Below are 115,343 nucleotides of genomic sequence, written 5' to 3'. Positions count from 1 at the left end.
TCATAAATATGGAGTTTCAACACCTACGTCTCAAAAGTCAGTTGTAAAAAGAGCAATGCTAAATGCATCTGATTACAAAGTTTTGGTATCTGATAGTTCTAAATACATGAAAAAAGGATTCGTCAAAATATGTGATATAGAAGAGTTTGATATGGTAATCGTTGATTCTTACTTAGATTCTCAAGTAGAACAAGATTTAATAAACAAAGACATAAACATAAAAATAGTGTAAATGGAGTGATAGCATATGAAATTATTCGTTGTAGCTGATGATTTAACTGGATCTAATGCCACGAGTGTTCTTCTTTCAAAAGATGGTTTTAAATGTGCAACATTTATGTATCCAGAGCTAATAACGGAAAAAGAAATGACTTCTTACGATGTAGTTTCTATAAGCACTGACAGTAGAGGGATAAAAAAAGAAGATGCTTATAATTCTGTTTATAAAGAAGTTAAAGAAATGAAACATAAAACTAAATTATTTACAAAGAGGATAGATAGTACTTTGAGAGGAAATGTAGGTGCTGAAATAGATGGTATAATTGATGCGCTTAATGGTGAAAGGGTTGCTGTTGTAGTTGCATCTTATCCAGATTCTGAAAGAATATCTGTCGGAGGATTTTTATTGGTAAATTCAATACCACTAGAAAAGACTCCAGTATCTAAAGACCCAAAAACTCCAGTAACTATGTCAAGAGTAAAAGACATTATAAAACAACAAAGTAAATACGAAGTTGGAGAATTGTTTTTATCTGATGTAATGAATGGGGAAAAATATCTAAAAGAAAAGATGGAAGAACTAAAGAACAATGGTAATAAAATAATAGTTGTAGATGCTACAACAGATGATGAAATAATAACTATCGCCAAAGCTTCTAAAAATTGTAGTTTTGACGTTATATGTGTAGATCCAGGACCTTTTACAAGATATATGATGAGTGAAGCTTATGGACCATCACCAGTAGAGCTTGGTAAAAAGGTATTCTTTGCAATAGGAAGTGTTTCAGAAATAACAAGAAAACAAATAGAAACTTTACTATCTCAAAAATCACCTAAAATAGTTCATTTAAACTCTGAAAATCTAATTTATAGTGATAAAAGAGAAATGGAGATAGAAAATGCTATTTCTAAAATAAAAGAATACTTAAAAGACGATAGATGTGAAGCTCTTGGAGTTATAACAACTTTAGAAGAAGATCAAGTATTAGATTTAGGGAAGATTGCAAAAGAACTAAATACAAATGAAGAAGAAATTTCTCAAAGAATAAACAAAGGTATAGCAGAAATTACGGAAATAGCCCTTGAAATATCAGCTTCATCTATAGGTGGTTTATACACTAGCGGTGGAGATGTAACAGTTGAGGTTATGAATAAGCTAGAAGTAAATGGAATAGAACTCAAAGATGAAGTAATACCATTAGCTGTTTATGGAAAATTCATAGGTGGAAAATATCCTAACATGCCTGTAGTTACAAAGGGAGGACTTATAGGTGACTCAAATACATTAGTAAAATGTATAGATTATCTATCGACTAAGGTTTCTACTTTGTATTATGCAAAATAAATTTAATTTTTAAGAGGAGATGATTTATATGAATAAACCCTATATAGGAGTACCTATGGGAGATCCAGCCGGAGTAGGCCCTGAAATAGTGGTTAAATCAATAGTTAAATCAGAGGTAAATGATTGTTCAAAACCTGTTGTAATAGGAGCCAAAAAAGTACTTCAAAAGGCAATAGAAATATGCAATGTAGATTTAAATATAAAGGTAATAACTAATGTAAAAGATGGAGAATACAATACTAAAACTTTAAACTTAATAGACTTAGATAATATAGACATGGATAAGTTAGAATACGGAAAAGTTTCAGGAATGTGCGGGAAAGCTGCTTTTGAATATATTAAAAAATCAATAGACATGGCAATGGCAAATGAGGTTGAGGCCATTGCTACAACTCCAATAAATAAGGAATCATTTAAAGCAGGGGAAGTTCCATATATAGGTCATACAGAAGTCTTAGAAGACCTTACTAATACAAGTAATCCACTTACAATGTTTCAAGTTCATGGACTTAGAGTATTTTTCCTAACTAGACACGTATCCTTGAGACAAGCTTGCGACTTAGTAACTAAAGATAGAATGTATGAATTTATAGTAAGATCTAAGGAAGCTTTAGAGGTATTAGGTATAGAAAACCCAAAAATAGCAGTAGCAGGGCTTAACCCACATTCGGGAGAACATGGATTGTTTGGAGATGAAGAAGGTAGAGAAATAGAACCTGCAATAGAAAAAGCGAAAAATGAAGGAATAAATGTAGTTGGCCCTATAGGAGCTGATTCTGTATTCTACTTTGGTTTAAAGGGAAGTTTTGATGCAGTTTTATCCCTATATCACGACCAAGGACATATAGCAACAAAGATGGTTGATTTTGAAAGAACTATATCTTTAACTAACAATATGCCGTTCTTAAGAACATCAGTAGACCACGGAACAGCATTTGATATAGCAGGTAAAAATATAGCAAGTGAAGTAAGCATGGTTGAAGCTATAATACTTGCAGCTCAGTATGCACCTAATTTTAACAGCAAAAGAAAATAATAATAGAAGGGGGAAAATATAATGAACGAAGTTACTGTTTCAGGTTCTCAAATACTTTTAGGACTTGGTATAGGAATAACATTAATGATATTTCTAATGATTAAGACTAAAATACATGCATTTTTAGCTCTTATAATAGCAGCGGCTACAACAGGAATTATAGGTGGAATGGCACCAGATAAGGTTTTAGCAAGTATATCAAGTGGATTTGGTGGAACTTTAGGTAGTATAGGTATAATAATAGGTTTTGGTGTAATGATGGGAGAAATATTTGAAGTATCTGGTGCGGCTAAGAGAATGGCACAGGTATTTATTAAACTATTAGGAAAGAAAAGAGAAGAATGGGCTCTTGCAATAACAGGGTTTATGGTATCTATACCAATATTCTGTGATTCAGGCTTCGTTATACTTTCTCCAATTGCAAAGTCAATATCAAGAGCTACTAAAAAGTCAGTTATATCCTTAGGGGTATCACTTGCAATAGGTCTTGTTATAACTCACTCACTAGTGCCCCCAACTCCAGGGCCTGTAGGGGTTGCTGGAATATTCCAAGTAAGTGTAGGTAGTATATTATTATTTGGTATAATAGTGGCTATACCTATGACAATAGCAGGAGTTATGTATGCTCAATATATAGGTAATAAAATATATAGAATACCATCTGAAGATGGTGAAACTAATGAAGTATATGACGACAAAGAAAAACCTGAATTAACTTATTCAGATACAAGTTTTGATGAAGAAGGATTGCCATCAACATTTATGTCTTTTGCTCCAATAATAGTTCCTATAATATTAATACTTGGAAATACTGTTTCTGCACAAATGGACGTTGCAGGACCTGTAGTTGATGCAATAAAGTTTTTAGGTTCTCCAGTAATAGCTGTTGCTATAGGTTTAGTAATTGCAATATATGGACTAGCTGGTAAGCAACCTAGAAAAGACGTAATAAATGTTATGGAAAATGGTATAAAATCAGCAGGTGTTATAATGTTAGTTACTGGTGGTGGTGGAGCACTTGGTATGATAATAAGAGATAGTGGTGCTGGACAATATTTAGCTGAACTTATAGCTCAAACTCCAATGCCAGCAGTATTATTACCATTTATAGTTGCATCACTTGTTAGATTAATACAAGGTAGTGGTACAGTTGCTATGACTACTGCTGCATCTGTTACAGCTCCGATGATGTTAACTCTTGGAGTAAACCCAATATTAGGTGCACTAGCTTGTTGTATAGGTTCATTGTTATTTTCTCACTTTAATGACTCTTACTTCTGGGTTGTAAATAGAACACTAGGTGTTACAGAAGCTAAAGAACAAATAAGAGTATATTCAATAGCAAGTACAATAGTATGGGCTGTAGGTCTTGTAGAATTATTAATACTTAGCATGTTTATGTAATATATCAAAAGCTTTGAGGATTATACCTCAAAGCTTTTTTAATTTCCAACTGATAAATTTAAGCAACGGACCTGCTTCTCAAGGCCGTTGGCGACATGAGCGAAGCAATTTTTTATTTGTATATTTTGATATCATATTACACAAAAGGTGTTATTTATATGTAATTATACATTTAAATAATGTATAATTACATTAGTTAGGAAATGAATGTTATAGATAGATGTTTTTAGAAAGGGGATATAAATGAAGGATATTTTTTGGGGGATTAATATCTTAAATACATTAATTTTAATTATAGTAGTTTTATATTTTATAGTTAAATACAAAAGATTAAACAGTCGATTTAAAGCTCTACTTGAAAGTGATAAGAAGCATGAGGTATTTGAAATTGACTTAGTTAAAAAGAAATTTTATTCAAGTTCTAGCTTTTATTTATTTTTTAATAAATTATTAGATGTAAAATATATGAGTGTCTATAAGTTATATTCAAAGTTAGGACTTAATTTTAGAACACATTATAAAATGATACTTGAATCAGTAGATAAAAATACTAATTCTTATGAAATAGACTATAGTTTTTATATAGATGGAGAAATAAAATGGGTTAGAGAATATGGTAAATTATTAGATAATGCAAAAATATCAGGAGTTATACTAGACATAACAGACAAAATGTTAGAAAGAGAAAAGTTACAGTATGAGGTACAAAGAGATAAGCTAACCGGTTTGTATAATAGATATAGATACAGAGAAAAAATACAAGAACTTGTAGAAGTAAATAAAGATAAATTGGGAGCATTTATATTTATAGATTTAGATAAATTTAAGGAAGTAAATGATACCTATGGACATGCAGTAGGAGATATTTTACTTAGAAAGTTTAGTGAGTTATTAACAAAGCTAGACGATGATAATACTGTGATTTTTAGAATTGCAGGAGATGAATTCGGATTATTTAAAACAGGCTTCAGCGACGAAGAAGATATATATGAATATATAGATGAGTTTACAGAAAACTTCGATAAATTTATTAAAATAGGAAATATAGATTTAGAATTAAAGTATAGTTGCGGGTTATCTATATATAATATTCACTCTAGGGAAATTGAAAAGTTAATAGAGTATGCCGATTTTGCAATGTATCAATCTAAAGAAAATTCTAGTAAAACAGTAAGTATATTTGACAAAAAGGAATATGAAAGTTGTAAAAATATGAGATATAAAATAGGGCAAGTACCTATTGTTATTAAAGAAAATCAATTATATCCAGTGTATCAGCCTATATTTAATATACAAGACAATACTGTATATGGATATGAGGGATTAAGTAGGGTAACAAATACTGCGTTTAACAATATATTGGAACTTATACAAATTGCTAAAGAACATAGCAAAAACTCAGAGCTAAATCAAATTATGATAGATAATATTTTAAAAGAATTCAGATATGATAATAAAAAATTATTTATTAATTTAGAAATGAGTAATCCAGAAATTGTACACAAAAATTTCGAAGAATATTTAATGTACATAAAAAATATGGGAATAAAATTAGAAGATTTAGTTGTGGAAATACCCGAAAGAACGGACACTAAAAATAATTTAGTTTTAGAAATAATTGATATATTAAGAAAACATAATATACCAGTTGCTTTAGATGATTATGGAGCTGGATATTCAAACGAATATATCTTAGTAAAAGTGCATCCAGAAATAATAAAGTTAGATAAAAGTGTAATTTCTGGTATAGACATTGATGAATACAAACAAAAATTTGTTAGACAATTTGTTGCATTTGCAAAACAAACAAATACTAAGATAGTAGCTGAGGGGATAGAGACTAAGGAAGAGTTAGATAAACTTATAGAATTAGGTATAGATTATGGACAAGGATACTACTTAGGAAAACCTTTTAAGGTATGCATATAAAAGACCACACCAAAATCGTGTGGTCTTAAATTATTATTGTATAATAACAGTTGTATGTTGAGGAATATTATCGTATATCCATTTTGCTTTATCAGTATCAAGTCTTATACAGCCATGACTATAAGCTCCACCTAATCTACCATCTTTAACACGAGTTCCAGCTTTGTTGTATAATATAGAGTGATATAAATAATTTCCGGATATTTGAGTGTAGTATTTGGCTTGAAATCCTTTCTCTTGACCAAATGATAACCCTCTAATACCTACTCTAAATTCACCTGTTATCGTAGGAGTAGAACTAGCCCCAACAGTACATATGAAACTATCTAAAAGATCATATTTACCATTATTTTTCTTAAATATATAAGTCATCCTATTTTGACGGGATGTAACTAAAAGATAATCAGTATAGCTAACTATATTATTTTCATTTACAAATCTAGTTATATCAGAATGAATATAAGCAAAGTCTATAGGTGTTTTAGGTGTATACATAGTTTCTTTTGTAGGGGATTTTTTTAATTCATCTATAGTTTTTTTATTAGCTTCGCCATTAAGTTTTAGGTTTGTTTTATATTGAAAATTAAGTATAGCTTCATATGTTGCATAGCCAAATGCTCCATCAACTTCAATATTATATCCATATTTAGCTAGCCTATCTTGAACGTACTCAACATCTTTTCCTTTGTCCATCAATTTAGTTTCTTGTACTATTATTTCTTTTGGTTTTTGTGTATCTTCAGTAGCCTGTTCAATTTGCTTGTTTTCATTTGCATTAATATATAAATTATGTTTAAATCGGTTACCCCAGCTTATCCCAATAATCATAATTAAAGATATAACAATAAAACTTTCTAGTATTTCTTTTTTGATCTTCAAAAAAATCAATCCCCCTTGGATTAAAGATATTAAAATGTTCAGATATAATAAATTTATTATTTTAAAGATCATAGTATACGGATTTTTAATTAAAAATTATTATTACTGATTTATGATGGAAATAAAGGGTAAATATTAATTACCAAATTATAGATCTAATAATATAATAATTAATATGAATTTCATTAAGTATATAGGGGGAAATATAATGGATAATTTAATGTTCGCATTTGGATTGACTTTATTTGCTGGATTATCTACTGGAATTGGAAGTGCAATAGCATTTTTTGCCAAAAAGACTAATACAAAATTTTTATCAGTTAGTCTGGGATTCTCAGCAGGGGTTATGATTTATGTATCGATGATAGAGATTTTTGCAAAGGCAAAAGATTCTTTAGTATCAGAGCTAGGACTTAAGGGAGGTTCGTGGCTTACTGTAGCATCTTTCTTTGCAGGTATGGGTATTATTGCTATAATCGATAAACTTATACCAAGTCATGAAAATCCACATGAGGCATACAAAATAGAAGAAATGGGAAAAAAGGAAAAAGACAATAGCAAATTACTTAGAATGGGACTATTTACAGCAATTGCTATTGGAATTCACAATTTTCCAGAAGGAATTGCAACATTTATATCGGCGCTTGAGAGTCCAAATATTGCCATTCCAATTGCAGTTGCAATAGCTCTACACAATATACCAGAAGGTATTGCTGTATCAGTACCAGTTTATTATGCAACTGGAGATAAGAAAAAAGCATTTTTATATTCTTTACTTTCTGGAATTTCAGAGCCAATAGGTGCTGTCATAGGATATCTTGTTTTATATCCTTTTCTAAACGATCTTATGTTTGGAGTTATATTTGCAGCAGTAGCAGGGATAATGGTATTTATTTCTTTAGATGAACTACTTCCTTCGGCTCGTGAATATGGAGAGGCTCATTTATCAATATATGGACTTGTGGCAGGGATGATGATGATGGCAGTTAGCTTATTATTATTTATATAGTAAATTTCAAAAAATAGTGTCAATATTCAAAAAATTGCATATTTATAATGTGTTGATTGTATATTATAAAATAGATACTATTAGGGGGGATACTATGATAAGAACAGTAAATGATAATGAATTTAGAAATAAAATTAAAAATAGTAAGGGATTATTAGTAGTTGATTTTTTTGCAACTTGGTGTGGACCTTGCAAAATACTTTCACCTGTACTTGAGGATTTAAATAGTGAGATGAGAAACGTGGAGTTTATAAAAGTAGATGTAGATGAAGCTACAGACTTAGCAGATCAATATAGAGTAAAAACTGTACCTACAATGATGATATTTAAAAAAGGTAAGCTAGTAGATACTATAACTGGATTTAAGCCTAAAGATAATATAAAAGAAATGCTTCAAAAGCACTTATAAAGTTAGTAAGAACAATTTGTTATAAAATATAGGATGTATAGATATCTATACATCCTATATTTTTGTGCAAAATTTTAATTACAAAGTAAATTTTTTTATATAATTCTGTTTAGGGTAGTATAGTCGAGGGTAATATTTATAATGTCATTGATAGTTATATAATTAACTCTATGATAAATAGTGAAATAAATTACATTTAAGGGGGAATTTAAAATGAAAGTAGTAGTAGTAGGTTGTACACATGCTGGAACAGCAGCAATACTTAACATAAAAAGATTACATCCAGAAGCAGAGATAGTTGTTTATGAAAGAAATGATAATATATCATTCTTATCCTGTGGAATTGCTCTTTATGTTGGAGGCGTAGTAAAAGATCCAACTGGACTTTTCTATTGTTCACCTGAAAAATTAGCTGAGTTGGGTGTTAAAACTAAAATGAGACATGATGTTATAAATATAGATGTTGATGAAAAGAAAATTAAGGCTAAAAACATGGATACAAATGAAGAATTTGAAGATAATTTTGATAAGCTTGTAGTTACAACAGGTTCATGGCCAATAGTTCCTAATATTGAAGGTATAAATCTTGATAATATAGTTTTATCTAAGAATTTCTATCATTCAAATACAATAATTGAAAAAGCAAAAGATGCTAAAAATATAGTTGTTGTAGGTGGTGGATATATAGGAGTTGAACTTGTTGAAGCATTTGAAATGAATGGAAAAAATGTAACATTAATAGATGGTATGGATAGAATTATGAGTAAATACCTTGATCCAGAATTTACTGATATAGCAGAAAATGAATTTAAAGATCACGGAGTAAAACTCGCTCTTGGTCAAACCGTGCAGAGGTTTGAAGGGCAAAATGGAAAAGTCTCAAAAGTAGTTACAGATAAGGGAGCGTATGATACAGATCTTGTAATACTTTGTATAGGATTTAGACCAAATACTGAAGTACTAAAAGGCCAGGTTGATATGCTTCCAAATGGAGCTATTATAGTAGATGAATATATGAGAACAAGTAAAGAAGATGTATTTGCAGCAGGAGATAGTTGTTCAGTAGTGTACAACCCTACTAAAGAGGTACAATATATACCGCTTGCTACAAATGCAGTTCGTATGGGAACTTTAGTTGCAAGAAACCTTGTTAAGCCAACTACAAAACATCTTGGAACACAAGGTACATCAGGAATAAAAATATACGAATACAATATAGCATCAACAGGTCTTACAGAAGAATCTGCTAAGGCAAAAGGAATAGATGTAAAAACAGTAAATGTAAAAGATAACTATAGACCTGAATTCATGCCAACTTACGATGAAGTTTTATTTAAAGTTATCTATGAAAAACAAAGTAGAAGAATAGTTGGAGCTGAAATTGTTTCTAAAACTGATTTGACTCAAATGATAAACACAATGTCTGTAGTTATACAAAATAGTATGACTATAGATGAACTTGGCTTTGTTGATTTCTTCTTCCAACCACATTTCAATAAGCCATGGAGTATACTTAATATGGCGGGCCTTGAAGCAAAATAAAATATAATTATAAATAGACCACGGTAATTGCCGTGGTCTATTTATAGTTTATAACAAATTACATTACTTATACATACAATAAGGTAGAACTTATTATAAAATTTTTTTTAGGAGATGATGTAACCTGGAATCAAATATAATATTACTGGTAATATTAGCTGCTGCAGTTTTAGGAAAAGCAAATTCAGTAGCAGTGGCAACTTGTATACTTCTAATTGTTAAGCTTTTAAATCTTGATGAATTGATTTTTCCGACTATAGAAAAAAACGGGGTATTTTGGGGATTGGTATTACTTATTGCAGCAATTTTAATCCCAATTGCAAATGGAAATGTGGTATTTACTAATATAAAAAGTATTTTTACATCTTGGATTGGAATAATAGCTCTATTTCTTTCACTTTTTACAACTTATTTAAGTGGACTTGGTTTAAACTATTTAACAACTCAAGGTCACGGTGATGTTATGCCTGCTTTGATTTTGGGGGCAGTTATTGCAGCAGCTTTTTTAGGCGGAGTTCCAGTTGGCCCACTTATTACATCTGGAATGTTAGCTCTTGGTATTAAATTATTTGGAAAATAACATATGTAAAAAAAATAAACATGTTTATAAAATGAACATATAATAAAATTTATATTAAATGCAGTAAATACAATATAAACATATGATTTATGTAATAAAAATGAACAGTTTAATTTTTATAAAAGATAAATATATAATAATTAATGATTTAAATTTGAAAAGATAAAGTAGTTATATGTTGAAATATAGCTGTTTTATCTTTATTTATTTTTGTTTTTAAGTTTTGGCACGATATATGCTTAGTTATAAAGTGAGCCATTTAAGAGGGGGAGTTGAGAAATGGATTTTAAAAATATATTAGCAGATAAAGAAGAAGATATTTACATAATAAAAATAAATAAACCTAAATCATTAAATGCTTTAAATGAAGACATATTAGAGGAACTAAATGTGGCTATAGATCATGCACAAAATGATGAGGAAACAAAAGTAATAATTATAACTGGGGAAGGTAAGGCCTTTGTTGCAGGGGCAGATATATCTAGTATGAAGGATATGACACCTATTGAAGCTAGAGAATTCTCAAGAAAAGGGTCTAGATTATTTAGAAAAATAGAAACTTTAGATAAAATAGTAATTTGCGCTGTAAATGGATTTGCCTTAGGTGGTGGATGTGAACTTGCAATGTGTTGTGATATAAGAATAGGAAGTAATAAGGCGAAGTTAGGACTTCCGGAAGTAGGCCTTGGTATTATACCAGGATTTTCTGGAACACAAAGGTTAAGTAGACTAGTTGGAAGTGCAAAAGCTAAGGAATTAATTTGTACAGGTGATATTATAGATTCTACTGAAGCATATAGACTAAATTTACTAAATAAAGTTGTTGAAGAAGATAGTTTAATGAATGAAACAATATCAATGGCTAAGAAAATAGCTTCAAAATCTAAATGTGCAATATCATATGCTAAAAATGCAGTAAATGTAGGATTACAAACAGATATTGAAAGTGGAATAGCATACGAAATGGAGTTATTTGCCCTTTGTTTTGCAAATGAAGATCAAAGAGAAGGAATGAGTGCTTTTATAGAAAAGAGAAAACCAAACTTTAAATAATTTACTAAAGGGGGTAGTTTTGTGAACATATTTGTTCTTGGAAGCGGAACAATGGGTTGTGGAATAACTCAGGTTTTAGCTCAAAATGGATATAAGGTAATGATGAGAGATATAAATGAAGATGCGTTAAAAAGAGGAATTTCTAGTATAGATAAAAATCTAAATAGAAGCGTTGAAAAAGGAAAGTTAGCTGGTGAAGAAAAAGAAAAAATAATGAAAAATATTCAAACAACTACAGATATAAATGATGCTAAAGATGCAGATTTAGTTATAGAAGCAGCAGTTGAAAATATGGAAATAAAGAAAAAGATATTTAAGGAATTAGATAGCTTATGTAAGGAAGAAGCTATACTTGCTACTAATACATCATCACTTTCTATAACAGATATTGCAAGTTCAACTAATAGACCTGACAAAGTTATAGGGATGCATTTTTTCAACCCGGTACCAGTTATGGGACTTATAGAAATAATAGATGGAATAAACACATCAAATGAAACTCACGATAAAGTAGTTGAGTTATCAAAATTAATGGGTAAAAATCCAGTTTCAGTAAATGAAGCGCCAGGATTTGTAGTAAATAGAATACTGATTCCTATGATAAATGAAGGTATAGGAATATTAGCTGAAGGGGTAGCATCTGCAGAAGACATAGATAATGCTATGAAGCTAGGAGCAAATCATCCAATAGGACCTTTAGCATTAGCAGATCTTATTGGAAATGATGTTTGCCTTGCTGTAATGGAAGTTTTATACAATGAATTTGGAGATTCAAAATATAGACCCCACCCACTATTAAGAAAAATGGTAAGAGGTGGATTATTAGGAAGAAAAAGTGGCAGGGGTTTTTACAACTATAAATAGGAGGGATATAAATGAAGGAAGTAGTTATAGTAGGTGCAGTTAGAACTCCAGTAGGAAGTTTTGGAGGAGTTTTATCAAATTTTAGTGCAGTAGATTTAGGAGTAGTTGCTGCAAAAGAAGCTATAAATAGAGCAGGTATTAGTGCTGATATTATAGATGAAGTTTTAGTAGGAAATATATTATCTACAGGTTTAAAGCAAAATGTTGCAAGACAAGTATCAATAAATGCAGGAATACCAAAAGAAGCTACAGCTACAACTATAAATCAACTTTGTGGATCTGGACTTAGAGCTGTTTGTATGGGTGCACAAAGTATAATGCTAGGTGATGCTGAAGTTGTTTTAGCAGGTGGAACAGAAAGTATGAGTAATGCACCATACTTTATAGAAAAAGCACGTTTCGGCCACAAAATGGGGCATGGAAGTTTAATAGATAGTATGATAAACGATGCATTAACTGATGCGTTTAATGGATATCATATGGGAATTACTGCTGAAAATATAGCACAACAATGGAATATAACTAAAGAAGAACAAGATAAATTTGCAGCACATAGCCAACTTAAGGCTGAAGTTGCTCAAAAGGAAGGTAAGTTTAAGGAAGAAATAGTTCCAATGACAATACCACAAAGAAAAGGTGAACCTATTGTAGTTGATATGGATGAATATCCTAAACACGGTACTACTTATGAAAAGTTAGCAAGTCTTAGACCTGCATTTAAATCAGATGGAACTGTAACAGCAGGAAACTCATCTGGCATTAATGATGGAGCATCTATGGTAGTTCTTATGAGCAAAGAAAAATGTGAAGGTTTAGGATTAAAACCACTGGCTACAATAGTATCTTATGCATCAGCAGGGGTAGATCCTTCAATAATGGGATATGGTCCTGTTCCAGCAACTAAAAAAGCGCTTCAAAAAGGTAATTTAACTATAGATGATATAGATTTAGTTGAAGCAAATGAAGCATTTGCAGCTCAATCAATATCAGTAGTAAGAGATTTAGGATTAAATCCAGAAAAAGTAAATGTAAATGGTGGTGCAATAGCACTAGGACATCCAGTTGGAGCATCTGGAGCTAGAATACTTGTAACCTTATTACATGAAATGTTAAGAAGAGAAGATGTAAATACAGGCCTTGCAACTTTATGTATAGGTGGAGGTCAAGGAACAAGTTTAATAGTTAAAAAGTAGTCAAAGGGGGATAAATATGAAGGGTAAAACAATGGCTGAGCTTAAAATAGGTGATAAGGCAAGCTTTCAAAAGACAATAACAGAAACAGATGTATATTTATATGCAGGTATAACAGGAGATTTAAATCCCGCACATATAAATGAAGAAGAAAGTAAGAACACAGCTTTTAATAAAAGAATAGCTCATGGAATGCTTACAGCAGGATTAGTTTCTGCAGTGTTAGGTATGCAGCTTCCTGGACCTGGAACTATTTACTTAGGTCAAGAATTAAAGTTTACATCTCCTGTTTACTTTGGAGATACAATAACTGCTGAAGTTGAAGTAGTTGAATTTATAAAAGAAAAATTTGCAAAGTTGAAAACTACATGTACTAACCAAGAAGGAAAAACTGTACTTGAAGGTGTTGCAACAGTAATGCCTTCAAGATAGATATAAATACTAGGTTCAATATTGAACCTAGTAAAAAATGAAAATAAAAGATAGTTAATTAACAAACTAGTTTGAGGAGGAGTTAAGTATGGAATTAAGTATGAAGTTTAGTTTCACTAAGCAACATGAAATGTTAAAGCAAATGTATAGAGAATTTGCTGAAAATGAAGTAAAGCCACTGGCTACAGAGGTAGATGAAGAAGAAAGATTCCCGTATGAAACAGTTGAAAAAATGGCTGCTACTGGATTTTTAGGAATTCCTTTCTCTAAGGAATATGGTGGAGAAGGTGGAGATTACCTAGGTTATACATTAGCTGTTGAAGAATTATCTAGAGTATGTGCAACTACAGGAGTTATATTATCTGCTCATACATCTTTAGCAGCTGCTCCTATAAATGAATTTGGAACAAAGGAACAAAAGGAAAAGTATTTAGTTCCACTAGCTAAAGGAGAAAAGTTAGGGGCATTTGGTTTAACAGAACCTAATGCAGGAACTGATGCTTCTGCTCAACAAACTACTGCAGTATTAGATGGAGACCACTATATATTAAATGGTTCTAAAATATTTATAACTAATGCAGGACCAGCAGAAATTTATGTAGTTATGGCTATGACTGACAAATCTAAAGGAACTAAAGGCATATCCGCATTTATAGTTGAAAAAGATACACCTGGATTTACAATAGGTAAAAAAGAAAAGAAACTAGGTATAAGAGGTTCTGCTACGTGTGAATTAATATTTGAAAACTGCAAAATATCAAAGGAAAACTTACTTGGAAAAGAAGGTAAGGGATTTGGTGTAGCTATGAAGACATTAGACGGTGGCCGTATAGGAATAGCTGCTCAAGCTTTAGGTATTGCACAAGGTGCACTTGATGAAACTGTAAACTACGTTAAAGAAAGAAAACAATTTGGAAGAAGTATATCACAATTCCAAAACACTCAATTTGAGTTAGCTAATATGGCAACAAAAATTGAAGCTGCAAGACTATTAACATATAAAGCAGCACATAACAAAGACAATGGACTTTCATATTCGTTAGAGGCTGCTATGGCTAAGTTATATGCAGCAGAAGTAGCTATGGAAGTTACTACTAAAGCAGTACAATTACACGGTGGATACGGATATACAAGAGAATATCCTGTAGAGAGAATGATGAGAGATGCTAAGATAACCGAAATATACGAAGGAACTTCAGAAGTTCAAAGAATGGTTATATCAGCTAATTTATTAAAATAACAGGAGGTTTATCATATGAATATAGTTGTTTGTGTAAAACAAGTTCCAGATACTACAGAAGTAAAATTAGATCCTAAAACAGGTACATTAATAAGAGATGGAGTACCTAGTATAATAAATCCAGACGATAAAGCAGGTCTTGAAGAAGCTTTAAAACTAAAAGAAGAATTAGATGCAACTGTAACAGTAATAACAATGGGTCCACCTCAAGCTGATACAGCTTTAAGAGAAGCTATAGCTATGGGTGCTGATAGAGCAATATTATTAACAGATAGAGCATTTGCAGGGGCAGACACTTGGGCAACATCATCTACTTTAGCAGGAGCACTTAAAAAACTTGACTATGATTTAGTTATAGCAGGAAGACAAGCAATAGATGGAGATACTGCACAAGTTGGACCTCAAATAGCAGAACATCTTAGCATACCATCTATAACTTATGTTGAAGATTTAAAATTTGATAATAATAGTATAGTAGTTAAACGTGCATTTGAAGATGGATATCAATTTATAAAAGCTAAAATGCCTTGCTTAATAACAACGCTTAAAGAAATGAATAGTCCAAGATATATGAGAGTATCTGGAATATACAATGCATTTGATGAAGATAAAGTTGAAAAGTGGACTTTAAATGATATAGAAGTTGATATTGAAAATATAGGTCTTAAAGGTTCTCCAACTAAGGTTAAAAAATCCTTTACAAAGGGAGCTAAAACTGCAGGCAAGGTATACAATGTAGATCCAAAAGAAGGAGCTAAATTAATAATAGAAAAGCTTCAAGAAAAATTCGTTATATAAGTGGAGGTTATAGTATGCATAAGGGCGTAATGGTATATATTGAACAAAGAAACAGAACTATACAAAATGTTTCTCTAGAACTTTTAGGAAAAGGTAGAGAACTTGCTAATAAATTAGAAGAAAAATTAATAGCTGTTGTATTAGGATATAATACAAAAGAGTTAGCTAACGAATTAATACATTATGGTGCTGATGAAGTTATAACTGTTGATGATAAGATGCTAGATATATTTGTAACAGAACCATACACAAAGGCATTAGTTGAAGTTATTAACCACAAAAAGCCAGAAATAGTTTTAGTAGGGGCAACTACAATAGGTAGAGACTTAGCTCCAAGGGTATCTGCTAGAATACATACAGGACTTACAGCAGACTGTACATCACTTGATATAGATGATGAAACTAGAAATTTACTTATGACTAGACCTGCATTTGGTGGAAATATAATGGCTACAATAGTATGTCCAGAACATAAGCCTCAAATGTCTACAGTAAGACCTGGAGTTATGAAAAAGTTAGAAAAAAATACATTCTTAACTGGAGATATAGAAGAATTTAAAGTAAGTTTTGAAGAAAAAGATATGAACGTAGAAGTTTTAGAATATGTTAAGGAAACTTCTAAGAAGATAAATATAGAAGATGCAAATATACTTATATCTGCAGGGCGTGGAGTAGGTGGAGCTGAAAATATGGATCCATTATATGAATTAGCAGAAGTATTAGATGGAGAAGTATCAGGTTCTCGTGCTGTAATAGATGCAGGATGGCTAAAGAAAGAAAGACAAGTAGGTCAAACAGGAAAAACAGTAAGACCTGATTTATACTTTGCATGTGGAATATCTGGAGCAATACAACACGTTGCAGGAATGGAAGAATCAGAATTAATAATTGCTATAAATAAAAATCATCAAGCTCCTATATTTGAAGTAGCAGACATAGGAATAGTTGGAGATGTTAACAAAGTTATACCAGCTTTAGTAGAAGAGTTAAAAAATATAGTACAAACAAATGAATAGCACCTTTTAATTTAGCCCTATATGAATTTGGATATTTCCAAATTTATATAGGGCTTTACATTGTTGTAGTATGATATAATTATAATTATCGAAATATAGGAAATTTTGACAATATAAGGAGGATTGACAGTGAAACTTAATATGTTAGATATAAATATAAAAAAACATTGTATAGATAAAGATAGTTCCGTTAAAGATGCTTGTTTATATATCATAGAAAATGGTTTAGACATATGCCCTGTAGTGGATAATGAACAAATCGCAGGTATTATTACAAAAGAAAAACTAATTAAATTAATGTTAGTAGAAGAAAATGACATATTGATAGGTAATAGTATAGATAAAGAATATATAAAGATAAATCATGACGATGAAGTATCGCAGATATTAAAACATATAGGTAAACCCCTGTTAATATATAAAAACAATCAATATATAGGAATATTAAATCAGAATGATATCACAAATATAGCAAAATTAGAATTAGATGTTTTAAATCAAATATTAGATGCGGGATATGAATGGTACGTAACTGTAAATAAAGATGGAATTATAACTAAGATGAGTGATAATTACAAAAAATATTGGGGAGATAATGACGCAGAGGGAAAGCATGTTACAGAGGTAATTAAAAATACTAGAATGCATGAAGTTGTAAAAAGCGGTAAGGCTGAAGTTAGTCAAGTACAAGAAATAATAGGACAACACATGATGGCTATGAGATTTCCAATAAAGAAAGATAATGAGGTAGTAGGGGCTGTTGGAAAAGCATTTGTTAAGGATGTGAAGGAATTAATTACATTGAGCAAAAAACTCAAGTCCATGGAAGAAGAAATAGAGTATTATAAAGAGCAGTTAAAAAGAGAAAGAGGAGCAAAGTATAGTTTAGAAAATATCATAGGTTTTAGTGAAAAGCTAGATAGTATAAAAAAATTAGCAAAAAAAGCATCAAAAACAGAGTCAAATGTTCTTATAACTGGAGAAAGTGGAACTGGTAAAGAGTTAATAGCCCATGCAATTCATAATGAAAGTAAGAGAAGTGCAAATCCTTTTATAAAGATAAATTGTGCAGCTATACCGTCTGACTTACTAGAATCTGAGCTATTTGGATATGACTCAGGGGCTTTTACTGGAGCAAAAAAAGAAGGGAAAAAAGGAAAATTTGAAATGGCTGATGGTGGTACTATTTTCTTAGATGAAGTAGGTGATATGCCAATAGACATGCAAGTTAAATTACTAAGAGTTATACAAGAAAGAGAAGTAGATAGATTAGGCTCAACTAAAACTAAAAAGGTAGATGTAAGAATAATATGCGCTACAAACAAAGATTTAAATGAAGAAGTAAAAAAAGGCGCATTTAGACAAGACCTTTATTATAGATTAAATGTAATGAATATACATATGTATCCATTAAGGGAAAGAAAAGAAGATATAACTCCTCTTATTAAATTCTTTATAGAAAAATTATCTAACAAAATGGGGATATATATAAATGGAATAAGTGACGATACAATAAAATGTTTGCAAGGCTATGACTGGCCTGGAAACATTAGGGAACTGGAGAATGTAGTAGAGAGAGCAATTAATTTAGTAGATACTGATTTAATTATTAAAAAGACCCATTTACCTAATATTATAGTAAAAAATACATATAAACAAAACTATAAATTAGAACAAGGACTTAAAGAAATTTTAGAATCAATAGAAAAAGAGATAATTTTAAACACATTAAAAGAAAACAATGGAAACAAACAAAAAACTTCTAGAATACTTAATATGAGTAGAACAAAATTATATCAAAAATTAACTGAATACGGATATACATGTGTATAAAAAATATACACTGTAAGAAAAATGAACACAATTAAACATATGATAATATGGGAGATTTTGAAAATGTGTAAATAAAGTAAACATAATTATTTTTATTGTGTTTACTTTATAAATTTTTTTGCCTGAAATCATTGGAAATACAGCCTTGTAAATAAATTGATATTATTTTAACTTGGCACAAATATTGCTATTTAATATTATTGAGAATACAAAATTACAATAATATTAAGGGGTGAACTTTGTTGAGGGTAAATGTAATTAAATCGTCAGATGTTCCAAAATTAATAAATAGTGGTGATGTAGTAGCAACAGGAGGATTTTTAGGAAGTGCAGTTCCAGAAGAAATAGAAATTGAAATAGAAAAGTATTTCTTAGAAAACAATAAGCCTAAAGATTTAACCTTGATGTATGCTGCAGGACAAGGCGATGGAAAAACTAAAGGATTAAACCATCTTGGTCATGAAGGGCTTTTAAAGAGAGTTATAGGAGGACACTGGGGGTTAGTTCCTAAGCTACAGCAACTAGCTTTAGAAAATAAAATAGAAGCATATAACCTACCTCAAGGAGTTATAGCTCATATGTTTAGAGATATAGCTGCAGGCAAACCAGGAACTATAACTCACGTTGGCCTGAAAACGTTTGTCGACCCTAGATTAGAGGGTGGAAAAATAAACGATGTAACAAAAGAAGATATAGTAGAACTTATAACAATAGGGGAAGATGAGTACTTATTTTATAAAGCTCAAAAAATTGATGTAGCATTACTTAGAGGTACATATGCAGATGAATTTGGAAATATTTCAATGGAAGAAGAAGCAGTAACATTAGAATCTACTTCAATTGCATGTGCTTGTAAAAACAGTGGAGGAAAAGTAATTGTTCAAGTAAAGGAAATTGTAAAAGGCGGAACATTAGATCCAAAGCTTATAAAAATACCAGGAATATATGTCGATTCAGTTGTAGTTGTAGAAGATAAAGAAAATCATAAACAAACATTTGAAGTAGATTTTAATCCTTCATTTTCAGGTCAAATAAGAATACCTGTAGATTCGGTAAAACCTTTAAAATTAGACGAAAGAAAAATAATAGCAAGAAGAGCTGCTATGGAGCTTAGACCTAATACACTAGTTAATCTAGGTATAGGTGTTCCTGAAGGAGTTGCTATGGTAGCCAATGAAGAAGGAATTGGAGATAGTATGGTTTTAACTGTTGAAGCAGGACCAATAGGAGGAATACCTGCAGGAGGTCAAAATTTCGGAACTTGTTATAATCCAGAGGTTATATTAGATCAGCCTTACCAGTTTGACTTTTACGATGGTGGAGGATTAGATATAGCATATTTAGGTCTTGCACAATGTGATGAAAAAGGAAATATAAATGTTTCCAAGTTTGGACCTAAGATTGCAGGTGCGGGAGGATTTATAAATATAACACAAAATTCTAAAAAGGTTATATATTGTGGAACATTCACTGCAGGGGGATTAAAAATAGAAGTCAAAGATAATGAATTAGTAATAAATAACGAAGGGAAAGTTAAAAAATTCACAAAACAAGTAGAGCAAATAACTTTTAGTGGTGAATATGCATCTAAAAATAAAAAAGAAGTATTATACATAACTGAAAGAGCAGTATTTGAATTAAGAGAGCAAGGTTTAGTTTTAACGGAAATGGCCCCAGGTATTAATTTACAAGAGGATATACTTGCGCATATGGAATTTGAACCTATAATATCAGATGATTTAAAACTAATGGATGAAAGAATATTTTCTCCAGAAATTATGGGAATAAAAGAAAACACTATTTTAAATGAAGCAACAATATAAAAATATTAAATTAGGAGGAGTCATATGTTAGGAGTTATAGGTATTTTAATTTCGTTAGGATTATTGATGTATCTTGCATATAGAGGTATGTCAGTAATAGTACTTGCTCCAATATTAGCTATATTTGCAGCGTTACTTAATGGAGGAACACCAGCACTTGCTACTTATACTGAAGTGTTTATGGTTAACTTTGCAAACTATGCAAAGGCATATTTCCCAATATTCTTACTTGGAGCTATATTTGGAAAAGTAATGGATAAGTCAGGAGCTGCAAAATCTATAGCAAACTATATAGCTCATAAATTAGGAAAAGACAAGGCAATACTAGCAGTTGTTTTATCTTGTGCAGTTTTAACTTACGGTGGAGTATCTTTATTCGTTGTTGCATTTGCAGTGTATCCTATTGCTGCATCTTTATTCAAAGAATCAGGAATACCGAAGAGATTTATACCAGGTTCAATAGCACTTGGGTCATTTACATTTACTATGACAGCGCTACCTGGAACTCCTCAAATTCAAAATGCAATACCAATGCCATTTTTTAACACTACTGCTTATGCAGCTCCAATACTTGGTATAGCAGGATCTTGCGTAATGTTATTTGGTGGTTTAGCTTGGTTAACTTATAGATCTAAAAAAGCTATGAAAGCTGGGGAAGGATACGGAAATCACAAAGAAGAGTTTAAAGTTATTGATATATCAAAATTACCAAGTTTTTATACATCAATAGCTCCAATAATATTGGTTTTAGTAGTTAACTTTATTTTATCTAAGTACTACTTCCCAAAAGTAGATGCAGCTTATTTAGCTAATTATAATACAGAAATATCAAAAGTAGCTGGGATATGGAGTTTAATAATATCTCTTGTTGTATCTATATTAGCAGCAATTATATTAAACTTAAAATCATTTAAATCAGATGATGAAATTGAAGAACAAGAATCTTTAGGTGTATCAGGTGCTATGGATTCAACTGCTCAGTTAGTAAGTAAGCCTAAAGTATCATTAGCAACTAGTATTAAAAATGTAAAAGATGCTGTAAACGAAGGTGCTATGGGCTCACTACTTGCAATAGTTAATACAGCATCTGAGGTAGGATATGGAAATGTTATATCTTCACTAGCTGCATTTGCTATAGTAAAGGGATTCCTTATGGGAATATCAAGTAATCCACTAATATCGGAAGCTATATCTGTAAGTGCATTAGCAGGAATAACAGGTTCAGCTTCTGGAGGACTTAGTATAGCCCTTGGAGCATTAGGAGATACTTATCTACAAACAGCAACAGCTATGGGAATAAGTCCAGAAGCTCTTCATAGAATAGCTGCAATTGCATGTGGAGGGTTAGACTCCCTACCACACAATGGTGCTGTTATAACACTTTTAGCAGTTACAGGTTTAACTCATAAAGAGTCTTATGCTGATATAGGTATGTGTACAGTAGTATTACCAAGTGTTGCAGTTGCAGTATGTATAGTATTAGCTTCTTTTGGAATTGTTTAAAATTGAAGAACTTGTTGAAATAAATTCAATACTCTAGTACAATTAATATGGAAATTATTACAAAAAAAGGAGTATTGGAATATGCAAATTAATAGATTTGAAGGAACCGGAAGAATGAGTCGTGCAGTAGTGCACAATGGAACAGTTTATTTATGCGGTCAAACTTGTGGGGAAGCTGACAAGGATATTAAAGAACAAACAAAGGTTGTTCTTGAAAAAATAGAGGATTTATTGAATAAATATGATTCTGATAAAAATCATATACTTTCTACAACAATTTATCTAAAAGACATGGCTTTATTCCAAGAAATGAATGAAGTTTGGGATGCTTGGGTAGAAAATGGATTTGAACCTGCAAGAGCTTGTGTTGAAGCAAAAATGGCAAGAGAAGAAATATTAGTTGAAATGACTGTTACAGCAGCAGTAAAATAATAAAGATCCCCTTTAGTATTTTAAAACATACTAAAGGGGATTTTTTAATTATAACATCCAACTGATAAACTTGACCAACAGACCATCTTTTCAAGGTCGTTGGTGATAAGAGCAAAGCAAATTTTTTATGTTACTTATTTAGTGTATATGGGCATAAATATATTATAGTATATAAAAATAATTACATGTCATAGTAATTTGGCAGGAGGAATTAATATGAGAATAATAATAATAGGTGGAGTTGCAGCTGGTATGAGTGCAGCCGCAAAAGTAAAGAGAATATCAAAAGATTATGATGTAATAGTTTATGAAAAAACAGATGTTGTTTCTTGGGGAGCATGTGGCCTACCTTATTATATAGGTGATTTTTTTCATGATCCTAAAAATATGATAGCGAGAACTGCAGATAAATTTAGAGCAAGTGGAATAGAAGTAAATATAAATCACGAAGTATTAAGTGTAGATACGAATAATAAAATTTTAAAAATAAAAGACTTAAGTACTAATAAAGAACTTGAAGACAGTTATGATAAACTTATGATAGCAACAGGGGCAAGTGCTATTATACCACCTATAGAAAATATAGACCTACAAAATATATTTACATTAAAAGATTTAAATGATGGGATAAAATTAAAAGAAGTAGTAAAAAAAGAAGATGTTAAAGATATTGTAATTATAGGTGCTGGATTTATAGGAATAGAAGTAGTGGAAGCTATGAAAAACATTGGAAAAAATGTAAGGATTATTCAACGTGGAGATAGGATTCTTGCGGCTTCATTCGATAAAGAAATTACTGATATAATGGAAAATGAACTTATAAGTCACGGAGTGAATCTTCATTTAAATGAAAGTATTAAGAAATTTGAAGGAAAAATTAAGATAGAAAAGGTAGTTACTGATAAAGGAGTTTATAAAGCTGATTTAGTTATAATTAGTACTGGAATAAGACCAAATACATCATTTTTAAAAGAAACAGGAATAAATATGCTTGAAAATGGCGCAATTGTAATTGATGAATATGGTAGGTCTAGTATAGATAATATTTATGCTGGTGGTGATTGCGCAAGTGTATATAATATCGTAAGAAATGAGAATGTATATATTCCTCTTGCAACAACAGCTAATAAAATTGGAAGAATAGTTGGAGAAAACCTTGCTGGCCAAAATAATAAATTTGAAGGAACACTAGGTTCTGCAGCTGTAAAGGTTATGAATTTAGAAGCTGGTAGAACAGGCATTTCAGAAAATGAAGCAATTAAAATGGGACTAAACTACAAAACTGTATTTATAAAGGATAAAAATCAAACTAATTATTATCCAGGACAATCTGATATTCATGTAAAGTTAATATATGATGGTGACACAAAGGTAATATTAGGAGGCCAGATTATTGGAAAAAAGGGTGCCGTATTAAGAGTTGATGTATTAGCAGCAGCAATATTTAGCAAAATGACTACTGATCAGTTAGGATTCTTAGACTTATGTTATGCACCACCTTTTGCAAGAACATGGGATGTACTTAATGTAGCTGGAAATGTAGCTGAGTAAATGAAAAAACCTTGAGTAAACTTACTCAAGGTTTTTTTGAGGTGTTTTTGTTTTTAAAAATCTAAAATAAATAATATTACATATAGGAATAAGGTATAAGTAAAAAGCATAAGGTATATATCCTATATTACTTACATTCATCGTTGTAGTGGGAACAAATGCTGCTATATTCCAGGGGATAAGGGCAGACAATACAACTGCTGTATTTTCTAAATCTATAGCTAATTTATGGTTATCAATATTTTTTTCATTATATGGTTTTTTCATAAGACTACTGGTCAAAACAATAGCAATAGATTGATTACATCCAAAAGCTCCAGTAGCTATACTAGTTATAGTTGTATATAAAAAGAGTTCAAAGCGATTTTTTGATTTTAATAATATATCTTCTATATTTTTTAGCATATTTGTTCCATCAAATATCCCCGCTAATGAACAAGATATAAAGACTACTAAAGATGGCTTTAACATAGAAATAATGCCACCACCTTTTATAATATTTTGAAGTGGAGTAGTTGAATCCAATTTAAAACCTAACAATATAAATTTAAGAATTTCTGTTAATTTATATTGTTGAATTAATATACTTATAATAGAAGCTAGCAAAATACTTAAAAGCATTGATATTTTAACATCTATTTTAAATAGAGATAAAATTATTATTATAATAGCAGGTAATAAAACAATCCAATTTATATTAAATGAATTCATTATCTCGTTATTTATACTAATTGATCCTAGTGTAAATGGTTGCTGTAGTGAAAATGCAGTATATAAAATTATAGATAAAACAAAAGGAATTGCCGATGTCTTAAACATATTTCTTATGTTTGTATGAAAGTTTGTTTCTGTTAAGTGCGCAACTAGATTTGCACTAGAAGACATTGGAGAACATCTATCTCCAAAATATGCACCTGCAATAATAGCTCCGGCCACAATGTTTAAATTTACATTTCCACCTTTTGCCATTACGATTAACGCTATACCTACAGTACTTACAGTTCCAAATGATGTACCTAGTAAAAAAGATACCAAACAACTAATTAAAAATGTATATAAAATAAAAAAGTTTGGATTCATAAATTTTATTCCATAATAAACTATCCCAGGAACAGTTCCTGATGACATCCAAATTGCAGTAATACTTCCTATTAAAATAAATATCTTAAGAACAATAAATGCCTTTTTCCCACCATCATAGGACATTTTCAAAATAGCTTTTAAGGAAAATCCTCTTTTAAAACAAATAAAAGAAAATATAAAAAAACACAATATTAAGGGATACCCTATAAATATTCCTTTATAAATAGAAAAAATCAACATACAAAATACTAGTAACATACTAAAAATAACATCCATAAAAACTCCTTCTTTCATCAAAACTGTATATTTTTATCTTATCATAAAATTATATTATTAGTAAAATCTATGTATTTGAAATGAAGTTAAATACAATACTAATCTTGTAGTATAAATAAAAAAACTTAAACAGTTTTTATTAAGGAGGTATTAATTATGAAAAATAAAAAAATTGGTTCACAACAAGAAATAGGAAAAGATTTAACTGAAATGAATTTAGAGATAGCTGATGAGATAATGGACAGTGTTACATTGCAAAAAGGAAATAAAGGTGATTTTGGAAACTATAAAGTTAGAGATTTAATAGCAATAGGGGAAAGACTGCAAAACAGTAAAAATTCAGAGCAATAGATAAATAAAAAAGATCTCTTAAGAGTACTTAATTATAATCTTAAGAGATCTTTTTATGATTTTAAATATTAATTGGTAATTTAATTTTAATAGTTGTTCCTACCTTTAAAGTACTACTAACGTCAATTGTCCCATTATGACTGTCTATTATCCACTTTGCAATGGATAAGCCAAGTCCAGTTCCACCATCTTTTTTTGTCCTTGCTTTATCCACTCTATAAAACCTATTGAATATATATTTAATATCATCTTTAGAAATTCCAATACCTGTATCTTCTATAATAATAATTGCTTTATTGTTATTTTTATAAGAATTTAATTTTATATTCCCACCATTAGGAGTATACTTAATACTATTGTCTACAAAAATTCTAACAGCTTCTTTTATAAGGTTTTTATCACCGTTGATAATAAACTCTTCATTTTTTTCGTTTAGTATATTATGATTTGAATCGATTAATTTCGTTTCTTTTAAAACCTCACTTATTATTTCATTAATTGAAAAGTTTTCTTTGTAAGTTTTTTGGTTGTTTTTATCTCCACGAGCAAGAAATAAAAGATTTTCAATAAGAATTTTCATATTTTCAGATTCACTTTTAATTGCAATAATTGATTCTTCTAGTACCTGTCTATCGTCTTTTCCCCAACGATCTAATAGGTTAGCATACCCTTGTATTACTGAAATAGGAGTTCTTAGTTCATGAGAGGCATCTGATACAAATTGATTTTGAAGCTCAACAGAGATTTGAATTCTATCTAACATGTCATTAAATGTTTTTGCCAAATCTTTTAATTCATCCTTTGAACCACTTATGTCAAGTCTTTTATGAAGATCATTAATTGATATTTCCTTTACCGTCTTTGTCATATAGTATATTGGAGATAAAAGCTTTTTACTAGTTCTTGAGCTTATTAAAATTATAGAAATTATACCAAGAATATTAAAAACTCCCAAAATTGTACCAAGAATGTATATATAATCTCGAGGGGAATTATTTTGGATATAATACTCAAAACTAAATATAATACCTAAACTTATTAATGAAAATATTAATATAAATATAGATACATAAGTGGCAGTAATTTTAAATCTAATAGAAAATCTCAATCTTTTAGTTATTTCTTTAATTGATTTATCAAATAAATATAATAGGAATTTTACAATATACACAATAACTGATAATAAAACTTTAAATATTTGGGAGATAGCTTTAAATAATGATTTTATTTTATTCATGTTTTAGTTGATACCCCACTCCTCTAATTGTATGAATAAACTTTTTATTGAATTTATCATCAATTTTACTTCTTAAATATCTTATATAAACATCGACTATATTAGTGTCGCCTACAAAATCATATCCCCAGACAATCCCTAATATAGAATCTCTTGTTAATACTATGTCTTTATTTATCATAAGATATTTCAATAAATCAAATTCTTTTTTAGTTAATTCTATAAGTTCATTTTCATAAGTAACAGTATATTTATCTATATCAATTTTAAGCTTATTTACTTGAATTATATTTGATTTTAATGAATTAGATCTTTTATGTTTAAAAGATACACGAATACGAGCTAGAAGTTCTTCTATTGCAAAGGGTTTTGTAATATAGTCATCAGCCCCAATATCTAACCCCATGACTTTATCCATAACATCGTCCTTAGCTGTAAGCATAATAACAATTACTTGAGAAGATTGTCTTAGTCTTCTTAGCACCTCCATGCCATTAAGTGATGGAAGCATAACGTCCAGTATTATAAGGTCATAATTATGACTTAAAGCTTTTTCAAGACCTAATCTGCCATCTTGAACAATATCTACACTATAGCCTTCATGTTCTAATTCAAGTTGAATAAATCTAGCTATTTTAGTTTCATCTTCTATAATAAGTATTTTTTCATTCATTTATTATCCTCCATATCAAAAGATAAATCATATAAAAATAGTATACTCTTTTCAAAGAAATTTGAAAACAATAGTAAAATAAACCCTGCCATTTTATAATATTGGCAGGGTTAGTATTATGAATTTTTTATTTCATCTGATATTTTATTTGTAAATTTATTTACACAATTAGAAACCTTATCTATTTTATTGTTAATATCGTATCCTTCGCCGTTATCTTTTTCAAACTTTATCTTACATCCAGTAACTAAAGCAAGGATTATAGCTGGTAGAACAAAGTGTACACCTATTATTGTTACAATTATTGCAATAGATATAGGTACATTAATCAATGTTTTGTTATTCTTTGATATAATGAATCTTATTTTATTTGATTTTTTTATAATACTCTTAATTTTCCTGAAAAAAGATGAACTTGTAACGCTTATATCAGGCTTTATTTTATTTTGTTCTTCAAAGTATGCCAATGCTTCAACTATATCACCATTAAACATTTCAAGCGCCTCTTTTGCTTCTTTATAGCTTACATTCGCTCTTTTTTTCAATAAATCAACTAGCTCAATTTTAATTTCCATTGTGTACCCTCCAAATTTGTAATATATTTTATATTTATATAATAGGGTAATATAATTAAAGAAGTATTAGCTAAAGATTAGAATTAGATTAGAAAATGAAATTTAATACTATTTTATTTAATACTATTGTAATTATAATTTTTATAGTAAAATTAATAAAAGCTTTTAATAATTATAATGGAGGAAAATATGATTCAAAAAATAGATATAGCTATACTTGAATTTATTAATAATAACTTACAAAATCCTATTTTAGATAAACTTATGCCTATAATAACATCACTAGGGGATAGTGGTATGATTTGGATCATAATATCTTTTATATTAATGATTAGTAACAAATATAGAAAAGTAGGTATTTTATGTATAATAGCACTAGTACTTAGCACTATTATAGGAGAAGGAGTATTAAAAAAAATAATACAAAGACCAAGACCATTTTATGAATTTACAAATATTCAATTATTAATAGAAAAACCACTATCTTATTCTTTTCCTTCAGGACATACAGGGTCATCATTTGCAGTTGCAGGTGTAATAGGAATCTTAATAAAAAAATACAGAATACCTATAATTATTTTAGCAGGACTTATGGCTTTTTCTAGACTATATTTATTTGTTCATTATCCTACAGATATATTAGGGGGGATAATATTAGGGCTAAGTTGTTCATATATAGTCACATATAAAGTTAAAAAGAATAACAAAAATTCTAAATCTGAAACCTCTATTTTATAATGGGGGTTTTATTTTATTTAAATATTGTCAATACTAAAACAGGATTTGGAAACAACATGAAAAAACATAGGAGTTGAAATTAATGATTGCAAGTCAAAAGTATACTATTGGTATTCCAAGGGCATTGCTTTACTACAAACACAGTGTTCTTTGGAATAATTTTTTTGAAGAACTTGGTTGTGAAATTGTATTAAGCCCCAAAACTACAAAGAAGTTATTAGACGATGGTATTTCTCATTCAATAGATGAAAGTTGCTTATCAGCGAAAATTTTTATGGGTCATGTTAATTATCTAAGAGGAAAAGCTGATTATATATTTATTCCGCGTATTGCTAATTATGGAAATAATGAATCTACTTGCACAAAATTCCATGCGCTTTATGATATAGTAAAAAACACATTTGATGATATAAATATATTAGATTATAACCTAGATATTGAAAATGGAAGTAGGGAATTTTCAGGTTTTTATAAAATAGGTTTAAATTTTACCAAAAATCCTATAAAAATTTATAACGCATATAAAAAAGCAAAAAATTCTCAGATGATTGAAAATAAGAAAATAGAAGTTTATCAAGATAAGTTATTAGAACAAAATGATAAATTAAAAATACTAGTTGTTTCCCATCCATATAATATTTACGACGAATTTATAGGACAACCAATTGTTAAATATCTAAAGCAACTTGATACTACTCCTATATATGCAGACGTTTTAGATGAAGACACAGCTAAACAAAAATCGAAGCAGATATCTTCAGGATTATATTGGAGTTATAACAAAGAGCTAGTAGGGGCCATTGAACACTATAAAGATAAAATTGATGGCATTATATTTTTAGTAACTTTCCCATGTGGGCCTGATTCTTTAGTTACTGAATTATGTCAAAGAAAAATTAAAGATATACCCCTTATTACTATTGTATTAGATGAGTTACAAGGAGAGGCAGGACTGCATACTAGATTGGAAAGCTTTATTGATATAATTAATATGAAGAAACAGGATAATGAAGGACTTTTAAGTCAGGAGAGATGTAAATATGGGCAATAACAGAGAAATGATTATGAGCTTTCCTCATATGGGTAACTATCATATTCCAATTACAAAGCTAATTGAAAATACTTTAGAAGGAAAAGTTGTTTTAGCACCACCAATAACTAGAAAAACAATAGAGTTAGGTGCTAAAAATAGCCCTGATTTTGTTTGTGTTCCTTTTAAATATAATCTAGGTAACTATATTGAAGCTTTAGATAATGGGGCAAATTTTTTAGTTCAAGCAGGTGGCGGTTGTCGCTTTGGATATTACGGAGAAATTCAAGAACAAATATTAAAAGACTTAGGATATGATTTCAAATTTTTCAGCCTCGTTGATACTAGTAATGTTAGCCCTATCGCTTATTATAGAGAATTTAAAAAGATAAATCCTAAATTGAGTTTTAGACAATTTTACTCAGCATTTAAACTAGCTTTAGAACAAGTAAATGCACTTGATAATATTGAACAATATATTAGAGAAAATATTGGTTTTGAAGTTAATAAAGGTAGTTTTGAAAATTTAGAAAAGAAATTCCATGTTGAGCTAAGTAAAACAAACAATACAAAAGAAGTAAAAAATATATATAGAGAATATAAATTGGCTTTTGAACAACTTTCAATAGATAAACCTAAAAATCCATTAAAAGTAGGTATTGTAGGTGAATTATATGTTTTAATGGAGCCTTTTAGTAATTATTTTATAGAAAAAGAGATGGCAAAGAAGGGAATAGAAGTGAGAAGATATATTACTATTTCTTATTTGTTATTTTCAAAAGATCATAATGAGAAAAAATTATTAAAATATGCAAATCCATATTTGAAGTATGCTATTGGAGCTGATGGAACTGATAGTGTAGCAAGAACAAAGCAATTAGCAGAAGAGGGTTTCGATGGAATTATTCATATTAAGCCATTTGGATGTACTCCTGAGGTTAATTCTATGCCACCTGTACAAAGGGTAAGTAGAGATTATAATATTCCGGTATTATACTTTAGTTTTGATGCTCAAACATCTGAAATAGGTACAAAAACAAGACTTGAGGCTTTTCATGATATGCTTGTTATGAGAAAGGAGAACATATAATGGAAAAGGGGTACTTAGGAATAGATATAGGATCTATATCTACTAAAGGCGTTATTGTTGACAAAGACAATAAATTTTTGGCAAAAACTTATCTTTGGACAGAAGGGAATCCTATTAATGGAGTTAAAAAGGTTTTAGAAGATTTACAAAGACAATTAAGAAAAGATATTGAAGTAGTATCTGTTGGAACTACTGGATCTGCTAGAGAACTTATAGGTAGTATTTTAGATGCTCAAATTGTAAAAAATGAAATAACAGCGCATGCTATTGGAACACTTTCAATTTACCCTGAGGCCAAAACTATATTTGAGATAGGTGGACAAGATAGTAAAATTATAATTATGGATAACGGAATTGTAACTGATTATGCTATGAATACTTTATGTGCAGCAGGAACAGGGTCATTTTTATCTTCACAAGCTAAGCGTCTTGGAATTGAAATTGAAGATCTAGGAGATTATGCACTTCGCTCAAAAAATCCAACTAAAATTGCAGGTCGTTGTACAGTTTTTGCAGAATCTGACTTAGTTCACAAAGCACAAATTGGCCATAGTAAAGAAGACATTATTGCTGGGCTTTGCAGAGCTGTTGTTACAAATTACCTAAATAATGTTGGGAAAGGTAAACGTATTAAAACACCAATAGTTTTTCAAGGAGGAGTTAGCAAAAACTTAGGTGTTATTAAGGCTTTTAAAGAATCTGTAGGGCAAGAAGTACATGTTGATGAAAATGGACATTTAATGGGGGCTTTAGGAGCTGCTATTTTAGCAAAGAAATCTGGTAAAGAAAAATCTTTTAATTTTGGTGTTAAAGAGATGAAATTTACAACTTCAGGAAAAGATTGTGATCATTGTTCTAATAATTGTGAAATTGTTTGTGTAATGAGAGATGATGAATTTCTTGATGCTTGGGGTAATCGTTGCGAAATAGGGTTACATAATATACGCAAAGTTATGAAAAATAGTATATAGACAAAGGAGTGTATAGAAGTTTTGTTAAGAACTCAGATACACTCCTTTTGTATTTCCCTACTAAATTATTTTTATTATAACAACTTGTACAATAAATGCATATAATAATAAAAGTAGTATTTTTTAGCAATATAAAAATAAAAGGTGGGGTTTTATGAATAGGGTGGTAATACCACGTGCATTTTTAAATATATTTTGTAAGAGACAAATACATGATTCTCCAGAAACAGGAACAGCTATGCAATTTATACAAGAATTAGGTTTACCTTGTATTGCTCTTTGTTTTTCATTTGTTAGGGTATTCAATGGATATCCAGAAGCTCCACAGATAAATTTATATATAGATGATATGTTAATGGCAAAAAATTTAAAATACAAAGATTTTAGTTATTATATTCCTATACCCAAAGGGGTGCACAGTATAAAGGTTTATTTGTCTAATAAGCCAGATAATCCTATATTAAAACTAAATGAAATAGATATACCTGGAGGAGAGCCTATTACACTATCTATATGGGAGAATATAAACAATTTGAAATTAATATCAATCGTAGATGAGATTAAACAAAAAATATACCCAGATAAAAGTGTTGTTAGGATTGTAAATGTATCCCCTGATCCTCTGACAGTGCATATACAGCCAAATGCTTTATATAGAGAATTATCTCCTGGATATTCTACAGAATATATAATTACAGATACTGATATACATTCATTTAAATTTCATTTAGCCAATAAAGAGACATTCCCACTAGGTATATCAACTAGTTTAAGAGCAGGTAGAATATATACTTTGTATGCTGTAGGTAGCTTAGATACTAATTCAAAAATGTATATGAATGGAAATTCTCTTGAAATTATAAAATCAGTAGATGGAAATACTATATTTAAACAATGTCCAGTAGAATAAATAATAAAAAATATCGCTAAGAGGAAGATAACTTAGCGATATTTTAATATTTACTTAAACATATTCATAAGGAAAGTAATTGCAAAGGCATTAAAGAAGTCTATAAATAAGGAACCAACAAGTGGTACCGCAAAAAATGCTCTTGGTGCCTTTTTATTATATTTTGCTACAAGGGTTTCCATGTTAGCCATGGCATTTGCAGTTGATCCTAGACCAAATCCACATGTACCAGATGCCATAACAGCTGCTTCATAATCTCTACCCATTATTCTAAATACTATAAAGTACACGAATGCAGCCATAAGTACTACTTGTGTTAGTAGAATAACTATCATAGGAAGAGCTAACTCAGCTAATTCCCATAACTTAAGAGACATTAATGCCATAGATAAGAAGAATGCTAAACATATACTGCCTAAAGCATCAATTTCTTCCATGATTACTTCTTTATTGAACATATCATAAACATTTCTAATTAGTGCTGCAGCTAACATTCCCCCTATATATGGTGGGAACGTCCATCCCAAACTTACAAACCACTTTGAAATAATAGTTCCAATACCCATTGCTACAACTATAATAATAGCAGAGTTAAGTAGTGAGTTTGGATCAAGGTTTAGTACTTTGTCAGATAATGTCTCATTACCTTCATATGATTTTGATCTATTTATTAAGTTATTCTTTTCAATTAAGCGTTTTGCAATAGGTCCTCCAGTAATTGATCCCATAACTAACCCAAATGTTGCAGCAGCCATAGCAACAGTTGCAGCACCTTTTACACCAGCTGCCTCGAATAAAGGACCAAAAGCACCTGAAGTTCCAGGTCCGCCAACAAGTGGAGTTGAGCCAAGAGCAAGACCTATATATGGATGTAATCCAAATAATTTAGCTAAACCAATGCCAAGAACATTTTGGAATACAACTAAAATCATACTAACAAATAAGAAAATGATTACTGAAACTCCACCCTTTTTCAATAACTTTAAACTTGCAGTGAATCCAATAGTTGTAAAAAACGCAATTAAAAATACGTTTTTTAGTGTATCATCAAATTCAAAACTAAATAATTGTAAGTTATGTCCAATTAATGTAATAAATGAAAATAACATTCCTCCAATTACTGGCGCCGGAATACAAAAATGCTCTAAAACTTTAATTCTTTTTCTTAAAAATTCCCCAACTATTAAAACAAGAATAGCCAATGCGAGCGTTTCTATTAAGTCAAGCTTGAAATTCATAAATAATCTCCCTTCAAAATGATATTTTATTAACTAAGTATATATATGCTGAAAGCACATGAGATAGTACAATTATACAATGAAAATTCCTTTTTTTCAATATTATTAATTAAACTTAAATTGAAGGAAGCTTGCATAGTTAATTCAATAAAGGGAGTGAATATATATTCACTCCCTTTATATGTATACTTTATTTATTATTTTAGTTTCGTCCCAGTATTGTCTTGTGTTATTAAATTCTTTTTCATAAGTCCACCTAAAGCATTTTTAAAGTGTTTTTTACTTACGTTAAATTCTTTAGATATTTCTTCAGGAGAACTTTTATCATTGAAAGTCATAAAGCCTTCATGTGATTTTAAATATTCTAAAATATTTTCTTGAAGAGTAGTTACTTCAACTTTAGTATGTTTTCTAGGAGATAATCCCAATCTTCCATTTTCATAAATTTTAATTACATTCAGATCTAAAACATCTCCATAGTTTATTTCAGTGAAATATTCATTACTTAAAATTACACCCTGGTACATATTTTCTACAGCTACCATAACACTTTTGTTAGTTTGGAATCCATAAACTGTTCCTTTAACACTATCTCCAATTTTATAATCACCTTCAATATCTAGATGCATATCTATATCAGTAGTAGCAGCTATTCTATCACTTTTATCTAAATATATATAGAATAAATAGTTTTTATTGTCTTCTAATGGATATAATTTTTCTTTAAAAGGTACCAATATATCTTTAGCTAGCCCAAAGTCAATAAAAGTACCTACATCAGTAGTAGAAACAACTTTAAGATAAGATATTTCTCCTACTTTAGCTAGGGGTTTTTTAAGCGTAGCAATTATTCTATCTTCTGAATCTCGATATATAAAAGCTTCTACTGCATCACCTATATTTAATTCAGTACTTATCTCACGTGATTTTGGAAGCAATATGTTTTTATCCATTTTTTTAGTATCGCTATTTAAGAAATAACCTATGTTTCCTTTACCTACAACTTTTAAATTATTAAAATCGCCTATTTTTATCAAGTCTATTACCTCACTTTGCATTATTTCTATTTTATCCTTTATAGTATTCCTTATTTTAACATAATTTATTATACTTGTACTACAAATTGTAACTATATATATGAAATATGGTATATTATAAAGGAATGAAGGAAGGTGCGACATATGTTTAACTTACAAAATATAAAGTACAAAACCATACTAGATATAAAGGAACTTATCATACCTAAAAATAAAATTACTTGTATTATGGGCCCTAGTGGGGGCGGAAAAACTACACTACTAAAACTTTTAAACAAAATGATAACTCATACTAATGGAGTTATATATTACAATGGGAAAAATCTAAATGATATATCTTCAGTGAAACTGAGAAGGAACGTTGTTATGCTATCTCAAAATCCTCACATATTCGAGGGGAATATAAAAGAAAACCTTATAATAGGACTTAAGTTTTCTGAAAAACATATTCCAGAAGACTATAAATTAAAGGAATTTCTTAATTCAGTAAATTTAAAAAAAGATTTATATGATACATGTGATACTTTATCTGGTGGAGAAAAACAAAGACTTTGCTTAGCTCGTGTAATGGTCATGGATGCAGATGTATATTTATTAGATGAACCTTCATCGGCACTGGATAAAGATACAGAGTATGATATTATATCTCAAATATCATATTATTGTAAGAAAAACAATAAAACACTTATAATGATAACTCATTCATTGGAAGTATCAAACAATTTTGCCGATTATATAGTTAATATAACAAGTGGAGAAGTAGTAGAAGTCAGTGAGGTGAAGAGATAATGAAGGATATAACGGTATTTCAACTTCTATGTGCATATCTATTTGTACTAATACTTATGTTCATAGTCAAAATAAGAAAAATACCTAGAGAAAAATTAATATTAATATCTAGTATTCGTATGACTATTCAGCTTACTTTGGCTGGATATTTACTTACTTACATATTTAAATATCCAAATCCATTTATAACTATAATTATAATATGCATTATGTTATTGTTTGCTGTAAACAACGTAATAAAAAGAAGTCATGTAGATGTACCTAACAATATAAGAAAATCTATAACAATATCAATGTTTGTAGGGATATTCATAAGTACATTATATTTTATATTTGTAGTGGTGGCGGTAAAACCTTGGTATGATCCTGTTTACTTTATACCTATAACAGGTATGTTAATAGGAAATTCAATGACAGGGGTGTCTCTTGGTGTTAATACTTTGATGAGCAGTATAACTACACAGAGAGATTCCATAGAAACTGCTTTAATGTTAGGTGCCACTCCAGCAGTTGCATCTAGAGATATTATTAATAAAGCATTTGACAATGCTATATTGCCAACTATAAATTCTATGCTAGGTACAGGTGTGGTATTTTTACCTGGAATGATGACAGGTCAAATATTAGGAGGAGCTTCTCCTCTGTCTGCTATAAAATATCAAATAGGTATAATGCTAGGTATATTAGGTAGTGTTACATTAACAACATGGTTATTTTTATATTTAGCTTCTAAGTTTTTATTTAACTCAGATGATCAACTTAACTTATAAAATCCTCCAAGTAATGGAGGATTTTTTTATATGAAAAACATTATTTATTAAGAATATATTTTTTAATTGTACATAAAATTTTGTGTACATAAAAAATTATTTGTTAATTTAAAGGGGGATTTATATGAGAAAAGTCATGCCAGAGCCATTTAAAATCAAAATGGTTGAGCCATTAAGACAAATATCGAGGGAAGAAAGAGAACAAGCATTAATCAAAGCAGGATACAATCCATTTTCATTAAAAGCTGAAGATGTATACATAGATTTATTAACTGATAGTGGGACAGGAGCTATGAGTGATAGACAATGGGCAGGTATTATGATGGGAGATGAAGCTTATGCAGGAAGTAGAAGCTATTATCACCTACTAGAAAGTGCTCAAGAATTATTTGGATATAAGTACATAATTCCTGCACACCAAGGGAGAGGTGCAGAACAAGTATTATTCCCGATTGTGGTAAAAGAAGGTCAATATGTTCTTGGAAATATGCATTTTGATACAACAAAGGCACATATAGAATTGTCAGGTGGTAGAGCTGTTAACCTAGTAACAGAAAAAGCCTACGATACTACTACTTACTATGATTTTAAAGGCGACTTTGACTTAGAAAAATTAGAAGATTTCCTCAAAAATAATAATAAAGAAGAAATAGCATTTATACTTATAACAGTTACTTGTAATAGTTGTGGTGGTCAACCTGTTTCTATGGCAAATATGAGATCTGTAAAAGGGCTAGGAGATAAGTATGGTGTAAGAGTTTTTATAGATGCTGCAAGATACGCAGAAAATGCATACTTTATTAAGCAAAGAGAAGAAGGATATGAAAATACATCTATAAGAGAAATAATAAAAGAGATGTTTAGTTATGGAGAAGGGTTTACTATGAGTGCTAAAAAAGATGGAATAGTAAACATAGGAGGACTTATTGGAATTAAAAAAGATGAAGAATTATATACAGCTGCTAGATCAAGAATTGTTCCTATGGAAGGATTCCCAACTTATGGAGGCCTTGCTGGTAGAGATATGGAAGCCTTAGCAATAGGACTTAATGAAAGTTGTGAAGAAAATTATTTAGCTTATAGAATAGATCAAATCAAATACCTTGGAGATAGATTAATGGAAGGTGGAGTACCTATTCAGTATCCAACTGGAGGTCATGCGGTATTTGTTGATGCTAAAAAAATACTACCACATATTCCTTACTATCAATTTCCAGCCCAAGTTTTATGTAATGAATTATATCTTGAAAGTGGAGTTAGATCTGTTGAAATAGGGTCGTTCTTACTTGGAAGAGACCCTGAGACAAATGAAAACTTAGAATCGCCATTAGAACTTGTAAGACTTACAATTCCAAGAAGAGTATATACTTATAACCATATGGATTATATAGCAGATTCATTAATAGCTATAAAAGATAGATGTGAGACTTTAAAAGGGTTAGAATTCATTTATGAGCCAGAGGTATTAAGACACTTTACAGCTAGACTAAAGCCAGTAGAATAATAAAGTATAGAATATAGGGTGTATTTTAGAAAATACATCTTATATTTTATTTTTTTGTTCTATCTAAATTTCATTCTAAATAAAATTTAGATATATATAATATTAAGTAAAAAGTCTTAGAGTAAAAATATATAAATTGAAAAGGTGGAAGGGTAGTATGGTCGATAGTTTGTCTATAGGTGCAGTAGTAATGCTTATTTGTGGCCTTGGACTATTATATGGAGGACTTATATACTATATTTCAAGAGTTATTAATAGTGAAGAATAAAATTATTAAAGATAGCCCTCTGATATTTTTAGAGGGTTAATTTTTTATAAATATTAAGTAAAAGTTCATATATTTTTCATATTAATTTGTTAAAATATACACATATAAACAGATAATTGGAGGAAACTATGAACAAATCTATACTTGTTGTAGAAGACGATGCATATATACAAGAACTAATAGTTGAATTTTTAAAAACTCAAGACTATGATGTTGAGTTAGCTAATGATGGAGTAGAAGCAATAGAGAAATTTAAGGATAATAATTATGATTTAATAATATTAGATATAATGTTACCTAACTTAGATGGATACTCTGTTTGCAAAATGATTAGAAATACTTCGAAAGTACCTATTATATTCTTAACAGCTTTAGGTGATGAAAAAGATGAAGTAAAGGGATTTGAATTGCAAGCAGATGATTATATTACAAAGCCATTTTCTTTCAATATATTGATAAAAAGAGTTGAGGCTTTACTTAGAAGGACAGAAGAAAGCAAAAATAAAAGTATTTCAAAATTTGAAGATCTAACCTTAGATTGCGATGCTTATAGAGTTTATTTTAATAATGAGTTATTGGATTTGACTGTCAAAGAGTTTAATATATTAAAGATGCTAATTGACTACTATCCAAAAGTAGTTACAAGAGATGTTTTGGTTGATGAGATATGGGGTTATGATTATTATAGAGATAAGAGAATAGTAGATGCTCATATAAAGAATATAAGGAAAAAATCCAATATACCTTATATAAAGACTGTTATGGGAGTTGGCTATACTCTTGAAAGGTAAGTGGAAAAACCTAAGCGTTACCTATAAAATATTTATAATAACAACGGCTCTCTTAATACTATCATCAACTACAATATACATGTTTATATATTTTTTTCTTCCTAGTTACTATTATAATTATAAGACTTCATATTTGAAAAACGAAGTACTGGAATTATCTCAATATATAAAAATTAGCGATATAAATAATTTAGATACTATTTTATCTGATTTTTCTAGAGAACATAATGTGTCTATAGTATTACAAGATTCAAATGGAAATATGATTTATTGTCCTTACTATGATTTTAGTCACAGTGCAGATTTAAAAAATATTCACTATCATAAATCTCAAATTGAGGGATTTGAAAGTAAGCCACAACCAAGTCTATATACTGTAAGAAAAGAGATATATATTAAGGATTTAGCAGCACCTTACTATTTAATTGTTAGCAAACAGATACAACCTGTTGACGAGGCATCAAAGATACTCTTGAAATCAATGCCAATTATGTTTTTGGTTGCTGCTTTAGTATCACTAATAGGTTCTTATATATACTCGAAGGTAATAACAAAGCCACTACTACATATCAATAATGTAGCTAAAGATATGTCTACGCTGAACTTTTCAAATAAATTAGATTCTATATCACATGATGAAATAGGAGAGTTGTCCAATAGTTTAAATGAACTTTCTATAAACCTTCAAAAAACTATGGATGAATTAAAACAAGCAAACACAAAACTAAAAAGTGATATAGAAAGAGAAAGGGTACAAGAAGCTAATAGAAGAGAATTTATAGCAACTATATCTCATGAACTTAAGTCACCTATTACTATAATTAGTGGACAACTTGAGGGAATGATATACAATATAGGTGCCTTTAAGGATAGGGATAAATATCTAAAACAATCATATGATATAACTCAAGAAATGAAAGATTTAGTTAATGAAATGCTAGATATATCTAAACTGGAGAGCTTTGAAGTTAAAACAAATATTGAAAATATAAATATTACAAAACTTGTAGAAAATGTAATTGAAAATCAACAATATTTTATAAAAGAAAAAAATATGAAGCTTGTAGAAAATTTACAGGAAGATTTATTTTTATTTTTAGATGAACAGCTTATAAAAAAGGCTATTATGAATGTAGTAAATAATGCTATAAAATACTCAAACAAAAATGAAACTATAATCATTAATTTATATAAAAAAAATGATATTTATTTAGAAGTAGAAAATACAGGTGCTAATATAGATGAAAATTTAATACAGGAAATATTTAAACCCTTTTATCGAATTGAGAAATCTAGAAATAGACATACAGGTGGAAGTGGTTTAGGATTATATATAGTTAAAAAAATATTAGACCTTAATAATGTCAAATATAGAATAGAAAACAAAAAATCCTCAGTTAAATTTACGATGATTTTTCCTCATAAGATATAGATCTTATGCGGATTTTTTCTATTTCATTTCATTTTAAATATATATTTAAAAATATAGCTAAACAAGATAAATGTGTTATTATGGTTACTCATTATAAATATATAGCAAATGAGACAGATAAAGAGAACCCTCCAATATATGGAGGGCTTTATTTTTTAGTTTTTGTTTTCTTTTATCTTTTCTTCTCTCATTTTTTGTATTTCGTCCATTCTTTTTTTTATTTCTTCCTTTTTCTTAACTGCTTCTGCTTTTGTTATTTCGCCGTTTTTTACAGCATCATCAATTTTCTTATATTTATGTTGTAGCATATATTCTTTAAGTTCTTCATGTGTAACATTTTTTTCTTTCAATATATCCTTAAGCGTTTTTCCAGAATCTAATTGAGCTTGAATTTCTTTATCTGTCATTTTATGTTTTTCTTTTAGAAACTCGACAATAAATTTTTTATGTTTAGCTTTATGACCTTGTTTATCCTTCGGACAATCTTTATTTTCTTTTTGTGAAACAGTAATCATAGATCTACAATCAGTTTCTAAATTGTCTGCATAAACAGCATTTGAAGATCCAAAGATAATCATTGATAATGCTAAAGTACTCAGTATTTTTCTTTTCATATTTTTCACCTCCGTAATATTAATAATTCCCAATCAGTTTGAATTTACCATGGCAATAATGTGAAGAACATGTGAAATTTTGAATTTTCAAAAAAGAGTATGTTATATCATAAATTTGATTTAAGTAATATAATTATAATAGGAGGAGATTTAGGTGAAAAAAATAGTTTTTTGTATTTTAAGGTTATTTACAGGACTTTTCTTATATGCCGTTGGCATAGTTATGATCATTAATGCAAATTTAGGTCTTGCACCTTGGGAGGTTTTTCATCAAGGGCTTACAAATATAATTAATATTACTATGGGCCAGGCAAATATTGCCATTGGGTTGCTACTCATAATAATAAATAGTATTTTAAAAGAAAAACTAGGCTGGGGAACAGTGTTTAACATGATATTTATTGGAATTTTTATGGATATTTTAATGTTAAATAATCTTATTCCAGTATTTGAAGTTTTTTTGCCAAGGCTAATAACGATGTTATTGGGTATGTTTGTAATAGGAATTGCAAGTTATTTATATATAGGATCTGGGCTAGGTACTGGTCCTAGGGATGGACTGATGGTTGCTCTTACAAAAAAGACTAATAAGTCTGTTAGATTTGTAAGAAATAGTATTGAGACAGGTGTATTAATTATAGGTTATTTACTAGGTGGTTTTATAGGAATAGGAACTTTAATTACAGCACTTACAGTTGGACATTTTGTTCAATTTTCATTTAAGATTTTCAATTTTGATGTTCAACAAGTAAAACATAGATTCATAGATGAAGATATAAAACTTTTAAAATCAAAATTGATAAATAAAGAAGAAAACTATAGTGAAAAAAACTGCAAGGAATAAACTTTAAGCCGTGATAGATTATCTAATACGGCTTATTCATTTGTATAAGAATCTTCAAATTGAAAAATGCTTTTATAATAGTTTCTAGGAGATAAATCATACATTTTTTTAAAAGCTCTAACAAAACTTGAATAATCATTAAAACCACATTCAATGCACACATCGTTCATACTAAATCCCTTTTTAATAAGAGACTTAGCAAGTATTAGTCTTTTTTGAATTATATAACTGTGAATTGAATTTCCCGTTTGAGATTTAAATTTATGCATAAGGTAGTATTTACTCATAAAGAATTTAGAAGCTATATTGTCTATAGATAAATCTTCTTGAAGGTTATTGTTTATATAATTTAAAATAGATTCTACAGTTTTATCATATTTAATATCTTCTATTTCTTTATTTTTTTCACTTCTTAAAAACAATCTATTTATAAGAATTATAAGTTGTAAGAATAAGGAATTTTTTAGAACTTCACTTCCAAATTCCTCATTCTTATCATTGCTTTCAAGTTGGGATATAAGGCATCTAATTTTTTCAATGTATTCTATATTTAGTCGAAGTAGATTATATTCATTTTGAAGAGCAAGGTCAAAACATGTTAGTAAATTACATTCATCTTCATTGTATTTCGTTACAAATTCAGGATTAATCCAAATAACTATACGTTCATAAAATTCGCTAGAATCTATTATAGGTTTATGGATTTCATTATTGTTTACAAATAAGATATCCCATGGTTTTAAATTATATGATTTTCCTTCAATCAAATAAGTAGCTTTTCCGGATATGAATATAATTATTTTATTAAAGTCGTGATGGTGATATTCAAATTCTATATTTTTTTTATCTTTAATATGAAATATTTTAAAATTATCATTTAAATAACCTATCTTATTAGTTGTAGATTCATTTTCCATAAAAATACCTCTGAAAAAACGTATTTTAAAGTATAATTTATTTTAGAGCATTTTTTGCAATGTTTCAAGCATTATTAACAAGGAATATAGCAAAAAATTTATGTATAATAATAATATATGAATAATAAATATATGATAAAAAGAAAAGGAGAGAATAATATGAAATCATTTTTGAAAAATTATAAATCTTCATTAATACTACTTATTTCTATAATAATAGGTGGGATAATAGGTTTGGTTATGGGACCAAAGGCAACTGTACTTCAACCCTTGGGAGATTTATTCTTAAACTTATTATTTACAATATTAGTGCCGTTAGTATTCTTTAGCGTTACTTCGGCTATAGCTAATATGAGTGGGATGAAAAGATTTGGTAAAATCATGGGAAATGTTGTTATTGTGTTTTCATCTACAGCATTAATAGCTGCTGTAATAGCTCTTATAGGAGTATTAATTGCAAATCCTACAAAAGGCTTAGATCCTGCAATATTTAATGAACTTATGGCTCAAGCAACTGAAAATGCAGATGCTGAAAAAGTAGGCATATTTACTCAACTTGTAAATACTGTAACAGTAAATGACTTTGTAAATCTATTCTCTAGAAGTAATATGTTACAACTTATAATATTCTCAGTATTATTTGGAACAGCAACAGCAATGGCTGGAGAAAAGGCAAAACCTATAGCTGCGTTCGTTGAGGCTGGATCTAATGTTATGATGAAAATTGTAAAAATAATAATGTATTATGCACCAGTAGGACTTGGAGCATATTTTGCTACAGTTGTAGGCCAACTTGGACCTCAAATACTGGGAGGGTACGTAAGAGTATTTGTTCTTTATTTAGCTATTACAGCAGTTTATTACTTTGGATTCTTTACTTTATATTCTTATGTAGCTTCAGGTAAGCTTGGAGTAAAAACTTTCTGGAAAAATGCTATAGCTCCAACAGTTACAGCTTTAGCTACTTGTTCAAGTGCTGCTTGTATACCGATAAATCTTGAATCTGTTAAAAAAATGGGAGTACCAAATGATATAGCAGAAACAGTTCTACCTCTTGGAGCTAATACTCATAAAGATGGATCTGTAGTAGGTGGAGTGTTAAAAATAACTTTCTTATTTGGAATATTTGGGAAAGACATGACAAGTATATCTTCTATAGTAGGTATAATTGTAGTATCTTTCTTAGTTGGAGCAGTTATGGGTGCTATACCTGGAGGAGGAATGCTAGGTGAAATGTTAATACTTAGTATATACGGGTTTTCACCAGAAGTACTTCCTATAATAGCTGTTATAAGTACAATAATAGATGCACCAGCAACTCTTCTTAACTCTACAGGAAATACAGTTTGTTCTATGATGGTATCAAGACTTGTAGAAGGTAAAGACTGGCTTAAAGGGAATATGAACAAAACAATTGCATAAAATTACAAAATACTAAAAAAGCAATGTACATACATTGCTTTTTTTATTACAAGAATTTATAATTTATCAGATCTGTTGATAAGTTGTTTTAATAATAAATTACTCATTAAAAAAATTAAATAAATATAATTTACTTTAAATTACAGGAATATAAAATTATATTCTACTAAAAATATTATATATAATACTTTTAGTAGAAAGAAGATGATTATTTATGATTTTTAATAAAAAGAAATATATGTTAATTATTTTAACCTTTATAATGTCTATAACTATATTAAGCATTAACTTTAAAAATGTACATTCAATACAAAATGAAAATGAGCAAGAATATGAACAATATGTACTATCGTGGATTGATGGATTTATTAAAGTACAAAACGAATATCCACTTATATTTAGTATTGAAACAAAATATCTAGATACTAATAGGGAAGCTATACAAGCAAGAATTAGATTAATAAATAATTTTCAATATCCAGAAGATAGAGTACCTGAAAAATACAAAGATATTAATACCGAATTTTTAGCCACATTAGTTATATATAAAGAAGCATATGAAAATTTATATATAGCTATAACTACAGGAGACAGTAGGGCAGTAGGGGAAAATGTAGGAAAGTTATATGAATCAGATATAATTCTAGAGCGAATTAGAAATACTTTAAATATGTAAAAAACCAGTTGATAAAAGCTGGTTTTTTCTTAATATATAATAATAAGTAAAAACCCTCGTTTTTAAACGAGGGTTTTTGTTAAGTACAATTAAATTATTATTTATTATTTTTATTTTTTCTATTATTTTTATTGTTGTCATTACAATTGTTAAACTTATTATTACAGTTATTATCATTACAATTATTAAATTTACTATCTAATCCTAATTCATTAGATATTTCCATGTTACAGTTATCACATTCATTATTTAGCTTATTGTTATTTTTATTATTGTCATTACAATTGTTTAATTTGTTTTTCTTCATGATTAAGTTCCACCTTTCATTATTTTTTAGGAATTATTTATCCCTTATTATAATGTGTAAAAAATTAATAAACGATGTTGTATAAAAAATAGAATTAACGCCAATATATGGATTAGGCTAAATTTTAAAAAAATTTTGATATAATTATTTAATAAATTTACGGTCATAATAGTAAGTAAAGACGTAGATTTAAGGAAGTGAAATAATATGAAATTTGGGATACCAAAGTTTTCTTTAAGTAAGGATATAATCGTGTTGTTATTTGCAGAACTTTTAACACATCTTGGAGCTTATATATTTATTCCAATATTTCCGGTTATATTAGGTTCTGAAAAAGGAATTGATCCAACAAAAATAGGGTTAATAATAGGAATGATTTCATTAACATCTCAAATAGGAAATACTTTAGGAGGTTTATTATCGGATAGAGTAGGGAGGAAAATAACTATTACTCTTGGTTCATTTATTGAATCATTAGCAGTATTTGGATATGGAGTTAGCAATGAGTATACATCATTTCTTCTTTGTTCAATGATATTTGGATTAGGAAATGGAATATATTCTCCAAGCGTTAAAGCATCAATAGCATTTCTTACGTCACAATGTGCAAAAACAAGAACTACTGCATTTTCTATTAGAGGAATTGCAGCTAATATAGGAGTAGGAGTAGCAGGATTATTAATCCTTATATTGTCAAATATGAAATCAAGTACTATATTTTTTATAGCAGGTTCAATATTTTTAATTCTTGGAATAATAACATCAATTTTACTACCTAAAGGCTGTGGAGATGAAGAATGTCCTAAAATCCCGCTTAATAGCTATATGTTAATAATTAAAAATAAAGCATTTATTATTTATACATTGGTTTCAATATTAGTATGGGCTATATTTGCACAATTAAATCTATTAATACCTTTAAGGGCAGATGCTGTTTTAGAAAATGGAAAAATGGTTGGAAGTATATGGACAATAACTAGTATCATAGTAATTATTTTTCAAGGAATAATCTCTAAATATATTTTGCAGAAAATCAATCCCTTTAGTGGAATCACCATAGGAGTTTTGTTTTTTGGACTAGGTATATTTTTGATTGGTTTATCTTATAATCTTTTGTTTTTAACTTTAAGTGCTGCAATTTTTCTTATAGGTCAAATGCTAGTATTTCCAACTATAGACAGTATAACGAGCCAACTTGCTCATGCAGAATTAATTGGAGCTTATTTCAGTGTAGCGAATTTAATATCTGGTATAGGAAATGCCGCTGGAAATTTTATTGGAGGAAAAATCATAAGTGTATACGGAATTAACACAGATTTATTTCCCTGGGCTATATTTGGAATTTTTGCATTGGCAACGTCGATAATTATGTTTATGGTTCAGAGATTACCTATAATATCAACATCTTTAAAAAATGATTAATTTAAAATAAGGAATAAGCTATACCTAGAGGCATAGTTTATTCCTTATGGTATTGCTCTATAAAATCTAAATGTTTTCTCATTGCCTCAACCGCTTTAACTGAATCTTGTTCTATTATTGCGTTAACTATATTTTCATGTTGTTTTAATAAAACATAACTGTTCTCAGTATAAGTTAATATGTTTTTTCTAGTATCTTCAATAAACTTTTCAAATAAATTTGCAGAAGTTATATACATATTTTGGATAAGGTAGTTTCCGCTCATAGAAGCTATTTTGTAATGAAGTTGTTTATCTAGTGATATTTGTTCACTTTCACTATCTGATTCTCTTAACTTTGTTAAAATTTCTTCTAACTCATGAAAATCATCTTCTGTACCTCTTTGTGCTGCCAAGTCGACAGTAGTTAGTTCTGCATATTTTCTTAGTTCTAATATGTCCATTGATTTGCCGTTATTTAATACAAACATCATAGAAAAAGAGTCCATAATAGATGAAGCTGTATTTGAACATATATAGTTGCCCTCTCCGTGTTTACTTTCAATAACTCCCATAGTCTCTAGTACCCTAAGCCCTTCTCTTACAGAAGTTCTACTAATTTGCATCTTTTCAGCTAATTCCCTCTCTGATGGTAATTTATCTCCTTTTTCAAGCTGCCCACTTAATATCATTCTTTGGATTTGTTGCATAACATACTCATAAGTCTTTTGATTTGATATAGGACTAAACATAGTATGTCCCTCCCTTAATGTCTCATATTATATAATAAAAAAGCTATGAATAAAATAAATTGCTTTAGCAACATACTAACGTTTCATAGCCTACGCTTATATCAAACTATAATTTATAAGTATATATTATCATATTTTTAACAATTTGAAAACGTTTTATAGAGTTATAAAGTTATCAAAATGAAAAAAGTTCGCTAAATAGCGAACTTTATATAACGTATTTAAATACACATACAAAATGGCTTAGACTTCCTAATAATATGAAAACATGAAATATTTCGTGGAAACCTAGATATTTAAATTGAAGAAACTTTGGTTTTGTAGCATAAATTATAGCACCAATGGTATAAAATATACCTCCGATAAGAAGCCAGGAAATCCCTTTAGGTCCTATAGTTTTAGAAAGAGGAGATATAATAAACATACATATCCATCCCATAAAAATATATATTGAAGTTGAAAGCCATCTAGGACAATTAAACCAAATCATCTTAAAAAGTATTCCACAAATAGCAATAGCCATTATAAGTGAAAACATAACCCAGCCACTAACTCCATTTAATGCTATCAAGCAAAGTGGAGTATAAGATCCTGCAATCAAAATAAATATCATTGAATGGTCAAGTTTTCTTAAAAATTTTATAACATTTTCAGAAGCTATAACCATATGATATGTAGCAGATGCAGAATATAAAAGCATTAAACTTATCCCAAAGACTATTACTGCTAAAAGATTTATAGGAGATGGATTTGATAAGGATGCCTTAATAATCATGGCAATTAAAGCTACAAAAGATAAAATAGCGCCAATTAAATGGGTTAATCCATTTATAGGTTCTCTAATATACATATTCAAAATAAAAACCTCCTTATTTAAAATCTACAATTATATTATAACAAATAGATATAAAATTATATACATTATAATTTTATAAAGGCTATAAATATATATTATGTTCAAATAAGGAGCAATATTTATATTATTATTTAGATCTTTTAATGTTATTGTTAGTTTTTTGTCTACTAAAACCTGGATTAGTTATTTTGCCTTTATATATGTCTTTTATTTCGATTTTTATATTAAAGTCTTTTTCGTATTTTTTTATAGTAGGTATTTCTCTTTCAGTAACTATTGAAATAGCAGTACCAGTTTTTCCAGCTCTACCTGTTCTACCAACTCTATGTAGATATTCCTTTGAATCTTCAGGTAAATCTAAATTAATTATATGAGTTACCCCTTTGATATCTAATCCTCGAGCAGCTAAATCAGAAGCTACTAATATTTGTATACTTCCATTTTTAAAACCGTCTAAAGCCTTTTTACGTTCTTCCTTTGAAGCTTTACCATATAATCCATATGCTCTTATATAATGATATTGAAGTTTTTCTGTAGTTACTTGAGTTTCTTCAGTCTTATTTATAAATACAATTGCCCTTTGAGGGTTTATCGAAGCTATTAATTTTCTCAAAATTTCAATTTTGTCTCTTCTTTCACATACAAAATGTATGTGATTAATATTTTCATTTACAATATTTTTATCTTCAACTTTTACAAATTCAGGCTCTTTCATTAGATCTTTTGCTATATTTAATGTTTCAGCAGTTATTGTAGCAGAGAACAGCATTAATTGTCTATCTCTCATTGTAGTTTTAATAACATCTTTTACTCCATCTAAATTGTTAGCATCTAGCAGTTTATCACCTTCGTCTATAACAATTGTTTTAATAGTATGTGCACTAATTTTTTTCTTTTTTATAAGTTCAAATATTCTTCCTGTTGACCCCACAATTATATGAGGCTTTTCTTTTAACTTATCGATTTGTCTTTTTATATTAACTTCTCCTATAATAGAAGTAGAAGTTATAGGTAATCCTGAATTTTTTGATAAAAGCTGTATTTCCTTATCTATTTGTATAGATAGCTCATGTGTTGGTGCTAATATTATTGTTTGCATTTCTTTTTTAGAACTATCTATTTTTTGAAATATTGGAAGTAAGTATGCTAATGTTTTTCCAGTTCCAGTTTGTGACTGACTTATTATATCTTTATTCTGTAGGGCTAGGGGTATTGATTTTATCTGAATATCTGTAGGCTCAGTTATGCCTTCCTTTTTTAATCCTTCTATTAAATTTAAATTTAATCCTAATGCACTAAATGAATTTGACATTTTGATACTCCTTATGAATTTAATTTTTTATGAAAACTTATTAGATTTTATACTTAGTATACCTTTTTGTCAAATAAATTATGGCACATTTAAAGCGTAAATAAAAACAAATTTATGATTTATCTATTATTTTTCTTACTACAGCACCATTAAAGTCTATTTTCAATTCTCTAACAGTCCACTTATTATCAAATTTAGTTAAAAATCTCTCCATATCACTACAAAAGTTATTATTTTCTTCTTTTAGAATAGCCATAATACTTGGTCCTGCTCCGCTTAAAAATACACCGAGGGAATCTGATAGCTTACTTTCTTGTATTATTTCATCAAAACCTTCAATAAGTGTTCCCCTATAAGTTTGATGAAGTTTATCTTCACAAGCAAAGTTAATTAAATCCAAATTTCCATTAACCAAAGATGATATAATAAGAGATACTCTTCCTACATTAAATACAGCATCCTTATAAGAAACTTTATCAGGAAGAACTGATCTAGATTCCTTTGTTGATAGCGTAAAGTCAGGTATCAAGGCGCAAAATTTCAAACCATCATATATTTTTATTTTGTCATAATAAACCTGATTATTTTCTTGTATTGATATTGTCATTCCTCCAAATAAAGCAGGTGCAATATTATCTGGATGACCTTCTATTTCTGACGCAATTTCTAGTATTTCACTTTTATTTAAACCAGCTTTCGATATCTCATTTGCTGCCATAACTCCAGCTAATATACAAGACGCGCTACTTCCAAGACCTCTTGATATAGGTATATCACTTTCAAATTTAATTTTTAGGCCTTTAGGTCTATAACCTATTATTTTGAAAGATTCTTTCATTGACTTATACATTAAATTAGTTTCATTACTAAAAATTTCATCACATCCATTTATCTCAAGTCCAGTTTCAATTTCTTCCACAAGAAAAATATTATACATATTTAACGCTATTCCTAAACAATCAAAGCCTGGGCCAAAATTTGCACTTGTAGCTGGTACCTTAATCTCTATCATATTATTCACCTACACATTCAAAAATTTTTTTATTGCATATTTGATTTCATCCTTTTTATATAAGTTATTATGAATTATTTTTTTGTTTTCGAGAGCTTTAATTGCATCAGGTATTTTTATCCCTGTGTTATTAGAAAGCTCTTTTGCTACTTCAAAATCATTTAATTTATCAACTTCAATATTTAAAGATTTGCAAATGCTTCTTCCAAACTTATAAGGGCTCGCTGTTGAAGCTATAATAGTTTGTGTATAATCTTTAGTTTCTTTTTTGTAATTTTCGTATACAGAGTAGGCAACTGCTGTATGAGTATCCATAACATACCCTGATGAGTTATAAACTTTGTTTATATTATAAAGAACCTCATCTTCTAAAACATAACCTGCATAGAAATCCTTTAATTCTTCTTTCATAGACTTTGTAATTTCATATTCACCTTTAAGCTGAAGGCTTTCCATAAGTTCTTTTGTTAATTTTTTGTTTTTATCACTTATTTCATATAATAATCTTTCCAAATTACTAGATATTAGAATATCCATAGAAGGGGAAATTGTTAAGTTTAAACTTCTTTTTTTATCGTAAATTCCACTATTAAAGAAGTCATAAAGTACATTATTTTCATTTGATGCACATATAAGTTTATTAACTGGAAGACCCATTTTTTTTGCATAATATGATGCCAGTATATTTCCAAAATTTCCAGTAGGAACTACTATATTAATTTTTTCGCCAAATTTTATTTTTTTATTTTTTAACAACTCTAAATAACCATAGAAGTAATATATAATTTGAGGAATTAATCTTCCTATATTTATTGAGTTTGCTGAAGAAAGTATATAATTATTTTTATATAATGTGTCGATGAAATTTTTGTCATTAAATATTTCCTTAACTCCATTTTGAGCATCGTCAAAGTTTCCATCTATACCAACAACAAATACATTTTTACCTTCCTGAGTAATCATCTGCCTTTTTTGAATTTCACTTACTCCATTTTCTGGGAAAAATACTATTATTTTTATTCCATCAATATTTGCGAAAGACTCAAGTGCAGCTTTTCCTGTATCTCCAGATGTGGCAGTAAGAATTACTATTTCCTTGTCGACCTTATTCTTTTTTATGGAAGCTTTTAATAAATGAGGAAGTATAGAAAGTGCCATATCCTTAAATGCAAGGGTAGGGCCATGATAAAGTTCCATAAAAAATAAATCATTTTTTTCTACTAATGGAACTATAAGTTCAGTGTCAAATTTATTATCATATGCTTTTTCAATACATGTTTTAAGATCTATATCCTCAAAGTCAGTAAAATATTTTTTTGTTATGAAGTATGCTAATTGAGAATAACTCATCTTCAATAAATCTTCCGTAATACTTACCTTAGGAATGTCTGTTGGTATATACAATCCTCCGTCATCTGCAATTCCTTTTAGTATAGCTTCACTTGAACTGATGAAGTTGATGTCACTTCTAGTACTTGTATAAATCATAATATCCCCCTTTTTTTAAACACAAAAAAGCCCTCATCCCTAGAAGGGACGAGAGCATAGTTCCCGCGGTTCCACCCAAATTGATATAAAATCCACTTAAAACCTTAACGCGGCAAACGTCAATTCTTACTAGATTTCAGAATTGCACTCATAGGTGGTTTTCAATATTCCATATTAAGGAAATCTTTCAGCCAGGGATTTCCATCTCTTTTAACTGGGTTAAATTTACTCTTCCTAATCACAGCTTTTATTTTATAAGTTTTTTATATTTTTAAATATATTATGTTAAATGTTTTTCTATGTCAATAGTTTTTGAAAAAGTTTTTTGAATTTTATATATAAATTAAAAAATAATGAATATTATTGAACATATATAAATAAACTTAAATTATATTAAATCTGGTGAAGATTTTATTTGCAAAAAAGAGATTGACAATTGATAATTATCGTAATAGAATAGAATTTAATATTTTGAATTTATGAAAAATTCAATCGTATGAAAACTTAATATAATAAGCAATGATGGAGACAAAAATATTCAAGGGTTAACTACAGAGAGCTAACGTTTGGTGAGAGTTGGTGTTAATTAGAGTATATAATGATCACTCCGAAGCTTCTTGGGTGAAAAAGAAATTTAGTAACTTAAGACGTATACCAACGTTATATGGTTAGGGTTGTAAGACCTGAGAGAGGCAGTTAATTATTAATTAGCTGCAAATAAGGTGGTACCGCGGAATATAATCTTTCGTCCTTATAAGTGTAGAATTACGCTTATTTGGATGAAAGATTTTTTTGTTTTTAAGATTATTTCAAAAAATAAAAAAATTTAAAAAATATATTGACAGTTACAAAATATGGTAATATAATAATTTTTAAAATATATTATAAATTAAAATTATACAATTAATTATATATTTGAATTATAAATAAATATAATAAGCGATGATGGAGACAAAAATATTCAAGGGTTAATTACAGAGAGCCAACGTTTGGTGAGAGTTGGTGTTAACTAGAGTATATAATAATCACTCCGAAGCTTCTTAGGTGAAAAGGTAATTGAGTAATCTAAGACGTATACCAACGTTATATGGTTAGGGTTGTGAGACCTGAAGAGAGACAGTTATATATTGTTTAACTGTAAATAAGGTGGTACCGCGGAATATAATCTTTCGTCCTTATAAGTGTAGAATTACGCTTATTTGGATGGAAGATTTTTTTATTTAGATAAAAATATATTTTATGATATCAGTATACACAGAAAATAATTTAAAAAGAAAGTGTATTCTGTATTCAATACAATGAATTTAATATTAAGTTAATAGAAAGAAGGGGTTATATGAGTAATAGAGTATGTGCAAAACTTAATAATGGAATTGATAGTTTTTTAAGAGTGACAAATACAATTAGAAGAAAAGAAATCAATGTAAAATCAATAAGTATGATATTAAATGATGATGAAAATATTGATTTAGATATAGTTATAGATGACATAAATTATTGTGTAAATGATCTTATAAAACAAATATCAAAGCTTGTAGATGTAGAAGAAATCAAAGAAATATAAAAAATTAGGCTGCATATTAATCAATGTTGAAATTAAAAATGGATAAATAGATTTATAAGATAAACATATATCATAGGAAGGTGAATATCTAATGAAAACAATATTATTTATAACAGATCTATATTACAAAGCAAATGGAAGGCGTTATTATGAAGAGGATTTATTTTTAACTTCTAGATTAAGAGAAGATTTTAAATTAGTTATTTGTCATCCTGAAGATATCGAAACTTTCGAGAAAGACTTTGACTTAGTAGTATTCAGAAATGCTGGTCCAGTAGCTAATTTCAAAGATAAATATCAAAAATTTCGTAAAAGAATTGTTTCAGATAATTTAAAAACATATAATTCATTTAATGGAAAGGGAGATATGAATGGCAAACAATATCTATTAGATTTAACACATGAGAAATTTCCAGTGATTCCAACTATTGATAAAATAGACCTTTTTGAAAAACTACCCAATATAGATAATTATATTATAAAGCCAAAAGATGGTGCAGATTCAATAGGTATTGAGGTTTTATCTAAGAATGAAGTTTTGAAGAAAGTGGATAAAAATAGTGTAAATATTTTAATGCAACCTTTAATCAATTTTGAATACGAAGTATCGTTTTACTTTATAGATAGGGAATTCCAATACGCACTCTACGCACCAGATAAAGATAGGAGATGGGAACTAAAAGAATACCTTCCTACAGAAAAAGACTTGGAATTTGCAAAGCGTTTTATAGATTGGAATAATCTTAATTGGGGAATTCAAAGAGTAGATGCATGTAGAAGTGAAAATGGAGAACTTTTACTGGTAGAGCTAGAAGATTTAAATCCGTATCTTTCTCTTTTAGAGTTAAATTCTAAAACATGTAATAACTTCATAGAAGCATTTAAAAAATCACTTCAAAAAGCCATTGAAGCATAAATTTGAAATTAAAATATACAGGGGGTAATTATTATGAAAAAGATGTTTTATGAAATGGATGCAAACTTAGAGGATTTAAGAAATAAAAAGGTTGCAGTTTTAGGATATGGAAGTCAAGGTCACGCTCATGCACTTAATTTAAAAGAAAGTGGCGTAGACGTTGTTGTTGGATTATATGAAGGAAGCAAATCATGGAATAAGGTTTTAGAGGATGGTCTAGATGTTATGGCTGTAGAAGATGCAGTTAAAGAAAGTGATTTAGTTATGGTTCTTTTACCTGATACAAAGCAAAAAGAAGTTTATGAAAAAAGTATAAGACCAAATCTAAAAAGGGGTCATGTTTTAGCCTTTGCACATGGGTTTAATATACATTTTGATCAAATAACTCCTCCGGAAGATGTAGATGTTATAATGGTTGCACCAAAGGGACCAGGGCATCTTGTTAGAAGTGTATATAAAGAAGGAAAAGGAGTTCCTGCATTATTTGCGGTTCATCAAGATAATAGTGGAAATAGTAAAAAAACAGCACTTGCATATGCAAAGGGGATAGGGGCAACAAAAGCCGGTGTACTTGAAACAACATTTAAAGAAGAGACAGAAACAGATTTATTTGGAGAACAGGCAGTTCTTTGTGGAGGTATTACAGAATTAATAAAATCAGGATTTGATACTTTAGTAAATGCTGGATATCAAAAAGAAGTTGCATACTTTGAATGTCTTCATGAAATGAAGCTTATAGTTGATTTACTATATGAAGGTGGATTTGAAAGAATGAGATATAGCATAAGTGATACTGCAGAATATGGAGATTATGTTGTTGGTAAAAGAATAGTAAATGAAAATACAAGAGAAGAAATGAAAAAAGTACTTGAAGAAATACAAAACGGAAAGTTTGCAAAAGATTGGATACAAGAAAATGAATTAAATAGACCTAAATTTAATAACTATAGATGTAGTGAATTAGAACATCCAATAGTGGAAGTTGGTAAAGACTTGAGAAAAATGATGTCTTGGATAGACAAATAGGGGGATTAATATGAAAAGTGACTTAGTGAAATTTGGTATAACTAAAGCTCCACACAGATCCCTACTTAAAGCTTCAGGATTTACTGATGAAGAAATAAATAAACCATTTGTTGGGATAGTAAATTCATTCAACGAAATAGTTCCAGGACATGTAGAACTTAGACAAATTACTGAAGCAGTTAAAAGAGGTGTTTTAATTGAAGGAGGAACTCCCTTGGAGTTCCCATCAATTGCAGTTTGTGATGGAATTGCAATGAACCATGAGGGAATGAAGTATTCACTTGTAAGCAGAGAAATAATTGCAGATAGTATAGAAATAATGGCTAAGGCCCATGGGCTAGATGCACTTGTTTTAATACCTAGTTGTGATAAAGTGGTTCCTGGAATGCTTATGGCAGCGGCAAGACTTAATATACCAAGTATTGTTGTAAGTGGTGGGCCGATGCTTCCTGGAAAATATAAAGGTAAAAATGTGGATTTAGTAAGCGTATTTGAAGGGGTCGGAATGATAAATAGGGGTAATATGAGTGAATATGAATTAAAGGAGTTAGAAGATGCTGCATGTCCTACATGTGGTTCGTGTTCAGGAATGTTTACTGCAAATTCTATGAATTGTATGACAGAAGCATTAGGTATGGCACTTGAAGGTAACGCCACTATACCAGCTGTATATTCAGAAAGAAAAAGGTTAGCTAAGAAAACAGGAATGCAGATAATGAAACTTTTAAGAATAAATATGCTTCCAAGAGATATTATGAATGAAAAAAGTTTTGAAAATGCATTAACAGTAGACATGGCACTTGGATGTTCTACTAATACAGTCCTACATCTTACGGCAATATCCCATGAAGCAGGGGTTAAACTAGATTTAGATAAAGTAAATGAAATTAGCAATAAAACTCCAAATTTATGCAGATTAAGCCCAGCGGGGCCATATCATATAGAAGACCTTTACCACGCTGGAGGAATTTACGCAGTTATCAATGAACTATCAAAGAAAAATCTATTGCATATGGATTTAGAAACAGTATCTGGAAAAAGAATTAGAGAATTAATAAAAGAAAAAGTTGGTAATAAAGTTATTGCTGATATAGATAATCCTTACAGCGTAAGTGGAGGTATAAAGGTACTAAATGGAAGTTTAGCTCCTCAAGGTGCAGTTGTTAAACAATCAGCTGTATCACATAGGATGATGAAAGTCACAGCAAAAGCAAGGGTGTTTAATGACGAAGAAGAAGCAGTAGAGGCAATATTAGGTGGCAAAATCAAGCCAAATGACACAATAGTAATAAGATATGAAGGTCCAAAGGGAGGACCTGGAATGAGGGAGATGTTAACACCGACGTCTGCACTTGCTGGTATGGGACTTGATGATTGTGTGTCCCTTATTACTGATGGAAGATTCTCGGGAGGAACAAGAGGAGCTGCTATAGGCCATGTATCACCTGAAGCCTTAGAAGATGGACCGATAGCTCTTGTTAATGACGGAGATTTAATAAAAATAGATATACCTAATGGGATATTAGATTTATTAGTTGACGAAAAAGAATTAGAAAATAGAAAAAGAGATTTAAGACATAAAGAATTAAATTTATCAGGGTATTTAAAAAAATATTCTAAATTGGTAACTTCAGCATGTGAAGGAGCTATTTGTAAATAGGAATAGGGGGGTGTATATATGAATGGAGCTCAAGTCGTATTAGAGTGTTTAAAAGAACAGGGGGTAGACACTATATTCGGTTATCCAGGGGGAGCTGTAATTCCACTATATGATGCACTTTATGATTATAATGATTTTAACCATATTAGAACATCACATGAACAAGGGGCAGTACATGCTGCAGATGGATATGCAAGGAGTACTGGTAAAGTAGGAGTTTGTTTTGCAACATCAGGTCCGGGTGCAACAAATACTATTACAGGAATTGCAACAGCATATATGGATTCAGTTCCACTAGTTGTTATTACAGGTCAGGTGGCGACACCTCTTTTAGGAAAAGATTCTTTTCAAGAAATAGATATTACAGGGATGACTGTATCTGTAACTAAACACAACTATCTTGTAAGAAAAGTTGAACAAATTCCACAAGTTATAAGAGAAGCATTTAACGTTGCAAAAAGTGGAAGGCCAGGACCTGTGCTTGTAGATATTCCAAAGAATATGTTTTTATCTAATGGAATTTATGAAAAAGTAGATAACTTATATGAAAATCAAAAATATACATTAGACAAAGAAAAAATATCAAAAGCTTTGGAAATAATCGATGCTTCTAAAAAGCCAATTATATATGCAGGTGGAGGAGTGAAAAGCTCAGGTGCTTGTGATACTTTAGTAAATTTTGCAAAAAAAGGTGATATACCTGTTGTAAACACTTTAATGGGACTTGGAACTATAAAAAGAGAAGATGAACTATCTTTAGGCTTAGTTGGAATGCATGGACATAGGGAAAGTAATCTTGCAGTTACAAATAGCGATTTGATAATTGCAGTTGGAGCTAGATTTAGCGATAGAGTTATAAGTAAAATAAGTTCATTTGCACCATCTGCAAATATAATTCATATAGATATAGATGCTTGTGAAATAGATAAAAACATATATAGCCAGCTATCTTTAATAGGTAATTTAGATGAAATACTAAAATTATTAACTAAGGACATGGAAAAGAAAGACAATTCTGTATGGAAAGAACAAATAAATGAATGGAAATCACATGATGAAATAGATGGGAAAGTATTTCATCCTAAAAATATACTCAATAGTTTTGGGAAAAAGTTAGGAGATGATGTATTTGTAGTTACTGATGTAGGTCAGCACCAAATGTGGACTGCGCAACACTGGGAATTTAATTTTTGTAGAAGTTTTATAACATCGGGGGGACTGGGAACTATGGGGTTTGGTCTTGGTGCAGCTATTGGAGCAAAGTGTGCTAATAGAGATAAGCATGTTCTTTTAGTTACAGGAGATGGAAGCTTTAGAATGAACTGTAATGAGCTTGCAACTGTATCAGGTTTTAATATTCCATTAATAATACTTCTTATGAACAACCAAACATTGGGAATGGTTAGGCAGTGGCAAAAAATGTTCTCTAATGAAAGGTACTCACAAACAGATATGGATAATTCTGTAGATTATGTAAATCTTGCTAAATCATATGGAATAGAAGGATATAAGATAGACAATATAAATGAATTAGATAGTCTATTAAATAAAATAGAATTTGGAAATAGTCCAATATTCATAGAATGTAGGATAAATAAAGACGAAAATGTATATCCAATTGTTCCGCCAGGGGAACCGATAAATAATATAATAGAAAATTGGGGGGTATAAATTATGAATAGCGTAGTATTTTATCAAGGGGAATTTGTTGAAGAAAGAGACGTAAATATAAGTATAAGAAGTAAGGCATTTAACTATGGTTTAGGCTGTTTTGAAGGACTAAGGGCATATTGGGATAATGAAAAAGAGCAATTATATGTATTTAGAATGCGTGAGCACTATGAAAGACTACTTCAATCATGTAAAACATTGTATATGGATTTACCATATACAGTTGATGAACTTTGTGACTTTACTGTTGAACTATTAAGAAAGAATAATTATAAAACAACTACATATATAAGACCTGTTGCATTTAAAGGATCAGAGCAACTTACGCCTACACTATATGATAATGACAATCGCCTTTTAATATATTGTCAACCTCTAGGAAGTTATGCAGGTAAAGATGCACTTAGAGTAGCTGTATCATCATGGAGAAGGGTAGGAGATAATGCAATACCTGCAAGAACAAAACCAACTGGAGGATATTTAAATTCAGCTTTAGCGTCTCTTGAAGTATTACAAAATGGATATGATGAAGCTATATTTTTAACAGAACAAGGAAATGTATGTGAAGGGCCAGGAGAAAATCTATTTATATTTAAGAATAATAAATTAATAACACCTCCAACTTCTGATTGTATATTAGAAGGTATAACAAGACAGACTGTAATGACTCTTGCAAGAGAGGAATTAGGTTTAGAAGTAGTAGAAAGAAGTGTATCTAGAAGTGAGCTTTATTCTGCAGATGAAGTATTCTTTAGCGGAACTGCAATGGAGGTTACTTCAGTTGTAGAAGTAGATAATAGAAAAATAGGTGAAGGTGTACCTGGAAAGGTATGTACTCAAGTTAAAGACTTGTTCTTTGGATTAACTATAGGAAATAATCCTAAATATAGCTCTTATTGTACACCTGTTTATTAAAAAATTATGACCGTATCTTCTAAGATGCGGTCATTCTAAAGACATTGGGGAGGTAAAATCATGAAAAATAATTTTAAAATTGTCAGTGCTATGCTTATATTTGGAAGTATAGGTATTTTTGTAAGAAATATAGATTTAGCGTCACTAGAAATTGCTTTTTTAAGAGCCGCAATTGGGAGCATATTTATAGGTATTTTTGGATTGTTAATAAAACAAAAAAACTCATTGCAGTTAATAAAAGAAAATATTGTACTACTTGTTATTTCAGGTATAGCTATGGGCCTTAACTGGATTTTTTTATTTCAAGCTTACAAATACACAACTATATCCAATGCAACATTAAGCTATTATTTTGCTCCAGTATTTGTAATTATACTATCTCCAATTTTTCTTAAAGAAAAATTAAATAAAAGAAAAGTTAGTTGCGTAATTGGAGCTATGGTTGGGTTGTTTATAGTTTTAAATGGAGATTCTAGTGGTTTAGATAGTTCATATAATCATATGAAAGGAATAATATATGGATTATTAGGTGCAGGGCTTTATGCTAGTATAATTTTAATGAACAAATTCATAAAAAATTTATCTGGGTTTGAGACAACGTTGATTCAACTTACAGTTTCAGCATTTGTACTTTTACCGGTTATTTTATATCAGGGAAATTTAGATATAGTTAGCATAACTAATAAGTCTTGGATTTTCATTATTCTATTAGGTGTAGTTCATACAGGAATTGCTTATTTACTATATTTTTCTTCTATGAAAGAATTAAAAGGACAATCTATAGCTATTTTAAGTTATATTGATCCTATTTCTGCAGTAGTTTTTTCTTCTATTTTTCTAGGGGAAAATATGAATTTATTTAAAGTAGTTGGTGGAATATTTATTTTAGGATCAACATTATTAAGTGAAAAACAAAACTTAAATAGTAATAATGAAAATATTGAAAATGAACCAATGGGGGTTCAGGATATTTAATAATAAGTAATAGATAAAAAAGGGGATGTATTAAAATGATTTTAAAGGTCATTAAGAGGCAACCCCTTTTTATATTGTCATTAAAATAAATTATCTATATATAATATATTAGAAAGGAAAATTAAATAAAAAAATATAATACTATAATAAGGTAAAAAAATATAAAATTAGTGTATGGAGATTATATGTAAATTTTAATTAACGGGGGGATAAAAATGAGCTATCCAAGGGTGGAAATAGATATAAAAAAGATTAAGTATAATGCTGCTAAAATGATTGGTGAATGTAAAAACAGGGGAATTGATGTAGCTGCAGTGACAAAGGGGTTTTGTGCAAACGAAAATATAACGAAAGCTTTGATTGAATCTGGGGTAGATATATTAGCTGATTCTAGAATTCAAAACCTAAAAAAACTTTCTGGATTTAATATTCCTAAAATGCTTATTAGAATTCCTATGTTAAGTGAAGTAAGCGATGTTGTAAAATACTCAGATATATCTTTAGTATCTGAATTAGAAACTTCAAAAAAACTTTCAAGTGAAGCTATAAGACAAAATAAAATACATAATATAATACTTATGGTTGACTTAGGAGATTTAAGAGAAGGTATATTTTATGAAGATGAAATATATGAAACAGTAAAAGATATATTATTACTTAAAGGTATAAATCTATTAGGGGTAGGAACTAATTTATTATGTTATGGGGGAGTAATACCAACTAAAGATAATCTATCAAAATTAGTAAATATTAAGAAAAAAATTGAAAATGACTTCAATATAAATTTAAAAGTAATATCTGGAGGTAGTTCAGGAACTACTCACTTATTTAAAAATAATGAAATACCTAAAGATATTAATCAACTTAGATTAGGATGCTCTCTAACTATGGGAATAGGTTTAAATGATGATCCAATAGAAGGACTTTATACAGATGCACTTAAATTAGTAGTGGAAGTAGTTTCTATAAAACCTGATAAAACTGTTATATGTGCAATAGGTAGAGATGATGTGAATCCAAATTATTTAATTCCTTATGACGATTATATAGATATTATAGATGCTGATAGTGACCATCTTATATTAAATATAAATGAATGCACAAATAATTATAGTATTGGCGATAAAATTGAATTCAATATGAATTATGGGGCATTTCTATCTACTATGGTATCTCAGTATGTTCATAAAGTATGCATATAAAATAAAATTTGATTAAAATAAAGGTCATACAAGGTTTTCCTGTATGACCTTTATTTTACCAAATTATAAATATAGTATAAAATATTAATATAATAAATATACAAAGGAGTACAATATGAAGCTTAGTGATTTACTAAACTTGAATAAATATGAAAAAATTACAATTGTAGGGGCAGGTGGAAAGACAACGTGCCTTTTTACTCTTGCTAATGAACTAAAAACAAATAAGGTTTTAGTAACTACAACTACGAAAATTTACGAACCTAATAAAGCTATGTATGATAAATTAATTTTAGAAAGCGATAATTTAAATAATATAAGCCCTAAAAATGGAATTACAATTTTCGGTAAGGAAATAAGTTCTAATGGAAAACTTTTATCTCCAAGTATAGAAAATTTAAATGAAATAATAAAGAAATTTGATTATGTTTTTATAGAGGGAGACGGGTCTAAAGAAAAACCTTTAAAAGGTTGGAATGATAAAGAGCCTGTAGTATTAGAAGATACAACTATAACTTTAGGCATATTATCAATAAAAAACATAGGAAAAAAAATAAATGAAAAAAATATACATAGATTAAATGAATTTATGATTCTTACAAATTCAAGAGAAGAAGATGAGATAGGTGTTAAACATCTAGCAGAAGTGGTAAATAATTCTAATGGGATTTTCAAAAATTCTAAAGGTAAAAAAATATTGTTAATTAATGGGGTTGAAAATAAAAAAGAAGTCGAATTGGCACGATTATTGCTAGAATATATAGGTAGGAATATTGAACTTGTAGTATCAGGTTCCTTAAAAGAAAAAAACTTTAAGGTGTTGAAAAAATGATAAAAGCAGTTGTATTAGCATCAGGGTTTTCAAGTAGAATGGGTGAAAACAAGTTGTTACTTCCTTTTAAAGGTAAGCCCCTTATATATTGGATATTAAATAGTATAAAGGAAATTAATTTCAAAGAGGTAGATGTAATATATGTAGATGAAAAAGTAAAAGACATTGCAAAATACTTTGGATTTAATACTATTTATAATTTAAATGCAAGTTTAGGACAAAGCGAGTCAGTTAAAATAGCATTAAAAAATTATGAAGGTAAGGGTATTATGTTTTTTACAGGAGATCAACCTTTATTAAAATCTACTACGATAAAATTTATGCTTGAAGAATTTGAAATTAGCAATAAAATAGTTATTCCTTTATACAAAGGACAAAGGGGAATGCCTACAATATTTCCAAATATATTTTTTGATGAATTAAGGAGTTTAAAAGGAGATATGGGAGGAAGACAAATAATTAAAGATCATCTTGAAAAAGTTGCTTTTATAGAAATTGATGACATATGGGAAGGTTTTGATGTAGATAGTCCACAAGAATATTTATTTTTAAAGACAAAGGAGAATGAGATATGAATGACTTAGTTATTGTAAGAGGAGCAGGTGATATTGCAACTGGAGTTATTCAAAAACTTCATAGAGCAGGTTTTAATGTAGTTTCTTTGGAAGTCCCTCTACCTACAGCTATTAGAAGAAAAGTATCTCTATGTGAAGCTATTTATGAAGGTGAATATATAGTAGAAGATATAAAAGCTAAAAAAGCAAATGATATTTGCGATTTAGATTTTTGTTTTTCTCAAAAAATAGTTCCAATAATGATAGACCCAAAGGGAGAAATAATAAAAAAACTAAATCCTTTGGCTGTAATAGATGCTACATTATGCAAAAAAAATATAGGAACTTCACAATCAATGGCTCCAATAACTATAGCTCTAGGTCCAGGGTATGAAGCTAGTAAAGATGTGGATATAGTAGTTGAAACTATGAGAGGACATAATCTTGGAAGACTTATATTTAAAGGACAAGCACAAAAGAATACAGGGATTCCAGGTAAAGTTAGAGGATTCGATAAGGAAAGAGTGATTCATAGTACTTGCGAAGGCAGAATTACATTGTTAAAAGATATTGGCAGCTTCGTTAAAAAAGATGAATTAATTTGCAAAGTAGATAATGAAGCAATTTATGCAACTATAGATGGACTATTAAGAGGTATAATTAGAGAAGGGTCTAATGTTCCAAAGGGAATGAAAATTGCAGACATAGATCCTAGAAAAGAAGAATATGGAAATTGCTTCACTATTTCAGATAAAGCAAGAACTATTGGAGGAGCAGTACTTGAAGGAGTGCTTTTTCTAAAAAATGAAATGATTCAAATGGACATATTTCCCAAGCAATATACAAGTAATCAAATATAACTGAATAGGAGATGTATAAATATGCACAAAAAAGTGTTATTAATCTTAGGTATAGTAGTTGCAATAACTGGGAATATGACAGGATGCTCTCCTAAGGAAGAGAAAACAGTTACAATAAGTGCAGCGGCTAGCTTAAGAGAGCCTTTAGATGAAATTAAAAAAAACTTTGAAAAGAAAAGTGATGTTAATGTTTATATAAACTATGGGCCATCTGGAACTCTTAGAAAGCAAATAGAAGAAGGTGCAGATGTAGATATATTTCTATCTGCATCCGAGGAATTTATGAATAATCTAAAAGATAAAAAATTAGTTTCAAATAAAATAGAAGAAGATATGATTCAAAATTCTTTAATTCTTATAAAAAGAAAAGATATAAATATAACATCCCTTGATGATATAACTAAAAAAGACTATAAGATAGCTATAGGTGAAGTTGAAACTGCACCAGTAGGTATGTATACAAAGGAAACCCTACAAAAATTAGATTATTGGGATAAGGTAAGCGAAAATATTATTATGGCTAAAGATGCTGGGGCTATAGTAAGTTATTGTAGACAAGGTGAAGTTGACTTAGCATTTATTTATAAAAGTGATTTTAGAAATCTTGATAATTGGGAGATTTACAAAGAGTTTGGAGATAATTACCATAAAAAAATAAATTATCCTATTGCTATACTTAAAGGAAGAGAAGAAGATAAAGATACAAATAACTTTTATAATGAGTTAATATCTAATGAAAGTAAATATGTATTTTTAAAGCACAAGTTTAATGTAGAGGACAAATAATTTATGATAAAAGATGCGCTTATTATATCTTTAAAGACAGCTACAATATCAACTCTTTTAACTACTATAATTGGAGTTGTATTGGCTTATAAGTTGTTACAGCACGAGGGGATAGGGAAAAATATAATTGAATCATTACTTATGTTCCCGTTGTTTTTTCCTCCATCAGTAATAGGATATATTGTATTAGTTGTATTTGGAAAAAATGGAGTACTAGGATCTACTCTAAACTCACTGTTTAATTTGGAAATTATTTTCACTATAAAGGGAGCTATAATAGCTATGTTTATAGTAGCGCTGCCTATAATATACCAAAGTTCTAAAGCCGCGTTTATGGAAGTTCGAAAAGAGTATAAGGAAGCTGCAAAGATAGATGGAGCAAATGACTATGATATATTTTTAAAAATAGTTTTACCTATATCAAAGAAAGGAATATTTGGAGGTATGATACTTGCCTTTGGTAGAGCTTTTGGAGAATTTGGAGCTACTATGATGGTAAGTGGAAATATACCTGGAAAAACACAAAATATTCCTATGGCCATGTATTATTTCGTAGAAGGTGGAAATTTAAAAGAAGCTAATATTATATTGATGATAGTTATTATAATAAGTACAACATTGATTTTTATACACAATAAACTATTGAAAACAAACTAATTTGGAGGTATTGACATGAAGAAAATAAAGACTATAGAGGCAGTGGGACAAGTATTGTGTCATGATATTACTCAAATAGTACCAGGAAAGTTTAAAGGAGTAGCATTTAAAAAAGGACATGTTATAAGAGCAGAAGATGTAAATGTTTTATTATCGTTAGGTAAGGATAATATATATATTTGGGAAAATTCGGATGGTATGATTCACGAAAATGATGGAGCTGTAATATTAAAAGAAATAGGGGCAGGTAAAGGTCTTGAGTTTAGTGATATAAAAGAAGGGAAAATAGACTTTTATGCAGCTTATAATGGTTTGTTAAAAGTTAATATAGATGAACTTAAAAAATTAAATAGTTATGGTCAAATGATATTCTCTACTATTCACAACAATACTCCAGTTAAAAAAGGAGAAAAGGTTGGTGGAACCAGAGTAATACCTTTAATGATTGAAGAAGAGAAGTTAATAAGTGCTAAAAGTAATATAAAAGACAAACTTGTATGGATTGAAGAAATAAAAGGAAAAAAAGTAGGAATTATTACAACAGGAAACGAAGTATATTATAAGAGGATTAAAGATTCTTTTGGACCTGTAATAGTTGAAAAAGTAAAAGAATACGGTTGTGAAGTGTTAGGCCAAGTTATATTACCAGACTCAGCAGAAGATATAAAAAATGCTATTGAAGACTGGATTGAAAAAGGAGCAGAACTTGTAATATGTACTGGTGGAATGTCTGTAGACCCTGACGATGTTACTCCAACAGCTATTATTAGTACAGGAGCAGAACTTATAAGTTATGGAGCACCAGTTTTACCTGGAGCAATGTTCTTACTTGCATATAAAGGAGACACTCCTATATTAGGACTTCCGGGGTGTGTAATGTTTTCAAAGAGGACGATATTTGATTTAGTATTGCCAAGAGTACTTGTAGATGAAAAGCTTACTATGGATGATATTGCTTCATACGGACATGGGGGTATGTGCTTAAGCTGTCCAGTTTGTACATTCCCTAAATGTGGATTTGGAAAAGGAGTGTAGGTGATAAATTTGAAAGATAAATGGGGAAGATATATTGATTATCTTAGAATTTCCTTGACTGATAGATGTAACTTAAGATGTGTTTATTGTATGCCTGAAAAGGAAGCAGATTATTTTAAAAAAGACAATATGCTAACTAATGATGAAATGCTTAGAATAATAAACCTTATGGCAAGTATAGGCATAAGTAAAGTGAGATTTACAGGAGGAGAACCTCTTTTAAGAGGAGGAGTAGAAGATTTAATTAAAGGTGCAGGGGATATTTCTACTATAAAAAAAGTATGTATAACAACTAATGGAGTTCTTCTTAAAAATAAAGTGGTATCTTTAAAAGAAAATGGTCTTACTCATATTAATTTGTCACTAGATACTTTGAACGAAGATAGATACAAAAAAATAACTCGTGGTGGAGATTTAAATGAAGTTATTGATGCGTTAGAATTATCTCTAAAACTAGGAATAAAGGTCAAAATAAACTCTGTAATTATGGTTGGGGTAAATGATGATGAAATAAGCGATCTTGCAAATCTAACTAGAAAGTATCCTATAGACGTACGATTTATTGAGCTAATGCCTATAGGAGAAGGAGTTAATTTTAAGGGTGTATCTGAAAAATATATTTTAGAAGAATTAAAAGACCAGTTAGATACTAATGAACATAAAACTAAAGAAGAAGGACCAGCACAATATATAAAGCTTAAGGATGGATTAGGAAAATTAGGTTTTATAAGTCCTATCTCGAACCATTTTTGTAAAGAATGCAATAGAATTAGATTGACATCAGATGGATTTTTAAAGAGATGTCTTTATTGGAGTGAAGGGGAAGACCTGAAAAATGCACTTAGAATAGGAAAAACCGATTTAGAAGTACTAGAAATAATTGAGAAAAATATTTATGAAAAACCTGAAGAACATAGTTTTGGAAAAAAAGATGGAGATATTAGATTAATGCATCAAATAGGAGGTTAAATCATGGGCAAAATAATTGCGATATGCAAAAGTGAAAAAAAAGGAACTGCTAAAAAACAAATAAGCGAAGTAAATTTAATTGAAAATTTTGGTCTCGAAGGAGATGCCCATGGTGGAAACTGGCACAGACAAGTATCTCTTCTAGATCTATCTAAAATTGATATTTTTAATGAAAAGGGCGGAAATGTAGACTATGGAGATTTTGGAGAAAACTTGGTCATTGAAGGTATAAATCTATCTAAAATTGAAATTGGAGAAAAACTCAGAATTGGAGAATGTGAATTAGAAATTACACAAATAGGCAAAACTTGTCACACGAAGTGTGAGATATTTTATAGAGTTGGTGAATGTATAATGCCTAAAAATGGAATATTTGCAAAGGTTATAAAAGGTGGAAAAATTGCCTTAGGAGATGACATAATTAAGATATAGCTTTAGAGTAGAGGTGATTTATGTGAATAAAAGTCTTTTAAAGAAAGTTCAAGATACTATAATTAAACATGCAGATATAATATCAAGTGTATTAAAAGTAGAAGTTGAAATAGTAGATGAAAATTTAATAAGAATAGCAGGAACAGGTATTTATAAGTATGATATAAATAAAAGCATATCTAATAGTGGAGATGTTTATAAATATGTTCTTAAAAGTGGAGAAGAAAAGATTATTGCAAATCCAAGGGAAAATGAGCTTTGTATAAATTGTAAAGGTAAGAAAACTTGCAATGAGACCATGGAAGTTTGTACGCCTATAGTATTTGAGAATAAGATAATAGGAGTTATAGGGCTAATTTGTTTTGACGAAGAACAAAAGAAAAATTTAAAAAATAATCTAGAGTCGATGATTCAATTTATACAACAAATGAAAGAGCTTATTACGTTTAAAATTAATGAATATTTAGAAAAAGAACTTGAGTTAACTAATTCAAGTTTACTTAAACAAATTATAGACTCTGTAGAAAATGGAGTTATTGTAACAAGTCATGATGATAAAATAGCAACTGTAAATCAAAATGCTATGAAACAGTTAAAGTTGTCTCCATCAAACATAGGAGATCACATTAATATTAAGCAAACAAATGAGTTTTTTATGGGTGGAGAATCAATTACAGTAACTGTAGAATCAGAGAAATATGATATTATAGGTAAAATAATTCCTGTTTATCCATCTCTTGGAAATTACGATAAAATATTAATATTCAATCAAATACAAAAAGTTAAGTCTGATTTATTGAAAATGACTTATGGAAGAAACACAGTAGGAATGGAAGATATAGCTGGAAGTTCAAAAGAAATAAAAATGCTAAAAGATAAAATAAAAAAGATAGCACCTTCGAAATCAACTGTACTAGTTACAGGCGAAAGCGGTACCGGTAAAGAACTTATTGCAAGGGCTATCCACTCAGAAAGTGATAGATGGAATAAACCTTTTATAGCTATTAACTGTGGAGCAATACCAGATTCACTGCTTGAAAGTGAACTGTTTGGATATGTAAGAGGTGCATTCTCAGGAGCCGATCCAAATGGAAGAATAGGAAAATTTGAACTTGCAAATAAAGGAGTTATATTCTTAGATGAAATAGGAGATATGCCCTTATTTCTACAAGTTAAACTTTTAAGAGTACTTCAAGAAAGAAAGTTAGTTAGAATTGGTTCAAATAAACTTATAGATTTAGACATTAGAGTTATAGCTGCAACTAATAAGGATTTAAAGAAACTTATTAATGAAGGTAAATTTAGAGAAGATTTATATTATAGATTAAATGTTATACCGATGGAACTTCCTCCTCTTAAAAAAAGACCAGATGATATAGAAACTATAACAAACAATTTGATTGAAAAGTATAACGATATATTTAGTAAGTATGTTCATACTGTAGATCCTAAAGTTATAGAAATTCTAAAAAGATATAGCTGGCCTGGGAATGTAAGAGAACTTGAAAATGTAGTTGAGTTTATGATAAATTTATCAGACGAAAGAGGCATAATAACAAAGGAAATGATACCAGAACATGTACTAAAAGAAGAAAATAATGATGATGTAGTTAATAATATATCTATTGAGACAGGATTTAGAAAACTAAAAGATATTGAGGAAGAAAATATTAAAAGAGCTATAGAGTATTTTGGAGAGGATACAAAAGGGAAAAAAGAAGCTGCAAAGGCTTTGGGTATAGGTGTAGCTACTCTTTATAGAAAAATAGCTCAAAATTGATTATCAAATTGATAAAAAAAGGTTTTTTAAATTGAAAATCAGCATATTAAGGGATTACAACTTATTCTCATTTTGATAACTAATTATCAAAATGAGAATTTTTATTGTCTTTTAAAACAAAAACTATAAAAAATGAGTTTTTATTATATTTTAAGAAAAATTCAATATTTAGTACAAAGATATTCTTATCAAAATGATAATAAATCGTTTTCATTGACATAAAATAAACGAAATGAAAGGGCTTCATAACTTATCATTATGAGAAAACATTATCAAAATGATAATTAATAGGAATCAAATTTATACAAAATGTGACGAAAAATGATCTGAAAAGTCAATTTCATTAAAAATTACTTACTAAAAATGGGAAAACAACAAAAAATATATAAATGATAGTTAAAAGTTTGGCATGATATTTGCTTAATAATAAAGTGAGTAAAAATAAAAATTATTTATGAAGCGAGGGACTAACATGAAAGAAAAAATTCAATGGAAGTTAAACACTCTTCCAAAGAGCGATAAAGAAGGTAGTATAAAATTTTTAAACCATAGTGAAGTGGAAAAAGCAAAAGAATTCCACGCAAGCTTTCCACAATATAGTGAAACTCCTTTAGTAGACTTAAAAAACCTTTCAAATTATTTAGGTTTAGGCGGGATGTATCTAAAAGATGAATCATATAGATTCGGTTTAAATGCATTTAAAGTTTTAGGTGGTTCTTTCTCAATGGCGAAATACATGGCTGAGAAATTAAACAAAGATATATCAGAATTACCTTATGAAAAATTAATATCAGATGAAGTTAGAAATGAACTTGGAGAAATAACTTTCGTAACTGCAACTGATGGTAACCACGGAAGAGGGGTTGCATGGACTGCAAATAAGTTAAAGCAAAAATCAGTTGTTTATATGCCAAAAGGTTCATCACTTACAAGGCTTGAGAATATAAGAAAAGAAGGAGCAGAAGCTTCTATAACTGAGTTAAACTATGATGATGCTGTAAGATTAGCTACAAAATATGCAGAAGAAAACAATGGATTAATTGTTCAAGATACTGCTTGGGAAGGCTATGAAAAAATACCTGCATGGATAATGCAAGGATATGGAACTATGGCTTTAGAATCTTTAGACCAGTTAAAAAACAATGGAATAGATAGACCTACTCATATATTCGTTCAAGCTGGAGTTGGGTCTTTAGCAGGAGCTGTTCAAGGTTTCTTTGCTGCTGAATTTGGAGAAAATTGTCCAAAAACTATAATAGTAGAATCGAACTTAGCAGATTGTTTATATAAATCAGCAGTAGCTAACGATGGTGACTTCAGAGTAGTTGGTGGAGATATGCAAACAATAATGGCTGGTCTTGCATGTGGAGAGCCAAATACAATAGGATGGGAAGTTTTAAAGAACCATTCAACTGCATTTGTATCTTGCCCAGATTGGGTTGCTGCAAAAGGTATGAGAGTATTAGGAAACCCAATTAAAGGGGATTCTCATGTAGTATCAGGAGAATCAGGAGCAGTTCCAGCAGGTTTATTATTTGAAATAATGACTAACCCTGAGTACAAAGACTTAAAAGAAGCTTTAGAACTTAATGAAAATTCAAAAGTTCTTTTATTTAGCACAGAAGGAGATACAGATCCAGACAAATATAAGAGCATAGTATGGGATGGAGAATACCCAAGTATATAATATAAAATAATTTAGGAGGAATAGAAAATGTGTAGCGAAGCGATAAACCAAGTAGAAGTATTAGATGAGGTAAGACAAGATAAATTAACTAAACTATGTCAAGAACTTTTAAGAAATCCAAGTGTTTCGGGAGAAGAAGAAAAGGTTGTATCTGCAATAAAAAAAGGAATGTTAGAACTTGGATATGATGATGTATATATAGATGACTATGGTAATGTTATAGGCCATATAAAAGGAAGCAAACCAGGAAAGAAAATATTATTTGATGGACATATAGATACAGTACCTGTTCCAGATGATTCAAAGTGGACTTATGCACCATTTGGTGGAGAGATACACGATGGAAAAATATACGGAAGAGGAGCTTCAGACATGAAAGGGCAAACAAGTGCAATGATAGCTGGTGCTGCTTTCTTCGCTGAAGATATTAATAAAGATTTTGAAGGTGACATATATGTTGCTGGTGTTGTTCATGAAGAAATATTCGAAGGTATAGCTGCAAGAGCTATAAGTGAAAGGGTAAACCCAGATTACGTTGTAATAGGTGAATCTTCAGAACTTAACCTTAAAATAGGTCAAAGAGGTAGAGCTGAAATAGTAGTTGAAACTTTTGGTAAGCCAGCTCACTCAGCTAACCCAGAAAAAGGTGTAAACGCTGTTTACAAAATGGCTAAAGTAATAGAAAGAATACAAGGAATAGAAGCTCCAGAACATCCTGTTTTAGGAAAAGGAATACTTGTATTAACAGATATAAAATCATCTCCATACCCAGGAGCTTCAGTAGTGCCAGATTATTGTAAAGCTACTTTTGATAGAAGACTTTTAACTGGAGAAACAAGAGAAGGAGTAATTGCTCCAATAGAAACTCTTTTAGAAGAACTTAGAAAAGAAGACAGTGAATTACAAGTTAAAGTATCTTATGCAATAGGTAAAGAAACTTGCTACACTGGAGAAACAATAGAAGGTGAAAGATTCTTCCCAGGTTGGTTATACGATATGGAAGATGAGTTCGTCCAAGCAGCTTATAGAGGACTAAACGAAGCAGGTATAAATCCAGAAGTAACTCAATACTCATTCTGTACTAATGGTAGCCACTATGCTGGAGAAAAAGGAATAAGAACTATAGGATTTGGACCATCTAAGGAAAACCTTGCTCATACAATAGATGAGTATATAGAACAAGAACAATTATTCATTGGAGCAAAAGGATACTACGGAATACTAAAATCTGTTTACAGCAAGTAGGATTAAAATCTATTTACAACAAGAAGGTGATATTATGAAAATACTGATTAAGGATGGTCAAATAATAGACGGAACCTTAAAAAAATCTTTTAATGGGGATTTAGTAATAGAAAATAATAAAATAGCCTTTGTTGGTAAATGTGATGAAAATGATACTTTTGATAAAGTAATAAATGCTAAGGGGAAAGTTGTTTCCCCTGGTTTTATAGATACTCACTCACATTCTGACTTAGAAATATTAATTAATCCTTATAATGAGATAAAAGTTAGACAAGGAATAACAACTGAAGTACTAGGGCAAGATGGAATATCTATGGCACCACTTCCAGTAGAATACATAAGTCCATGGAGAAAAAACCTTGCGGGTCTTGATGGAGATTCTGATGATATAGATTGGACATATGAGACTACTGATAACTATCTTAAAATTATGGAAGAAAATGGAGTTGGACTAAACGAAACTTACCTTGTTCCACACGGAAATATAAGAATGGAAGTTTTAGGTCTTAATAATAGACAACCAACTGATGAAGATATTAAAAAAATGTGTGATATAACTAGAAGAGAAATGGAAGCAGGAGCTTTTGGTTTATCAACAGGATTAATCTACATGCCTTGTGCTTATTCACAAACAAAAGAAATAGTAGAAATGTGTAAGGTTGTTGCTGAATATGATGGGGTATTTGTAGTTCACCAAAGAAGCGAGGCTGATACAATACTTGATTCTATGGAAGAAGTTATAGAAATAGGTAGACAATCAGGGGTTAAAGTACATTTTTCTCACTTTAAAGTTTGTGGAAAGCAAAATTGGAAGTACATTGATGATGTAATAAAATTACTAGACAAGGTAAAAGCAGAAGGAATAACTGTATCTTTTGATCAATATCCATACGCTGCTGGAAGTACAATGTTAGGAGTAATACTACCTCCTTGGGTACATGATGGTGGAACTGATAATTTATTACAAAGACTTAACAATGAAGATGATAGAAAAAGAATGATACATGATATGGAAAACGGTATCCATGGCTGGGATAACTTTGTAGACTTTGCTGGCTTTGATGGTATATTTGTAACGTCTGTTAAAACAGAAAAAAATCAAGATGCTGTAGGAAAAAATCTAATAGAATTAGGACAAATGAGAGGAAAAGATCCATACAATGCTACATTTGACCTGTTATTCGAGGAAGAAAATGCAGTAGGTATGTACGATATTTATGGCCTTGATGAACATATTATAAAGTTTATGAAGTTACCAGAACAAAATGTTTGTACTGATGGACTTTTAGCACCAGGGAAACCACATCCAAGAGCTTATGGTTCGTTCCCAAGGGTACTTGGAAAATTTGTTAGAGAAGAAAAGGTTATGTCATTAGAAGAAGCAATATACAAAATGACCAAAAAAGCAGCAGATGCTTTCTCAATTCCAAATAGAGGAACATTAGAAGTAGGAAAGTATGCAGATATAGTTATATTTGATGCAGAAAAAATAACCGATAAGGGAACTTTCGTAGATCCAACTCAGTACCCTGAAGGAATAGACTACGTTATAGTAAACGGTAATGTAGTTATAGACGATGGAAAATTCAACAAAATAAAGGCAGGTAAGGTCATCAGAAGATCTTAGGGGGTTCTAAAATGTTAATAGTAGGAAATGGAAGACTTGTAACTAGAAACCAATCAGCTCCGTATTTAGAAAATGGAGCAGTAGCTATTGAAAATGGAAAAATAGTTAATTTTGGAAATACTCAAGACATTAAAGATAAGTACGAAGGATCTGAGTTCATAGATGCTAAAGGTAAGGTAATAATGCCAGGTCTAATAAATACTCATATGCATATATATAGTGCATTTGCAAGGGGTATGGCATTAGATGGCCCTACTTCGAAAAACTTTGGTCAAATACTAGAAAATCTTTGGTGGAGGCTAGACAAGAAGCTTACTCTTGAAGACACAAAATATAGTGCATATACAACTTATATAGATTGTATAAAAAATGGGGTAACAACAGTTTATGACCATCATGCAAGCCCATTTGCAATAAGAGATTCTTTATTCACAATAGGTGAAGTTGCAGATGAACTTGGAATAAGAACATCGCTTTGTTATGAAGTTTCTGATAGAGATGGTGGAAATACAATAGAAGAAGGAATAAGAGAAAATGTTGAGTTTATAAAGCATGCGTCAAAAAGAAATGATGATATGCAAAAAGGGTTGTTTGGACTTCATGCATCATTTACATTATCTGATGCTACATTAAATAAATGTAGAGAAGAAATGAGTGGACTTGATTCAGGTTATCATGTTCATACAGCAGAGGGAATAGATGATCTTTATGATTCATTACAAAATTATGGAAAAAGAGTAGTCGAAAGATTACATGGTTTTGATATATTAGGTGATAAAACTATAGCTGTTCACTGTATTCATGTCAATTCAAGAGAAATGGATATATTAAAAGCTACAAATACAATGGTTGTACACAATCCAGAGTCAAATATGGGTAATGCAGTAGGATGCTCTCCTATTTTATCAATGTTTGATAAAGGTATACTTTTAGGTCTAGGTACTGATGGTTATACATCAGATATGATAGAGTCATATAAAGTAGGAAACATAATACACAAACACAATTTATGTGATCCATCAGTAGCATGGGGAGAAATTCCTACAATGCTATTTGACAATAATAGAGAAATCATGAACAGACATTTCAATGTAGAGGCTGGAGTAATAAAAGAAGGTGCTGTTGGAGACGTAATAATAGTAGATTACAATCCGCTAACACCTATGAATGAAAACAACATAAATAGCCACGTTATGTTTGGAATGAATGGAACAGCAGTAAATACAACTATTATTAATGGAAAAGTATTAATGAGAGACAGACAACTTCTAAATGTAGACGAGGCTGAAATATTCAGACAGTCTAGAGAAATTTCCCAAAAACTATGGGACAGAATCTAACTTAAGGGGAGTGTAGTGAAATGAAAGAGGACAAAAACTTGAAAGTGGCCCCAGTTGACGAAAAATTACCTATGGGTCAAAATTTATTATTTGCTTTTCAACACGTAATGGCAATGGTTGCAGGAGCTGTAGCTGTACCAATAATAGTAGGAAATGCAGCAGGATTAACACAAGAACAAATTATATTTCTTATAAATGCCGATTTGTTCATAGCAGGTATAGCAACACTTGTTCAATCATTAGGACTTGGAAAGCACATAGGGGCTAAGATTCCAATGGTAGAAGGTACAAGTTTCGCAACAGTAAGTGCAATGGTTGCAATAGCAAACACTTACAAAGGTGACCCTTTCACAGCAATGACCACAATATTTGCATCAGTGTTTATTGCAGGATTGTTTTGTTTCTTAATGGCACCAGTATGGGGTAAATTAATTAGATTTTTCCCACATGTTGTTACTGGAACAGTAGTTACAGTAATAGGATTATCACTACTACCAGTAGCAGTTAGATGGTCGACTGGTAATAATCCAGCATCTCCAACTTATTTAAGTGTACAAAATATAATGATGGCTTTATTTACATTAGTTACTATATTAGTTTTAAATAGATTCCTAAAAGGAAAATGGTCTAGTATGGCGATATTATTCGGTATAATTATTGGTACTGTTGCTGCAACAGCACTTGGTATGGCAGATTACACTAGAGTTACAGCTTCTGGGTGGATAAATATAAATACACCATTTGAATTTGGATTTTGGAATTTTAATCCAACAGCTATAATTTCTATAGTTCTTGTTATGTTAGTTATAATGACAGAAGCAACTGGAAACATAATAGCTATGCATGAAATGGTAGAAAAAGAAATTAGTGAAGAGCAATTAGTTAGAGGATTAAGAGCCGATGGATTGGCAACTATGTTAGCATCAGTTTTTAATACTTTCCCACATACAGCATTTGCTCAAAACGTTGGATTAGTAAATTTAACAGGAGTAAAAAGTAGATTTGTAGTTGCAACATCTGGATGTATATTAATTGTATTAGGGTTAGTTCCTAAACTAGGTGCATTAGTAGCATCGGTTCCATACCCGGTATTAGGTGGAGCTGGATTTGCAATGTTTGGTATGGTTGTATCTGGTGGAATAAGTGCATTAACAAAGGTGAAATTTGCTGGAACTAAAAACGGTATGATAATAGCAATAAGTATAGGGCTTTCTATGATACCTACAGCAGTTCCTGATTTTTATCACAATTTCCCACAATGGGTTAACACAATATTCCATAGTGGTATAACTACAGGAGCATTAGCTGCTATATTATTAAACTTATTCTTCAATGTACTTGGAGCAAAGAAAGAAATTGTTGAGAAAAAAGAACATAAAGAGATACTAGGTCGTTAATTATATATTAAACAAAACCAGAAGTTCTTTAATATCCATAAGGAGGAATAATCTATGGGCAAAGTATTAAAAGGCGGAGTCATAGTTACCTCTGAAAAAACGTATTGTGCAGACCTAAGAATTGAAGACGAAAAGATTCAAGATATTGGTATATATATTGAAAAACCTGGTGATGAGATAATATCTGTTGACGGATGTTATCTCCTTCCTGGTGGTATAGATACTCATACACACTTTGATCTTGGAGAAGGACGTACGAAAACAGCAGATGACTTTGAAACAGGAACTAAGGGAGCCATCGTAGGGGGAACAACTACGATATTGGATTTTGCAAATCATGTTAGAGGAGATTCTTTAAGAAAAACATTAGATATATACAAAAAGAAAACGGATAATAATTGCCATTGTGATTATGGATTCCATATGGCTATGAGCGAATGGAATGAAGATATTGAAAAAGAAATGGAATATATGGTACAAGAAGGAATAACTTCTTTCAAAATGTACATGGCGTATAAACATTTACAAGTTGATGATGGTGCGGTTTTTCAAGCATTAAAAAAGTCAAAAGAAATTAACGGATTAATTGGGTTCCACTGTGAAAATGGGGATCTTGCTAATGCATTAATAGAAGAAGCTAAGAAAAATAACAACTTAAAGCCTGTATATCATGCATTAACTAAGCCACCAGTAATAGAAGAGGAAGCAATTGAAAGACTTTTAACTATTGCAAAAATGGCAGATGCACCTGCATATATAGTTCATTTGAGTTCTAAAGCTGGACTTGAAATGGCATTAGATAAAAAGAAGGACGGAGCAAAAATAGTAATTGAAACTTGCCCACAGTACTTAACTTTATTTAAAGATTTATATAGGGATGAAAACGACAATAGCTTTGAAGGAGCTAAATACGTTATGTCTCCACCTTTAAGAGAAAAGGAAGATGGAGAAGCACTTTGGGAAGCTCTTAGAAATGAAGATATTCATACTATAGGTACTGACCACTGTCCATTTAATTTTGTTGGTCAAAAAGACATTGGCAAGGAAGACTTTACTAAAATACCAAATGGCGCACCAGGTGTAGAGCATAGAATGGTAGTTTTGTATTCAGAAGGTGTAGCTAAAAACAAAATAACTTTGAGTGATATGGTAAGACTTACATCAACCAATGCAGCAAAAATCTTTGGACTTTACCCTAAAAAAGGTGAACTTCAAATAGGAAGCGATGCAGATGTAATAGTTTTAAATCCAAATAAAAAATGGACTATATCAAAAAATAACCAAAATCAAAATGTAGACTATACTCCTTATGAAGGGCTTAAGTCAGAGTGTTCTTTAGAAAGGGTTTTCTTAAGAGGACAATTAATGGCAAGTCAAGGAAAGCTTGTTAATAATCATAAAATAGGTACGTATATAAAAAGAAAACCATTTGATGTGAGGTGGAGCGAAAATGTATAAGTTTATTTTAAATGGAAAAGAAGTTACAGCAAGTGAAGACAAGAATTTACTTCATTTTTTAAGAGAAGATGAAGGTCTTACATCAGTTAAAAACGGATGTGCAGAAGGTGCCTGTGGTACTTGTACAGTTTTGGTTGATGGAAAAAATATGAAGGCTTGTGTTCTTAAGACATCTAAACTAGTTGGAAAAGAAATAATAACAGTAGATGGACTTTCTGAAAGAGAATTAGATGTGTATGCATATTCATTTACAACTGCAGGGGCAGTACAATGTGGATTTTGTATACCAGGAATGGTAATAAGTGCAAAATCATTACTAGATAAAAACTTAGAACCAAGTGAAGAAGATATAAGAAAAGCTATAAAAGGTAATATTTGTAGATGCACAGGTTATGTGAAAATAGTTGATGCTATAGCTTTAGCTGCTAAATTACTTAGAGAAAACACTGACATTCCTAAGGTTGCTTGCAAAGGCTTAGTTGGAGAAAATACTCATAGAGTAGATGCAGTACAAAAGGTTGTTGGAACTGCTGAGTACGTTGATGATATACGTATAGAAGGAATGATATATGGTTCTGCTGTTAGAACAAAGTACCCAAGAGCAAGAGTTTTAGATATAAACATAGAAAATGCTAAAAACCATCCAGGCGTAGTTGGAGTATTTACAGCTGATGATGTTCCTGGAGATAAAAAAATAGGTCATTTAAAGAAAGACTGGCCAGTACTTATAGCTAAAGGTGAAATAACTCGTTATGTAGGAGATGCTATAGTTTTAGTAGCTGCAAAAACTAAAGAAGCTCTAGAAGAAGCAAAGAATTTAGTACAAATAGAATACGAAGAGTTAGAGCCATTAACTTCTCCACAAATGGCTATGAAAGAAGATGCTCCTCATATTCATGAAGGAGGAAATATATTATTTGAGCAAAACTTGGTTAGAGGAAATGCTGATGAAGTAATCAAAAACTCTAAGTATGTTGTAACTAATAAATACTCTGTTCCATTTACAGAACATGCTTTCTTAGAGCCAGAAGCTGCAATAGGTATGCCTGATGGAGATGGTGTAAGATTATTTACAACTGACCAAGGTGTTTATGCAACTCAACATGAATGTGCTGATATGTTAGGTCTTCCTCATGAAAAGGTTAGAGTTACTAATAAGTACGTTGGTGGAGGATTTGGTGGTAAGGAAGATATGAGCGTTCAACATCACGCTGCACTTATTGCATTTCTTACTAAGAAGCCAGTTAAAGTTCAATTAACTAGAAAAGAAAGTATAATGGTACACCCAAAAAGGCATGCAATGGAAATGGAATTTACTACTGCATGTGATGAAAACGGAAAATTAACAGCTATGAAGGCTGTTTTAATATCTGATACAGGTGCTTATGCATCACTTGGCGGACCAGTTCTTCAAAGAGCTTGTACACATGCTGCAGGACCATATAATTACCAAGTTATAGATATAAAAGGTATGGCTGTTTATACAAACAACCCTCCAGGAGGAGCTTTTAGAGGATTTGGAGTTGCACAAAGCTGTTTTGCAACTGAATCTAATATAAACTTACTTGCTGAAAAGGTAGGTATATCTCCATGGGAAATAAGATACAGAAATGCTATAAGACCAGGTGAAGTTCTGCCTAATGGGCAGATAGCTGATGAAAGTACAGGGCTAGTTGAAACTTTAGAAGCTGTTAAAGAACAATATGAAAACGCTGAATTTGCAGGTATAGCATGTGCTATGAAAAATGCTGGATTAGGTGTTGGAGTTCCTGATACTGGAAGATGTAATTTAGATATAGTAGATGGAATAGTTCACGTAAGAACAAGTGCTTCATGTATAGGTCAAGGTTTAGGAACTGTTATGGTACAAAAAGTTTGTGAAGCTACAGGATTATCTCTTGATAAAGTTGTTCATGATTTCCCGGATACTGCCACAACACCGAATTCTGGAAATACAACAGCTTCTAGACAAACAACATTTACAGGTGAAGCAACAAGAGTAGCTGCAATAAAACTTAAAAAAGCTTTAGATGAAGGCAAAACACTAGTTGACTTAGAAGGCGAATCATTCTATGGAGAATATACATGTGTAACTGATAAAATAGGGACTGATAAAGAAAATCCAATAAGCCATGTTTCTTATGGATTTGCAACTCAAGTTGTAATATTAGATGAAGAAGGTAAGGTTACAAAGGTTATAGCAGCACATGATGTAGGAAAAGCTATAAACCCTGTAAATGTAGAAGGTCAAATAGAAGGTGGAGTTGTAATGGGTCTTGGTTATGGTTTAACTGAAGATTATCCATTAATAAACAGTGTTCCAAAAGCTAAATACGGAACAATAGGATTGTTTAGATCTACTGATGCACCACCAATTGAATCTATACTGGTAGAAAAAAATAGCAAAGACGGATTAGCATTTGGAGCTAAAGGTGTAGGAGAAATAACCACAATACCAACAGCACCAGCGGTACAAGGAGCTTATTATAAGCTTGATGGAGAGTTTAGAACTAAACTTCCACTTGAAAAGACTTACTATAGAAAACCAAAAAAAGAATTATCAAAAGCTTAGGAGGAAATAAAATGGCAAAAACAGTTATAAATACAGAAAAAGCACCAGGAGCTATAGGACCATACTCACAAGGAATAAGAACTGGAAATCTTGTTTATACTTCAGGTCAACTTCCAATAAATGCTGGGACAGGAGAAATGGCTACTGAAATAAAAGAAGCCACTAAATACAGCCTTGAAAACTGTAAGGCAATATTAGAAGAAGCAGGAACAAGTATGGATAAAGTAGTAAAAACTACTGTATTCTTAAAAGATTTAGCAGATTTTGTTGCGATGAATGAAGTTTATGCTACATTCTTTACATCAGAACCACCAGCAAGAAGCTGTTTCCAAGTAGCTGCACTTCCAAAAGATGCATTAGTAGAAATAGAAGTTGTAGCAGAAATATAACAAACTAATTGACATAGTTTTCAAATTTAGATTCCCCGTTTAAATTTAATATAAGAAAAACTGTACATCCATGTTAGTGATGTACAGTTTTTTAATTTTCACCTGCTAAACTTGAGCAACGGCCCATCTTCTCAAGGTCGTTGGCGATATGATCGTAGCAGAAATTTTATTTATATTGGATGGAGTTTTCTGTATTTACTATAAATGGTTCTCCTTTTTTCATTAAAATATGGCCTGAACTATAAGGTTTATTTTCTATTGTTATATAAACCTTATTTACTCCATAGTATTCTCCAAGGGTATTAGTTATACATTGAAGAATCATAAGCTCATATCCAGAACCTGCATTCATCTGAGTTGTGAATTCTTTTAAAAAATCTACATATACAACATTGTCTTTATTCAAATAAAGACTATTTATTTTTACATTTGGTCCTAATAAACTCTCTATGTTATTTCCTAGCGACTCTTTGAATGTTTTTTCAAACTTCGACTTAGTAATATCGTTTGTATTAAATGATATGTTTTTATATGCAAAATACATTTTATCTTCAGCTATATTAGGATAGTAGAACTTAATATTTTGAACAAAAGGTAAATTTTCTTCAATTTTACTTAGTGAAGAAGTTACTGTAGAATCATTTGAAGAATATACAGTTTTAACTAGACCTATGTTAAGGGCATAATAATCAATATTCTTATAGTCTTTACCTTCAGTTGTTATTTCAATGGTTTTATAAGTTCCCAAAGGAGTAGTTACTTCGATATTATTATTAGATATATATCTTTTTTTACCATCAGGTAATGTCCATGAAGTACCTTTTACAAGAGGTTCTTTTAACAAAACTTCATTCAAAGTACCTTCTTTTGAAGTTAAATTTTCTCTATAATATACTTCGCCCTTAGATTGTATAACTTGAAGTTGACCATTTTTATTTTCAATAACCTTTAATATCTGAGAACCTCCATTATCTACCCTTAGTTGCATACGGTTATCTTTTAAATAATCTACGAAAGTTATATATGATGCATATTCCATACCATTTCCTTCATAAATATACTTTGTGTTTGGTTTAAATGGGTAGTAGTCTTTAATTTTATAACTTACCTCATCCTTATCTTCGTCATCATTTGATGTAGGATCTTGTGTATTTTCCTGTTCTTTAGGAGGGTTATCGTTATTGTTATTTATTATTGAATTATTACAGCCAGACATTAACACAAAGGAAAATACTAAAACAATAATATAAATAAATTTTTTCATATCACACCACCTTATCTAGATTCAGTACTTACTATTATTATATCTGAAAATTTTGATTTGTAACATAAATAGTAGGGAATATAATATATATATTTACTATATAGTTAAATTTTGTAAATAATAGGTATCAATTATACTATATATATTATATAATAAATAAAACTATAATTTGGGAGGTTATTAAAGATGATGCGTTGTTGTTGCTGTTGTTTAAATAATTTTATAAATAAAAAATTAAATAACAACATGCCTGCGTCTTTTTAAATAATCTAAATAATAAATATAATTTTGTTATATAAAATAAGGATATAAATTATCAAACTGCAGGTTATTATTTGTAGTTTTTCTATTTAGAGAAACTATAGGTATCCTGCAGTTTTTTTGAATTTAAAAAAGGAGTGATTTAAATGAAATTTTATATCTACAATAGCTTAAATAGAAAAAAGGAAGAATTAATACCAATAGAAGAAGGAAAGGTTAAGATATACACATGTGGTCCTACAGTATACCATTTTGCCCATATAGGAAACTTAAGAACATATATATTTGAAGATATACTAAAAAAATCTTTGAATTATATAGGGTATAATGTAGATCATGTAATGAATATAACGGATGTAGGTCATTTAGAGTCTGATTCAGACGAAGGTGAAGATAAAATGGCTTTAGGGGCTAGCAGAGAAAAGAAAACAGTCTGGGAAATTGCAAGATTTTATGAAGAAGCTTTTCTTTATGATTGTAATAAACTTAACATAAAAAGACCAAATGTGGTTTCAAGAGCGACAGAACATATTGAAGATATGATAAAACTTATTAAAATATTGGAAGAAAAGGGATATACTTATATAGCTAATGGTAACGTTTATTTTTCTATTGATAAGTATGATGATTATAATAAATTAGCAAATCTTACTATGGAAGAACTTCAGGCAGGTAGTAGAATAGAAGTAGACCCATATAAGAAAAATCCATTAGATTTTGTATTGTGGTTTACAAATTCAAAGTTTACAAATCAAATAATGCAGTGGCCCTCACCATGGGGAGTAGGATTTCCAGGTTGGCATATAGAATGCTCAGCAATGTCAATGAAATATTTAGGAGAAAGAATAGATATACACTGCGGAGGAGTAGATCATATTCCAGTCCACCATACAAATGAAATTGCCCAATCAGAATGTGCTCTTGGTCATAAATGGGTAAATTATTGGATGCATGGAGAATTTTTAGTATTAGACAACGGAAAGATGTCAAAATCCAGTGGAGACTTTCTAACTTTATCTAGAATTATAGAAGAAGGATATAGTCCACTAGATTATAGATATTTCTGTATGCAATCTAGATATAGAAAACAGTTAATGTTCAGTTTTGAAAGCTTGAGTGAAGCACAAAATTCATTAAAAAAATTAAAAAATAAAGTAAAACATATCCTTGAAAATAAAAATAATGATAATATAGAGTTAGGTAAGATAAAAGAATATCAAAATAAGTTTAAATATCAAATAAGCGATGATTTAAACTTACCAAATGCACTTACTGTGTTATCAGAAGTTATTAAAGATGATGATTTAAATAATAATGAAAAAATTTATCTTATAGAAGATTTTGATAAGGTGTTTTCATTAGATTTGTTAATACAAGAAAAGAATGAAAATAATGATGTAGACATAGAATTTATAGAAAACCTTATACAAGAGAGAAACAATGCAAGAAAAGAAAAAAACTGGGCAAAAGCAGATGAAATTAGAGATATTTTATTAAATCATAATATAGAATTAATAGACTCTAGAGAAGGCACAAATTGGATATATAAATAAGATTGGGAATAGGAGCGTAAAATGAAAAAAAATAACCAGCATTTTAATAAGCCAATTACTGATGTAATCAAAAATCGTACTTCAATTAGAACTTATAAAGAAGATAAATTAAGTGATGAAATGAAGCTAAAGTTAATAAATTATGCTAAAGATATTAAAGGTCCATTTAAAACTAAATTTCGTTTTGAAATAATAGATGGTACTGATACAATCGAAAAAACTGGTGGTAAAATAGGCACATATGGTGTAATAAAAGGATCAAAGGCATATATAGCAGGAATAGTCGAAAATGGAGAATATAATATAGAGCAATTAGGATATACATTTGAAAAATTAATTCTCTATGCGACATCTCTAGATATTGGAACTTGTTGGCTAGGAGGAACATTTACAAGAAGTGGTTTTGAAAAAATTGCAGATTTAAAAGATAATGAACTTATGCCAGCTGTTACTCCTATAGGATATATAGAAAATAAAAAGAGAATGCTTGATAGGGTAATGAGAACAATGGCAGGATCTAATAATAGAAAAGAATGGAGAGACATATTCTTTAATAAAAACTTTGATACTGAATTAATAGAACAAGAAGCTGGGAAATATTCAACAGCCTTAGAAATGGTAAGAATAGGACCTTCTGCATCTAATAAGCAACCATGGAGAATAGTAAAAGATAATGATATATTCCACTTTTATCTTAGACATGATAAAGGATATGGAAAGGCTCTGGGACTTGATATACAAAAGATAGATATAGGAATAGCTATGTGTCACTTTGAAATGACATTAAATGAATTGGGGATACATGGAGCTTGGGTAGTAAATAAACCTAAAAACATCGAATGTAATATAGATACTGAGTATATAGTAAGTTGGAAAAATTAATAAACTAAGCTAAGAGAAAACACTCTTAGCTTAGTTTTAATTTGTTTTTGGAACCATAAAATATTGAATAATATATATTAATATAAGTGTTGGAATTACTATATATATGCTTGTCGTAAAAAGTATTACATCTTTAAAATATAAATTAGATAGAACTAATGCTCCAAATAGAATCATAGAAAATACAAAATATTTTAGGAACTCAACAAATTTCCCGCTTTTTCCGTTAGGTCCTTTTTTAAAAGCAGTTTTTCCGATATAAATTACAAGAAAATATGCAACAACAGTTATAGCGATAGAGTTAATAAGCATTGAAAGAGAGTAGTTAAAAGTTAACCACGATTGATTACCTTTGATTATTTTTGGTAGCTCATCAAATATATAATTATATACTGTAGTTATTACAATGCACATAAATATAATTTGGAAAAGCTCTCTAATTTTTGCAGTTTTATTTATTGAACCGTAGGAATTAATTATATTATCACAAAATATTTTTATATCATTTCCAAAGATATCATTGGCATCTTGACCTCTTTCTTGAGCATCGATTAGCATTTCTAGTATATCTCCTATGGCATCTTCTGCATCTACATCACTTAATTTGCTCATTCTAAGATATAAAACTACATTTGTATAGATTACACCGTTTTCAACGGATAGTTTTTTGCTTAATTCATTATGAAATTTAATCTTACTTTTCAGGTTTTCCATTTAAATTCCTCCAAAATCATTAAAAATAATATCAATTGATTTTTTTAAATCATTCCATGCTAAATAAAAATTTACAAGTTCTTCTTTACCTATTGTAGTTAAGCTATAGTACTTTCTTTTTGGCCCTAGTGGAGAATCTTTTTTTATATATTTAAGTAATCCGTTTTTTTCTAATCTTATAAGCAAAGGATACACAGTGCCTTCATTGCAATCCTTAAATCCGTAATCTCTCAGATTTTCTACAATTTCATATCCGTAAGTTTCTCCATCATTTATAATTTTTAATATACATCCTTCTAATGTACCTTTTAATAATTGAGATTTATCTTTCATTTTATCACCTACTTTGTTTCGCATAGTAGTTAGTGCTGAAAATAGTACTTTGTAATACAAAGTACCTTTACTATATTGTATTACAAAGTAGTATATATGTATACATATATTTTTTAAATCAAAAAAGCTAAGGACTTTTATCCTTAGCTTTTTTGATTTAAATATAAATAATATATTAAGCTTCTGATACTTCATTTAAAAGATTCTTAAAAATATCTTTTACTGGTAGTATTTCTTTTATTCTATGAACGTGTTCTCCTGCAAATATTAAAGCTTCATCATATTCTCCAGATGAACATGCGTTTACAAGAGCGTCCATAATACAAAAACTATGAGAACAACGTTTTAGGCAATCTTTACAACTATTAATTTTAGCTGAACCTTCTTCAACAAGGTTGTAAAAAGGATTTCTTAAACCTTGACCTGGAAGACCTACAGGGCTTTTAATAAGAACAACATCTTCTTTAGTTGATTTTATGTAAAGATCTTTCATTTGTTGTGAAGCATTAGATTCTACACTTGCAGCAAATCTTGTACCCATTTGAACACCACTTGCTCCAAGTTTTATAGCTTCTACTATATCTTTACCGTCGATTATCCCACCAGCAGCAAGTACAGGTATTTTTACTGCCTCAACTACTTCAGGAAGTATGTCCATCATAGGTCTATCTGTGCCTAGATGACCACCAGCTTCTTTACCTTCTACTATTACAGCAGCTGCTCCAAGTTTTTCAGCCATTTTTGCTAATTTAGCAGAAGAAACAATAGGAACTATAGGAGTGTTTGATTCTTTGCCCCATCCAAACATATCTCTTGAAAAACCTGCACCTGATATAACTAAATCTATATCTTCTTTAATTGCAGCTTTTACAAGGTCAGCGAATTCTTTAACAGCAAATAAGATATTTACCCCTAATATACCCTTTGTCATTTGTCTTGCTTTTCTAATTTCACTTCTAAGTTCATCGACACTCATCCCAGTTCCAGCAATTACACCTATTCCACCTTCGTTTGCGACTGCAGCTGCAAGTGGAGCAGTTGATATTCTAACTGCCATACCTCCTTGAATTATAGGTATAGGCACAGTGATGTTTCCTATTTTCAATTCTTTTAAGTTCATATAGTTTATCTCCTTATTTTAGTACCTGGTATAATATTCTACTATTATTATATCATATCGGTCATGATGCAACAATAAAAGATGATAGTTTATTTATTAAAAATAGGTAAGTCCTCTGTAAAATCTATGATATAATTTATTATTAAATAATTATATATTTCATATGTATAAAAAATATAAAAAATTCGCTAAGCTCATATCGCCAACGACCTTGAAAAGCAGGTCCGTTGCTCAAGTTTAGTATTTGACTCTGAAAGGATGTTTATATGAATAAAATACTAGTATTAGCAGAAAAACCTTCAGTAGGAAGGGATTTAGCTAGAGTTTTAAATTGTAATAAAAAAGGTAATGGATATCTAGAAGGAGATAAGTATATAGTAACATGGGCTTTAGGTCATTTAGTTACATTAGCAGATCCAGAAGCCTATGATGAAAAATATAAGTCATGGAGACTTGAAGATTTACCAATGCTACCGCAAAGCCTAAAACTTGTTGTTATAAAGCAAAGTGGTAAGCAATTTAGTGTTGTTAAATCTCAAATGACTAGAAAAGATGTAGACGAGATTGTTATCGCAACTGACGCTGGTCGTGAAGGCGAACTTGTTGCAAGATGGATAATAGAAAAGGTGCATGTAAAAAAGCCAATTAAACGTCTATGGATAAGTTCTGTTACAGATAAGGCTATTAAAGAGGGTTTTAAGAATCTTAAAGATGGCAGGGAATATGAAAATCTTTATCAATCAGCACTTGCTCGTGCGGAAGCTGACTGGATAGTTGGGATTAATGCAACACGTGCATTAACTACAAAATACAATGCTCAACTTTCTTGTGGAAGAGTTCAAACTCCAACTATTGCGATGATAGCAAAAAGAGAAGAAGAAATAAAAGATTTTAAGCCAAGAACATATTATGGAATTACAGCAATTTCAGATAATCTGAAACTTATATGGCAAGATGACAAAACAAAAGATACAAAGACCTTTGATAAAGAAAAATCAAATAACATAATTATGTTAACTAAAAACAAAAATGCTGAAATTATAGAAGTGAATAAATCTTATAAGAAGAAATATTCGTCTCAATTATACGATTTAACAGAACTTCAAAGAGATGCAAATAAAATATTTGGTTATTCAGCAAAAGAAACATTGTCTATTATGCAAAGATTGTATGAAAATCACAAAGTTTTAACTTATCCAAGAACAGATTCAAGGTATATATCTAGCGATATAGTAGAAACACTAAAAGATAGAGTAAAAGCTTGTTCTGTTGGACCTTATTCAAAATGTGGTATTGTCATTTTAAGAAGTCAAATAAAAGCAAATAAAAACTTTGTTGATGACAGTAAGGTTTCAGATCATCATGCTATTATACCAACAGAAGAAATTCCATTTTTAAGTTCATTAAGTGATAAGGAGAGAAAGATATACGATTTAGTTGTAAAAAGGTTCCTAGCTGTATTGTATCCTCCATTTGAATATGAACAGACAACAATAAAAGCTAAAATTGAAAATGAGATATTTATTGCAAAAGGTAAAATAGTAATATCTCAAGGATGGAAAGAAGTTTATAATAACAACATTGAAGATGATGAAGAAGATATACTAGATCAAACACTGCCTAATATAAACAAAGGGGATATACTGAAAATCTCAAGTATTTCTCAAACTAAGGGAGAAACTAAACCACCAGCTTTATTTAATGAAGGAACTTTACTTTCAGCTATGGAAAATCCAGTAAAGTATATGAATAGTAATAATAAAGATTTAGTAAAAACTATTGGAGAAACTGGAGGCCTTGGAACTGTAGCAACGAGAGCTGATATAATTGAAAAATTATTTAATAGCTTTTTAATAGAAAAAAAAGGTAAGGATATATATATAACTTCTAAAGGTAAGCAGCTTCTCGACTTAGTCCCTAAAGATTTAAAATCACCTACATTAACTGGTGAGTGGGAACAAAAACTAAGTCTTATTTCTAAAGGAAATCTAAATAAAAATACTTTTATAAATGAAATGAAGACTTATGCAAAAGAAGTTGTAAAAGAAATAAAAAACAGTGAAGAACAATTTAAACATGACAACATGACTAGAAGCAAATGTCCTGAATGTGGAAAATTCCTACTTGAGGTAAACGGTAAAAAAGGTAAAATGCTTGTTTGTCAAGATAGAGAATGTGGGTATAAAAAGGGTGTTTCTAAAGTAACTAACTCAAGATGTCCTAACTGCCATAAAAAACTAGAACTTCGTGGTGAAGGTGAAGGACAAGTTTTTGTATGTGTTTGTGGACACAAAGAAAAACTTTCTACTTTTAATGAAAGAAAGAAAAAAGAAAGTGACAAGGCGTCTAAAAAGGATGTAGCAAATTACCTTAAAAAACAAAAGAAGGACGATGAGCCACTTAATAATGCATTTGCAGAAGCTTTTGCAAAATTAAAACTTAAATAATTATATTAAATGAGGTATTATATGGATAAAATAAAATTTGAAAGAATTGGAATAAGTGAAGAAATATTAAAATCTCTAGATAAATTAGGTTACAAAAATCCAACAGAAGTTCAGGAAAAAGTTATACCATTGGTTCTTGAAGGTAGGGATATTATAGTTAAATCACAAACAGGAAGTGGAAAAACTGGATCATTTGGAATTCCCATTTGCGAAAAGATAGATCTAGAAGAAAGAAAATCACAAGTATTAGTACTTACACCAACTAGAGAATTAGCAATGCAGGTAAGTGAAGAAATAACTAACATTGGAAGATTTAAAAAAGTACGTTGTGCTGCTATTTTTGGAAAACAACCTATTAATGCACAAATAATAGCGTTAAAACAAAGAGTTCATGTTATAGTTGGAACTCCTGGAAGAACTCTAGATTTAATAAGTAAAGGCAAAATGGACGTAGAAAATATAAAGTATTTAATAATAGATGAAGCTGATGAAATGCTTAACATGGGATTCATAGAGCAGGTTGAAGCTATAATAGATGAATTACCTAATAATAGAATAACTATGTTGTTTTCAGCTACTATGCCTGAAGAAATTGAATCAATATCTCAAAAATACATGATTGATCCTACAAAGGTAGAGATCACCCCTAAAAGCCTTGCATCAGAAAGAATAGAACAAGTTTATTATGAAGTTGAAAAAAAGAAGAAATTTGATGCTTTAAATAAAATAATATATATTGAAAGACCGGATAGTTGCATTTTATTTTGTGGGACAAAGGAAAATGTAGATGAGTTAGTAGATAAAATGAAAGATGAAGGATATCCTTGCGATGGTCTTCATGGAGGCATGTTTCAAAATGATAGAATAAATACAATTGAAAAGTTTAAAAGAGGACAATTTAATTTTCTAGTGGCCACTAATTTAGCAGCTAGGGGAATCGATATAGAAAATATAACACATATTATTAACTATGATATCCCTATGGAAAATGAAAATTACGTTCATAGAATAGGAAGAACAGGACGACTAGGCAATACTGGTAAGGCAATAACACTTGTATCTCCTAATGAATATAAATACCTAGAAAGGCTTGAAGAATACCTTGGGTATGAAATAATAAAAAAAGAAATACCATCTGATGATGATTTAAAAAACATGAAAAAGATAATTAGCGAAAAATCAAGCTTTAATCCTAAGCCAAAGTTAAAAGTTAATAAGGCTGATAAATTAAACAAAGATATTATGAAAATATATATAAATGCTGGAAAAAATAAAAAGATAAGACCTGGAGATGTAGTTGGAGCAATTACAAATATTGAAGGTGTTAGTGCTGATGATATTGGAATAATAGATATACAAGAACGATGTTCATATATAGATATACACCAAGATAAGGGAAATTTAGTTATAAACAACCTTAAAAATTCAACTATAAAAGGTAAAGCAATTAAAGTTCATAAATCTAGAGATTAAAATATAGGGAGCCTAAAAAGCTCCCTTTTATTATAGAATTTTTTGAAAATTATCATATTGCGTAGATACAAATCCAAACCATAACTATAGATATAATAAAACTTGTTTATCTGATTAATTTTGTTAATAAATGAGGATATATGTCAATATCTTAGACACGAAAAAGAAAAATTTAACAAGTAGGTATGTTATAATTAAGAACATATTTATTGTTATTTTTATACAAAAGGGGAGAAGGATTTAAATATGAATAAATCAATTATTTATTTATTATATTTTACCTTATATACTGTTATATTGCTTTGGTATGGAAAAGGAGAATTTAAAAAAGTAAACAATAGGCAAGATTTTTTCGTAGCTGGAAATAGCTTAGGGGTATTTCCAAGTATACTCACCTTTACTGCTACATGGTTTAGTGCTGCATCTATGCAAGGACTATCGGGTAGTATATATGCATATGGTTATGCAGCTATTTTATATTCAGTTATACCTTGGTTTATGGGAGCTGCTTTTTTGTTAACTATAGTACATAGGCTAAAGAAGAATGATATATTAACTGTACCAGAATATTTTAAAATTCGATACAATAGCAATACCCTTCAAGTTATAGGAGGTTGTATAATTATTTTAACCTACACCTTCTATATAATTATTCAAATAAGAGGATTTGGAGTTGTAATGTCAGAACTTCTAGATATTAATTATACACTGGCAATTGTTTTAATATATTTATTTATTATATACACAACCTTTGGAGGTTTATTATCTGTTACAAAGACAGATAAGCTAAACTTCGTTCTTATAGCTTTAGGAATAGTGTTAGCTACAGTTATGGTTTTAAAAAATGTAGGAGGAATTACTGTTTTAAATCAAAAAGCTGCACAGATATCTACAAAACCTTTCCCCGTATTTCCGAACTTTACTGAAAAAGGAGCAATGTTAGACACCTTTTCTAAAGGAGCATACTCTCCTCTAATGATATTAAATGGATTTTGTGGATGGGGTCTAGGAGTAGCCGCAAATCCGCAGTATGCAATGCGAATAATATCTGCAAAGGACACTAAAAGTGCAGTGAAAATGATATGTTTTTCTGTATTGATTTTATCAGCTCTATACGTTGGAATAGCAATTATAGGAGTTGGTTCAAGAGTACTGCAACCTTCTATATACGACATCTCTTCTGTTGACGAAGTATTTCCCTATATTATCAATAAAGTTATATACTCTTCTCTTAGTGGAATTATTTTAATTGGTATTATAGCAGCAGCCGTTTCTACAGCAAATTCCCAACTGCTCATATTAGCAAGCGGTTTTAGTTATGATATATTTAATAACTTTGCAAAGACAAATTTGGATGAAGATAAATTTTTAAATCTAAATAGGATTATTATTATAATATTCGCAACAATATCTCTTTTGTTGTCTATTAATCCCCCAGAAAGTTTATTAATTTATGGCAATCATATTTGGGGAATTTTTTCAGTAACATTTCTATTGCCATTATATGGAGGATTATTTTGGGAAAAGGCTACTAAACAAGGGGCGATATCATCTATAATAGGTGGTCTTATAACTATTATAATATTTACTCTAAAATATGGATTAAGTACTAATTTAACGTATCCCATTTTGCCAGGCATTATTGTTGCTAGTGTTTTGTTTTATAGTGTTAGTAAATTTACATATATAAAAAGGTGATTGTAATGAAAATAGATATTGAGAATAAAATTTTGATTCCGTTTATTGTATTAATTAGTCTTTCAATTATGAGTTTAGGAATTATATCATATTGGAGTGGATATAAGCTATTGTTAGATAGACAAAAACTAAATGCAAAAGAAAATATAAGAGAAATTCTTTATTTTATAGAATATAAAAATAAAGAAGTAAAAGAAGGGGAAATTTCATTAGAAGAAGCAAAAAAAATGACTATCGAGTATTATGAAAATTTAAAACAACCGGGCTTAATAATTGCTGATAGGAATAAGAAAGTTATAAATCATTTTAATAAAGGGATAGTAAAAGATAAAAACATAGTTTCAATTCATGAGATTTATGATCCTTGGGGATGGACCATAACATATAATTTAAATAAAAATATATTCTCTGAAGAATTAATAGATATTGAAAAATATACTTTATTAGTGGCTATTATTTTTTTGATTCTTTCTATGCAGGCAACAATACTAATTGCATACAATATTTCAAAGCCAATTAAGATTTTAGCAAATATATGTAATAAAATTGCAAATGGGAATTTAGAAGACAAAATTATGATTAAGCGTAGTGACGAAATTGGAATTTTAGCAGATTCTTTCAATAATATGATTGAAAAATTACAACTTAATACATATAAATTAATAGAAGTTAAACAATTTAATGAAGATATTTTAAGAAACATTTCTACCGGTATTATTACTATAGATAGGGAGGAAAGTATTGTATCTAAAAACCAGGCTGCAGAGGATATGTTGAAATACAATTTAATAAATTTAGAAGATAATACAAAAGCAGAAGAAATAATTCTAAAACAACTAAAGAATACATTAATTGTGGAAGAGAATATAAATAATACATATAAATTCATGGATCTAAATAATAATGATGATTATTATCTAGATGTTGTGACATCAATACTAAGAACATCAAAAAATAAAATTGGTGGTGCTATATGCAGTTTTAATAATATAACAGAAAGAAAACAGATTGAAAAAGATATAGAAAAGGTTAATAGACTAACTTCTATGGGGCAATTAGCAGCTGGAATGGCACACGAAATCCGTAATCCATTATCAGGTATGAAAATGAGTATTCAGGTTTTGAAGAAGAGATTATATACGTCCTATTCAAAATCAAATGAAGATCTATTTGATGGGGTTTTATATGAAATAGACAGATTAAATAGTCTTATTACTGATTTATTAAACTTTGCAAAGCCTAGATTACCTAGCTATGAAACAATAAATACTATGGAAATTTTAAATAAAGCTCTTTATTTAACCCAAAAATCTGCATTAAAAAATGGAATTAAGATTTGTGTTGAAGAAGATTTTAGTGAGTTACTTATATATGTTGATAAAGATCAAATTGAACAAGTATTTTTAAATATTATAACAAATGGACTAAAGGCAATTGGAAGCAACGGAATATTAGATATTAAATTAAAGCATAGTGTAAGTGAAAAAGGTAATTTTGTTGAAATTGAGTTTTCTGATAATGGGTGTGGAATAAAAGCAGAATATATAGATAAAATATTTGATCCTTTTTTTACTACTAACTCACAAGGTACAGGTCTAGGATTATCTGTTGTGCATAAATTAGTTGCTGAAAATAATGGAGAAATAGAAGTCAAAAGTAAAGAAAGTATAGGAACGAGTTTCAAAATAATATTTCCAATACATGGTGGTGATGAATGTGGAAAAAAGTATTTTAATAATTGATGATGAAAAATTTCTTTGTATGTCTCTAAAAGAAGGATTAACTGATTTAGGGTATAAAGTAAATACTGCTTTTAATAGTGAAGATGGTATTTATAAACTGACAAAGTATAAACATAATATAGTATTTCTGGATTTGAAATTAGGTGTGGAAAATGGTTTGGAAGTACTTAAAAAAATCAAAGAAATAGATAAAGACGTATTAGTTATTATAATGACTGCTTATGGAGATATTAAAACTGCTGTAACAGCAATTAAAAATGGAGCTTTTGACTATATTAATAAGCCTCTTGACTTAGATGAAATTCAGATAATTATTGAAAAAGCATTAAAAAATCTAAAAATGCAAAACAAAATATATTTACTAAAAAAAGAAATAAATTATAGTAGTGAATCTATAATTGGAGAACATCCTAGTATGCAAGAAGTATACAATAAAATAGATATTCTTTCAAAAAACAATGAAGTAACTGTTCTTATAAGGGGAGAAACTGGAACAGGAAAAGAATTAGTAGCTGCTGAAATACATAATAAAAGTATACGCAAAGATGAACCTATGGTAAAGATTAATTGTAGCTCTATTCCTAATCATTTAGTTGAGAGTGAATTATTTGGATTTGAAAAAAGTGCATTTACAGGAGCAGGAGCTAGAAAAAAAGGCTTGGTAGAATTAGCACACGGTGGAACTTTATTTCTGGATGAAATTGGAGAATTGCCAATAGAAATACAAGCTAAGTTACTTCGATTTCTAGAGGAACGAAAATTCAAGAGAATAGGTGGCCTTGAAGATGTATCTGTAAATGTAAGAATAATTGCAGCAACAAATAAAAATTTAGAAAAAGCAATTGAAGAAAAGGAGTTTAGAGAAGATTTATATTATCGTTTGAATGTAATACCTATACATGTTCCGCCTTTGAGGGAAAGGAAAGAAGATATTTTGTTATTATCACATCATTTTTTAAATATGTATAATAAAAAATTTGGAACAAACATTAAAGGAATAACAGAAAGAGCAAAAGAACAGTTATTTATGTATTCATGGAAAGGAAATGTTAGAGAATTAAAAAATGTTATAGAAAGAATAGTTATACTGTATAGTGACGAATATATTGATTTAGAACATCTACCACTAGAAATTTCTAAAAAAAGAACACAGAATTTGGATAATAATATACTAAAATGCAATTTAAAAGAAAAATTTTTAGATAGGAAATTCTCTTTAGAATATGAGACTCAAAAAATGGAGAATGAATATATACAAGCTGCACTAGACTTATCAGAAAATAATCATTCTAAAGCATCACAGTTATTGGGAATAAGTAGATTTGCATTAAAAAGAAAAATAGAAAAATATTCTGATAATAGATAAAATACAAAAATTATATTGAGCGATTTCGCAAAACTGTGCGAAGTCGCTCTTTTTATTGTGAGAATTTAAACAAAATTTAAAAAATTAAAATTATAGGTGAAGTAATAATGCGTAAAATTAATACAAATTATTTTGGCATTGTTTTTGCTCTAAATAATCAAGGGGGGTGGGTATTATGTATAAAGTTGATTTAAACAGTGATTTAGGTGAAAGTTTCGGAAGTTATAAGATTGGATTAGATGAAGAAGTTATAAAGTTTGTATCTTCAGCTAATATAGCCTGTGGGTGGCATGCAGGAGATCCTATTGTAATGGAAAAAACAGTACAAATGGCAAGTGAACAAGGGGTAGGAATTGGAGCGCATCCTGGTTATTTAGATTTAATGGGATTTGGTAGAAGAAATATTGTAGTTTCGCCAGAAGAAGTTAAGACCTATGTTAAGTATCAATTAGGTGCATTAATGGCTTTTGTATCATCAAAAGGAGAAAAGATACAACATGTAAAGGCTCATGGAGCTATGTATAATATGGCAGCAAAAGATTATAAAATGGCAAAGGCAATAGCAGAGGCTGTTTATGAAGTAGATAAAAACATTATTTTATTAGGTCTTGCTAATAGTGAAATGATCAAAGCAGGAAAAGAGATGGGGCTAAGAGTGGCTAGTGAAGTTTTTGCAGATAGAGCATACAATCCAGATGGAACATTAGTATCTAGAAGCGTAGAAGGGTCAGTAATACATGATGCTGATTTAGCTATATCAAGAGTTGTAAGAATGGTTAAAGATGGCAGAGTAAGATCGATAAATGGTCAAGAAATAAATATTGATGCTCAATCAATATGTGTACATGGAGATAACCCTCAAGCTGTAGAATTTGTGAAGAAAATTCGAGAAGCTCTTAAGAGAGAAAATATAGAAATAACTAGGCTTTCAGAGTTTATAAAATAGGGGGAATAAAAAATGAAAGAATCTAATGGGGAAGTAAAAAAAGGTGTAAAAGCTAGTAATAAAAATTTGGGGACTATTTTAGGTGCAGCATTTATTATGGCGACATCAGCTATTGGCCCTGGATTTTTAACACAAACAGCACAATTTACATCTGACTTTGCAGCTAGCTTTGCATTTGTAATTTTATTATCTATAATATTGGATATTGGAGCTCAGATGAACGTTTGGAGAATTATAGGTGTATCAGGACTTAGAGGTCAAGATATAGCGAATAAAGTAATACCAGGTCTTGGGTATTTTGTTGCTATTTTAGTTTGCTTAGGCGGATTAGCTTTTAATATAGGAAACATAGGGGGATCAGCGCTAGGATTAAATGTTTTATTTGGAATAGATGTAAAATTAGCAGCTATTATTAGTGGAATAATGGGAATACTTATATTTTTATCTAAAGATGCAGGTTCTGCAATAGATAAATTTGTAAAGATATTAGGCGTATTAATGATAGTTATTGTAGGATATGTTGCAATTATTACAAAACCTCCTGTAGGAGAAGTTTTATATAGAACAGTAGCACCAGAAAATATTAAATCATTAATTTTCCCAACTATAACTTTATTAGGTGGAACTGTTGGTGGATATATTACTTTTGCTGGGGGACATAGATTAATAGATGCTGGAATAACTGGAGAAGAAAATATAAAAGAAATTACAAGGGGATCTGTTACAGGTATTATAATAGCATCTACTATGAGAATACTTTTATTCTTGGCAGTTTTAGGCGTTGTCGCTAAGGGGATTCAATTAGATCCACAAAATCCTGCTGCATCAGCTTTTCAACACGGGGCTGGTATGCTAGGATATAAATTCTTTGGCATAGTATTATGGGCAGCAGCAATTACATCTGTAGTGGGGTCAGCTTATACATCTGTATCATTTATAAAAACACTACATCCATTTATAGCTAAGAATGAAAAGTATTTTATAATAGGATTTATATTTATATCTACAGTAATTATGGCATTAATAGGTAAGCCAGCAAAACTATTAATATTAGCAGGAGCATTAAACGGTTTAATTTTACCTGTTACAGTTGGAACAATTATATGGGCATCTAGAAGAAAGGACATTGTAGGTGAATATAAGCATCCTAAATGGCTATTTATATTTGGATTGATTATAGTATTAGTAGCTGGATATGCAGGTATAGTTTCTCTACAAAGTATGAGTATGTTAGCACATTAATATAAAATTAAAGAAAATGGATGTTGACTCATCCATTTTCTTTAATAAAAAGGTTTGGGGGATTCAAAATGTATAAAAAAACAAAATATTTAAATTCTGGCGATAAAGCTTTAGTTATAGAATTTTCAGACAAAATCACAGATGAAGTGAACGGCAAGGTTAGGTCTATGATGATTGCAATAGGTCAAAGAGAAATTAAAGGGATAGTCGAAATAACTCCAACTTACAGATCTTTAATGGTTCATTACAATCCTTTAGAAATAAAACACATTGATTTAATAAATGTACTAAAAGAAATAGAACAAAATCTAGGTAATATAGAAATACCAGCACCTAGAGTAATTGAAATACCTACATTGTATGGTGGAGAATACGGACCAGATATAGAAAATGTATCAAATCACAATAACTTATCTATTGATGAAGTAATAAAAATACATACGTCAAGAGATTATTTAATATATATGATTGGATTTACACCTGGATTTCCATATTTAGGGGGAATGGATGAGAAAATAGCTACTCCTAGATTAAAAACTCCTAGAACTAAAATTACAGGAGGTTCTGTAGGGATTGCAGGAAATCAGACGGGTATATATCCAATAGATAGTCCTGGAGGATGGCAGCTCATCGGTAAAACCCCACTAAAATTATATGACCCTAATAGAAATCCACCTATTTTACTACAATCAGGGGATTACATTAAGTTTATTGAAATTGATGAAAAAGAATATGTAGATATAGAAAGAAAAATAAATAATGGAACTTATAATTATAATATATACATGAGAGAAGGGGGTGGTAAGTAAAATGGGGGAAATAAAAATTATAAATCATGGAATGTTAACTTTAATACAAGACGCTGGAAGATATGGATATCAACAATTTGGTGTTCCTGTATCTGGAGTTATGGATAGTTTTTCACATCGCGTTGGGAATATATTAGTTGGAAATGATGAAAACGAAGCAGTAATTGAAGTGACTATGTTAGGACCTCAAATTGAATTTCAGGAGGATTCAGTTATAGCCATTACTGGAGGAGACTTGTCTCCAAGTATAAACGGAAAATCAGTAGAAATGTGGAGGAGTATGTATGTAAAATTTGGAGATGTACTTAGTTTTGAAGCAATGAAAAAAGGGTGTAGAAGTTATATTGCATTTGCAGGTGGAATAGATGTACCACTTGTTATGGGAAGTAAATCTACTTATGTAAAAGCAAGCATAGGCGGACATAAAGGAAGGCCATTAAAAGGTGGAGATGTTATACAAATAGGGAAAACTAAAGAAGTATTATCTAAATTAAAAGACAGATATATACCCAAGAAGTTTATTCCAGAATATATAAAAGACTTTGATGTAAGAGTTGTATTAGGACCTCAAGAAGATTACTTTACCTCAAAAGGAATGGAAACTTTTCTTTCGAATAAATATGTAGTTACTAATGAATGTGATAGAATGGGATTTCGTCTTGATGGAGAAGCAATAGAACATATAGGTGGAGGAGATATTATTTCTGATGGAATTTCATTTGGAGCTATTCAAATTCCAGGACATGGTAAACCTATTATAATGATGGCAGATAGACAAACGACAGGAGGTTATACCAAAATAGGAAATATTATATGGATAGATTTATGTAAAGTTGCCCAGGCAAAGCCTGGTGATAAAATAGGTTTTAAGGAAATTACGGTAGAACATGCGCATGAAGAATTAGAAAATATGGAAAGAACAATAGAGGAGATAAAAAAATCCTTTATTAATAGAGAAATTATAAGTACAAGAGAATTTAAAATAAAAGTAAATGGACATTATTTTGATGTTAAAGTTGAAGAAGTTAGATAAATGGGGAGTATAAAAACTCCCTTATTTTTTATGATTGAAATTTGAAAAAAACTTAACAAAGTGATAATATTAAAATGTAATTTATTAATTTGGGGGTAATATATGAAAACAATTAAGATATGCATTGGGAGCGCTTGTCATCTAAAAGGATCTTATGAAGTTATAGAGATTTTTCAGTCTGAGATAAGAGAACATCAATTGGAAAATAAAATAGAATTAAATGCAGCCTTTTGTCTAGGTGAATGCACTAAGGGAGTTTCTGTACAAATTGATGATAAATCTATAATATCTGTCTCACCTGAAAATGCAAAAGAAATATTTGAAGAACATATATTAAGAGGTGAATAGATATGGATATCATTAATTTTTCTAAAGCTGACTGTAGCAATTGTTATAGATGTGTGAGAGAATGTCCTGTTAAGGCTATTAAGCTAAAAGATGGACAAGCTGAAATTGTAAATTCTTTATGTATTGGGTGTGGGCGATGTCTCTTAGTATGTCCTAAAAATGCAAAACAAATAAAGTCTGATATTTCTATAGTAAAAAAACATGTTAAAAATGGAGATGTTATAGTTGCAAGTGTAGCACCATCTTTTATAGCTGCATTTGATTTTAAGTATCCAGAGCAATTTGTATCAGCTTTAAAAAAAATAGGATTTTCATATGTTGAACAAACAGCGGTTGGGGCAGGGGTAATATCACAAAGTTATAATGAATACTACAATAGAGAGGATAATAAAAACTATATAACTACTAGTTGTACAGCAGTAAATTATCTTATTCAACACTATTATCCAAGCCTTGTCGATGAAATGATTCCTGTTGTATCTCCTATGGTATGCCATGCAAAGATGTTAAAGGAGAAGTATGGTCAAAATATTAAAACAGTTTTTATAGGACCATGTCTTGCCAAAAAACTAGAAGCTAAAACAGAGGAAGCTATTGACTACATATTAACTTTTGATGAAATGATAAATTGGTTTGAAAATGAAAAAATAGTTCTAAAAGATTTAGAACCTATGCCTTTTGATCTAGAAAATCAAAAAGCTAGTTTATATCCCATTACACAGGGAATTGCAAGTACCCTTGATGATTCTGGGAAAAAAGATATGTTTTGCGTAGATGGAATAGAAAACTGTATTGATTTATTAAAGTGCATGGATAAAGGAAAAATAAAAAATACATTTATCGAAATGAGCTTATGTGATAATAGTTGTATAAATGGTCCTGCAATGCCTGATGAAAATTCAGTGTACATAAGGAAAAATAAAGTAAAAAGATATGTTCAGAATTGTCAAAAAAGTAACGATAATTTTGAGTTAGACATAGAAATTAATAAAGATATAGATATATCTACAAATTTTAGAGATTTATCTCCAACAATAAATATTCCAAGTGAAGAGGAAATTAAAGAAATTTTGGCTAGTACAGGGAAGTTAAAGGAATCTGATGAACTTAATTGTGGAGCCTGTGGATATGATAGTTGCCGAGATAAGGCAATTGCAGTATATAATAAAATGGCAGAAAATAATATGTGTATGCCTTATATGAGACAAAGGGCAGAAACTATATCTAATGTAATATTTGATGTAACACCAAATATTATATTTATTTTAAATGACGAGCTAGAGATTATAGAATTTAACCCATCTTCAGAAGCTTTATTTAATGTTAAAAAGAGATTTGCAATAAATAAACCCATAGTGATGTTTATGGATGATAAAGATTTTATAAATGTAAAAAATACAAAAAAAGATATAATTGCTAAGAAGATATATTTAAAAGAATACAATTCCTCTATGTTAAAAACTGTTTTATATTTAAAGGAATATAAGGCTATGGTTGTCATTATGACTGATATAACTGAAGATGAGATAAAAGAAAAGAAGCTTAAAGAGTTAAAAATGAATACACTAAATATGGCACAAGAAGTTATTAATAAGCAAATGAGGGTAGCTCAGGAAATAGCAAGTCTTCTAGGAGAAACAACAGCAGAAACTAAAGTTATCCTAACTAAGCTTAAAAAAGTTGTGCAAGATAAAGAGGATGATATAATATGAGTCTTTTTATAGATGTTGCATCAACAAGCTTAAACAAGTTTGGGGAAGAATTGTGTGGAGATAAAGCAGAGTATTTTAGAACTGATGATGGGCTTATAGCTGTTTTGGCTGATGGCTTAGGAAGTGGAGTTAAAGCTAACATACTTGCTACACTTACGTCAAAAATAGCTCTTACTATGCTTAAAGAGGGTATGGATATAGAAGAAGTTGTAGAGACAATAACTAATACGTTACCAGTATGTAAGGTTAGAAGTTTAGCTTATTCAACGTTTACAATTGTAAAGATTTCAAATAATAATGAGGCTTATATAGTTGAATTTGATAACCCTAGTATTTTTTTCATAAGAGATGGGGAAATAGCAAATTTACCATATGAAACTGTAAATATAAATAATAGAAGAATTAAGGAAACGAGATGTAAGTTACAAGAAAATGACCTTATAGTTTTAACCAGTGATGGAGCAATTCATGCAGGAGTAGGAAAGGTCTTAAATTTAGGATGGAAATGGGAACATGTAGCAGAGTATCTTGAAAAGACATATAGATCACACAATTCTGCTAAATATATTGCAAATAGCTTACTAAATGCATGTGAAGATCTTTATTTAAATGAACCTGGTGATGATACTACTGTATTGGCTATTAAAATGAGAAGGCCACAACATACTGTATTATTTTCTGGTCCACCAGAGGATAGGGAAATGGATAAAGTAATTACAAAGAAGCTAATGGAAAGTGAAGGGATGAAGGTTGTAAGTGGGGGTACTGCAGCACATATAGTTGCACGAGAGCTAAATGAGAAATTGAGAACAAATTTTGATATTTATGATAAAAATGTACCTCCTACTGCAAATATAAAGGGAATTAGTTTAGTTACTGAAGGAGTAATTACATTAAATACAGTTACTGAGAGATTAAAGATAGCAAGAGGTTCTAAAGATTTAAATTTTTTAGAACGGAAAGATGGGGCATCGAGATTAGCAAAACTAATAATAGAAGATAGTACACACTTAAAGATGCTTGTTGGTAAAGCAATAAATCCAGCTCATCAAAACTCAAATTTCCCTAAAGAGCTGAGTATAAAGTGGACTATTATAGAAAAATTAAAGAAATCGGCAGAAGAATTAGGGAAAATAGTTAATATAGAATATTATTAATAGTTTTTAGAGTTTCAGTAGGAATAGAAAATAAAGACGATTTAATATAAGATATTGAGAATGCAATAAAAGTTGCAAAACTATAAATATATAAAGTTTTAAAAAGGAAGCTTAAAAGGCTTCCTTTTAATTTTCTTTCTTGTATAATTAATATAGACAGATTTTTTTAGGAGGATTCAAACATATGAATAAAGTAGACAAATTATTCTTTGAAGCGTGTAGCGAAGTAATTAATGAAGGGCAAACTACACTTGAACAAAAAGTAAGACCTGTTTACAGCGATGGAGTGCCAGCTCATACTAAGTACATAACTCATGTATGTGAAACTTATGATATATCAAAGGGAGAGTTTCCAATAACTACTTTAAGACCTGTACCATGGAAAAATGGAATAAAAGAAATACTTTGGATATATCAAGACCAAACTACTGACTTATCAGTACTTAAAGAAAAATACAACATACACTGGTGGGATTCATGGGAATATAAGAATAGTGGTTCAATAGGTGAGTGTTATGGTTATATAGTTAAAAAATATGATTTAATAAATAAATTATTAGATGGACTTAAAAATAATCCACTAGATAGAGGACATATAATAAATTTATGGCAATATATGCACCTAGATAATGGTGGACTTAGACCTTGTGCATTTATGACTACTTGGAATGTTAGAGGGGAATATTTAGATCTATGTCTTCATCAGCGTAGTTCCGATTATTTAGTTGCCGGACATATTAATAAAATACAATACGTGGCTCTTTTAATGATGGTTGCAAAATCAGTTGGACTTACTCCAGGTAAGTTTACTCATTTTGTAGATAATTTACACATATACGATAGACATTTTGAACAAGCAAAAGAAATGTTAAATAGGAAACCAAGTGAAAAACAAGCTAGATTAATATTAGACACAGATAAAACAGATTTTTATAGTTTTACAATAGATGATTTTAAGATGGAAGATTATGAACCAGTTAGGCCACAGCTTTCTTTTGATTTAGGAATATAAATAAAAAATATGGTAAAAAGCTTATAAGCTTTTTACCATATTTTTTTTACGTTAGCTGCTTGAGGACCTTTTTGGCCTTGTTCTACTTCAAATTCAACTTCCTGACCTTCTTCTAATGTTTTATATCCTTCTCCAGTTATAGCAGAAAAATGTACAAATACATCATTTTCGCCTTCTACTTCTATGTAGCCATATCCTTTTTCATTATTAAACCATTTTACTTTTCCTTTTTTCATTGTAAATCCTCCTAAGTTATAGTAAACTGTAAATGAAATATATAAAATAAATATCTAACGATAATTATTGTGTCCGTTTTTTACCTTTATATGCACAATAAAAAATAAAACAAAATTAAGTGATGCTTAATTTTGTTTTACATGTATTTAGACATTATATCTAAATATGCTTGAGAAACTGGAGGACATACTGATAATATTTGATCTAGTATATAGTCAATATTGCTATCGTCTACTATTTTTCCAGTATTGCCGTCTTCAAAAGTCACACTTTCGCTATCTAAAGAGTTATATATAGTAGTTACAATTGGAGATAACATTACTTCGCTGTCTTCCATATGGTTTTCTGAAAAATATAATACTCCTTCAACAACTATAAATTGACCAAATACATATTCTTTATTATCTTGCTTTGTATGTTCTACATGTTTTATATCAAGAATGTTATTCTCTTCTTTTCTTGTTAATACACATCTTACCTCAAGTTCTAAAAGTCTTTTTTTCATATGATCAGAGAAGTTTTCACCAAGTTCAGCAATGAATTTTTTCATTGATATTGTCTTTTTCATATTATAATTTTTTTTAAGATTTTTTTTAAACATAAGTATTCTCCTTAAGATAAGTTAAAAGCCACCTTTATGAAGGTGGCCAAACATGAATATATTAATAAATTAATATATCGAAATTTAGATTTATAATTTTGTAACGTTAGTTGCTTGAGGTCCTCTTGATCCTTGTTCTACTTCGAACTGAACTCTTTGACCTTCTTCTAATGATTTGTATCCATCTCCTTGTATAGCTGAGAAGTGTACGAATACATCATTTTCTCCTTGAACTTCGATAAATCCAAATCCTTTTTCTGAGTTAAACCATTTTACTGTTCCTGTTTTCATTGTAATCCTCCTAAAATTTAAACACATTACTATTGATACTTAAAATTTTATCAACCGTGTTTTGTATCGGTTATATAAGTATAACATAAAAGTAAATCTTTTACAAATGTTATTATGAACAAATTAAATATTTTTTATACATTCATATAAAGAAATTTTAGATTTCTATTTATTTTATATATATTATGACATATGTCATATATATATATTCTTTTATTTGATAATATAGGCTAATAATAAAGAATAGGGAGGATTTATATGTATAAATTTGCTGCAGTATTTATAGGATTTTTAATTTCTATAATGGTAACGTTCAATGGTACATTAGATGGTTATACAGGCAATTATTTATCAATACTAATAATTCATATAGTAGGACTTATTACTGTGATACTTACTTTGATTATAAGAAGAGAAAAACTTATATTTAATGAAAAGTTACCTTTATATATTTTTAGTGGAGGGGCAATAGGAGTTTTGCTCGTATTATTAAATAATTTATGTTTTGGTTCTTTAGGAGTATCATTAACTTTAGCATTAGGAGTTTTTGGTCAACTGGTATTATCTATTATTATAGATAACTTCGGATTATTCGGAATGGATATATATAAATTTAATAAGAAAAAATTAATAGGATTTGCCATAATGCTAATAGGAATTGTGGTAATGACAGTATATTAGGGGGTGTTGACATGATTTATATAATATTGGCAATTGTAGGTGGATGCTTAACTATATTATCTATGATTGTAAATTCTCGCTTAGCAGGAAAAATAGGAGTATTACAAAGTACATTTATAAATTATATAGTAGGTTTATTTATTGCTTTAATTTTAGCTATATTTACAGGTAGCTTAAATAACTTCCAAATTAACAATTTAAACAATATACCGTTTTTAGCTTTTTTAGGAGGTTTTATTGGAGTTATGGTTGTAGCAGCTTCTAATATAATAATTCCTAAAATACCAATTATATATAGTACTGTTCTTATTTTTATAGGTCAGATTTTTACAGGAATAATTATAGACTACATTATGGAAGGGTCTGTTTCAAAAGGTAAGATTATAGGTGGATCTTTAATTATACTGGGAATGGTGTATAACTCTAGTGTAGATAAAAATAAGCTGGAATCATAGGAAAGGGTGGATATAAAATATTCACCCTTTATATACATTTAGTTTAGATAAAAACAAAATAATAAGAAACGTTTAAAGATTTATGTTGCAAACGTGAAGAATATGTGATAATATAATATGATTGGTCTATTGATCGTATAAAGCTAAATATAAGTATAAAAAATAAATTTTCAAATAATCTTATCGTTATTCCTAGAAATATTATTGAATTACTTCCATCCTAAAAAATTCCAATGATTAAATTAAAATTATTGTTTTATTTAGAGATTACTAATATATCATTAGTAGTTTTTGGCGTTTAAATTAATATATCAATGACAACAAAAAGGAGGTGTCATTATGACAACAAATGTAATATATTCACTTATAGGTTTATTCTTAATAACAGTTCTTACTAATATATTAGCAACTTTAAAATCGATGCTGCAGTCTAAAAAAATCATGAATCCGGTTTATGGTTTAGTTTTTGTAGATTCTATAATTTTCGCAACGACAGTAAGTAAAGTTACTAGTTCTGAGGGAATACATTATACAATTGCGTATGCTTTGGGTAGAACTGTAGGGGTCTTAATTGGTAATAAAATTGAACAGTGGTTAGCTTTGGGGATTTTAGAAGTAGATTTATTTTTAAATAATAAAAATAAAATGATTGAAATAGCAGAAAAACTTAGAGAATCAGGTTATACTGTGAATAATTTCCTAGCTCAAGGTAATAATGGAGATACTAGATATAAGGTTGAAGTTGTAATAAAGAGAAAAGAATTTAAAATATTTGAGCATATTTTAGATGAGTGCGGAGTTAATAATCCAACTCTAAAAATAAAAAACTTAAGTAAAGTAGATGGTAAAATAACGACAACAAGTATTAATACCATTTAATTCTTAAAAATAATTCTAGGCAATATAGCTTAGTTTTTATTACATAATTAGGTATTATATTTATACAATCAAAAATGATTGAAAAAAGTTTTTAAATTTGGTATTCTATAAGCTAATTATAATTATAATTATAAATAACTTATTTAATGGAGGTAAAAAATGAAAGAAACAACAAATGTGAAAGTTGTAACTGCTGACCCATCTGGTCTTGGGTTATTTGGTCTGGCCATAATAACACTAGTAGCATCTTCACAAAAACTAGGAATTACAGAAGGAACATCATTATTATTACCATGGGCTATATTTTTAGGAGCATCAGTACAGTTAATAGCTTGCATTAATGATTTTAAACATAATAATACATTTGGAGCAACTGCATTTGGCGGTTATGCATTTTTCTGGTTTGGCATGGCACTTACTTGGTTAATTCAAGGAGGCGTATTTGGACCCATACTTGCACAAAATGCAGATCCTAAGCAAACAGGGGTTGTATTCATCGGATATTTAATATTTACTGTATTTATGACAATAGGAGCTATGGAAACTCACAAGGTATTATTTAGTATTTTCTTTTTTATAAACTTTTTATTCTTAGGATTAAGTATGAACTCTTTTGGAATAATGCCAGAATTTTCACATGAATTAGCAGGATATTCAGAACTTATAGTATCATTATTATCTTTTTATGGTTGTGCAGCCTCTGTACTAAACAATCATTTTGGAAGAGTATTTTTACCAGTTGGTAAGCCTTTTGGAATATTTAAGGGTAACATTTCTGGAAATTCTAGAAAATCAGCATAGTAAAAACGTAATGAATTAGCTAAGGCTAACTCATTACGTTTTTTTATTTTAATAATAATAATACATTCTATTTTGTTGCGTAGGAGGTATTGTTCCTTGAGTAATAACTCCACAAGCAAGTCTTTTGCCAGCATTTCCTGCAGGTTGACTCTTGTTATCATCTGGACTTTGATGTATTATAACAGCTTTTCCTATTACATCTTGAACCCTAAACTTATTAGTGAAGAAACACATCATGGCAACTCCATTGTTTGAAAATAAAGTAGGGAAGTCCCCTGCATGGTTTCCGTGAGGTTGATTATTTGGATTCCAGTGGCCCCCGGCATCCATAAAAGGGTCATTAGGATCTCCTATTTCACAAGTTCCATTTTCGTGAATATGAAAACCATGTGGTCCTATAGGAAGGTTACCATTTTCGCCAGGTTTATATTCTGGCAAACCAGTTACCGAAACACATACCTGAACCCCTCCTTGTATATCTATAAAATATACATTACCTTTTAGATTTGGAGCCAAAGACCCCCCATTTAAAAGAGCATAAGCAAACATAATTAATACACATCCTTTTATAAATAGTTACTCATAATAATAATATGCTTGTCATGATTATTGTGTTACTCAAAATAGGACAAATATAAATAAGGGGTGAATTATGGATAAGAGGAAAGTAATTATAGATTGTGATCCAGGCATTGATGATGTACTTGCAATTATTCTTGCGCTAAAAGCTGAAGAAATTGATGTAAAAGGAATAACGATTGTTTCTGGGAATGTACATGGAAAAAAGGGGGCATTAAATGCTCTTAAAGTTTTAAAAAATATGGATAGACTCGATGTGCCTGTATATTTAGGAGAGACTGATCCTCTTGAAAGAGAGTTAGTTGTAGCAGAGGATACCCATGGAGAAGATGGATTAGGGGAATATTATTATGAAGAATTAGAAGATATAAAGTATAAAACTGGTGCTGTTGACTTTATTATTGATACTATAAATAAAGAAAAAGATATTATTATTGTAGCCATAGGGCCTCTTACTAATATTGCTAAAGCTATGAAAGAAAATGAAGATGCTTTCTCTAAAATAAAAGAAATTGTACTTATGGGAGGATCATTTAAAAGTTTTGGAAATTGCTCTCCTGTAGCTGAGTTTAATTTTTGGGTTGATCCTCATAGTGCAAAGTATTTATTTAATAATTCAAAAGTTCCAATTACTATGGTTGGACTTGATGTAACAAGAGAGGTTGTACTTACTCCAAATTACATTGAAATGATAAGACAATTTAATAATGATCTCTCAAGATTTATAGTTGATATTACTAGATTTTATGTGGATTTCCATTGGAAACAAGAAAGAACTTTGGGATGTGTAATAAACGATCCTCTTGCAATAGCCTATGTTTTAGACAAAAGTTTATGTAGTGGAAAGGAATATTATTTAGATGTTATAACTGAAGGGCAAGCAATGGGAATGAGTATGGTAGATGAAGGGAATTTTCTAAGAAAAAGACCAAACTGTATGGTTCTTACAAAAGTAGATAGTAATAAGTTTTTTAAAATGTTTTTTAATAGACTTTTTCCACAGTATGAAGAAGATATAGATATAGTTTTGAATAATAAAAAATACGGGTATTAAAATAAAAAAGAAGGGAGCATAGTTAACCTATGCTCCCTTTGATTTAAGATGGATTATACAATCCTCTTGATTTCATTTCATTAAATAATGTTTCAGCGTGATTTTGCTCTTCTTGTTGTATATGTTGAAGTTGTTTTCTTATTTTAGCATCAACTGACTCTAAAACAGCATTGTTATAAGAACCTGAAACGTGCTTTTCCGTACTTAAAGCATCGCTTAGAAGTTGACCATCTGTAATTCCAAGACTAGTTTGTACGCTTGATAAATCTCCTTGAGGCTTGTTATAACTTTCAAATAGATTTTGAGTGTTTACACCGTTTGAAGATAATAGCTTTGTAAGTGTGTCTGCATGTTGTTGTTCTTTTTGTGCAAGATCTTTAAATACTTGCTTTAATTTTGGGCAAGAAGCCATTGCAGCATATTGCTCGTACTTTCTTATACATAAATATTCCGCATTTAAATTGTCTTCAATTAGAGTTTTTTCTTTATTAGTAAGTGCCATATTAAAAACCTCCTATGTAAAAGTTATTATATATAGTGTTTGCTTATTATGTTATAATTATCCTATAAAATTAAATAATCCATAACACAGGGGAGTTGGATAGGCCAACTGAGAGTAAGAACCTTAATTCTTTGACCCTAATAACCTGAACTGGGTAATGCCAGCGTAGGAAGTTGTTTGTTGATGAGTATTATTATATAATGTGCTAATTAAAACACAAATCCTATGGGTTTGTGTTTTTTTATTTAAAAATATTAAAGGGAGGATTAAGTAAATGAAAACAAAGAAAATAACTCTTTCAGCACTGTTTATAGCATTAGGTGTAGTAGGAAGTAATCTTATTTTTATACCTATAGGAGTAGCTAAGTGTTTTCCTGTGCAGCATACGATAAATGTATTAAGCGCTGTAATATTAGGTCCTTGGTATGGACTTGCAATAGCATTTTGCATTTCGTTATTGAGAAATGTATTGGGAACAGGGTCGCTTATGGCATTTCCGGGAAGCATGATTGGAGTCCTTTTAGCTGGAATGTTGTACATGAAAACTAAAAAGGTGAGTTTAGCTGTATTTGGAGAAATATTTGGAACAGGAATACTAGGCGGATTATTGGCGTTTCCAATAGCCAAATTTGTAATGGGTAAAGAAGTAGCTGCATTATTTTACGTAACTCCATTTTTAATAAGTACTATAGGTGGAAGTTTAATTGCTTATTTTTTAATTACATATTTTAAAATCACAAAAACTATTAATTTAAAAGAAGGAGCTAATTTGTAAGGTGGTTATTAAAAAATAGAATAATTATAAAATATCTTCTAATACTAATAGATACAAATAAGTATAAGGGAGATGTTACCATGGATAATAAAACAAAGATAATTAAGGTAAGAAAAAATCAACAGGGAGACATTACTGATGTTATGTTGCAAGATGGAAATGTCTATGCTATTGAAAGTGCTATAATGTTGGCTAAAGACCATCTTATAGAAGGTGTAAATGTAGGTAAGGCTAGAAATGGAAGAGAATATTTGAGAAGTAATCCTAATGGAGATAAAAATGACAATCTAGATAATATTCCAACATTTGAATAGTTATATTAATTATATAAAATTACCACATTTATTAAATGTGGTAATTTTTATTGTCTTTAATTGATATTTAGTAATATTATATTTGATGAACTCATAAAACAGGAGAATAGTTTAGGAGTTAGAATATTTTGTAAAGAGGAACTGGTATCTATAGTATTGAAAAATATATAGAATTAAATTACTATTAATGATAGATAAGATATTCATAAAAAATATATTAAGCATTTTAGCATAACATAAATTGGGAGGGGACAATGTTTAGCATAAATTATAAGACAACAGAGGATGAAGTTTGGCAAGGGAGAGTAGATAGTGAAAGCAACTTTGATGCATTTAGATGGCATCAATGGGTTAAAAATATTGACTTAAGAGATGAGCTAATCCCGTATAGTGGTAAATTAGGTTTTGCATTTATTGGATTTTGCAGTGATGAAGGAGTTATGAGAAACCAAGGGAGAGTAGGAGCTGCTAATGGTCCTTTAAGTATTAGAAAAGAATTAGTTAATCTACCTTGCTGGTTTACAAAAGACGTAAAAATTTTTGATGCAGGAAATATATTTTGTGAAAATTGCACTTTAGAAGAAAGCCAAGAGTTACTTTCAAAAGCCATAGAAAAGATTTTAAGCTTAAATCTCTTCCCTATTGTTTTAGGTGGAGGCCATGAAGTTGCCTTTGGACACTACAATGGATTATTGAATTATTTATCACAAACTAATGATAAACCAAGTATAGGTATAATAAACTTTGATGCTCATTTTGATCTTAGACCATATCCAAATGGTGGGACATCAGGAACTATGTTTAGACAAATAGCAGATATATGCAAATATAGAGATATAGATTACTCTTATCTTTGCGTTGGAATACAAAAACGTGGCAATACAGTTGAGTTATTTAAAACTGCAGATAAGCTTGGAGTTAAATATATATGGGCAAAAGATATTGCAGATAGCGGGCATTGGAATGTAATAGATAAGATAGATGACTTTATGAAATCAAAGGATCATATTTATATGACAATATGTACTGATGTATTTTCATCAGCTTTTGCGCCTGGTGTAAGTGCACCACAACCCTTAGGGTTAGATCCAGAAAGAGTATTAAAACTTATTAAATATATCTTAAAATCTAATAAAACAATAAGTTTTGACATAGCTGAAGTATCACCGAGATTTGATCAAGATAATACTACTGCAAATTTGGCTTCTACTTTAATTTTTTCTGTAGTTAATACAATAGCTAAAGTTCATAACTTAGATATTTAAAAATTCGCTACGCTCATAGTGCCAATGAGCAGGTCCCTTGCTAAAAAAGTCCTAGAATACATTGTATTCTAGGACTTTTTACAAGTTATAGAGAGATGAAACTCGGATTATATGATGTGTTCAATTTACATGAGTTTTTGTCACACTACACCCCTATTATGTATTATTTATATAGAATAGTCATAGTACATGTTTACATAACATTATATATTAATATACATCAATTATTAACAAATGGGGTGGTACTATGAGGTGTTTGCCGGGAATATTACTAGTTATATCTAGTTTAATTGCGTTGATTATAGCTAATAGTCCATTAGGATATTTTCATAACTATTTTTTTGATGAAATAAAAGTATTTAATAATTTTACTATAAAGATGATTGTCGATGATTTTTTAATGGCAATATTTTTCCTAGGGGTGTCTCTAGAAATAAAAAAAGAGCTATTATGTGGAAACTTATCTAGCTTTAAAAAAGCATCGTTCCCAATTATAGCTGCTATAGGAGGGGTATTAGTACCAGCAATAATATTTATATTATTTAACAAAGGTACTGCTTATATAGAAGGGTTAGGTATACCAATAGCAACTGATATAGCTTTTGCAGTAGGAATATTTATGCTACTAGAAAATAGATTAAATCACAGACTCAAAATATTTTTATTATCACTAGCAGTTGTAGATGATTTAATTTCGATAATAGTTATAGCTGTTGTTTATCCCTCTAATATAAGTTATATATATATTACAATTGCCATTTTAATTACAGCCATAATATATGTTATAAATAAGGTATTTAAAGTTAAAAAGACATATATCTATATGATTCTAGGATTAATCCTTTGGTATTTGGTACATAAGAGTGGAGTACATTCAACTATTAGTGGAGTATTATTAGGATTAGCTATGCCAATAAAACGCGATTTGGATCATAGTATATCAAATTTATCAAACTATTTTATACTACCATTATTCGCTTTTGCAAATACGGCTATAAGATTAAATACAAATATTGATTTTGATAAAGGTAGTACTTTGATTCAAGGGATTATTTGTGGATTAGTTATAGGGAAGCCCCTAGGGATAATGTTATTTACTTACATAGCAACAAAGCTCCACATAACACAAAAGCCTAAAAATACAAGTTGGCTATCAATATTTAATGTAGCTGTACTTGCTAGCATAGGATTTACAATGTCTATTTTTGTAGCTGAAATAGCTTTTAGTAATTCTGATAATATAATAGATATAGCTAAAATATCAATTTTAATTTCTTTAGTGATATCAGTCGGTATATCTTATGTAATAACATTTGCTGTGGATTTATTAAAAAAATCATTGAGTCTAAGTTATATTATAAAAAGTGGTAAATAAAAAATTGTTAAATATATAATTGACAAGATCTTTTAGCGGTGTTATCATGAAATCAAGAAAAGTAAATAAATCTTCAGGGCGGGGTGTAATTCCCCACCGGCGGTAAAGCCCGCGAGCCGAAAGGCTGACTTGGTTAGATTCCAAGGCCGACAGTAAAGTCTGGATGAAAGAAGATTATAATATATGTACGAATGTTATAACTCCAAAATTTGGGATTATAGTATTAGATATGGTTTATTTGTGCATAATAAAGCCCTGAGAATACATTCTCAGGGCTTATTTTAATTACATGGAAATAATATTTCAAACATATAAACTTAAGCAATGCGAGTTTTTTAATTACATAAAAACTGGAGTGGTTATATTGGATATTAAGTATATGAAAAGAGCTTTAGAATTAGCACAAAAAGGAATAGGATATA

The 115,343-nt window shown here is 29.7% G+C and carries 110 protein-coding genes, 2 riboswitches and 3 other annotated features (2 of these 115 cut by a window edge); of the genes, 86 read left to right on the top strand and 24 right to left on the bottom strand.

Going from position 1 to position 115,343, the window contains the following annotated elements:
- The 5 genes from ACUSRV_RS00825 to ACUSRV_RS00805 all read left to right on the top strand — a co-directional run.
- Positions 1–232, top strand: partial view of a DeoR/GlpR family DNA-binding transcription regulator gene (locus tag ACUSRV_RS00825; RefSeq protein ID WP_490140008.1) — the 3' end only. Its footprint begins 530 nt before the window's first position; 232 of the gene's 762 nt are visible here — the last part of the coding sequence; its start codon lies off the left edge, out of view; the stop codon is at positions 230–232.
- Between the two features lie 15 nt (positions 233–247).
- Complete coding sequence (locus ACUSRV_RS00820; RefSeq protein WP_490140007.1) at positions 248–1,564, top strand: four-carbon acid sugar kinase family protein; 1,317 nt, start codon at positions 248–250, stop codon at positions 1,562–1,564.
- 28 nt (positions 1,565–1,592) lie between these two features.
- The gene (pdxA, locus tag ACUSRV_RS00815; RefSeq protein ID WP_490140006.1) at positions 1,593–2,600 is read left to right on the top strand and encodes a 4-hydroxythreonine-4-phosphate dehydrogenase PdxA; all 1,008 of its coding nucleotides are present in this window, start codon (positions 1,593–1,595) and stop codon (positions 2,598–2,600) included.
- A gap of 21 nt (positions 2,601–2,621) precedes the next feature.
- Positions 2,622–4,004, top strand: a complete 1,383-nt coding sequence (locus tag ACUSRV_RS00810; protein WP_490140005.1) for a GntP family permease — start codon at positions 2,622–2,624, stop codon at positions 4,002–4,004.
- Positions 4,005–4,247: 243 nt separating this feature from the next.
- On the top strand, positions 4,248–5,933 hold the full coding sequence (locus ACUSRV_RS00805; RefSeq protein ID WP_490140004.1) for an EAL domain-containing protein: 1,686 nt from the start codon (positions 4,248–4,250) through the stop codon (positions 5,931–5,933).
- Between the two features lie 33 nt (positions 5,934–5,966).
- On the opposite strand, the gene ACUSRV_RS00800 is transcribed toward ACUSRV_RS00805, so the two are convergent.
- On the bottom strand, positions 5,967–6,812 hold the full coding sequence (locus ACUSRV_RS00800) for a L,D-transpeptidase family protein (protein ID WP_490140003.1): 846 nt from the start codon (positions 6,810–6,812) through the stop codon (positions 5,967–5,969).
- Positions 6,813–7,020: 208 nt separating this feature from the next.
- Here ACUSRV_RS00800 and zupT point away from each other — a divergent pair, with 208 nt between their 5' ends.
- From zupT to ACUSRV_RS00720, 16 genes are all read left to right on the top strand, one after another.
- Positions 7,021–7,821 (top strand): zinc transporter ZupT, encoded by an 801-nt coding sequence (zupT, locus tag ACUSRV_RS00795; protein WP_490140002.1) that lies wholly within the window; start codon positions 7,021–7,023, stop codon positions 7,819–7,821.
- Between the two features lie 94 nt (positions 7,822–7,915).
- Positions 7,916–8,230: a thioredoxin gene (trxA, locus tag ACUSRV_RS00790; protein WP_490140001.1), complete on the top strand. Its 315-nt coding sequence runs from the start codon at positions 7,916–7,918 to the stop codon at positions 8,228–8,230.
- A 213-nt stretch (positions 8,231–8,443) separates the two neighbouring features.
- Entirely contained in the window at positions 8,444–9,772 is a 1,329-nt protein-coding gene (locus ACUSRV_RS00785; RefSeq protein ID WP_490140000.1) for an FAD-dependent oxidoreductase, read from the top strand.
- A 124-nt stretch (positions 9,773–9,896) separates the two neighbouring features.
- A complete protein-coding gene (locus tag ACUSRV_RS00780) occupies positions 9,897–10,352 on the top strand; it encodes a DUF441 domain-containing protein (RefSeq protein WP_490140412.1) in 456 nt (151 codons plus the stop codon).
- A 279-nt stretch (positions 10,353–10,631) separates the two neighbouring features.
- Positions 10,632–11,405, top strand: coding sequence for an enoyl-CoA hydratase-related protein (locus ACUSRV_RS00775; protein ID WP_490139999.1), 774 nt, complete (start codon positions 10,632–10,634; stop codon positions 11,403–11,405).
- 21 nt (positions 11,406–11,426) lie between these two features.
- On the top strand, positions 11,427–12,269 hold the full coding sequence (locus tag ACUSRV_RS00770) for a 3-hydroxybutyryl-CoA dehydrogenase (protein WP_490139998.1): 843 nt from the start codon (positions 11,427–11,429) through the stop codon (positions 12,267–12,269).
- Between the two features lie 11 nt (positions 12,270–12,280).
- Positions 12,281–13,462 (top strand): acetyl-CoA C-acetyltransferase, encoded by a 1,182-nt coding sequence (locus ACUSRV_RS00765; protein ID WP_490139997.1) that lies wholly within the window; start codon positions 12,281–12,283, stop codon positions 13,460–13,462.
- Positions 13,463–13,478: 16 nt separating this feature from the next.
- The gene (locus ACUSRV_RS00760) at positions 13,479–13,892 is read left to right on the top strand and encodes a MaoC family dehydratase (RefSeq protein ID WP_490139996.1); all 414 of its coding nucleotides are present in this window, start codon (positions 13,479–13,481) and stop codon (positions 13,890–13,892) included.
- Between the two features lie 100 nt (positions 13,893–13,992).
- A complete protein-coding gene (locus tag ACUSRV_RS00755) occupies positions 13,993–15,132 on the top strand; it encodes an acyl-CoA dehydrogenase (RefSeq protein WP_490140411.1) in 1,140 nt (379 codons plus the stop codon).
- Between the two features lie 15 nt (positions 15,133–15,147).
- Positions 15,148–15,930, top strand: coding sequence for an electron transfer flavoprotein subunit beta (locus ACUSRV_RS00750; protein ID WP_490139995.1), 783 nt, complete (start codon positions 15,148–15,150; stop codon positions 15,928–15,930).
- A gap of 14 nt (positions 15,931–15,944) precedes the next feature.
- Positions 15,945–16,946: an electron transfer flavoprotein subunit alpha/FixB family protein gene (locus ACUSRV_RS00745; RefSeq protein ID WP_490139994.1), complete on the top strand. Its 1,002-nt coding sequence runs from the start codon at positions 15,945–15,947 to the stop codon at positions 16,944–16,946.
- 129 nt (positions 16,947–17,075) lie between these two features.
- The gene (locus ACUSRV_RS00740) at positions 17,076–18,779 is read left to right on the top strand and encodes a sigma 54-interacting transcriptional regulator (RefSeq protein ID WP_490139993.1); all 1,704 of its coding nucleotides are present in this window, start codon (positions 17,076–17,078) and stop codon (positions 18,777–18,779) included.
- Positions 18,780–19,018: 239 nt separating this feature from the next.
- Positions 19,019–20,602 (top strand): acyl CoA:acetate/3-ketoacid CoA transferase, encoded by a 1,584-nt coding sequence (locus ACUSRV_RS00735; RefSeq protein WP_490139992.1) that lies wholly within the window; start codon positions 19,019–19,021, stop codon positions 20,600–20,602.
- A gap of 24 nt (positions 20,603–20,626) precedes the next feature.
- On the top strand, positions 20,627–22,105 hold the full coding sequence (locus ACUSRV_RS00730) for a GntP family permease (RefSeq protein ID WP_490139991.1): 1,479 nt from the start codon (positions 20,627–20,629) through the stop codon (positions 22,103–22,105).
- 81 nt (positions 22,106–22,186) lie between these two features.
- Positions 22,187–22,537 carry a RidA family protein gene (locus ACUSRV_RS00725; protein WP_490139990.1) on the top strand — a complete coding sequence of 117 codons (351 nt, stop codon included), beginning with the start codon at positions 22,187–22,189 and terminating at the stop codon, positions 22,535–22,537.
- A gap of 216 nt (positions 22,538–22,753) precedes the next feature.
- Positions 22,754–24,088 (top strand): CoA-disulfide reductase, encoded by a 1,335-nt coding sequence (locus tag ACUSRV_RS00720; protein ID WP_490139989.1) that lies wholly within the window; start codon positions 22,754–22,756, stop codon positions 24,086–24,088.
- 21 nt (positions 24,089–24,109) lie between these two features.
- Here ACUSRV_RS00720 and ACUSRV_RS00715 read toward each other — a convergent pair whose 3' ends face one another.
- A complete protein-coding gene (locus tag ACUSRV_RS00715; protein ID WP_490139988.1) occupies positions 24,110–25,447 on the bottom strand; it encodes a Na+/H+ antiporter NhaC family protein in 1,338 nt (445 codons plus the stop codon).
- Positions 25,448–25,603: 156 nt separating this feature from the next.
- Here ACUSRV_RS00715 and ACUSRV_RS00710 point away from each other — a divergent pair, with 156 nt between their 5' ends.
- Complete coding sequence (locus ACUSRV_RS00710) at positions 25,604–25,798, top strand: hypothetical protein (protein WP_490139987.1); 195 nt, start codon at positions 25,604–25,606, stop codon at positions 25,796–25,798.
- A 61-nt stretch (positions 25,799–25,859) separates the two neighbouring features.
- Here ACUSRV_RS00710 and ACUSRV_RS00705 read toward each other — a convergent pair whose 3' ends face one another.
- The 3 genes from ACUSRV_RS00705 to ACUSRV_RS00695 all read right to left on the bottom strand — a co-directional run bounded on the left by ACUSRV_RS00705 (position 25,860) and on the right by ACUSRV_RS00695 (position 28,283).
- Positions 25,860–27,035 carry a sensor histidine kinase gene (locus ACUSRV_RS00705; RefSeq protein WP_490139986.1) on the bottom strand — a complete coding sequence of 392 codons (1,176 nt, stop codon included), beginning with the start codon at positions 27,033–27,035 and terminating at the stop codon, positions 25,860–25,862.
- A complete protein-coding gene (locus tag ACUSRV_RS00700; protein ID WP_490139985.1) occupies positions 27,028–27,708 on the bottom strand; it encodes a response regulator transcription factor in 681 nt (226 codons plus the stop codon). The genes ACUSRV_RS00705 and ACUSRV_RS00700 overlap by 8 nt, the downstream gene beginning before the upstream one ends.
- A gap of 116 nt (positions 27,709–27,824) precedes the next feature.
- Positions 27,825–28,283, bottom strand: a complete 459-nt coding sequence (locus ACUSRV_RS00695) for a DUF4342 domain-containing protein (protein WP_490139984.1) — start codon at positions 28,281–28,283, stop codon at positions 27,825–27,827.
- A 189-nt stretch (positions 28,284–28,472) separates the two neighbouring features.
- On the opposite strand from ACUSRV_RS00695, the gene ACUSRV_RS00690 reads away from it, so the two are divergent.
- From ACUSRV_RS00690 to ACUSRV_RS00670, 5 genes are all read left to right on the top strand, one after another.
- The gene (locus ACUSRV_RS00690; protein ID WP_490139983.1) at positions 28,473–29,021 is read left to right on the top strand and encodes a phosphatase PAP2 family protein; all 549 of its coding nucleotides are present in this window, start codon (positions 28,473–28,475) and stop codon (positions 29,019–29,021) included.
- An 82-nt stretch (positions 29,022–29,103) separates the two neighbouring features.
- A complete protein-coding gene (locus ACUSRV_RS00685) occupies positions 29,104–30,072 on the top strand; it encodes an acyl-CoA dehydratase activase-related protein (RefSeq protein ID WP_490139982.1) in 969 nt (322 codons plus the stop codon).
- On the top strand, positions 30,062–31,141 hold the full coding sequence (locus tag ACUSRV_RS00680; protein WP_490139981.1) for a 2-hydroxyacyl-CoA dehydratase: 1,080 nt from the start codon (positions 30,062–30,064) through the stop codon (positions 31,139–31,141). Before ACUSRV_RS00685 ends, ACUSRV_RS00680 begins: the two co-directional genes overlap by 11 nt.
- Positions 31,141–32,112 carry an acyl-CoA dehydratase activase gene (locus ACUSRV_RS00675; protein WP_490139980.1) on the top strand — a complete coding sequence of 324 codons (972 nt, stop codon included), beginning with the start codon at positions 31,141–31,143 and terminating at the stop codon, positions 32,110–32,112. Before ACUSRV_RS00680 ends, ACUSRV_RS00675 begins: the two co-directional genes overlap by 1 nt.
- 154 nt (positions 32,113–32,266) lie before the next feature.
- The gene (locus ACUSRV_RS00670; protein WP_490139979.1) at positions 32,267–33,022 is read left to right on the top strand and encodes a DUF4397 domain-containing protein; all 756 of its coding nucleotides are present in this window, start codon (positions 32,267–32,269) and stop codon (positions 33,020–33,022) included.
- A gap of 50 nt (positions 33,023–33,072) precedes the next feature.
- Here ACUSRV_RS00670 and gltS read toward each other — a convergent pair whose 3' ends face one another.
- Both gltS and ACUSRV_RS00660 read right to left on the bottom strand, forming a co-directional pair.
- Positions 33,073–34,260, bottom strand: a complete 1,188-nt coding sequence (gene gltS / locus ACUSRV_RS00665) for a sodium/glutamate symporter (protein ID WP_490139978.1) — start codon at positions 34,258–34,260, stop codon at positions 33,073–33,075.
- A 197-nt stretch (positions 34,261–34,457) separates the two neighbouring features.
- On the bottom strand, positions 34,458–35,297 hold the full coding sequence (locus tag ACUSRV_RS00660; RefSeq protein WP_490139977.1) for a CvfB family protein: 840 nt from the start codon (positions 35,295–35,297) through the stop codon (positions 34,458–34,460).
- Between the two features lie 144 nt (positions 35,298–35,441).
- On the opposite strand from ACUSRV_RS00660, the gene ACUSRV_RS00655 reads away from it, so the two are divergent.
- The 5 genes from ACUSRV_RS00655 (at position 35,442) to ACUSRV_RS00635 (ending at position 40,851) form a co-directional block, all read left to right on the top strand.
- Positions 35,442–36,086 (top strand): ABC transporter ATP-binding protein, encoded by a 645-nt coding sequence (locus tag ACUSRV_RS00655; protein ID WP_490139976.1) that lies wholly within the window; start codon positions 35,442–35,444, stop codon positions 36,084–36,086.
- A complete protein-coding gene (locus tag ACUSRV_RS00650) occupies positions 36,086–36,856 on the top strand; it encodes an ABC transporter permease (RefSeq protein ID WP_490139975.1) in 771 nt (256 codons plus the stop codon). The genes ACUSRV_RS00655 and ACUSRV_RS00650 overlap by 1 nt, the downstream gene beginning before the upstream one ends.
- Before the next feature lie 124 nt (positions 36,857–36,980).
- Positions 36,981–38,360, top strand: coding sequence for a tryptophanase (locus ACUSRV_RS00645; RefSeq protein WP_490139974.1), 1,380 nt, complete (start codon positions 36,981–36,983; stop codon positions 38,358–38,360).
- 396 nt (positions 38,361–38,756) lie between these two features.
- Positions 38,757–39,419 carry a response regulator transcription factor gene (locus ACUSRV_RS00640; protein ID WP_490139973.1) on the top strand — a complete coding sequence of 221 codons (663 nt, stop codon included), beginning with the start codon at positions 38,757–38,759 and terminating at the stop codon, positions 39,417–39,419.
- A gap of 133 nt (positions 39,420–39,552) precedes the next feature.
- Entirely contained in the window at positions 39,553–40,851 is a 1,299-nt protein-coding gene (locus ACUSRV_RS00635; protein WP_490139972.1) for a sensor histidine kinase, read from the top strand.
- Positions 40,852–41,006: 155 nt separating this feature from the next.
- Here ACUSRV_RS00635 and ACUSRV_RS00630 read toward each other — a convergent pair whose 3' ends face one another.
- Positions 41,007–41,465: a hypothetical protein gene (locus ACUSRV_RS00630; protein WP_490139971.1), complete on the bottom strand. Its 459-nt coding sequence runs from the start codon at positions 41,463–41,465 to the stop codon at positions 41,007–41,009.
- A gap of 154 nt (positions 41,466–41,619) precedes the next feature.
- Between ACUSRV_RS00630 and ACUSRV_RS00625 the strand changes: the two genes are divergently transcribed.
- Positions 41,620–42,309: a YczE/YyaS/YitT family protein gene (locus tag ACUSRV_RS00625; RefSeq protein WP_490139970.1), complete on the top strand. Its 690-nt coding sequence runs from the start codon at positions 41,620–41,622 to the stop codon at positions 42,307–42,309.
- A 32-nt stretch (positions 42,310–42,341) separates the two neighbouring features.
- Here the strand turns inward: ACUSRV_RS00625 and ACUSRV_RS00620 are convergent, their stop codons facing one another.
- On the bottom strand, positions 42,342–43,226 hold the full coding sequence (locus tag ACUSRV_RS00620) for a helix-turn-helix domain-containing protein (RefSeq protein ID WP_490139969.1): 885 nt from the start codon (positions 43,224–43,226) through the stop codon (positions 42,342–42,344).
- 159 nt (positions 43,227–43,385) lie between these two features.
- Here ACUSRV_RS00620 and ACUSRV_RS00615 point away from each other — a divergent pair, with 159 nt between their 5' ends.
- Complete coding sequence (locus tag ACUSRV_RS00615; protein ID WP_490139968.1) at positions 43,386–44,648, top strand: dicarboxylate/amino acid:cation symporter; 1,263 nt, start codon at positions 43,386–43,388, stop codon at positions 44,646–44,648.
- A gap of 214 nt (positions 44,649–44,862) precedes the next feature.
- Positions 44,863–45,324 carry a hypothetical protein gene (locus tag ACUSRV_RS00610; RefSeq protein WP_490139967.1) on the top strand — a complete coding sequence of 154 codons (462 nt, stop codon included), beginning with the start codon at positions 44,863–44,865 and terminating at the stop codon, positions 45,322–45,324.
- A gap of 97 nt (positions 45,325–45,421) precedes the next feature.
- Here ACUSRV_RS00610 and ACUSRV_RS00605 read toward each other — a convergent pair whose 3' ends face one another.
- Positions 45,422–45,631: a hypothetical protein gene (locus ACUSRV_RS00605; RefSeq protein ID WP_490139966.1), complete on the bottom strand. Its 210-nt coding sequence runs from the start codon at positions 45,629–45,631 to the stop codon at positions 45,422–45,424.
- A 207-nt stretch (positions 45,632–45,838) separates the two neighbouring features.
- On the opposite strand from ACUSRV_RS00605, the gene ACUSRV_RS00600 reads away from it, so the two are divergent.
- Positions 45,839–47,053 carry an MFS transporter gene (locus ACUSRV_RS00600; RefSeq protein WP_490139965.1) on the top strand — a complete coding sequence of 405 codons (1,215 nt, stop codon included), beginning with the start codon at positions 45,839–45,841 and terminating at the stop codon, positions 47,051–47,053.
- A gap of 37 nt (positions 47,054–47,090) precedes the next feature.
- Here ACUSRV_RS00600 and ACUSRV_RS00595 read toward each other — a convergent pair whose 3' ends face one another.
- The 5 genes from ACUSRV_RS00595 to thrC all read right to left on the bottom strand — a co-directional run bounded on the left by ACUSRV_RS00595 (position 47,091) and on the right by thrC (position 52,451).
- Positions 47,091–47,783: a FadR/GntR family transcriptional regulator gene (locus ACUSRV_RS00595; RefSeq protein WP_490139964.1), complete on the bottom strand. Its 693-nt coding sequence runs from the start codon at positions 47,781–47,783 to the stop codon at positions 47,091–47,093.
- A 208-nt stretch (positions 47,784–47,991) separates the two neighbouring features.
- The gene (trhA, locus tag ACUSRV_RS00590; RefSeq protein WP_490140410.1) at positions 47,992–48,633 is read right to left on the bottom strand and encodes a PAQR family membrane homeostasis protein TrhA; all 642 of its coding nucleotides are present in this window, start codon (positions 48,631–48,633) and stop codon (positions 47,992–47,994) included.
- A gap of 133 nt (positions 48,634–48,766) precedes the next feature.
- Positions 48,767–49,951, bottom strand: a complete 1,185-nt coding sequence (locus tag ACUSRV_RS00585; protein WP_490139963.1) for a DEAD/DEAH box helicase — start codon at positions 49,949–49,951, stop codon at positions 48,767–48,769.
- A 112-nt stretch (positions 49,952–50,063) separates the two neighbouring features.
- Positions 50,064–50,963, bottom strand: a complete 900-nt coding sequence (gene thrB / locus ACUSRV_RS00580) for a homoserine kinase (RefSeq protein WP_490139962.1) — start codon at positions 50,961–50,963, stop codon at positions 50,064–50,066.
- A gap of 9 nt (positions 50,964–50,972) precedes the next feature.
- A complete protein-coding gene (thrC, locus tag ACUSRV_RS00575; protein ID WP_490139961.1) occupies positions 50,973–52,451 on the bottom strand; it encodes a threonine synthase in 1,479 nt (492 codons plus the stop codon).
- A gap of 41 nt (positions 52,452–52,492) precedes the next feature.
- Positions 52,493–52,702, bottom strand: a binding site (T-box leader).
- A gap of 259 nt (positions 52,703–52,961) precedes the next feature.
- Positions 52,962–53,207: a binding site (T-box leader), on the top strand.
- A gap of 177 nt (positions 53,208–53,384) precedes the next feature.
- Positions 53,385–53,631: a binding site (T-box leader), on the top strand.
- Between the two features lie 156 nt (positions 53,632–53,787).
- On the opposite strand from thrC, the gene ACUSRV_RS00570 reads away from it, so the two are divergent.
- From ACUSRV_RS00570 to ACUSRV_RS00450, 25 genes are all read left to right on the top strand, one after another.
- Positions 53,788–54,015, top strand: a complete 228-nt coding sequence (locus ACUSRV_RS00570; protein ID WP_490139960.1) for an ACT domain-containing protein — start codon at positions 53,788–53,790, stop codon at positions 54,013–54,015.
- Positions 54,016–54,106: 91 nt separating this feature from the next.
- Positions 54,107–54,931, top strand: coding sequence for a hypothetical protein (locus ACUSRV_RS00565; RefSeq protein WP_490139959.1), 825 nt, complete (start codon positions 54,107–54,109; stop codon positions 54,929–54,931).
- Positions 54,932–54,964: 33 nt separating this feature from the next.
- Positions 54,965–55,957, top strand: a complete 993-nt coding sequence (gene ilvC, locus ACUSRV_RS00560; RefSeq protein WP_490139958.1) for a ketol-acid reductoisomerase — start codon at positions 54,965–54,967, stop codon at positions 55,955–55,957.
- A 10-nt stretch (positions 55,958–55,967) separates the two neighbouring features.
- Positions 55,968–57,617: a dihydroxy-acid dehydratase gene (gene ilvD, locus ACUSRV_RS00555; protein ID WP_490139957.1), complete on the top strand. Its 1,650-nt coding sequence runs from the start codon at positions 55,968–55,970 to the stop codon at positions 57,615–57,617.
- Positions 57,618–57,635: 18 nt separating this feature from the next.
- Positions 57,636–59,288 (top strand): biosynthetic-type acetolactate synthase large subunit, encoded by a 1,653-nt coding sequence (gene ilvB / locus ACUSRV_RS00550; RefSeq protein WP_490139956.1) that lies wholly within the window; start codon positions 57,636–57,638, stop codon positions 59,286–59,288.
- A gap of 3 nt (positions 59,289–59,291) precedes the next feature.
- Positions 59,292–60,203 (top strand): branched-chain amino acid transaminase, encoded by a 912-nt coding sequence (locus tag ACUSRV_RS00545; RefSeq protein WP_490139955.1) that lies wholly within the window; start codon positions 59,292–59,294, stop codon positions 60,201–60,203.
- A 60-nt stretch (positions 60,204–60,263) separates the two neighbouring features.
- Positions 60,264–61,178 (top strand): DMT family transporter, encoded by a 915-nt coding sequence (locus tag ACUSRV_RS00540; RefSeq protein WP_490139954.1) that lies wholly within the window; start codon positions 60,264–60,266, stop codon positions 61,176–61,178.
- Positions 61,179–61,393: 215 nt separating this feature from the next.
- Positions 61,394–62,380: an alanine racemase gene (locus ACUSRV_RS00535; protein ID WP_490139953.1), complete on the top strand. Its 987-nt coding sequence runs from the start codon at positions 61,394–61,396 to the stop codon at positions 62,378–62,380.
- A gap of 115 nt (positions 62,381–62,495) precedes the next feature.
- Entirely contained in the window at positions 62,496–63,212 is a 717-nt protein-coding gene (yqeC, locus tag ACUSRV_RS00530; RefSeq protein WP_490139952.1) for a selenium cofactor biosynthesis protein YqeC, read from the top strand.
- Complete coding sequence (locus ACUSRV_RS00525; protein WP_490139951.1) at positions 63,209–63,787, top strand: nucleotidyltransferase family protein; 579 nt, start codon at positions 63,209–63,211, stop codon at positions 63,785–63,787. Before yqeC ends, ACUSRV_RS00525 begins: the two co-directional genes overlap by 4 nt.
- Entirely contained in the window at positions 63,784–64,626 is an 843-nt protein-coding gene (gene yqeB, locus ACUSRV_RS00520) for a selenium-dependent molybdenum cofactor biosynthesis protein YqeB (protein WP_490139950.1), read from the top strand. The genes ACUSRV_RS00525 and yqeB overlap by 4 nt, the downstream gene beginning before the upstream one ends.
- A 21-nt stretch (positions 64,627–64,647) precedes the next feature.
- Positions 64,648–65,412, top strand: a complete 765-nt coding sequence (gene modA / locus ACUSRV_RS00515) for a molybdate ABC transporter substrate-binding protein (RefSeq protein ID WP_490139949.1) — start codon at positions 64,648–64,650, stop codon at positions 65,410–65,412.
- A 3-nt stretch (positions 65,413–65,415) separates the two neighbouring features.
- The gene (gene modB / locus ACUSRV_RS00510; protein ID WP_490139948.1) at positions 65,416–66,069 is read left to right on the top strand and encodes a molybdate ABC transporter permease subunit; all 654 of its coding nucleotides are present in this window, start codon (positions 65,416–65,418) and stop codon (positions 66,067–66,069) included.
- Between the two features lie 15 nt (positions 66,070–66,084).
- Positions 66,085–67,104, top strand: coding sequence for a molybdopterin-binding protein (locus ACUSRV_RS00505; protein ID WP_490139947.1), 1,020 nt, complete (start codon positions 66,085–66,087; stop codon positions 67,102–67,104).
- Positions 67,105–67,113: 9 nt separating this feature from the next.
- Positions 67,114–68,073 (top strand): GTP 3',8-cyclase MoaA, encoded by a 960-nt coding sequence (gene moaA, locus ACUSRV_RS00500; protein WP_490139946.1) that lies wholly within the window; start codon positions 67,114–67,116, stop codon positions 68,071–68,073.
- 3 nt (positions 68,074–68,076) lie between these two features.
- On the top strand, positions 68,077–68,505 hold the full coding sequence (locus ACUSRV_RS00495) for an MOSC domain-containing protein (RefSeq protein ID WP_490139945.1): 429 nt from the start codon (positions 68,077–68,079) through the stop codon (positions 68,503–68,505).
- A gap of 22 nt (positions 68,506–68,527) precedes the next feature.
- Complete coding sequence (locus tag ACUSRV_RS00490) at positions 68,528–70,285, top strand: sigma-54 interaction domain-containing protein (protein WP_490139944.1); 1,758 nt, start codon at positions 68,528–68,530, stop codon at positions 70,283–70,285.
- A gap of 472 nt (positions 70,286–70,757) precedes the next feature.
- On the top strand, positions 70,758–71,972 hold the full coding sequence (gene dpaL, locus ACUSRV_RS00485) for a diaminopropionate ammonia-lyase (protein WP_490139943.1): 1,215 nt from the start codon (positions 70,758–70,760) through the stop codon (positions 71,970–71,972).
- A 27-nt stretch (positions 71,973–71,999) separates the two neighbouring features.
- Complete coding sequence (locus ACUSRV_RS00480; protein ID WP_490139942.1) at positions 72,000–73,217, top strand: YgeY family selenium metabolism-linked hydrolase; 1,218 nt, start codon at positions 72,000–72,002, stop codon at positions 73,215–73,217.
- Positions 73,218–73,251: 34 nt separating this feature from the next.
- Positions 73,252–74,844: an N-acyl-D-amino-acid deacylase family protein gene (locus ACUSRV_RS00475; protein WP_490139941.1), complete on the top strand. Its 1,593-nt coding sequence runs from the start codon at positions 73,252–73,254 to the stop codon at positions 74,842–74,844.
- An 11-nt stretch (positions 74,845–74,855) separates the two neighbouring features.
- Entirely contained in the window at positions 74,856–76,184 is a 1,329-nt protein-coding gene (ssnA, locus tag ACUSRV_RS00470; protein WP_490139940.1) for a putative aminohydrolase SsnA, read from the top strand.
- A gap of 20 nt (positions 76,185–76,204) precedes the next feature.
- On the top strand, positions 76,205–77,581 hold the full coding sequence (locus tag ACUSRV_RS00465; RefSeq protein ID WP_490139939.1) for a nucleobase:cation symporter-2 family protein: 1,377 nt from the start codon (positions 76,205–76,207) through the stop codon (positions 77,579–77,581).
- 54 nt (positions 77,582–77,635) lie between these two features.
- On the top strand, positions 77,636–79,039 hold the full coding sequence (gene hydA / locus ACUSRV_RS00460; RefSeq protein WP_490139938.1) for a dihydropyrimidinase: 1,404 nt from the start codon (positions 77,636–77,638) through the stop codon (positions 79,037–79,039).
- Positions 79,032–81,611: a selenium-dependent xanthine dehydrogenase gene (xdh, locus tag ACUSRV_RS00455; RefSeq protein ID WP_490139937.1), complete on the top strand. Its 2,580-nt coding sequence runs from the start codon at positions 79,032–79,034 to the stop codon at positions 81,609–81,611. Before hydA ends, xdh begins: the two co-directional genes overlap by 8 nt.
- Positions 81,612–81,622: 11 nt before the next feature.
- On the top strand, positions 81,623–82,000 hold the full coding sequence (locus ACUSRV_RS00450; protein WP_490139936.1) for a RidA family protein: 378 nt from the start codon (positions 81,623–81,625) through the stop codon (positions 81,998–82,000).
- A gap of 166 nt (positions 82,001–82,166) precedes the next feature.
- Here ACUSRV_RS00450 and ACUSRV_RS00445 read toward each other — a convergent pair whose 3' ends face one another.
- On the bottom strand, positions 82,167–83,264 hold the full coding sequence (locus ACUSRV_RS00445) for a GerMN domain-containing protein (protein WP_490139935.1): 1,098 nt from the start codon (positions 83,262–83,264) through the stop codon (positions 82,167–82,169).
- 407 nt (positions 83,265–83,671) lie between these two features.
- Here ACUSRV_RS00445 and cysS point away from each other — a divergent pair, with 407 nt between their 5' ends.
- Both cysS and ACUSRV_RS00435 read left to right on the top strand, forming a co-directional pair.
- Entirely contained in the window at positions 83,672–85,078 is a 1,407-nt protein-coding gene (gene cysS / locus ACUSRV_RS00440; protein WP_490139934.1) for a cysteine--tRNA ligase, read from the top strand.
- A gap of 21 nt (positions 85,079–85,099) precedes the next feature.
- On the top strand, positions 85,100–85,960 hold the full coding sequence (locus ACUSRV_RS00435) for a nitroreductase family protein (RefSeq protein WP_490139933.1): 861 nt from the start codon (positions 85,100–85,102) through the stop codon (positions 85,958–85,960).
- A gap of 36 nt (positions 85,961–85,996) precedes the next feature.
- On the opposite strand, the gene ACUSRV_RS00430 is transcribed toward ACUSRV_RS00435, so the two are convergent.
- From ACUSRV_RS00430 to ACUSRV_RS00420, 3 genes are all read right to left on the bottom strand, one after another.
- Complete coding sequence (locus ACUSRV_RS00430; RefSeq protein ID WP_490139932.1) at positions 85,997–86,674, bottom strand: DUF1048 domain-containing protein; 678 nt, start codon at positions 86,672–86,674, stop codon at positions 85,997–85,999.
- Positions 86,675–87,007 (bottom strand): PadR family transcriptional regulator, encoded by a 333-nt coding sequence (locus tag ACUSRV_RS00425; RefSeq protein WP_490139931.1) that lies wholly within the window; start codon positions 87,005–87,007, stop codon positions 86,675–86,677.
- Between the two features lie 175 nt (positions 87,008–87,182).
- A complete protein-coding gene (locus ACUSRV_RS00420; protein ID WP_490139930.1) occupies positions 87,183–88,127 on the bottom strand; it encodes an NAD(P)H-dependent flavin oxidoreductase in 945 nt (314 codons plus the stop codon).
- Between the two features lie 266 nt (positions 88,128–88,393).
- Here ACUSRV_RS00420 and ACUSRV_RS00415 point away from each other — a divergent pair, with 266 nt between their 5' ends.
- From ACUSRV_RS00415 to ACUSRV_RS00355, 13 genes are all read left to right on the top strand, one after another.
- Positions 88,394–90,574, top strand: coding sequence for a DNA topoisomerase III (locus ACUSRV_RS00415; protein ID WP_490139929.1), 2,181 nt, complete (start codon positions 88,394–88,396; stop codon positions 90,572–90,574).
- A 21-nt stretch (positions 90,575–90,595) separates the two neighbouring features.
- A complete protein-coding gene (locus tag ACUSRV_RS00410; protein WP_490139928.1) occupies positions 90,596–92,047 on the top strand; it encodes a DEAD/DEAH box helicase in 1,452 nt (483 codons plus the stop codon).
- A 246-nt stretch (positions 92,048–92,293) separates the two neighbouring features.
- Positions 92,294–93,745 (top strand): sodium:solute symporter family protein, encoded by a 1,452-nt coding sequence (locus ACUSRV_RS00405; RefSeq protein ID WP_490139927.1) that lies wholly within the window; start codon positions 92,294–92,296, stop codon positions 93,743–93,745.
- Between the two features lie 5 nt (positions 93,746–93,750).
- A complete protein-coding gene (locus tag ACUSRV_RS00400) occupies positions 93,751–95,487 on the top strand; it encodes a sensor histidine kinase (protein ID WP_490139926.1) in 1,737 nt (578 codons plus the stop codon).
- On the top strand, positions 95,462–96,853 hold the full coding sequence (locus ACUSRV_RS00395) for a sigma-54-dependent transcriptional regulator (protein ID WP_490139925.1): 1,392 nt from the start codon (positions 95,462–95,464) through the stop codon (positions 96,851–96,853). The genes ACUSRV_RS00400 and ACUSRV_RS00395 overlap by 26 nt, the downstream gene beginning before the upstream one ends.
- Before the next feature lie 175 nt (positions 96,854–97,028).
- Positions 97,029–97,799, top strand: coding sequence for a LamB/YcsF family protein (locus tag ACUSRV_RS00390; protein WP_490139924.1), 771 nt, complete (start codon positions 97,029–97,031; stop codon positions 97,797–97,799).
- 12 nt (positions 97,800–97,811) lie between these two features.
- Positions 97,812–99,041, top strand: a complete 1,230-nt coding sequence (locus ACUSRV_RS00385; protein WP_490139923.1) for an NRAMP family divalent metal transporter — start codon at positions 97,812–97,814, stop codon at positions 99,039–99,041.
- Positions 99,042–99,109: 68 nt separating this feature from the next.
- Positions 99,110–99,850 carry a 5-oxoprolinase subunit PxpB gene (gene pxpB, locus ACUSRV_RS00380; RefSeq protein ID WP_490139922.1) on the top strand — a complete coding sequence of 247 codons (741 nt, stop codon included), beginning with the start codon at positions 99,110–99,112 and terminating at the stop codon, positions 99,848–99,850.
- Between the two features lies 1 nt (position 99,851).
- Complete coding sequence (locus tag ACUSRV_RS00375; RefSeq protein ID WP_490139921.1) at positions 99,852–100,883, top strand: 5-oxoprolinase subunit C family protein; 1,032 nt, start codon at positions 99,852–99,854, stop codon at positions 100,881–100,883.
- Positions 100,884–100,985: 102 nt separating this feature from the next.
- Positions 100,986–101,231, top strand: a complete 246-nt coding sequence (locus tag ACUSRV_RS00370; protein WP_490139920.1) for a (2Fe-2S) ferredoxin domain-containing protein — start codon at positions 100,986–100,988, stop codon at positions 101,229–101,231.
- A 2-nt stretch (positions 101,232–101,233) separates the two neighbouring features.
- Entirely contained in the window at positions 101,234–102,943 is a 1,710-nt protein-coding gene (locus ACUSRV_RS00365; protein WP_490139919.1) for a [Fe-Fe] hydrogenase large subunit C-terminal domain-containing protein, read from the top strand.
- The gene (locus ACUSRV_RS00360; protein WP_490139918.1) at positions 102,940–104,100 is read left to right on the top strand and encodes a SpoIIE family protein phosphatase; all 1,161 of its coding nucleotides are present in this window, start codon (positions 102,940–102,942) and stop codon (positions 104,098–104,100) included. Before ACUSRV_RS00365 ends, ACUSRV_RS00360 begins: the two co-directional genes overlap by 4 nt.
- Positions 104,101–104,284: 184 nt before the next feature.
- Positions 104,285–105,112, top strand: a complete 828-nt coding sequence (locus ACUSRV_RS00355) for a thymidylate synthase (protein WP_490139917.1) — start codon at positions 104,285–104,287, stop codon at positions 105,110–105,112.
- A gap of 32 nt (positions 105,113–105,144) precedes the next feature.
- Here ACUSRV_RS00355 and ACUSRV_RS00350 read toward each other — a convergent pair whose 3' ends face one another.
- From ACUSRV_RS00350 to ACUSRV_RS00340, 3 genes are all read right to left on the bottom strand, one after another.
- The gene (locus tag ACUSRV_RS00350; protein ID WP_490139916.1) at positions 105,145–105,348 is read right to left on the bottom strand and encodes a cold-shock protein; all 204 of its coding nucleotides are present in this window, start codon (positions 105,346–105,348) and stop codon (positions 105,145–105,147) included.
- Between the two features lie 137 nt (positions 105,349–105,485).
- Positions 105,486–105,950: a hypothetical protein gene (locus ACUSRV_RS00345; protein ID WP_490139915.1), complete on the bottom strand. Its 465-nt coding sequence runs from the start codon at positions 105,948–105,950 to the stop codon at positions 105,486–105,488.
- A 90-nt stretch (positions 105,951–106,040) separates the two neighbouring features.
- Complete coding sequence (locus ACUSRV_RS00340) at positions 106,041–106,241, bottom strand: cold-shock protein (RefSeq protein ID WP_490139914.1); 201 nt, start codon at positions 106,239–106,241, stop codon at positions 106,041–106,043.
- 258 nt (positions 106,242–106,499) lie between these two features.
- On the opposite strand from ACUSRV_RS00340, the gene ACUSRV_RS00335 reads away from it, so the two are divergent.
- The 4 genes from ACUSRV_RS00335 (at position 106,500) to ACUSRV_RS00320 (ending at position 109,057) form a co-directional block, all read left to right on the top strand.
- A complete protein-coding gene (locus tag ACUSRV_RS00335) occupies positions 106,500–106,922 on the top strand; it encodes a DMT family transporter (protein WP_490139913.1) in 423 nt (140 codons plus the stop codon).
- Between the two features lie 11 nt (positions 106,923–106,933).
- Complete coding sequence (locus ACUSRV_RS00330) at positions 106,934–107,377, top strand: DMT family transporter (RefSeq protein ID WP_490139912.1); 444 nt, start codon at positions 106,934–106,936, stop codon at positions 107,375–107,377.
- A gap of 339 nt (positions 107,378–107,716) precedes the next feature.
- The gene (locus ACUSRV_RS00325) at positions 107,717–108,256 is read left to right on the top strand and encodes a DUF5698 domain-containing protein (protein WP_490139911.1); all 540 of its coding nucleotides are present in this window, start codon (positions 107,717–107,719) and stop codon (positions 108,254–108,256) included.
- A 159-nt stretch (positions 108,257–108,415) separates the two neighbouring features.
- The gene (locus ACUSRV_RS00320; RefSeq protein ID WP_490139910.1) at positions 108,416–109,057 is read left to right on the top strand and encodes an acetate uptake transporter; all 642 of its coding nucleotides are present in this window, start codon (positions 108,416–108,418) and stop codon (positions 109,055–109,057) included.
- 48 nt (positions 109,058–109,105) lie between these two features.
- Here the strand turns inward: ACUSRV_RS00320 and ACUSRV_RS00315 are convergent, their stop codons facing one another.
- Positions 109,106–109,606 (bottom strand): superoxide dismutase family protein, encoded by a 501-nt coding sequence (locus ACUSRV_RS00315; protein ID WP_490139909.1) that lies wholly within the window; start codon positions 109,604–109,606, stop codon positions 109,106–109,108.
- Positions 109,607–109,709: 103 nt separating this feature from the next.
- On the opposite strand from ACUSRV_RS00315, the gene ACUSRV_RS00310 reads away from it, so the two are divergent.
- Complete coding sequence (locus ACUSRV_RS00310; RefSeq protein WP_490139908.1) at positions 109,710–110,690, top strand: nucleoside hydrolase; 981 nt, start codon at positions 109,710–109,712, stop codon at positions 110,688–110,690.
- 43 nt (positions 110,691–110,733) lie between these two features.
- On the opposite strand, the gene ACUSRV_RS00305 is transcribed toward ACUSRV_RS00310, so the two are convergent.
- Positions 110,734–111,192, bottom strand: coding sequence for a spore coat protein (locus ACUSRV_RS00305; RefSeq protein WP_490139907.1), 459 nt, complete (start codon positions 111,190–111,192; stop codon positions 110,734–110,736).
- A 78-nt stretch (positions 111,193–111,270) separates the two neighbouring features.
- A riboswitch (TPP riboswitch) is annotated at positions 111,271–111,382 on the top strand.
- A gap of 84 nt (positions 111,383–111,466) precedes the next feature.
- On the opposite strand from ACUSRV_RS00305, the gene thiW reads away from it, so the two are divergent.
- The 5 genes from thiW to ribD form a co-directional block, all read left to right on the top strand.
- Positions 111,467–111,967, top strand: coding sequence for an energy coupling factor transporter S component ThiW (gene thiW / locus ACUSRV_RS00300; RefSeq protein ID WP_490139906.1), 501 nt, complete (start codon positions 111,467–111,469; stop codon positions 111,965–111,967).
- Positions 111,968–112,047: 80 nt separating this feature from the next.
- Positions 112,048–112,281, top strand: coding sequence for a DUF3892 domain-containing protein (locus ACUSRV_RS00295; RefSeq protein WP_490139905.1), 234 nt, complete (start codon positions 112,048–112,050; stop codon positions 112,279–112,281).
- 254 nt (positions 112,282–112,535) lie between these two features.
- Positions 112,536–113,546, top strand: coding sequence for a formimidoylglutamase (gene hutG, locus ACUSRV_RS00290; protein ID WP_490139904.1), 1,011 nt, complete (start codon positions 112,536–112,538; stop codon positions 113,544–113,546).
- A 247-nt stretch (positions 113,547–113,793) separates the two neighbouring features.
- Positions 113,794–114,921, top strand: coding sequence for a Na+/H+ antiporter NhaA (gene nhaA / locus ACUSRV_RS00285; RefSeq protein WP_490139903.1), 1,128 nt, complete (start codon positions 113,794–113,796; stop codon positions 114,919–114,921).
- Positions 114,922–114,986: 65 nt separating this feature from the next.
- A riboswitch (FMN riboswitch) is annotated at positions 114,987–115,100 on the top strand.
- A 176-nt stretch (positions 115,101–115,276) separates the two neighbouring features.
- Positions 115,277–115,343, top strand: the start of a protein-coding gene (ribD, locus tag ACUSRV_RS00280) for a bifunctional diaminohydroxyphosphoribosylaminopyrimidine deaminase/5-amino-6-(5-phosphoribosylamino)uracil reductase RibD (RefSeq protein WP_490140409.1). Its footprint extends 1,040 nt past the window's final position; the window shows 67 of its 1,107 coding nt (coding positions 1–67); the start codon lies at positions 115,277–115,279; its stop codon lies beyond the right edge, outside the window.

This window comes from Sporacetigenium sp. TC11, from assembly GCF_058146105.1.
The sequence above is the reverse complement of the archived record's forward strand: the minus strand, read 5'-3'. Positions and strand labels throughout refer to the sequence as shown.

Excerpts from the sequence above, each read along its gene's own strand:
- ACUSRV_RS00820 (WP_490140007.1), top strand. The coding sequence starts at position 248 with ATGAAATTATTCGTTGTAGCTGATGATTTAACTGGATCTAATGCCACG.
- pdxA (WP_490140006.1), top strand. The coding sequence starts at position 1,593 with ATGAATAAACCCTATATAGGAGTACCTATGGGAGATCCAGCCGGAGTA.
- ACUSRV_RS00810 (WP_490140005.1), top strand. The coding sequence starts at position 2,622 with ATGAACGAAGTTACTGTTTCAGGTTCTCAAATACTTTTAGGACTTGGT.
- ACUSRV_RS00805 (WP_490140004.1), top strand. The coding sequence starts at position 4,248 with ATGAAGGATATTTTTTGGGGGATTAATATCTTAAATACATTAATTTTA.
- zupT (WP_490140002.1), top strand. The coding sequence starts at position 7,021 with ATGGATAATTTAATGTTCGCATTTGGATTGACTTTATTTGCTGGATTA.
- trxA (WP_490140001.1), top strand. The coding sequence starts at position 7,916 with ATGATAAGAACAGTAAATGATAATGAATTTAGAAATAAAATTAAAAAT.
- ACUSRV_RS00785 (WP_490140000.1), top strand. The coding sequence starts at position 8,444 with ATGAAAGTAGTAGTAGTAGGTTGTACACATGCTGGAACAGCAGCAATA.
- ACUSRV_RS00775 (WP_490139999.1), top strand. The coding sequence starts at position 10,632 with ATGGATTTTAAAAATATATTAGCAGATAAAGAAGAAGATATTTACATA.
- ACUSRV_RS00765 (WP_490139997.1), top strand. The coding sequence starts at position 12,281 with ATGAAGGAAGTAGTTATAGTAGGTGCAGTTAGAACTCCAGTAGGAAGT.
- ACUSRV_RS00760 (WP_490139996.1), top strand. The coding sequence starts at position 13,479 with ATGAAGGGTAAAACAATGGCTGAGCTTAAAATAGGTGATAAGGCAAGC.
- ACUSRV_RS00755 (WP_490140411.1), top strand. The coding sequence starts at position 13,993 with ATGAAGTTTAGTTTCACTAAGCAACATGAAATGTTAAAGCAAATGTAT.
- ACUSRV_RS00750 (WP_490139995.1), top strand. The coding sequence starts at position 15,148 with ATGAATATAGTTGTTTGTGTAAAACAAGTTCCAGATACTACAGAAGTA.
- ACUSRV_RS00745 (WP_490139994.1), top strand. The coding sequence starts at position 15,945 with ATGCATAAGGGCGTAATGGTATATATTGAACAAAGAAACAGAACTATA.
- ACUSRV_RS00730 (WP_490139991.1), top strand. The coding sequence starts at position 20,627 with ATGTTAGGAGTTATAGGTATTTTAATTTCGTTAGGATTATTGATGTAT.
- ACUSRV_RS00725 (WP_490139990.1), top strand. The coding sequence starts at position 22,187 with ATGCAAATTAATAGATTTGAAGGAACCGGAAGAATGAGTCGTGCAGTA.
- ACUSRV_RS00720 (WP_490139989.1), top strand. The coding sequence starts at position 22,754 with ATGAGAATAATAATAATAGGTGGAGTTGCAGCTGGTATGAGTGCAGCC.
- ACUSRV_RS00715 (WP_490139988.1), bottom strand. The coding sequence starts at position 25,447 with ATGGATGTTATTTTTAGTATGTTACTAGTATTTTGTATGTTGATTTTT.
- ACUSRV_RS00710 (WP_490139987.1), top strand. The coding sequence starts at position 25,604 with ATGAAAAATAAAAAAATTGGTTCACAACAAGAAATAGGAAAAGATTTA.
- ACUSRV_RS00705 (WP_490139986.1), bottom strand. The coding sequence starts at position 27,035 with ATGAATAAAATAAAATCATTATTTAAAGCTATCTCCCAAATATTTAAA.
- ACUSRV_RS00700 (WP_490139985.1), bottom strand. The coding sequence starts at position 27,708 with ATGAATGAAAAAATACTTATTATAGAAGATGAAACTAAAATAGCTAGA.
- ACUSRV_RS00695 (WP_490139984.1), bottom strand. The coding sequence starts at position 28,283 with ATGGAAATTAAAATTGAGCTAGTTGATTTATTGAAAAAAAGAGCGAAT.
- ACUSRV_RS00690 (WP_490139983.1), top strand. The coding sequence starts at position 28,473 with ATGATTCAAAAAATAGATATAGCTATACTTGAATTTATTAATAATAAC.
- ACUSRV_RS00685 (WP_490139982.1), top strand. The coding sequence starts at position 29,104 with ATGATTGCAAGTCAAAAGTATACTATTGGTATTCCAAGGGCATTGCTT.
- ACUSRV_RS00680 (WP_490139981.1), top strand. The coding sequence starts at position 30,062 with ATGGGCAATAACAGAGAAATGATTATGAGCTTTCCTCATATGGGTAAC.
- ACUSRV_RS00675 (WP_490139980.1), top strand. The coding sequence starts at position 31,141 with ATGGAAAAGGGGTACTTAGGAATAGATATAGGATCTATATCTACTAAA.
- ACUSRV_RS00670 (WP_490139979.1), top strand. The coding sequence starts at position 32,267 with ATGAATAGGGTGGTAATACCACGTGCATTTTTAAATATATTTTGTAAG.
- gltS (WP_490139978.1), bottom strand. The coding sequence starts at position 34,260 with ATGAATTTCAAGCTTGACTTAATAGAAACGCTCGCATTGGCTATTCTT.
- ACUSRV_RS00655 (WP_490139976.1), top strand. The coding sequence starts at position 35,442 with ATGTTTAACTTACAAAATATAAAGTACAAAACCATACTAGATATAAAG.
- ACUSRV_RS00650 (WP_490139975.1), top strand. The coding sequence starts at position 36,086 with ATGAAGGATATAACGGTATTTCAACTTCTATGTGCATATCTATTTGTA.
- ACUSRV_RS00645 (WP_490139974.1), top strand. The coding sequence starts at position 36,981 with ATGAGAAAAGTCATGCCAGAGCCATTTAAAATCAAAATGGTTGAGCCA.
- ACUSRV_RS00640 (WP_490139973.1), top strand. The coding sequence starts at position 38,757 with ATGAACAAATCTATACTTGTTGTAGAAGACGATGCATATATACAAGAA.
- ACUSRV_RS00630 (WP_490139971.1), bottom strand. The coding sequence starts at position 41,465 with ATGAAAAGAAAAATACTGAGTACTTTAGCATTATCAATGATTATCTTT.
- ACUSRV_RS00620 (WP_490139969.1), bottom strand. The coding sequence starts at position 43,226 with ATGGAAAATGAATCTACAACTAATAAGATAGGTTATTTAAATGATAAT.
- ACUSRV_RS00615 (WP_490139968.1), top strand. The coding sequence starts at position 43,386 with ATGAAATCATTTTTGAAAAATTATAAATCTTCATTAATACTACTTATT.
- ACUSRV_RS00610 (WP_490139967.1), top strand. The coding sequence starts at position 44,863 with ATGATTTTTAATAAAAAGAAATATATGTTAATTATTTTAACCTTTATA.
- ACUSRV_RS00605 (WP_490139966.1), bottom strand. The coding sequence starts at position 45,631 with ATGAAGAAAAACAAATTAAACAATTGTAATGACAATAATAAAAATAAC.
- ACUSRV_RS00600 (WP_490139965.1), top strand. The coding sequence starts at position 45,839 with ATGAAATTTGGGATACCAAAGTTTTCTTTAAGTAAGGATATAATCGTG.
- ACUSRV_RS00595 (WP_490139964.1), bottom strand. The coding sequence starts at position 47,783 with ATGTTTAGTCCTATATCAAATCAAAAGACTTATGAGTATGTTATGCAA.
- trhA (WP_490140410.1), bottom strand. The coding sequence starts at position 48,633 with ATGTATATTAGAGAACCTATAAATGGATTAACCCATTTAATTGGCGCT.
- ACUSRV_RS00585 (WP_490139963.1), bottom strand. The coding sequence starts at position 49,951 with ATGTCAAATTCATTTAGTGCATTAGGATTAAATTTAAATTTAATAGAA.
- thrB (WP_490139962.1), bottom strand. The coding sequence starts at position 50,963 with ATGATAGAGATTAAGGTACCAGCTACAAGTGCAAATTTTGGCCCAGGC.
- thrC (WP_490139961.1), bottom strand. The coding sequence starts at position 52,451 with ATGATTTATACAAGTACTAGAAGTGACATCAACTTCATCAGTTCAAGT.
- ACUSRV_RS00570 (WP_490139960.1), top strand. The coding sequence starts at position 53,788 with ATGAGTAATAGAGTATGTGCAAAACTTAATAATGGAATTGATAGTTTT.
- ACUSRV_RS00565 (WP_490139959.1), top strand. The coding sequence starts at position 54,107 with ATGAAAACAATATTATTTATAACAGATCTATATTACAAAGCAAATGGA.
- ilvC (WP_490139958.1), top strand. The coding sequence starts at position 54,965 with ATGAAAAAGATGTTTTATGAAATGGATGCAAACTTAGAGGATTTAAGA.
- ilvD (WP_490139957.1), top strand. The coding sequence starts at position 55,968 with ATGAAAAGTGACTTAGTGAAATTTGGTATAACTAAAGCTCCACACAGA.
- ilvB (WP_490139956.1), top strand. The coding sequence starts at position 57,636 with ATGAATGGAGCTCAAGTCGTATTAGAGTGTTTAAAAGAACAGGGGGTA.
- ACUSRV_RS00545 (WP_490139955.1), top strand. The coding sequence starts at position 59,292 with ATGAATAGCGTAGTATTTTATCAAGGGGAATTTGTTGAAGAAAGAGAC.
- ACUSRV_RS00540 (WP_490139954.1), top strand. The coding sequence starts at position 60,264 with ATGAAAAATAATTTTAAAATTGTCAGTGCTATGCTTATATTTGGAAGT.
- ACUSRV_RS00535 (WP_490139953.1), top strand. The coding sequence starts at position 61,394 with ATGAGCTATCCAAGGGTGGAAATAGATATAAAAAAGATTAAGTATAAT.
- yqeC (WP_490139952.1), top strand. The coding sequence starts at position 62,496 with ATGAAGCTTAGTGATTTACTAAACTTGAATAAATATGAAAAAATTACA.
- ACUSRV_RS00525 (WP_490139951.1), top strand. The coding sequence starts at position 63,209 with ATGATAAAAGCAGTTGTATTAGCATCAGGGTTTTCAAGTAGAATGGGT.
- yqeB (WP_490139950.1), top strand. The coding sequence starts at position 63,784 with ATGAATGACTTAGTTATTGTAAGAGGAGCAGGTGATATTGCAACTGGA.
- modA (WP_490139949.1), top strand. The coding sequence starts at position 64,648 with ATGCACAAAAAAGTGTTATTAATCTTAGGTATAGTAGTTGCAATAACT.
- modB (WP_490139948.1), top strand. The coding sequence starts at position 65,416 with ATGATAAAAGATGCGCTTATTATATCTTTAAAGACAGCTACAATATCA.
- ACUSRV_RS00505 (WP_490139947.1), top strand. The coding sequence starts at position 66,085 with ATGAAGAAAATAAAGACTATAGAGGCAGTGGGACAAGTATTGTGTCAT.
- ACUSRV_RS00495 (WP_490139945.1), top strand. The coding sequence starts at position 68,077 with ATGGGCAAAATAATTGCGATATGCAAAAGTGAAAAAAAAGGAACTGCT.
- dpaL (WP_490139943.1), top strand. The coding sequence starts at position 70,758 with ATGAAAGAAAAAATTCAATGGAAGTTAAACACTCTTCCAAAGAGCGAT.
- ACUSRV_RS00480 (WP_490139942.1), top strand. The coding sequence starts at position 72,000 with ATGTGTAGCGAAGCGATAAACCAAGTAGAAGTATTAGATGAGGTAAGA.
- ACUSRV_RS00475 (WP_490139941.1), top strand. The coding sequence starts at position 73,252 with ATGAAAATACTGATTAAGGATGGTCAAATAATAGACGGAACCTTAAAA.
- ssnA (WP_490139940.1), top strand. The coding sequence starts at position 74,856 with ATGTTAATAGTAGGAAATGGAAGACTTGTAACTAGAAACCAATCAGCT.
- ACUSRV_RS00465 (WP_490139939.1), top strand. The coding sequence starts at position 76,205 with ATGAAAGAGGACAAAAACTTGAAAGTGGCCCCAGTTGACGAAAAATTA.
- hydA (WP_490139938.1), top strand. The coding sequence starts at position 77,636 with ATGGGCAAAGTATTAAAAGGCGGAGTCATAGTTACCTCTGAAAAAACG.
- xdh (WP_490139937.1), top strand. The coding sequence starts at position 79,032 with ATGTATAAGTTTATTTTAAATGGAAAAGAAGTTACAGCAAGTGAAGAC.
- ACUSRV_RS00450 (WP_490139936.1), top strand. The coding sequence starts at position 81,623 with ATGGCAAAAACAGTTATAAATACAGAAAAAGCACCAGGAGCTATAGGA.
- ACUSRV_RS00445 (WP_490139935.1), bottom strand. The coding sequence starts at position 83,264 with ATGAAAAAATTTATTTATATTATTGTTTTAGTATTTTCCTTTGTGTTA.
- cysS (WP_490139934.1), top strand. The coding sequence starts at position 83,672 with ATGAAATTTTATATCTACAATAGCTTAAATAGAAAAAAGGAAGAATTA.
- ACUSRV_RS00435 (WP_490139933.1), top strand. The coding sequence starts at position 85,100 with ATGAAAAAAAATAACCAGCATTTTAATAAGCCAATTACTGATGTAATC.
- ACUSRV_RS00430 (WP_490139932.1), bottom strand. The coding sequence starts at position 86,674 with ATGGAAAACCTGAAAAGTAAGATTAAATTTCATAATGAATTAAGCAAA.
- ACUSRV_RS00425 (WP_490139931.1), bottom strand. The coding sequence starts at position 87,007 with ATGAAAGATAAATCTCAATTATTAAAAGGTACATTAGAAGGATGTATA.
- ACUSRV_RS00420 (WP_490139930.1), bottom strand. The coding sequence starts at position 88,127 with ATGAACTTAAAAGAATTGAAAATAGGAAACATCACTGTGCCTATACCT.
- ACUSRV_RS00415 (WP_490139929.1), top strand. The coding sequence starts at position 88,394 with ATGAATAAAATACTAGTATTAGCAGAAAAACCTTCAGTAGGAAGGGAT.
- ACUSRV_RS00410 (WP_490139928.1), top strand. The coding sequence starts at position 90,596 with ATGGATAAAATAAAATTTGAAAGAATTGGAATAAGTGAAGAAATATTA.
- ACUSRV_RS00405 (WP_490139927.1), top strand. The coding sequence starts at position 92,294 with ATGAATAAATCAATTATTTATTTATTATATTTTACCTTATATACTGTT.
- ACUSRV_RS00400 (WP_490139926.1), top strand. The coding sequence starts at position 93,751 with ATGAAAATAGATATTGAGAATAAAATTTTGATTCCGTTTATTGTATTA.
- ACUSRV_RS00390 (WP_490139924.1), top strand. The coding sequence starts at position 97,029 with ATGTATAAAGTTGATTTAAACAGTGATTTAGGTGAAAGTTTCGGAAGT.
- ACUSRV_RS00385 (WP_490139923.1), top strand. The coding sequence starts at position 97,812 with ATGAAAGAATCTAATGGGGAAGTAAAAAAAGGTGTAAAAGCTAGTAAT.
- pxpB (WP_490139922.1), top strand. The coding sequence starts at position 99,110 with ATGTATAAAAAAACAAAATATTTAAATTCTGGCGATAAAGCTTTAGTT.
- ACUSRV_RS00375 (WP_490139921.1), top strand. The coding sequence starts at position 99,852 with ATGGGGGAAATAAAAATTATAAATCATGGAATGTTAACTTTAATACAA.
- ACUSRV_RS00370 (WP_490139920.1), top strand. The coding sequence starts at position 100,986 with ATGAAAACAATTAAGATATGCATTGGGAGCGCTTGTCATCTAAAAGGA.
- ACUSRV_RS00365 (WP_490139919.1), top strand. The coding sequence starts at position 101,234 with ATGGATATCATTAATTTTTCTAAAGCTGACTGTAGCAATTGTTATAGA.
- ACUSRV_RS00360 (WP_490139918.1), top strand. The coding sequence starts at position 102,940 with ATGAGTCTTTTTATAGATGTTGCATCAACAAGCTTAAACAAGTTTGGG.
- ACUSRV_RS00355 (WP_490139917.1), top strand. The coding sequence starts at position 104,285 with ATGAATAAAGTAGACAAATTATTCTTTGAAGCGTGTAGCGAAGTAATT.
- ACUSRV_RS00350 (WP_490139916.1), bottom strand. The coding sequence starts at position 105,348 with ATGAAAAAAGGAAAAGTAAAATGGTTTAATAATGAAAAAGGATATGGC.
- ACUSRV_RS00345 (WP_490139915.1), bottom strand. The coding sequence starts at position 105,950 with ATGTTTAAAAAAAATCTTAAAAAAAATTATAATATGAAAAAGACAATA.
- ACUSRV_RS00340 (WP_490139914.1), bottom strand. The coding sequence starts at position 106,241 with ATGAAAACAGGAACAGTAAAATGGTTTAACTCAGAAAAAGGATTTGGA.
- ACUSRV_RS00335 (WP_490139913.1), top strand. The coding sequence starts at position 106,500 with ATGTATAAATTTGCTGCAGTATTTATAGGATTTTTAATTTCTATAATG.
- ACUSRV_RS00330 (WP_490139912.1), top strand. The coding sequence starts at position 106,934 with ATGATTTATATAATATTGGCAATTGTAGGTGGATGCTTAACTATATTA.
- ACUSRV_RS00325 (WP_490139911.1), top strand. The coding sequence starts at position 107,717 with ATGACAACAAATGTAATATATTCACTTATAGGTTTATTCTTAATAACA.
- ACUSRV_RS00320 (WP_490139910.1), top strand. The coding sequence starts at position 108,416 with ATGAAAGAAACAACAAATGTGAAAGTTGTAACTGCTGACCCATCTGGT.
- ACUSRV_RS00315 (WP_490139909.1), bottom strand. The coding sequence starts at position 109,606 with ATGTTTGCTTATGCTCTTTTAAATGGGGGGTCTTTGGCTCCAAATCTA.
- ACUSRV_RS00310 (WP_490139908.1), top strand. The coding sequence starts at position 109,710 with ATGGATAAGAGGAAAGTAATTATAGATTGTGATCCAGGCATTGATGAT.
- ACUSRV_RS00305 (WP_490139907.1), bottom strand. The coding sequence starts at position 111,192 with ATGGCACTTACTAATAAAGAAAAAACTCTAATTGAAGACAATTTAAAT.
- thiW (WP_490139906.1), top strand. The coding sequence starts at position 111,467 with ATGAAAACAAAGAAAATAACTCTTTCAGCACTGTTTATAGCATTAGGT.
- ACUSRV_RS00295 (WP_490139905.1), top strand. The coding sequence starts at position 112,048 with ATGGATAATAAAACAAAGATAATTAAGGTAAGAAAAAATCAACAGGGA.
- hutG (WP_490139904.1), top strand. The coding sequence starts at position 112,536 with ATGTTTAGCATAAATTATAAGACAACAGAGGATGAAGTTTGGCAAGGG.
- nhaA (WP_490139903.1), top strand. The coding sequence starts at position 113,794 with ATGAGGTGTTTGCCGGGAATATTACTAGTTATATCTAGTTTAATTGCG.